Source organism: Amazonocrinis nigriterrae CENA67 (assembly GCF_016056305.1).
In the GTDB taxonomy this organism is placed as follows: domain Bacteria; phylum Cyanobacteriota; class Cyanobacteriia; order Cyanobacteriales; family Nostocaceae; genus Amazonocrinis; species Amazonocrinis nigriterrae.
In genome coordinates this window covers 1-115,343 of sequence record NZ_JAECZC010000005.1, presented here as the reverse complement: position 1 = coordinate 115,343, position 115,343 = coordinate 1, and the positions used below count along the sequence as shown (strand labels likewise).

Below are 115,343 nucleotides of genomic sequence, written 5' to 3'. Positions count from 1 at the left end.
TTATCAGCTACAACTAAAGTTTCAGCAGTGGTTCCAGAAGTTAACCAGCCAGTTGCTTCAAAGGTTAATGCTTTGGGAAGATTGGAACCAGCAGGTGAAGTGATTAAGGTTTCTGCTCCTACTAATCCTAGTATTGGTAGTGGTAGTCGTGTGGCTAAATTGTTGGTTGATGAAGGCGATGTGGTACGATCGCAACAAATCATCGCTATTTTAGATAATCGCGATCGCCTGCAAGCGAATTTGACAGAAGCACAAAAGCAAGTTAAAGTTGCCCAATCTCGTTTAGATCAGGTTAAAGCAGGGGCAAAACCAGGCGAATTAGCAGCTTTACAAGCCAATGTGAAGAATCTACAAGCAGAGTTAGATGGGGAAATTCAAACCCAGAAAGCTACCATCGCTCGCTTAGAAGCAGAGTTGCAGAATGCAGACATCGAATTTCGCCGTAATCAAAGTTTATATCAACAGGGAGCGATCGCAGCTTCAGCCTTAGATAGTCGCAGACTGGCTCTCCAAACAGCCCAAGAGCAGTTAAATAGCGCTAAAGCAGACTTAGAGCGAACTCAACGCACACTTACGGCCAAAATTCAAGAAGCCAAAGCCACTTGGGACAAAACAGCCGAAGTGCGTCCCACAGATATAGCCACAGCACAAGCAGAGGTAGACAGTGCTATTGCTACAGTTGGCAAAATTCAAGCTGAACTCGATTTGGCATATATCCGCGCACCCAAAGCAGGTACTATTTTGAGGATTCAAGCTCATCCTGGGGAAACAATAGGTAATGAAGGAATTGTAGAACTTGGTCAAACTGACCAGATGTATGTCATTGCAGAAATTTACGAAAGTGATATTGCTAAGATTCGTCCTGGTCAAACTGCCAAAATTACCAGTCCCAGCAATGCTTTTGTTGGGAAATTAAACGGAACAGTTGAGCAAATTGGCTTAAAAGTGGCGAAGAAAGATGTCTTGGACACAGACCCAACAGCAGCAACAGATGCAAGAGTAATCGAAGCCAAAATTCGTTTAGACAAAACTGCCAGTCAGCAAGTAGCTAACTTAACAAACCTTCAGGTTAATGTTGAAATTGATTTATGAAGAAGTTAGTTGTTAGTTGTTAGTTGTCAGTTGTCAGTTGTCAGTTGTTATTCTCCTCATCTCCCTCATCTCCCCACTCTCCACTCTTATGTTTCAACGCAAGATTCCCTTAGCTTGGTTGCAATTACTGAAGCAAAGAGGACGTTTTATTGTTGCTCTTTGTGGAATTACCTTTGCTGTTTTTTTAATGTTGATGCAATTAGGTTTTCAGTCAGCTTTATATGATAGTAATACCCGCTTTCATAAACTCCTGCAAACAGATTTGGTAGTGATTAGCCGCCAAGCACAAAATTTAGGGCTTTTGAGTTCTTTTCCTCGGCGTCGTTTATTCCAAGCTTCTAATTTAAATGAGGTTGAGTCAGTTAATCCTTTATATATCCGTTTAGGAGTTTGGAAAAGTCTAGAAACCAAGCTGGATGAATCAATTCTAGTTATCGGGTTCAACCCAGAAAAACCTGCGTTCAATTTGCCAGCAGTTAATCACAATTTGGATATCATTAAATATCCAGATAATTTTTTGTTTGACCGCAACGCTAATGGCAAATATCAACAAGCGATCGCTCAAATAACTCAAGGCAAACCTATAACTACAGAACTTCAAGGACGTAAAGTTACAATTGCAGGTTTGTATGAGGTTGGTGCATCGTTTGTAGCTAATGCTAGCGTGATTACCAGTGACCAAAATTTCCTCCGAATTTTTTCGACACAGCAACCAGGTAAAGTCAACCTTGGTCTAATTCAGCTAAAGCCTGGTAGTGATGCCAATGCAGTAGTTAAAGCGTTACAATCTTACCTTCCCGATGATGTGAAACTTCTCACTCGTCAAGAGTTTATTGATTTTGAAAAAAAATATTGGCAAGAGAGTGGGGCAATTGGTTTTATCTTCTCTTTGGGTGTGACTATCGGATTTTTAGTTGGTGTAATTATTGTTTACCAAATTATTTACAGTGATGTGATAGATCATATGGCTGAATATGCCACGCTCAAGGCAATGGGTTTTCGCAATATCTACTTATTATCTGTTGTATTTCAAGAAGCATTGATATTAGCTGTACTTGGTTACATACCTGGATGTTTAATTTCTTTTGGTATGTATAACTTGACTAGAAATGCAACCAAATTACCGTTATTTTTGAATTCTGAGCGGGTAATTCAAGTTCTGATATTAACGATTGTCATGTGTGTAATTTCTGGAGCGATCGCTATGAGAAAATTAAATGCAGCAGACCCAGCAGATATTTTTTAGGGCATGGGGCATGGGGCATTGGGCATGGGTAAAACTTAATTTTTTTAAGTAATGTTGATTAGTTAGTTATATAAAAATACGAATTATGCAACTATTGAATGGCTATAAAATAAATGAATTTATAAATAAAAAACCTGTAATTTCTATATATGAATTAAATCACTTTTTTGGGAAAGGAAACTTAACTAAACAAGTTTTATTTAATATCAATTTAGATATATACCCAGGTGAAATAGTAATTTTAACTGGGCCATCTGGGTCAGGAAAAACTACCTTGTTATCGCTGATTGGGGGATTGCGTTCTTGCCAACATGGTAGCTTAAAGGTGATTGATCAAGAACTCTGTGGTGCTAAGCAAAACCAACTAATTCAAACACGGCGGCAGATTGGTTATATTTTTCAATCATATAATCTCTTGGATAGCTTAACAGCACGGCAAAATGTGGAGATGTCTTTAGAACTGCACAATCATCTATCTTGGAAAGCAAGACAAGCTAGAGCAGTGCGAATGCTAGAAGCAGTAGGATTAGGAAATCGCCTTAATTATTATCCAGAAAATTTGTCTGGAGGTCAAAAGCAAAGAGTAGCGATCGCCCGCGCCTTGGTGGCGAATCCTAAAATTATTCTTGCTGATGAACCAACAGCATCACTTGACAAACAATCAGGGCGGGATGTGGTAGAACTAATGCAAAGCCTCGCTACTGAACAAGGCTGTACCATCTTACTCGTTACACATGACAACCGGATTCTAGATATTGCCCATCGTATTATTCATATGGAAGATGGTTATTTACAAGGGCATAGGGCATAGGGCATGGCTTATTTTATTACTATTCTCGAATTTTCAGTCCCCAATCGCCAGTAGGGTGCGTTGTCGCCAAGCGCAACGCACCACCAACAATTAAAGGTGCGCGATTCCTATGACATAACACACCCTACTTGGCAAAGTGTTTATAAAATATTAGAAAGTAAAGTTATTTTATATAGAATTATTGAACTCATGAGTATTAATCTCAAACCCGAACACGAGCAATTTATCCAAGCACAAATTGCTAGTGGAAGATTTACAAATGCATTAGAAGTAATTGATGCAGCATTGCAATTGCTGGAGAAATTAAATGATGAGTATATGCAATGGCAAGAAGAAACTCGCCAAAAAGTAGATGTCGCCATTGCAGAACTTGACCGAGGCGAAGGATTAGATGGTGAAACAGTTGTCATGCAAATACTTGAAAGATTCCAAAAGGCGCGTGAGGCGTCAAAATGAGTCAGTATATTATTTCACCGTCTGCAAGCCGAGATTTAAACGAAATTGCAGATTATTTTTTGGCGATTAACTTGGAAACAGGAGAAAAACTATTTAGAGAATTTAACAAAAAATGCCAAAACTTAGCAAACTTCCCCAATATGGGACGTAGTTATGCTCATATTAGACCGGATTTACGTGGTACTCCACTTGATGGCTATGTCATCTTATATCGAGTGTTGTATGATGGGGTAGAAATTTTGCGCGTGGTGAGTGCGCGTCGAGATTTAGAATCATTGTTTTCTGGTTCAGATGATTCTTGAAGAGGTATTAATACGAATTATTAGCTAGACAATGTTACCATAGTCGTTCACCAGCTGAATCAGACCATGAAACTAGTTTGCGCCCAAAGCGACCTCAGTACCAATCTCTCACTTGTTAGCCGTGCTGTGCCGTCACGACCAACTCATCCGGTACTTGCCAACATCCTACTGCAAGCGGATGCTCAAACTAACCAGGTAAGCTTAACAGCCTTTGATCTCAGCTTGGGTATCCGTACCAGCTTTAACGCTGATGTATGGCAAGGAGGAGCGATCGCACTTCCTGCTAAACTACTTGTAGATATTACCTCTCGTCTTCCTGAAGGAGAAATTACCCTAGATGATGAATCAGCTCTACAAGCTGAAACCTCTGGAGGAGAAGGTTTAATTGTTACACTCACACCGAAGAGTGGACATTACCAAATACGAGCAATGGGAGCGGAAGAGTTTCCCGAATTACCCTTAATTGAAAATACCGAACCCCTACATCTGACTACCACTGCATTAATTGAAGGATTACGGGGTTCATTGTTTGCTACCAGTGGAGATGAAACGAAGCAAGTACTGACTGGAGTACATCTGACTGTTAAAGAAGACACCTTGGAATTTGCAGCTACCGATGGACATCGTTTAGCAGTAGTAGAAACCACCAATGAACGTCCTTTGACTGGTAGCAGTCAACTAGAAGTCACAGTACCCAGCAAAGCTCTACGCGAACTAGAGCGCATGTTGGCTCATAATGATGCTGATGAAGCAATAGCCTTATATTTAGATCAAGGTCAAGTTGTGTTTGCCTGGGCTAATCAACGCTTGACCAGCCGCACCCTAGAAGGACAGTATCCTGCTTATCGGCAACTCATTCCTCGACAATTTGAGCGACAAGTAACAATTGAACGACGACAATTTTTAAGTACTTTAGAGCGAATTGCTGTTTTAGCAGATCAGAAAAATAATGTTGTTAAACTCAGCATTGATAGCAATAGCCAAGAACTGACCTTATCTTGTGAAGCTCAAGAAATGGGTAGCGGTAGAGAATCAGTCCCAGCGCAAATATCTGGAGAAGATATAGAAATTGCTTTTAATGTCAAGTATTTAATGGAAGGTTTAAAAGCCTTGCCTTCTTCAGACATTCAAATGCATCTGAATCAAAACCTAACGCCTGTAATTTTTACACCACTAGGCGGTTTGAAGATGACGTATTTAGCTATGCCAGTACAAATTAGAAATTAGTAATGAAAAGGGTGTAGGGTAACCCCATGTAGCGGCAATTCATGAATTGACGCTACAACGCTTTTTTTTGCGTGATATTATTGATATATGAAGTTGAGCGAAATATTTATTTTATACTAATCAAATTTATAAAATTTTCAAATCACTCTGGAATAATTCATAAAAGCGATCGCTCATCTCAAGCTGTAACGATTTGAGAGAAAACTGTATGTTGAATGATTCATTGATAGTGAAATCAGGGTTACCACTATTCATCCTGACAATAGCCTCGTTAATCCATTCTCACGCCTGGGCAGGAATGGCAGAGACGATTTCGCAAAATCAGCCGCAGCAATGGAGACAACGGCAGGATGCATTGCAACAACAATCTCAACAACTATGGCAACAATTCAGACAGCAGCAAGATCGATTCAGACTACAACAACAACACCAGCAGGAACTATTTAGACTACAAAATCAACTCAGATTTCCACCACAGCAGCAGGGAGAACTATTTAGACTACAAGATCAACTTAGACTCCGACAACAACAGCAGCAGGAGCAATTGAGACAACAACAACAGCAACAGTATAGGTAAGGTACTTCCAGAAAATAAATTATTCCGGTTGAAGTTGCTGACTGATGACTGAATGACTGATGAACGCCAGTCGCCTCAAGTCGGGAAACCATGCGCGGCAGTCGCTCATGGGGGACTCGGAACCCCCAAGACTGCGCTGCCTCACCACGGCGCTGGCTCCTGATGACTGTGAACAATGGAATATTTTTTTTACTTGGAAGTCCCTAATTGAATTAAGGGGCCATTTGGTCAACCACGGCTTCCACGTCTTTAAGACTGACTTCATATCGATCTGCATAACGTTCTAATTCCCCTCGCTGAGTTTTTTCAATCACCTCAGCGATTTTTTGGTAAGGCTTTGGATGAAAGCTGAGGGAAACAATATCAGGACGAGAATAGTGACCTGATGCATCAATGATAGCTTTCCAGACTTTAATCATTTGAGCAGGACATACGGCATAAACAATAGTGTCTCCGGAAGTTGGTTTTACCAAGGGAATACCGAGAGGGGCTGATACTGAACTGCCACCATGAGCATAATCAATATTCAGCGTCTGTTTCATGGGAAAATCTTCAGAAATATCATCCTCAGTGATGTAACCACAGGCAGAAAGCACAAACGACCCAGATTCTAAAGCATGAGCGCGAGTAGATGCATTTCCCCAGAAAAACTCACCAGTTAAATCAGCTTCTTCCAACTTTGGGCCGCAGTGCAAAGCAAAAGCACCAGGGAAAACAGCAATATGAAAGTCTTCTCCTTGCTGAATCAAATGAGCGCGTAGAAGCGTCATCAAGTTTTCGCCACAAATTAAACCACCAATACGACCAATATCGGTCTGGAATGAGATTAAATCAGAACCATCTCCCCAACCCCAAACCGCCCGCTCCACAAAGGTAGGCATCACTTTACGGTGTCTACCTAAAACTTTACCATCCCGGTTAATGTAAAGTAACGTGTTATAGATCGTATACACGCCAGGACGAGAGTCCATTTCGTTACAACCAATAACTACAATCGCATTCGCTTTTGCAGCCGCTTCGCATAAACGCTCAGTGTCTTCACTCGGTATGAGCATTGAGTTATCGAAAAAGCGAGTGCGGAGTTCCATCCAGCTATCTACAGGTGATTCCCATCCTTCACCCCAGTAAGGGTAGCCAGCAACAAAAGCTTCACCAAAAACAATCAGTTCTGCATTATTCTTAGCCGCCAAAGCAATGTTTTCACAAGCTTTGTTAATAGTTCTGTCCTTGTCTAAAAAAACTGGCGCAGTTTGGACAATTGCAACTTTTACAGATTCACGTCCGTTCAGAATCTTTTGGGTAGGTTTCACAGAAGCTCACTTGCTAGCTAAATAATATTATTTTACTACCTCATAAATCTCCATCAGTCTAGGTGAGTTCGATTGAAACAACGGCACCGTAACTAATTGAGTTTTTTGAGTTTTTGCGATCGCCTGAAAATTGCACTTATGGTAGTATCAAATTTAGCTTAAAGTTATTCATCAGATATACGCATGAGTCTGCAACAAGAGATAGAAGTTTTATTAAATCAGGCAGCTTCATTTCTCCCACCCGAAATACTAACAATCATTCAGCAATCAATTGAAGAAGTAGCAAATTTAGGAATTGCTGAAAAAGCCCTCAAACCAAAGGATCGCGCACCCGATTTTACTCTCTCCAATGCTGTTGGACAACCTGTAGAATTGCAAAAACTACGAGCCAAAGGTTCAGTTGTCATTACCTTCTATCGTGGTTTATGGTGTCCTTTTTGTAATATAGAGTTGTTAGCACTACAAAAGGCTTTACCAGAAATTCAACAACTAAACGCATCGCTGGTTGCCATTTCACCTCAAACACCAGACAACACCCTTTCTACTGTCAAAGAACACAGCCTTGGTTTTGAGGTATTGAGTGATGTGGACAATAAAGTTGCTAAGCAATTTGGACTTGTGTACACTTTGCCAGAGTCAATACAGGAAGTGATGGAAGGATTCGGTATAGATTTAGAAACTTACAATGGCAATGACTCTAATGAATTACCTGTGACTGCCACTTATATTATTGACTCTGAAGGAATAATTGTTTATAGATACCTTAACCCAGATTATACTAAGCGTCTTGAGCCAAAAGATCTCATCGCTGCATTGTCCAATTTAAAAACAAAAGCATAATTTACCTTAATCAAAAAGCATCGGTAGTTTTGTAGGGTGCGTTATCGCGCCAGCGTAACGCACCATTACTAATTTTCGGTGCGTTAGGACTAAAGTCCACAACACACCCTACCATCTAACTAATTAACCGAACTCACATTTAATTAATTTTGATTTGCCGCAATTGATTTTTCATATTATCTAACGCTTGCTGCCACTGACTTTTTTTTGCTGGTGCAGGTATAGCTGCCGGAGGTAGCGCTGGATTAAGATGACGATAATGTTCCCAAATTTCCCAGTAAGGACAACCTGGTTGAATGCGAATACCTGCCCAATGAAGATATTGCAGAGGTTGATTAACGGTAGTATCAAATAATATATAATCTTGTTGCTGAAAATGTGGACTTCCTGCCCAATTTCCTGGTGCTTTACCTTCCCTACGAACAATGTTAAAGCGACGCGGAATCCGCTTGAGCAACATATAATTAATAATCGGTTGATCGGAAGTTTTTTCCGAAAAATCAAAGTATTCTGGATGGGCAGCACACTCAGCAAAAGTTTCATACAAATCTTTTTCTGAGATCAGATTTTTCTTTGACCCCCAAAAACCACCGTTGAAAATATCTTTAACTTCAGTTTCAGTAAAGACTTTATCTTCTAATACCTTGGGACTGAAAACATTTTTAATGCCACCTAAATGTTGATAATCACAACAAATAAAGTCAGTTTCAGCAAGGTAGTTAAGATTGTCGATAATCTTTTCAAAGACAACAATATCGGTATCAATATATAAAAACTCATCAAATGGGCCAAACCAACAAGCCTGTTTACGAAATTGATTAGGACGGGCAAAAAATTGACCACCGAAGGTTTCGTGCAATTTCAGCGCTAGACGGTCAATAAAATCTAGGTCTGCGTATGTTTGTACACCATAATATTTGTTGAGTGTATCTGCTATATTCTGATACTTGTCATCATAAGGAATGAGGATAATTGGTGTATCATGATCATGCAAACGGATACTGTTGAGTAGTGCGATCGCATGATCCATTACCTTGTCATTGGCAATAATATAAATTCCACGGGTCATTGTCTTCACCTCAACCTGTTAATCCTAATTTTTTTAAAATTCTTGTGCCTAAACTCGGAGGAGCATTGTAAGCTTTGGCTTTAGTTGTGAACTTGGGACGTTGTTCTGGTTCATGCAGATAGCGATAATGCAAGAAAATATCTCGATAAGGAAAATCAATATTTTCTCCATCACATACTTGGTTAAAGAGTTTGGAAGATAAACCTATATAGTGTAGATAAGTCAGTCTGTTTCCCTTATCGTAGAGAATATAATCTTTATTTTCAAAGTGTGGAGAAGTTACACAACAACCAGTTGCTTGATTGGTAGGTAAATTGAGGGCAAAGTTGTAGAAAGAGACATTCGCCTTCATCCTCATATAATTAAGCACAGACTGATTGGGAGCAGACATATATAAAACGTCTGAATCTCCATTGTTGAGTTGAGATAATAACCAATCTCTTTGGTCTGGCGGAAATATTCCTCGCTTAGAAGCATAGAACCCTGAACAAAAAATTTCTGAGTCAATACGCTCTTGGCTAAATACTTCTAAGAGTTTTGGTGATGATAAATTGTATATATGACCAGGGTCTTTATATTGAAAGTCATAGACCACAAAATCATATTCATCTAACTTATCAAAAACAAAGTCTAGTGGCTGTAATACTAAAGTATCAGCATCCAGGTAGATAAACTTTTCAAATTGACTTTTACTATCAAAAGCACAGTAACGGCGATTTTCTCCAACTCGGTAAAACTTCTTAATTCCTTGTTCTTGCCAAGCTTGAATCGCAGAGGGATGTGATTGCCATACCTTGTAAGAAAATTCTTCCCAACGAGCAAAAATATCAGGATTATCTAGTAACGTGACATTTTTTCTCGATGCTATTTCAGCGCGAACTTTATCTACCTGATCATTATAAGCAATGACACATACTGGCACATTCCCAGCATTCACTTCTATACTATTTAGTAATGCGACAAGTTGGTTATAAACATAATCATTAGCTAGTGTATAAATTCCATTTGTCATAGCTTTTATCCATTTTTCTCAACAAAATATGATAGCCAATTAAGCAAGTTTAATTTGTGCAAAATTATCTGACGAGCTTCAGCGATCGCATCTTTAGCAGCATACCAAGCATCAGGAGTAGCAGTCACTTCTTGTATGTAGGCAATTCCCTTTTCATCTAAGCTTGGTAATCTCAAAAAACTACCAGGCGGCAATAGTTTATCAGCAGCAGGCCCACCATAATATATTGGTAAACACCATGCTAACAAAGCATCCCAAAGTTTCTCACTAACATACCAATTATTATCAGCATAATTTTCTATTGACAGATTGTAATAATATGGTGCCATGCCATACCATTTATTACTTAGTTCTCCTAATTTTTTTGCCCATACAGGTAAGTCACGTCCATACAAATCAAATTTAATTTCGCTAGATTGTAAGGACTGCAAAAAGTTTAAACGTTGGCGATGATTTACTGTGCGGCTAATTCCAGAAGTAATCCAACTACATGGAGAAACTTTTGCAGGAGGTGGCATTTCATTTAACTCTCGAAATGAGTTGCTATGGTACCAAATCGCAGGCATATAGTCAGGAATGGGAGCAAAGTCTTCAGGGCCAGAAACGTAACCACAATATTTCTGAGCTTCCTGATAGATTTTATAATGGTTATCTTTAACTTCATCTAGGGGCGGTTCTCTTAACAGATAAATTATTCTTTCTTTACTGACACCGCGTAGAAAAGATTCGACGTTTATTTCTGGTTTTTGTTGTTTTTTGCGAAAGCTATCTAACCAGGATTTCGGCTGGGGTTGTTTGGGAAAGTCATACTGATACATCAACAAAAAATCTGGTTTGGGTGCAAGTGCTTGAATCTGTATGTTTCCCCAAATACCAAATGCATGGGGGGTTTGTTGCCACAGCCAATCGCCTCTTTTTTCTAGACCTCGATAGCTGCTAATCATGCCAATAGTTTTTATATTCATTTTAGTTAATAGCTAGTTGTTAGTTGTCAGTGGTTAGTGGTGATTTAGCTTTTATGCGATAATTGGTGGACGTAGAGATTCATCTACGTAACTGAGAATTTTGGCTGCTCGATTTTCCCAAGAAAATTGCTTGACAAATTCTATTATTTCTGAATATCCGTCTATTTTTCTGGGATAATTTTCTAAAATTCGTTTTAAAGATTCGGCAAATTTAGTTGGGTTATCTGGTTCACACCAAGCTGCGATCGCCTGGGTATTTTTAAACTCTGTCAATGAAGGAATTTCTGTGGCAACAATGGGAGTTCCAGAGGCGAAATAGTCAAATAGTTTCAAGGGAGAGGTGAAAGTTGCCGCTTGTCCAGAACAATGGGGATGAGCTAAAATATCAGCAGCTTGTAGCAAAGATGCTAACTCATCATGCAAGATATAACCCAAAAATAAAATGTTGCTAACTTGTTTTTCCTTTGCTAATTGCTGATAATGTTCTACCTCTTTTTGCTTTCCACCTGCACAGGCGAATTGCACATTTGGCATTTCTTTAGCAACATCAATCAGTATATCAATACCTTTAAATTGTTGTAATGCTCCCGCATACACTATCAAATGGGAGTGTCCATGATTCAGCAGTTTATCACGCCATGCTGCTGCTTTTTCTGGCTGTCTAACCATAAATAAGCGATTAAAACCATTGTGTAGCTTAATCACTTTTTCTGGTGGCATACCATTTTTAATCATACTTTCGCGAATCGTATCTACAACTGTAACGGCAAGTTGTAAAAGCGGACTTTTGACAATTTCTGGTTCAAATTTTTTCTCTTCATGGTGGTGATGTTCGTAAATTGCTGGAATGCCATTTTTAATTGCAGCTTTGACTAAATTCCAATTGCGGCTATGAACAAGTTTAGTAGTAGGAAATATATAAAAGGGAAAATAATATTTTGCAGCGATGGTATTAGAGTTAGTAAATTTGTTCTGGAAATGGTCAATAGGCCAAGGCATAGGTAAGGGAGCAACTTTTAATTTGTTATGCAGGTTATAGTATTTCACAAGGTTTTCTGGTGCTTCCCTTGGTTGAAAAGGACGAGCTAAATTCACTGGATTCATCGCTCCTAATCCTTTATGGGGATATACTAAAACGGTCGAATAACCTAAGTTAGCTGCTCCATTTGCTGCGTTGGTTGACTGCACTAAATGAGCTTCTGGCTTAGGTAACTCTGATTGCACAAAGAAAATATAGTCTTTTTTCAAATTAGCATTTTTCATTACTTTCCAATTGAATAGTGTTTTCAAAACCCTCTAACTTATCGAGCAAATTTATTGCAGAATCATAGGCTTTTGTTAATAATTCGCTGTCTTCTGGCGGTGAGTCTGTAACATTGTCTGTTAAGGAGCGGAGAATACCCAGAATCATATTGAGGCAATTCCGGAATTCTTCAGAGATATGTGTAAAAGTTTTGTATTGAGTCGTAACATTATTATTTTTGTCTGCAAATGAGAGTAATTTACCCTTGATTTGCAGACTAAAAATATCATCAAAAACATCAATAATGGTGAGAATTCTTAAGGCTGATGTATGGGATTGTTCAATTAATTCCTGCCTTTCTTGGGCATTATCAACCATATCATCGAGTAATAAGAGTAGGAAACCAAGCATAGAATTAAGCTGTGTCCGAATTTCGTGAGAAATGCGGACTAAGCTTTGATGTTGTTTAACAGTAGCTTCTGCTTGGTCGCTAAATTGCATTGAGTAGAGGCGTGAGTAGTAACCACCTTTTCTTAAAAGTTCTTCATGGGTTCCTACCTCTACTACACGTCCTTGATCTAACACAGCAATTTGATCGGCTTTTTGTACTGTAGAAAGACGGTGAGCAATTACCAAGGTTGTACGATCGCGGCTAAGATCATCGAGTGCAGCTTGTACTAAGCGTTCGGAAACGGTATCTAAAGCACTGGTGGCTTCATCGAGAATCAAAATGTCAGGATTCTGTAACAATGCCCGCGCGATCGCTAATCTTTGTCTTTGTCCACCAGACAACATCACGCCGCGATCGCCAATGGGGGTGTCAAATTTTTGGGGTAATTTGCTGATAAACTCATAGGCATTGGCCCGCTTTGCTGCTGTGGTAATTTCTTCTTCGGTGGCTTCTGGTCGTCCATAGGCGATGTTATTCCCCACTGAGTCATTGAAGAGAAAAGTATCTTGACTGACGATTCCCATCCTCCTACGCAAAGATGCAATATCGAACTCGCGTAAATCCTTACCGTCGATGGTAATCCGACCAGACAAAGGATCATAAAATCTCGGTAAAAGGTCTGCGAGGGTTGATTTTCCTGCACCAGAACCACCCACCAAAGCTAAAGTAGTACCACGCGGTAAAAATAAATCTACATCCTTAAGTACTAGCTTTTCATGACCAGGGTAAGCGAAGGAAAGAAAATCAAAATGCACTCCTTCCTCTAATTTTGTGTAGGGAAGCTCACCCTTAACCATGAATGGCTTATCATTGCGATTTAAAAAATCAGTCACCATTTCCACACTAGTGGAAGTACTGGCGAAGCTACTACGAATAGTATTTAACTGAGAAAGCAATGGTAGCAGTCGCAGTAGTATTAATAGATATGTTAAAATTACAGTGGAAAGCGAAGCTATTTGAGATGCAAAAAAAGTTTTACTCAAAAATACAATCAGCATTAAAGCTGTAATTCCCATCACCTCACTCAAAGGTGCGATCGCTTCAGCATTCATCTGAGATTGAAAGTCTGCTTTCTCGCGTGCGCGAATTAACTTTTGAACCTTTTTATATTCTTTTTCTTCATTTCCCGTTGCCTTCACTAATCTAATACCGTTGAGGAGTTCCAGCATAGCGATTGAATATGCTTTAGACATCTCACTCAGCTGCTTCCCAAATTTTTTAGACCTGGCAATGGCATACTGATTTACCACTGTCACCAAAGATAGCAAAACCGTAGCAGCTATGGTCAACTGCCAAGAAATTGACAGCAATAAACCGACGAAAACTAAAATTGTAATCCCGATAATAATTAACTTTACTGTATTGCCAATAGCAGTAGCCGCTCGACCAATTTCTCCTCCAAGACGGTTGATTAAATCACCAACTTTCATCTTGGAATAATAATCTATATCTATTTCTAGTAATAACTGTAATCCGGCTTCTCGCATATCTGATGTTAGCTTTCGAGTTAAAGAACTTGATGCTAACGTACTAGAGTAAGTAGCTAAATTTTTTAAGCAAATTGTGAATATAATAGCCCCAGCCATTACCACTATCCGGTAATTTTCTGGAATATTCTCAAAGGGAGCCATAATTCCTTTTAGAACACCTGGGGCTTTAGTTAAATCTACCTCTTGTCCCACAATTTTTAAAATTACTGGCACAATTAGTGCTGTGCTGACACCATTAAATAAACCTCCAGAAAATCCTAACACTATCGTGAGCAGAATTAACCATGGATAAGGTTTGGCAAATCTTAATAGTAGTTTTCTGGTAGACATTGGGTATTTAGTTCAGAATTCCTTGATTATTAACACATTTGTCAGTGGTCATTGGTCAGTGTTCAGTTGTAGAGGTGTCAACTGTTTTTAGATTTATTCAGTTAGATGGTTGATATTCACATAGTAACTAATATCCTCTAATTCAAGATTTTTTCTATTTATTATGACAATCGAGCTATTACTGAACTGAGAGTAGAAGCCATTGCCTCTATGCTATATTTTTCTATGCATCTTTTCCTGGCGCTGATACCTTTCTCATTTGCCAAATCTAAATCCTGAAATATTAATTTAATTTGCTCAGCAATTTGTTCAGGACAACTCGGTTCAGCTAAATAACCAGTGTCGCCCAAAATTTCGGGAATATCTCCTACACGCGTCGCTAATACAGGTTTAGCCATTGCCATCCCATCTGTCAACTTTAGAGGAAATTGGGCACGAGTTTCAGGGGTATCTCGCTGTGGAACAACAACAATATGAGCAGCAGCAACTACATCAGGCATCACATCAGCTGGATAATTGGGTAGTTTAATAATCCAGCGTCCCCAGCGTTGTTTAAGTTGCTCATCATAATTATCATAAGGACTGCCACCGACAATCACCAGTTTTAAGTCTGGCTGATTAATTTTATCTAGTGCAATCAGGACATCTTCTAAACCTTTATAAGGTCTTGGCGCACCGGGAAACATCAAAACTCGATATTCTGACAAACCATAACGACTTCTGCTTTCGTCAGGATTATATCGAACAGGATCAAATAAACCAGTATCCTTGCCATTAGGTACGGATATACCTCCAAAACGCTGCTGTAAAAAGCTAGTATGCACTGTCACTGCATTAGCTTGATTCACCAAACGTTCCATCAGTTTTAAATAGAAAGGATGATGAGGTAACCTTAACGCACCATCTTTTTTAAGTAAATCCTTAGCTAACTGTTTGAGTGTAGGATGATAATGCCATTTATCACCACCATGCCAACTAAGTTCCCAGTCATCTATGTCTAGAATTACAGGCTTTCTACTGTATAATTTATTCAGTAATGCTACGCCAAAACTCGCCGGCTGAGGTTTAATTGCATAAATAATATCTCCATCAATAAGTTTTAAAATTTTACTAATAGATTTAATAAAATTAGGATAATTAGAGCCTTCTACAGTATATAATTTAGTTTCGGCAGGAATCGCTCCATATAGTTTCTCTCCAAACAAAAAGCCGAGGATTTCCACTTCATACCCTAACTTATTCAAGGCTTTTTGTAATAAAGACGCACGCATGAAACCATCATTGGTAGATAAATTCCAGACGAGTAGCGAGACCTTGACTTTCTCTTTCATTGTCAGCAGTTTTCCTACCTATAAATCATTTCTTACGCCAGGGATTGGTTACTTGATTTGGTAAAAATACTTGAGCAAATTTGTCAAATATTCTTGTGTACAATGAACGAGTAATATTTTTGGCGTACTGGGGTCTGTAAGGGTAAGTACAATGTAGTACTTTAATTTCTCCAGTAATATTGTATGTATCCTTCCACTTACTGAGATAATTATAAGTGGGTGGTAGTATTTTCATCTTGGGTTTTACGGAAGCGATCGCAGAAGCAAAAGCTCCTTGATCTTTCAAAAGTAATTTATCTTGATTATTTTTCACAATCTCAAAATAACGTTTAAAGTCATCAAAAAATACCTTGGTTGTTTCTGTTTTCCGAAAAGCCATAAAACCGCCGTTGTACTGCACACTATCTTCCCGTAGCGGTAAACCTACAGATTGCAGAATCGGCAGCACATTCGGCAACATATCTTGTTGCTTTCCCCTGAGTAAATTTGTGGCTTTTGTAATACTAGGTTGCACATCTTCCGTTAACAAAAAATCATATTCCTCCAAATATTCAAAGACATCATTAATATCAGACAATAAGCAAATATCTGAATCTAAATATATGGTTTTATCAAACTCCGAAGCTTCATATAAAGCTAATTTTGCTTTTCGTGACGCTAAAACAGTATTTTTATCTGCTGGCGCTGGTTTTAAAATTACATTTTTAAACACTTTCAAAAAAGGATAAAGAATCTTCGGAACTCGGTCGATTAAAATAATTATTGGTTCCTGATGAAATTTCCTAATTGCTGCTAAAAAATGAATGCAATCTTGAAAGGAATACAATCCTGTTAAAATTGTAATAAATCCTCTAGTTTTTACTGTCATAAATATATTTTTTAGCTATTTTTATAATTAAAAATAACACAACAAATTTAACTTCGTATTCCTTGACTTCCCAGAGGAATTTTACTGATAAATTAAAATACTTTGTGAAAGTTTTTAATATGATTTAGGTAGTAGTACGGTTGTATATTATCATGTTTAATGAGAATTGACAGCTATCATGGACGAAATATCAAGATCTCACATAACTTTTATCAGTAGCTTGGTTAGTTACTGTAGTAAAGTATGCACTTAAATACCAAACCTCACATGCAAGGGAGGCAGAGAAAATGCGGGTAATCCGTCTTGAGGCTCTCTCAGACAACTACATATTCTTGCTGTACAACCAAGAACAAAATATTGCCGCTGTTGTTGATCCAGCCGAAGCCAAACCAGTATTAAAAAAACTTGCAGAACTCAAAGCAGAGTTAGTCGCAATTTTTAATACACACCATCACAACGACCACGTAGGCGGCAATCAGCAGTTAATCCAACACTTTCCGAAAGTAGTAGTTTATGGTGGAGTCGAGGATCGAGGTAGAATACCTGGACAGCAGGTATTTTTGCAGCAAGGCGATCGCGTGGAGTTTGCTGACCAAATCGCGGAGGTTATTTTCGTACCCGGACATACCCGCGCTCACATAGCTTACTACTTTCCTCCCACTACAGCCGACGAACCAGGCAACTTATTCTGTGGCGATACCTTGTTTGCTGGTGGTTGCGGTCGCTTGTTTGAAGGTACACCCAGCCAAATGATAGATTCTCTTAGTAAACTGCGCTCTCTCCCAGATCATACTTATGTTTGGTGCGCCCACGAATACACCTTAAAGAATTTACAGTTTGCCCTGACTGTAGATAGTGACAACACCGACTTACAAAAGCGCTACGATGAAGTCAAAGTCCACCGCAGCCGAAAAGAAGCCACCGTTCCCTCGCTATTGGGAGTCGAAAAGCGTACCAATCCCTTCTTACGTTGGGAACAACCATCATTACAATTATCTGCCAACAGCAGCGATCCAATACAAACATTTGCCCGTATACGGGGAATGAAAGACAAATTTTAGTCAGTTGTCAGTTGTCAGTTGTCAGTGGTCAGTGGTCAGTTGTCAGTTGTTAAGAGTGCTGAGTGAAGAGTTAGGAATTAGGAGTTTGAAATTCTTCCCCTGCTCCTCTGCTCCCCTGCTCTAAAAATTTTCTGGCGGCTAACAGTTGCGATCGCCCCCTACCTTTCGCTAGGATCTGTAAGCTTTAGGGTACAAGCAAAGCTACTTGGGATACAGCTAGACATATGTAAGCTATCCTACTGAAACCTAAGTTAATGAGATTTTACAGGAAAAACGAAAAACAATGGCGAAACGCGTGCAGTTAGTTTTAAATCAGGATGTCAGCAAGCTAGGCAAATTAGGCGACCTAGTAGAAGTAGCTCCTGGCTATGCTCGTAATTATTTGATTCCTCAGAAATTGGCAACTCATGCCACTCCCGGTATTCTCAAACAAGTAGAACGCCGCCGTGAGCAAGAGCGTCAAAGACAGTTAGAACTCAAACAACAAGCTTTAGAACAAAAAGCAGCTTTAGAAAAAATTGGCAGCTTGAAAATTGCCAAGCAAGTTGGTGAAAACGAAGCCATCTTTGGTACCGTCACCAATCAAGAAGTGGCAGATGCAATTCAAGCAGCCACCAATCAAGAAATTGATCGTCGTGGTATTACCATCCCCGATATCGGCAAACTCGGTACTTATAAAGCCGACATTAAGCTGCATTCTGAAGTAACGGCCCAAATCGATATTGAAGTCGTCGCTAGCTAATTGAGGGAGCAGGGGAGCAGGGGTGCAGGGGTGATGAGGGAGAAATAATTCCCAATCCCCATTGCCCCTTATCCCCAGAGGGGGCCCCGAGTTACCCAATTCCCAATCCCCAATCTTCAATCCCCAATCTAAATCGCTTATGGCTGAAGAACTAAGTTTTCAAGGTGATGCTAGCAAGATGCTACCACCCCAAAATATCGAGGCGGAAGAAGCGATTTTGGGAGGAATTTTACTAGATCCAGAAGCGATCGGTCGAGTTAGCGATCGCCTGGTTCCAGAAGCTTTTTACATTAGCGCTCACAAAGAAATTTATCAAGCTGCGCTACGCCTGCATACTCAAGGTAAACCCACAGATTTACTCTCAGTTACAAGCTGGCTGGCTGACAACGATATCCTAGCCCGAATTGGCGGCAGAAATAAATTAGCAACATTAGTAGACCGCACAGTTTCAGCTGTGAACATCGACGCCTTAGCAGGGTTGGTAATGGATAAATACCTGCGGCGAAGGTTAATCAAAGCTGGTAATGAAATTGTGCATCTCGGTTACGAGACAGAATCTGAATTACCCAAAGTTTTAGATCAGGCAGAACAGAAAGTCTTTAGTGTTACACAAGAGCGTCCCCAATCAGGTTTAGTTCATATTTCTGATACCCTGATTAATAATTTCCAAGATATTGAGGATCGAAATCAAGGCATTGCCTTACCTGGCATTCCCTGCGGATTTTATGACTTAGATGCCATGACTAGCGGTTTCCAGCGTTCTGATTTGATTATTGTCGCTGGCAGGCCATCAATGGGAAAAACGGCCTTTTGCTTAAACCTGGCTCATAATATCGCCGCTTCTTATAAGTTACCAGTTGCTATTTTCAGTTTGGAAATGTCTAAAGAGCAACTGACGCAACGGTTATTAGCTAGCGAGGCACAAATTGAAAGTGGTTATCTGCGGAGTGGTCGTCTCAGTCAAACACAATGGGAACCTTTAAGCCGTGCTATTGGTATCCTCTCAGAAATGCCAATTTATATTGACGATACGCCAAATATTACAGTTACACAAATGCGTAGTCAGGCAAGGCGACTACAAGCAGAGCAAGGAACCGAACTAGGATTGATTGTCATAGATTACTTACAATTAATGGAAGGAGCAGGGGATAATCGCGTACAAGAATTGTCAAAAATTACGCGTCAACTTAAAGGTTTAGCTCGTGAATTATCTGTGCCAGTAATTGCTTTATCTCAGTTAAGCCGTGGTGTAGAAGCCAGAACCAACAAGCGCCCCATGTTGTCAGATTTGAGAGAATCAGGTTGTTTAGCAGGTGATAGCCTAGTAACATCAGCAGATACTGGCTCTCAAGTTCCGATTCAGAAATTAGTAGGTAAATCTGGTTTTGCAGTTTGGGCGCTGAACGAAGTTACAATGCAGTTAGAAAAAGCAATTGTCACCAATGCTTTTTCCACCGGCATAAAATCTGTGTTCTCTTTAAAAACTCGTTTAGGGCGTAAGATTCGTGCAACTAGTAATCACAAGTTTTTAACAATTCACGGCTGGCAACGACTTGATGAATTAGAAATTGGCTCCCGCATTGCCTTACCAAGATATATACCTATTCCCTATATGCAGACAATGAGCAATGCCGAAATTGCTTTGCTGGGACACTTAATAGGAGATGGCTGTACTTTACCTCGGCATGTTATTCAGTACACTACCAAAGAGGAAGATTTAGCTAATCAAGTAGCATCATTAGCAACCGAAGCTTTTGGTAATTTGATTATTCCTCGTATCAATCGGGAGCGTGACTGGTATCAAGTTTATCTGACAGCGGGATATCATTTAACACAAAATATCAGAAATCCCATAGCTGAATGGCTAGATTCTCTTGATATTTTTGGTTTGAGATCCTATGAAAAATTTATTCCCAATCAAATTTTTGAGCAACCCCAAGAATCTATAGCTCTTTTCTTACGACATCTCTGGAGTACTGACGGTTGCATTAAATCTACCAAAGGTAAATGCTTTTATCCTGCTGTCTATTACACTTCCAGTAGTGAAAAATTAGCTAGAGATGTCCAGTCACTTTTAATGAGGCTTAATATTAATGCCAAGCTATCAGTAGTTTCCCAAGGAAGTAAAGGACGGGATCAATATCAAGTTTGGGTAACTGGTAAATATGATTTAGAGAAGTTTATTGAGACTATTGGTGCAGTAGGTATTTATAAAAAGCAAGCTATTAGAGAAATTGATAAATATATTCAAGTACGTTCTGCTAACACTAACAGAGATGTAATACCTCATGATATATGGAAATTATATGCTGTTCCATCAATGCAGCAATACGAAATAACTATACGTCAAATGCAGTCTCTACTTGGTGTTGCTCACTGCGGTACAACACTTTATAAACAGAATGTAAGTCGAGAAAGAGCTTTAAGATTGGCTACTGTTGTAAAATCCGATAAAATCAATGTCCTAGCCAAGAGTGATATTTATTGGGATGAAATCGTTTCTATCGAGTTTGATGGTGAAGAGGAAGTTTACGATTTAACAGTTTCTAATTTGCACAATTTTATTGCAAATAACATCATCGTTCATAATTCAATTGAACAGGACGCCGATTTAGTAATTATGTTATATCGCGATGAATATTATAATCCCGACAGCCCCGATCGCGGCATTGCAGAAGCGATAGTAGCTAAACACCGCAACGGCCCTACAGGTGTCGTTAAACTTTTGTTCGACCCGCAGTTTACAAAATTTAAGAATCTAGCTAGACCAGGTAATTATTAAAATTGGGAATTGGGAATTGGGCATTGGGCATTGGGCATGGAAATAATTCTTCCCCATTCCCCATTCCCCATTCCCCATTCCCCATTTTCTACTTCGTCCCTAGTAATTCCACATCAAAAATCAGGGTAGCGTTGGGTGGAATGACACCACCAGCACCACGGGCACCATAACCTAACTCTGGTGGAATGATTAACTCACGACGGCCGCCTACCTTCATAGTGCCGACTCCTTCGTCCCAACCTTTGATTACTTGTCCGACACCGATTTTAAACTGGAAAGGTTGACCGCGATCGCGGGAACTATCAAACTTTTTACCATCTACCAAAGTGCCGGTGTAGTGAACAGTTACCGTTTGTCCTGTTTTAGGAGTCTCCCCTGTTCCCTCTTGTAAGTCTTTGTATTGGAGTCCAGAGGAGGTAGTTACCACATTGGCATCAGACATAGGCTTGCTCGCAATTAAGGTATTGTTTTCAGTAACAGTAGTGGATGCTGCTGGTGTAGTTTCAGTCAAATCAGCAGCAATGGCATCCTGTTTACTGCCAACTTGTGCCAATACTAAAACTAAAACACACACCAGCATGAAACCCACGCTGAGTAAAATCGTTTTCAAAATCAGTCCTCCCTACTGAGGTAATCTGACAATAAGAATACCAACAGGACACAATTAGTTTAAATCAGAAAGGACATCCTAACGCCAAAGCTTATTTTCCAAATCACGCACTTGACGCTCTAAACGGTCAATTCTACCCCGCAGTTCATCCACCTCAGACTGACGGGCCACGCCCAAATCCTGCATCATGTTTCGCATTTGCCTTTGCATTTGGACTTCCCAATTTCCTTGCTCAGATTTTAACTGCTGTACAACATCATCCATCACTGCCTTAGCTTGCTCAGGATTCAGCTTACCGTCCTTGACCAATTCATCGCTGACTTCTCGCAGTTTTTCTGCTACCAAAGACGTTGTGCCAATACCAAGTATCATTAGCTGCTGCAACCAGTTGTTGCTGTCCATACTCCCGACCTCTTCATTTTTTCAAACCAGCCGACCCTTGCTCTTGAATGCGTGCAATCAAGCTATGCTGGAAGCCTTGTTATTCTAGCCTACACCTCTATTTTGGCAAATTGCCATTCCCCACAGAATCAAAGAGTGTGGTTGAATTCCAGAATCTTATTGTTCATATCAAGTTGTGTTGACAGATGGGGAAGTAACATCTCTCTCATCTCCCTCATCCCCCTCATCTCCCTCATCCCCCTCATCTTCCCCAGTGAATACAACTCGGTATCACGAATGATTTAGGATTGCTATGGAGGCTCAAGTTAAAAACAGACTATGACACCTGAAGAAATTACGGTTACGCTCAGAGAATTATTTGGTACAGATCCTGTGCAAGCGATCGCTCCCAGTTCATGGCAAGTAGACACTGATAATTTTCGGCTGTTAGTACTGCTTGCCGATGATCATTCTTGGCTAAGAATTTTACTACCGATCATGCCAATTCAACAAGCCCAACAGTTTTTAGGCGAGTTTTTAGAAGCTAACTTTGATGAAACTCAGGAAGTACGCTACGCTTTGTATGAAAACGTAGTTTGGGGAGTATTTCAGCATAATAACGGCACTTTGGTCAAGGCAGATTTTACCAGTGCGATCGCCAGACTTGTATCTCTACATGAGGCTGGTTTAGATAATGTCTTCAATCGACTAATCGAAAATCGTATCCGGCAAATTGTCCTAGCCGCAAAACAGCAAGGACAAACCCTAGAGGCTACTATGCAAAACCTAGAACGCTATTATGCAGAAGGATTGATGGGTGAACTCAACCAAACTTCGCAAGATAGAGAAGAAGTGCTAGCAGCTTGGCGACGACAATTAGAACGACTGTGGAATCAAATAGATTTGAACCGCTAAGTAAAAAGTAGGAGTTAGTTGTTAGTGGTCAGTTGTCAGTTGTTAGTGGTCAGTTGTCAGAAGTTCTCCCCTGCTCCCCTGCTCCCCTGCTCCCCTGCTCTTCACTCAGCACTCAGCACTTTCAAAAACTATGTCCACCTACTTAATATGTCTATGCATTATGGATATTATTGAAATCCTCAAACAAGACTATCAAAGATTTCCCAGGAATCAAACGTACAGTATTTACGCTCCAGATGTTTATTTTCAAGACCCGCTAAATAAATTTCGTGGCGTTGAACGTTACAAGCAGATGATTAATTTCATTCAAACTTTCTTTATAAATCCCAAAATGGATTTGCACGATATTCAACGCTTGCAAGACAAAATTAAAACCGAGTGGACACTCAGTTGGAATACACCCTTACCTTGGAAACCACGTATCTCTATATCTGGCTGGAGTGAATTAAGTCTCAACTCTGATAATTTGATTGTCTCCCATATCGATTATTGGAACTGTTCACGCCTAGACGTAATCAAACAACATTTCTTTTCATAACAGTTATTTGAACTGGCATGAGATTACGTCTTGACAGGTAAACGGGAAATTGTCCATAAGATGAGTAAGAAGATTAAGTAAATCGCGCCAACCAGCCCAAACTCAATTAGAGGGATATAAGTTACTTCGTAAATTCTGCCCAAGCCACGTTCAGTCAGTCCATAAACGGCCAGTACACTCACTAAAAAGGCTCCATAGATAGTACGTTTCATCGTGATACCTACAGGCAGACCGTGGAGCTGGGTAAGTACAAGAATACCAAGAAAACCAAAGAGAAATGTTGGCCACTTGCTCTGTCCTAGCATCCATGACACAACTACACTATGTAAAAGCACCGTAATTTCCAAAGTGAATGTCCACCAACGGTTTACATGAGTGCGGTTAAAGATCAACGACGATTGCAGCAGCAGCAAGAACATATAGAAAAAACCAATTAAGTGCCCCAAAGTCGCTTCCATTGGATGATACCAAAAGGTGTAGATCGCGGCGAAGGAGAAAAAGTAGCCGTGGTACAGCTTGATAATTCGCAAAAACTGTTGATGGAATCGAACAGAATTACCAAAAAATAGCCCACGTCGAGGCGTTTCCAAAATCAGTACGAAGACTAATAGAAATACAACCGCACCTTGGGAAGCCCAAATTGAGGTATCTTGAGCCAGAGCATCGTACCAAATATAGGTCTGGAGAAAATGTAAAGCGATGAATACACCATTAATAGCAAGCATCAGGTAATTAATGGGGTGCAACGCTGTTTTGTATTTCAGCTGCATTTGCTGCGCCCACCAGATACACGCCCAGATACTCAACTGATGTCCAAGGTACATGCCCCAAGCCGTCGTTCGGCTCCAAAAGGTCGGGTTGGGAAGCTTCCAATAATACCAACTTAATCCTTGGTCAGGAAGTTTGGTGATGCTTGCAGGAATGCTCCCACCCAACCAAATTGCGTAGGTGAGGAGAATGCTGACAATAATGCCTAGAAACAATACTCGGCGACCTGTCATACTAATTCGTAATTCGTAATTCGTTAAGATTTATGCAATAACTCTCTGAAACTCTTATAGGACTTACGCACACTCTACGAATTATTGGCGCTCTTGGCGGTTCGATAAATTAAGCTTAGGAGCAATTTTTGCGTAAGTCCTATTCGTAATTCAAAGCAGGATTTTCAGACTATACGTTCTGGCTTTGGTTCAGATGCGTTTTTAGTCACTCGCCAACTCAGAGTTAAAGCTACCAGCATTATTAAAGAACCACTCAAAAAAGGAGCGGAACTTCCAAATTTCATAAAACTAGCCCCTGCCCACGTTGGCCCTCCAATTCGTGCCAACGCAGAGCAAGAACTAGCAATTCCTAATATTTGTCCTTGTTCTTCTGGGGCTGTGATTTGAGAAATCACGCTGTTTAATATTGGTTGGCTGACACTAATTCCCCATGCTACAAGCGTCGTAGCCACTAACAATAAAATTAAGCTTTGTGAGAATCCAATTAGCAGTAATCCTAAACCTAATGCTGATATCCCCAAGGTAAGTAACTTGATTTCACCTAAGTGTTTCTTGAGGAATCCGATGAGTCCTCCTTGAACGATTGTGCTGACAATGCCCATGAAGGCAAAAAGATAACTAGTTTGTTGAGGGCCCCAGTTTAATTGCTGCTTAGACCATAAAGCCAATGTAGAGTCCATAGCCGCAACAGCAAAGGTCACTAAAAAATAGATACCAACAAGCATACAGAACTGTGGGCGCTGTGACAGATCAAGCAAGCTCAGCCTTCGCTGATGGTATCGATGAGCTTGGATTTTGGCTTTAGTCTCAGAATTTAGTGATTCTGGAAGTAACGTTAAAGCACAAAGCAAAGCCAATAAAGATAATCCAGCTGCGAACAACGCCGGTAGATGGAAGTTAGCTTTGTCCAGATCAGGCCCTGTCAGAATACCTCCAATAGCTGGGCCGAGAATGAAGCCAAGACCAAAAGCTGCCCCAATTATGCCCATGCCACGAGCTCGATTAGTGGGCGTGGTAATATCTGCTATGTACGCTTGAGCAGTGGCAATATTCCCTGCCATCATTCCGGCAAGACTACGAACAATAAACAAAACCCATAATGAGTTGGCAATGCCTAACCCTATGTATGCAATTACAGAACCTGATAAGGTGAGTAATAAAATTGGACGGCGACCGTAGCGATCGCTAAAGCTACCCCACAATGGGGCAAATAAAAACTGCATCAAAGAATAAATAGCTATCAGTAGAGTCGCTTCATTAGGTTTTGCGCCGAATTGCTCAGCATACAAAGGTAGTATCGGCAGGATAATTCCAAAGCCAAGCAAGTCTATAAATACAGTCAAAAACAAGACTAATATAGCTCTGCTATTATTTTTACTCTCCATAGGTGCAATTCCCTTTTAGAAAAAATTATGTGTAACTTAAATGAGTTTGATCGACATCAGGGAACGCTTGATCATAAAAACCCATTGAACGCAACCAGTAGTCAGTTCAAGCAAAGTGCTTTAATTTGAGCCTGGTTGAGCAAAATAGCATGGAACAAACCCATTATAAAAATCAAGCCAATGATACTACTAATGAAAGCAACTATCATCTCATGCTTCCGTATAGCTTTTTTTATCTTAGCGTCTATGATATTTTCTAATTCTTTGTATGACATTTAGTTGAATTTCGCTAATTACAACATTTATCTAGATTTGATGTACTTACATAAGTTTGAGTATTTACGAAACTCTAACTTATTTGCTTAACTAGAATTAAACTGTTTAAGCTTATATCAATTGTTTGTGAATATCCACAGAAAATAAAATTTTAAAATTTCTGCATACAAAATTTTTGTACTAGAATTTTTCTATACATATTCACATGAAATTTGCATAAATACTGATTTTTCAAAAAAGTCATACACTTTCTAAAATCTAAATAGTAGATTGATTATTTTATTAATAATCGTTAAACAATCTACTAATGGTGTAGATATACCTTTGAAATTCAAGATATTTCGATACCGTGCAAATGTAAAGTGCGTCGGCGTAGTTTAAAAACAACACCTGAAACACCAAAAGCTAATATTGCCAAGGTATCAGTTGGCTCAGGAACTGCAAGAATGCTTACCTGATTAATCGCTAAGCCGTATTGTGGATAAGAGCTGCTAAAAACGAGCCGCGAGATGTTTGGAGTGTCACTACGAACCCCCAAAAATACTGCCGAATTATCTAATGCTAGGGATGAAGTACTTAGAACTGAGAAAGCACCCAACAAGTTATTGGCCTTATCAAAAGCGCTGATAAAAGTTTCAACTTGTAAATTACTAATGTCTACAGCTATCTGAGTACCAGCACCAAAAACAGGCTGGGCAAAACTGATAGTAAAAGGCCCTCCATTTCCCTGAGTACGAGGATCAGGAGCACCTTCAGGAAGAGGTTGAAAACCTGTTGGATTTATACCTCCAAAGAGAATAAAATCACCATTAGCGAAGTTAGTCCGAATACCAGGAGGAGGTAAAGTTTGGAAGACAAACGGTGGAGTAATCTGAGGATTATTAGTTGGAGCTATATTTACATCCAACCCTAAACCACCTTGAGATATTGCTGAAAAAGAGTTAGGTAAAAAAGCAGAATAGTCAGAAGCGACGGGATTGAATACTTTACCTAAACTTACCCAATTAACTTCATCATTACCTCCCAAAGCAGCGCGTTCACTTACAAAAAATGTAGCTGCTTTAACTGGTAATGGAATAACTGTTATGAAAGCTGTAATTACTGGCAAATATTTGGCGGAAAACTTGAAGAATCGATTACTCATCACTGCCACAAAACTTACTCCTTAATTTCGTAGAATAACATCAATATGTCAGAATTATTTACCAAAAATGAGGCAGTATATCGCTCTATTTGATAGATTTAAGCAACTGCCGTGTTCAACATTTGTGTTGCAAAACTTTTTTGATGGTTAGCTGGTCAAAGTTGAGAAATTCATACTTTTACCAGCGCCACCTATTTTTTTACAACACAACGTCTCTCTATGATTACAAATACAATTACTTGTATTTATACCACCCTAAATTCATGATTAGGAACTACTAGCCAAGTACTTATAGAAAAAACCGTAAAAAGATTTAAGTTGTTATGCAATGGTGAGTCGTATTAGTAGTTTTTAGACTAACTTTTAGACTAACTGAATACTGAGATTGGCTGAGAGATTTTCAATTAAGGCAAATTGAGTTCCTTGGAAAGACAAGTTACCGCTAGTGTTGTCGTAGGAAAAGTCGCTGAGGCTAGTAGTACCAAACCCTACTTTAGAAATTTGGATTACGTCGTTTTGACCAAAGTTGTAATCTGTGATGGTATCAAGGGCATCATCAAGGCTGTTGAAGATAAACTTATCTGCACCAAAGCCACCTGTAAGAACATCGTCGCCTAGTCCTCCGATGATGGAGTCATTGCCAAAGCCACCGGAGATGGTGTCATTACCATCTCTACCTTCTAATCGGTTATTTTGGCTATCGCCTGTAATGCTGTCACCTTCATTTGTGCCGATGAGATTATCAAAGTTGAGTACATTAAATGTGATTGTCCCTAGATTAGGAACGTCATTGGCAGAGATAGTTTGCTCTTGTAAGTTAGCGGTGACAGATACACCAGTAACAGATTGGGAAGCATCTATGGTGTTATTAGCAACACTAGCATCAGCAATAACAGTTTCTACTTTAAAAACTGTGTCTGTTCCGAAGCCGCCAGCTTTGGTTATTTTCCCTACGCCTGAGAGGGTAATGGCTTTACCTAATTTGCTGTAGTCTACAGTATCAATGCCATTACCACCATCAATATTGTCGTTGCCCCTACTGCCCTTGAAGGTGTCATCACCTGCACCACCTATCAATGTGTCATTGCCCAGTCCACCGTCAATCAGATCATTGCCATCTCTACCATTAATCAGGTCATTGCCAGCCAGACCAGATAATTGATTATTTCGAGCATCGCCCTTAAGGGTGTCATCGTTAATTGTGCCGATAACATTGTCAAAGTTGATGACATTAAATGTTAAATTTCCCAGACCAGGAACATTGAGGGCAGAGATAGTTTGGGCTTCTAGGTCAGCAACAGCAGCTACCCCAGACAAAGATTGAGAAGCATCTATAATGTTGTTACCAACACTGGCATCAGCAATCACTGTTTCTACTTTAAATACTTGGTCTTTGCCAAATCCGCCAGCTTTGGTAATTGTCCCTACACCTGATAGAGTGATGCTTTTACCCAAGTTGCTGTAATCTACAGTATCAATGCCATCTCCACCATCAATGCTGTCGTTTCCTCGACTGCCCTTAAATGTGTCATCGCCACCATTACCAGTTAATTTATTACTTTGGTTATCACCAGCAATGCTATCACCTTCATTTGTGCCAATCACATCGTCAAAGTTAACTACAGTAAATGCCAATGTACCCAAATCAGGAACGTTATTGGCAGCTAAAGTTTGGCTTTTTAGGTTAACAGTGATAGATACACCAGGCAAAGATTGAGATGCATCTATTGTGTTGTTGGCAACATTAGCATCGGCAATGATCTTTTCTACTTTAAAGAGTGTGTCTTCCCCTAATCCACCAGCTTTAGTAACTGTCCCTACTCCTGAGAGAGTAATGGTTTGGCCTAGTTTGCCGTAGTCTACAGTATCCGTGCCAACTCCACCATCAATGCTGTCGTTACCCTGACCACCCTTAAAGGTGTCATCACCTGCACCACCTATCAATGTGTCATTGCCTTCTCCACCGTCAATATTGTCGTTGCCACCTCTACCATCAATCAGGTCATCGCCAGCCAGACCAGTTAATTGATTCTTTTGCCCGTCGCCCTTAAGGGTGTCATCGTTAACTGTGCCAATAACATTGTCAAAGTTGACTACATTAAATTTTAAATCTCCCAGACCAGGAACATTGAGGGCAGAGATAGTTTGGGCTTCTAAGTCAGCAACGGCAGCTACTCCAGGCAAAGATTGGGAAGCATCTATAGTGTTGTTGACAACACTGGCATCAGCAATCACTGTTTCTACTTTAAAAACTGTGTCTGTTCCGAGTCCGCCAGCTTTGGTAACTGTCCCTACTCCTGAGAGAGTAATGGCTTTACCTAATTTGCTGTAGTCTACAGTATCCGTGCCATCACCACCATCAATATTGTCGTTGCCCTGACCACCCTTAAAGGTGTCATCGCCTGCACCACCTATCAACGTGTCATTGCCTTCTCCACCGTCAATATTGTCGCTGCCACCTCTACCATCAATCAGGTCATCGCCAGCCAGACCAGATAATTGGTTCTTTTGCCCGTCGCCCTTAAGGGTGTCATCGTTAACTGTGCCAATAACATTGTCAAAGTTGATGACATTAAATGTTAAATCTCCCAGACCAGGAACATTGAGGGCAGAGATAGTTTGGGCTTCTAGGTCAGCAACGGCAGCTACTCCAGGCAAAGATTGGGAAGCATCTATAGTGTTGTTGGCAACACTGGCATCAGCAATCACTGTTTCTACTTTAAAAACTGTGTCTGTTCCGAGTCCGCCAGCTTTGGTAACTGTCCCTACTCCTGAGAGGGTGATGCTTTTACCCAGGTTACTGTAGTCTGCTGTATCAATGCCATCTCCACCATCAATGCTGTCGTTTCCTCGACTGCCCTTAAATGTATCATCGCCACCATCACCAGCCAACGTGTCGTTACCCAGTCCACCATCGATTGCGTCATTTCCAAGACCAGCGGAAATATTGTCGTTGCCTCCACGACCAAAAATCTGATCGTCATTACTAGTACCCAACAAAAAATCATCGTTAGCAGTACCAACAATAATTGACATAATGTATTCTCTTTAGTTCTACAAATCAATGCATTTGTATGGTTACGCCTGATGTGAATTAAGTTTTAAAACCCTTATCATCTCGTCAATGATTAAAAAATCACAATTAGGAACAAGTCTTAAAACCCTCACAGCACAAGAGGTGTTTTTAATTCACATCAGATGTTAGTTGTAATACTCGCATATTACAATTATCAAAATTGTGAAGTTATGTTTAAATATATTTAAGCAGAATGTAAAGTACTGAAATATACCTACTAACACTTAGAGTTTGGCTTAATTTATGAGCTGTAACAAGACAAATCGATTCAACAGAAGTGTTCTGGTTATTGCAAAGAGGCTGACATAGCCTGTAGTATCCATGACCTGAGACACATAGACGCAACTGAATTGATCAATGAAGGAGTAAATCTAAATACTATTGTTTTTGCGTAAATTCAATGGATTTAAAGACCTGCAATTAAAAAAATATCCAACTAGTGGTAATAGGTGCGTTGTACCGTCGCGTTCAGACACCCTACTGGATAATTGATTTTTTGTCAGTTCCTTAGAACAATGATCAAGATAGATGAAGCCCTCAAAAACTACTCAGTAAATCTTTTACAATCAAAAATCTCAAATCCAAAAACGTATAAGCGATCGCAATAGTCAAAAGCCTTATTTTTGGTCAGTTGTATTGATATAAGCTAAATTGTAAATAAATATAAATAATTCTCAGACAGGACAAAATTATCCATGCGTGTAATATTAATGACAGGTAAAGGTGGGGTGGGGAAGACATCAGTTGCAGCAGCAACTGGACTTCGCTGTGCGGAACTAGGCTATCGTACACTGGTTTTAAGTACAGACCCTGCTCACTCCCTAGCAGATAGTTTTGACCTGGAAATGGGACACGCACCGCGAGAAATTCGACCAAATTTGTGGGGTGCAGAACTAGATGCGCTACAAGAACTAGAAGGAAATTGGGGTGCTGTGAAGCGCTACATTACTCAAGTTTTACAGGCTAGGGGTTTAGAAGGAGTACAGGCGGAAGAATTAGCCATTTTACCAGGTATGGACGAGATTTTTGGCTTGGTAAGGATGAAACGCCACTATGATGAAGGTGAGTTTGATGTGTTAATTATTGACTCAGCCCCCACTGGTACAGCACTGCGCCTGTTGAGTTTACCTGAAGTTGGTGGCTGGTATATGCGCCGTTTCTACAAACCGTTTCAAAGTATCTCCGTGGCGCTGAGACCTCTAGTTGAACCTATTTTTAAACCCATTGCTGGGTTTTCTTTGCCAGATAAAGAAGTAATGGATGCACCTTACGAATTTTATGAACAAATTGAAGCTCTAGAAAAGGTCTTAACAGATAATACTCAAACTTCTGTACGCCTTGTCACGAATCCCGAAAAGATGGTGATTAAAGAGTCTTTACGCGCTCATGCTTATCTGAGTTTGTATAACGTTGCCACAGATTTAGTAATAGCTAATCGCATCATTCCCAGCGAAGTACAAGACCCATTTTTCCAGCGTTGGAAGGAAAATCAACAGCAATATCGCCAGGAAATTCATGATAATTTTCTGCCTCTGCCTGTCAAGGAAGTTCCGCTGTTTTCTGAAGAAATGTGCGGTTTAGCTGCATTAGAAAGGTTGAAAGAAACTCTCTACAAAGATGAAGACCCAACTCAAGTTTACTATAAGGAAACAACTGTCAGAGTTGTACAAGAGCAAAATCAATATAGTTTAGAACTTTACTTACCTGGCATTCCCAAAACTCAAATTCAATTGAATAAATACGGTGACGAATTAAACATCACCATTGGGAACCACCGCCGCAATTTAGTATTACCCCAAGCATTAGCAGCATTGCAACCTTCAGGAGCAAAAATGGAAGATGACTACTTGAAAATCCGTTTTGCTGACAATGTAAGAGTTTAATTTTGCTGATGGGGATACGCACAAATATTTCAAAGCTAAAAGCAAATTTTATTTTAGCTTTGAAAGATGAGATAAGTAGGTAGGTGTAATACTTTTTTGCTGAAGATGCACCTATAAAACTGACATAAAACTGCACACTGTAGGAGCAATTCATGAATTGCTCCTATGCAAATAAAGTGCAACATCACTTTGAAAAAAAATTAGTTGTTAGTTGAGTTATAAACTTTTATAAATAAAAGTAAATTTTATTGTCAGTATTTTGCCGTGGTTTTACTGACGACAAATCAATTAATTAAATTTAAAAATGTTTTTAGAATTCTGCATATGTAGATATTTAATTTTTTGAAAAAAATTTAATTAAAAGCAATGACCCCGATCGCCAAAGTAAACTTGCGGGTAGATATTGATATTGAAAGTGTACTGCGCCGAATTATAAATCGTATTCGTCAAACATTAGATTTAAAGGAAATTATCACAGCAACAACGGCGGAAGTATGCTCATTACTTGGAACTGACCGCGTAATGATTTACAAATTCCATGCAGATGGAAGTGGTCAGGTCATTGCTGAGTTCATTCATGAAAATCGCTTACCATCCCTACTAGGGCTAAATTTTCCAGCTGATGATATTCCACCCTATGTGCGTGAACTGTTTATCAAGTCAAGGGTGCTTTCAATTGTCGATGTTGATACTCAACAGATAGGTCAAGTTTATCTGCAAGACTTGGAAAATGGAGAAATTATTTTAGAGGATATCCGTTACCGCCCTGTAGAATCATGTCATATTGAATACTTAACAGCGATGGGGGTGAAGTCTTCTCTAGTAGCGCCTATTCTCTATCAAAATGAACTTTGGGGGCTACTAGTATCTCACAATTCTCAGCCACATTCGATACCAGAATATCAAATACAAGTAGTGCAGATGGTAGTAGATCAGCTGTCAGTAGCGATCGCTCAAAGTACTCTTTTGACTCAAGCTCATGAAAAAGCTGAACGGGAAGCTGTCATTAACCGCATTGCTAATTTGCTACATTCATTACCCACCATTGTCCTACAGCCAGCTTTAGAAGCAGCTGTAGCTGCCTTTGATGGTGCTGGTGGTAGGCTTTGCATTAGAAATGAAGGCTTTAATTTCCAGAATGGCAGCGTTAAAACTGTAGCAGAATGTTTGATTCCTGGCAGCGATTGTATCCAGGTTTATACCTGCGGAAGGCAACCCATGATGCCAGCAAAAACTATATATCCACTGATGGAGCAGTATAACGTCTGGCAGGAATATTACAAATCTCATGACTATGATGTCTGGGCAATTTCAGACTTATATGAAACTCCAGGTTTGCGAAGTTTAGAAGCTGCTTTTCAACCTACTAAAATTCGCAGCATTTTGATGATTCCGCTTCAGTATCGTCAGCAATTATTAGGCTATTTAACTATTTTCCGCAATGAAATTGACACAGAAATTCTCTGGGCTGGTCAATTTGATTTCGATCAAAGGCAACTTTATCCCCGTCGTTCATTTGAGGCTTGGCGACAATCTAAAAAGGCTCAACCTCGCAAATGGACAGTTGAAGAAATTGAACTAGCTAGAGAACTTAGTAAACACTTCGCCTCGGCAATTCAACAGCACGAACTGTACCAGCAAGTACAAGCTTTTAATGCTAAATTAGAACATCAAGTCAACAAGCGCACACATGAACTCCAACGGACAGCTGAACAACAACAGGCTGTATTTGGTGTGATTGCCAAAATTCGCGCATCTTTGGATACTAATACTATTTTTCAAATTACCACCAAAGAAGTTTGTCAATTACTCAAAAGCGATCGCGTTTCTGTTTATCAGTTTAATTCTGATTGGGGTGGCGAATTTGTCGGTGATTTTGAAGCGGCTAGTCCATACTGGTTAAACGAGTCCAAACTAGGTATTAATCTTGTTTGGAATGACACGTATTTACAAGAAACAGAAGGCGGACGCTACCGCTACAATGAAACCTTTGCGGTGGATGACATCTATAAAATGGGATTCACTCGCTGTCATGTGGAAAATCTGGAAAATTATCATATCTATGCTTTTGTACTTGCCCCTATTTTTGTTGGGCAAAAACTTTGGGGTTTACTAGCAGCTTATCAACACTCCGGGCCTCGACAATGGAGAGCTTCTGAAATTAACTTTATCAGTCAAGTGGCTGCCCAAATGGGGGTAGCACTGCAACAATCTGAATTACTTACACAAACTCAAGAGCAAGCATTGGATTTACAACAAGCAGCAGTACAGCAACGGGTATTGTTTGAAATTGTCGCCAAAATTCGGGAATCTCTTGACCTGGATGCGATTTTTGAAGCTACCACCCAGGAAATTTGTAAATCACTGCAAGCGGATCGTGTGGCTATCTACCACTTTCAACCAGATTGGAGTGGTGAGTTTATCGCTGAGTTTGTCGGTGAGGGTTGGGTAAAGTTGGTAAATGGCGATATCAATACAGTTTGGCAAGATAGCTATTTGCAACAAACCCAAGGCGGACGATATCGCAATAATGAAACTTTTGCAGTCGATGACATCTATCAAGCTGGACATTCTGAGTGTCACATTGCATGTTTAGAGCAATGTCAAGTTAAAGCATATGCGATCGCGCCAATATTTATTGGACAACAACTTTGGGGCTTGCTTGCAGCTTATCAAAATTCTACACCCCGCCAGTGGGAAGATTCAGAAATCAAGTTTATCGCTCAAATTGCTAATCAGCTTGGGGTTGCACTGCAACAAGTCGAATTACTCAGACAAACTCAACAACAAGCAAACCAGTTAGCACAAGCTTTACAGAATTTACAACAAACTCAAACCCAACTCATCCAGACTGAGAAAATGTCTAGTTTGGGTCAATTAGTAGCAGGTGTTGCCCATGAAATTAACAATCCAGTAAATTTTATCTATGGCAACCTTTCCCATGTGAGTGACTATACTGAAGATTTACTCAGTATGTTGAATCTCTATCAACAAGAATGCTCCAACCCCAGTCTGAAAATTTTTCGACGTGCAGAAGAGATTGACTTAGAATTTATCATTGAGGATTTGCCCAAAACTCTAGCTTCCATGAAAATCGGGGTTGATCGTATCCGTCAGATAGTCATGTCTTTGCGGAATTTCTCTCGCCTCGATGAAGCGGAAATGAAAGCTGTAAATATTCACGAGGGTATTGATAGCTCTCTACTAATTTTGCAACATCGCTTGAAAGCCAAACCAGAAAGTCCCGCCATTGAGGTAATCAAAGAGTATGGTGATTTGCCATTAGTACAGTGTTATGCTGGACAACTGAATCAAGTATTTATGAATGTTTTGAGCAATGCGATCGATGCTCTAGAAGAACACCAGGAATCGAACTCAGAACCTTACCACGGTCAAATTGCAATCCGAACCACTGTTGGAGAATTCAAAAGTAATGTTAAGAGTGTAGTGATTCAAATTACTGACAATGGTGCCGGAATCCCAGAAGTAGTTAAGGCGAGAGTATTTGATCCATTTTTCACAACTAAACCAGTAGGAAAGGGTACTGGCTTAGGACTGTCAATTAGTTACCAGATTGTCGTGGATAAACATCATGGTGTTTTTAAATGTGATTCGCAACCAGGATTAGGCACAAAATTCTGGATTGAAATTCCAGTTTCCAATGTTACATTTAATTTGTAAAATGTGATTCTTATCCTGTGGTTATACAATGTCAAATTTCTCCGATGAACTCATACATATCTGGTTGGAAGATGGACAAGGTATAAGTAAACACTATTCTGAACTTGCCTTAAAGGAGGGGCTAACCTCAGCTAAAAGCATTGGTGAAAGAGATGATCAAAGAGATTTTAAAGTTTTCGATAAGCTTTTTGAAAGCGTTGTAATTCAACCAGATTGCTCAATATTAGATATAGGTTGTGGCAAAGGGGAAGTTATTGATTATTTGTCGTTGCGTTTACCAGATATTAATAATTTTAATTATTTGGGAATAGATATTGTCCCTGCTTTTGTCACAGAGGCAAAGCATAAATTCCCTTTAAAAGAGTTTCAACTAAACAACTTTATTAGTCCTGATTTTTCCCCAGAAAATAAATTTGATATTGTGTTGGCTTTAGGAGTTTTAGTAACTAGAGTACGTGAATATGACCTATTTTTTGAGTATTTTGTGAGAAAAATGCTCAAGTGTGCTAAAAAGTATGTTCTTTTTAATATCATTTCCTATATTGATTCAACTTCTCCTAATTACTCACAACCGAATGGAGTTGCACACTCCACAGTTTTGAATCCTGATATTTTGTACTTATTGATGGATAGCGTTGACTGTTACGCTTGGAAAGCGGAACCTTATAAGATTTTTCCAGATGCAACCGACCTTTTTGTACACATTCAGTTAGATCCTTAAGGAAGGAGTCAGTAGGAAGTATCAAAACGAGAAATGATATTAAATTGCTAATACCTCTTCTCCACCGGGATAGCAAAATGAGGCGCGAGGTGCATAGAAGCCCCAGAGGATTTGTAGTGGTGTCTTTGGACGTAAGGCGTAGACTGAGTGGCTTGGTTCCAGGAATTCAACAGAGAGGATTTCCCAAGGAGTAACCATCTCAGAGATAAAAGGATAAATTCCACTCACAAATGTGTTATTTAATTTGGTGATATATCGTAGTTGACCACGGGACACGCCGCCAATAGTACTGCCCACCCTAGCAGTAGTCCGAATAATAGGGATACCATCAGACTCGGTGGTAGCAACCAAGCGATCGCCATCGAGAGTAATAGTTGTCTGTCCTGGTGTTGCAGGTACACCGTGTTCTTCAGCGTAAGCACGGACGGAGGGACTAGAATTAAAATAATGTGTCCACCATCGACCCGGAATTGCACCATCGGGAGTATCTAATCCTTGGAGATCGGCACCGATGTATGTGAGTGAATATGCACCGAAACCCGATGTCTGTTCTTCAGTATCGACTACATACTGATTCATAAATACAGCACCATTATTAGCTGGCTCCAGAGCATTTGGAACAAGTGCTTTTACGGCATCAGGATCTGCCGGTATCCAGCCATAGTACAACATCCGGCTATTAATAATTAGTTGTCCAGGGACAAGCTTTTGCTGTGGACTCATAAACTTTTATCATTAAGTGGGAAGTCGCTGAAGTAGTTAAAAATTTAGCACAAATTCAGTCATCATTTGAGCTAATTAGTAGCCGATCAACTTCCCAACAATTTTTTAACATTAGCTGATTGTAACATTATTTACGTATGTACTTTAAACTTGACTGTATTTGATGAATTAGTACTCTGAATCAAAATTTTAATGCTAATTCAATTAGTGATAAACTATACTAATACCCAAAGCTACAATCAACGGAATCAAAATTGGAATTGCAACTATAAGTCCCCATTTGCCAAACTTAATTTCTTCTCCTTCAGATTTTAAGAATGCAATCCAACCTACAACTCCCATTAAAATCCAGATACATCCAAAGACAAGAAATATAACAAAAACTGAGTCTTCCATTGCCGTTAAAGACCTCTGCTGAATATAAACAGGACTGACGCAAAAGTATGATTGTCCAAGAGTGACCCCGATATTGAAATACAATTCGTCTCCAAAGCTTCAAGTTAAATAGAAACTCTTTACCTAATACGTTTGCTTCTAATTTTCCGCAAAATATTTCGCAGTTCTTCAGGGCTTACCATCTCAATGGGTGCTTTTACTAGAACAATACCCATTGAATTGGTGTATATTCCTGAGAACTCAAAGCCACATTTTTCTTATAGAGATACTTCTTGATTCATATTTATCCCAACTCTTAGGACTTATACAAGAAATAGCCAAAACCCTGATTTTAGCGTAGCGACAATACCCTGCGGGAAGCCGCTAGGAGTCTACAAAAATTGCCGCTACAGGGTTTGGTCTGCAAAACAGCGTTGACCCTTAGAAAGGAATATCATCAGGATCTGCTTCTGACTCTGCAACTGATGAATAGTTGGTCAGTTCAAAACTGCTTGGTTGAGAGATGGGTTCAGTTGTTTGGGGAACGACACCAACAGTAGTTTTAGCTGGGGTAGCTGCTGGACGAGGTGAATCATAACTGCTATCACTCGCAGATGATGCCACACCAGAGGAAACTGCACCAGATGATTGCCGCGCAGGAGTTTCTGCAACTGATGTATTTCTGGATGAAGTAGTATTAAAATCACCTGCTAAAGATTGAATTTGTTGCACTGTCAATTCAGCACGTTTTTCTTTAAAACCTTCTTTACGTTCAACAGTATGCATACCCAAGCGACCTACTAAAATCACGCGATCGCCTTGATGGTAGTTTTGCTGAATTTCTGTTGCTAAATTTCCCCAACCTACAACTTTCAATGTGGCTGGTTGATCATCTTGCTTTTGGGAATTGGGAAACTGCACAAGCATTTCCGTAAATGCCAAGTTATCCGGTGTATAGCGTAGTTGCGGTTCTTGAACTATTTGGGCCATTAAAACGCAGCTGTTCATTAAATCCTCCTGATTGGAAAAAGTGCTAATTACAAAAGGGGGTTTTTATATGTGGCGCCAATCAATACCTAAAGTATGTGCAATTTTTGCATTTTTTAATATTGCCTGAATCCATTTCCTACAAGCACTTGCGGTTTTGAGTTATTTCTAGCATAAAAGTCAAGCGATCGCTTTGAGATACATTCAATATGCCACTCATCACTTTCGCCTGACTGGTACGAGCATTGAATTCTGCATGATGAATAGTATAATTGTACCATCAAAAGGCTGCTAAGACTAAAAGAATAATTACGCAAGTGTCATATATAGCAGTCGAAGCATAGTTGAAGACAGTGCTGATTGCTCAAAGCTTTAAAATAACTTGGTTTTTACTCAGCACTCAGCACTTTGCTATAAGTCCTGTAAAACTTACACTTGTACATGTACAGGAAATACACCCAAGGCAATTAACCGTGCTGGGAGGTCGCGCAAAATGGGCAACTTCAACAGAACAGGTGGTTGAAAGGTACGATTTGAGGTAAGAATTGGGGCGAATACCTGCTTTTGAATAAAAGTCTGAAATGCCTGAATAATCCGTGTGGGTAACTCACGTTGACGTTGTACTTTCGCAAGGTCACTAAGTTCTATATATTGTTTTTTTAGCGGTTTAGTCAGTACATTTGCAGCCACGACAGCATCTTGAATCGCGTAGTTAATGCCAACTCCACCCACAGGAGACATGACATGAGCAGCATCACCAATGAGTAGTAATCCCGGACGATACCAACGCTTGACGCGGCTGGACTCCACGGAGAGAAAAGCGACCTGTGACCAATCGTGCAAGTGTGGGATACGATCGCTCAATTCTGGCACAACTTCCACCACAGATTTTTTTAATTCTTCCAATCCCGCAGATCGCAATTTTTGATACCCTCCCTTGGGGATGACGTAGGCAAGTTGCCATTCGTCCCCACGGTCAAGCATAGCCACGATATGACCAGGAGCGAAACGCCCCATCCCTCCTTCAGGGTCTTCTGGCTTTTTAGGTAGGCGGAACCAAAGAATATCCATTGGTGGTGAGGTTTCAATTGACTCAAAGCCACCGAGTTGTCTTAAACGTGAATGGCGACCGTCTGCACCAACTGTAATTATGGCTCTGACTTCGTGCCAGCTACCCCCACCTCGATAGCGGACACCTTGAATTACCCCATTTTCTGTAATTAATTCCTGTACATTTGCACCCGTCAACAGCTGAAAATTGGGATATTTTTGTGCTTCTTGGGTGATGAACTCCAAAAACCTCACCTGGGGAAGCATTGTGATATAAGGGTATCGAGTTTTCAAATGACTAAAATCTGCTAGCGTGACCGTATTTTGAGGAGTTTTAACGTTAATACGACGCATTTTGGCATGGGGCAATTGTAGCAAGCGATCGCTTAAGCCTAATTCCTCCATAATTTCCATCACCGATGGATGAATTGTATCTCCCCGAAAGTCACGATCAAAATCTTTATGTGCTTCTAACAGCTTGACGCGAATACCTTGACGCGCTAACAAAAGAGCTAACACAGCCCCAGCAGGGCCACCACCCACAATGCAACAATCTGTTGTTTGTACGTCTACAATCTCATGAGCAGGGTTAACACTGGGGTCTTGGGAAGGATTTTCATTTACATAGGTAGTCATCACAGTACCTATTGACAGTCCTACAATACAGGGTAGTTTGCTTTTTATGGTTTAAGCTGTTTTTTTGACTTTTCGTATTGACATCGAACGTGTATTATGGGCGCTAAACTGTCCCTAGTCATTTGTCAGTTGTTAGTTGTTTTTATTATTCGCTACTGACCACTGACCACTGACTACTAACCACTGACCACTGACAATCATTAACACCCGTGGCCCAAGTTATTTTAGAAAACGTTTATAAAAGTTTTCCCCCACGTAGAGGGGAAGTTGTTGCTTCACAACCCCAAACTCCACTTGAATCTGGCAACAAAAATGATACAGCGCAAGAGCGTGCAGGAAGTGTTAATGTCTTGCGACGGATTAACCTAACCATCCCAGATGGGGAGTTTATGGTGCTGGTGGGGCCTTCTGGTTGCGGTAAAAGCACCCTTTTACGGTTAATCGCTGGTTTAGAGGTGATGACTGGAGGCAATATTTGGGTGGGCGATCGCTTGATTAATGACCTCCCACCCAAAGAACGCGATATTGCAATGGTGTTTCAAAATTACGCCCTCTATCCACACATGACGGTGTATGACAATATCGCCTTTGGACTACGCCGCAGAGAGAAAGCAGGGGGAGCAGGGGAAGCAGGGGGAGCAGGGGGAGAAATTACTTCCTCATCTCCCCATCTTCCCATTTGGGCAGAAAATCTATTAATGGGAGCCACAAGGATACTACCAAAGGGACTCCGTTATATTTCTGACAAAGAACGGCAAATCAATGAGCAGGTACGTAGTGTTGCTCAACTGTTGCAAATTGAAGGTTTGCTGAATCGCTTACCCAAACAGCTTTCTGGAGGACAAAGGCAACGCGTTGCCCTCGGACGAGCGATCGCCCGCAATCCCCAAGTATTTTTAATGGATGAACCGCTTTCTAATTTAGATGCCAAGCTGCGTGCTGAAACCCGCAGCCAAATTGTCAAATTGCAACGCCAACTAGGAACAACAACAATTTACGTCACCCACGACCAAACAGAAGCAATGACAATGGGCGATCGCATCGCCATTATGTCTGAGGGTAAAATTCAGCAAGTTGCTTCTCCATTAGAAATTTACAACCGCCCAGCCAACCGCTTTGTTGCAGAATTCATTGGTTCACCACCAATGAATTTTATTCGTGTGGAATTTCACGCCCCGTTGTTAATTACCAATTCCCAGTTCCGTCTCACGCTCCCAGAAATCTGGGAAACTGCCTTGCAAAAATATGATGGGCAAACCCTAATTTTAGGTATTCGTCCAGAACATTTGAGTATAAGTGTACCTGCTACCAAAAATCTGCCAGTACAAGTAGACTTGGTAGAGAACCTCGGTCACGATTCTTTTGTTGCAGTCAGACTTGGCGATCAAGGCTCTCAAATTACCGATAAAGGAAATTACTTACAATTACGAGTGCCACCAGACCGATTAGTTCGGTCTGGTGAGCAAATATGGTTATCATTGACTCCAGATAAAATTCACTTTTTTGACCCTGAAACCGAGTTAGCTATATTTCCGAAGCAATAACTCTTTAACTAACATTTATTCTTGCGTAGCTAGCTTGAAAATAGGTACTGGGGACTGGGGAACTCGGGCCCCCCACGACCGAAAGGAGTGGGGATTAGGGGCACAGGGGGGATGAGGGAGAAAACAATTAATCACCCATTCCCAATTCCCCATTCCCAATTCCCCATTCCCAATTCCCCATTCACAATTTCCTTTTTCATCAAGTTTTTTGTTGCACCATAAGGTACTCTCAGCTTGGCATAAACGCCACTCAGTTGAACACGTTCGGGTGGTTGGTGTAAAGCTGCACAGCATCTTTGTACTGCCGCTTGGTACTCTCGCCATTGCTTACGGATTGCTATACTAACAGCATCATTACCTAAGTCTTCAAATTTTAACCCAGCCCTACTGAGCCAGGATTCCACATCAGTTGTTTCACCAATTGGTTCTGGTATAAAATTTATATTTTGCATAAAGTTTTTCCATCTTTTTTAAGTGGAAACTAACTAAAAACTGTTTCCGTTTGCTTATAAATACCATGAATGAAAGTTGTAAGTGTATTCAACAATAATTAATTTAACTTTAACCCTACATAGTAATAACAGCCAACATGATTTATTCTCAAAATCATAAATAAAAATGATGAAAAAATTATCCGACAGGCAGAAGGATTTTTCGGAGCGATCGCGCTATAATAAGGTGTTTGCAGTATTGCAATTCGCTCCAACTTCCAAGTATGATCTGGGCTTGCGCCTAAACCTCTTTTATTGACTAATGTATATTTTTGTTCTGCGATCGCTTATGTTTGTAGCGTCAAGGAAAAGATTTTTTGCTACTTACGGCTGATTGTATGGACGAAAATGAAAAACTAATCCTTAATTCATGGGACATCAATGCCAAGTTATGGACACGCACAATTCGTGACAAGCAAATAGAAAGCCGTGCGATCGTTACTGATGCGGCTATCATCAATACTGCACTCCAGTTGAAACCGCAAACATTCTTAGATATTGGATGTGGTGAAGGATGGTTATGTCGTGAACTTTTCTCTCAAGGAATTGATGGGTGGGGAGTTGATGTTTGTGCCGATCTGATTGCAGCAGCTAAGTATAGCGGTGATTCTCGTTTTCTTGTTTGTTCTTACTCTGATCTGCAGTGGCAGAAGTTCGCAAATATTCGCCATTTTTCTTGCCTGATTTGTAATTTTTCAATTCTCGGACAATCTGCTCTTTCTGAGATTGCCGAAGCTGGTTTGAACTTATTAGAAAATCGCGGTTACCTTATCGTCCAAACTCTTCACCCTCTCATCGCCTGCGGTGAATCTCCTTATGAAGATGGTTGGAGAGAAACTTCATGGCAAGGAATCGCAGATGAGGTGTTTCACCCTGCTCCTTGGTATTTCAGAACCGTCGAATCATGGATTAAAGAGTTCCATGCTTGGAATTATCGATTACTAAATTTACAAGAACCGTGTCATCCCAGAACGAAAAAGCCTATCTCAATCATTTTTGTCTTTCAGCGACAGTAATACCATTTCCTTGTGAGGCTGCGCCAAACTCTTTTCTTCATTCTTTGTGTCCTTTGCGTTCTTTGCGGTTCGTTATAAATACAAATGACTAATGACTAATGACAAAGAACCACTATATAAAGTGATTGTGCAAATGAAATGTGTTTTAGTTTAAATCAAAGAAAAATTTCCACCAGACAAACGATATTTTGGTTTTAGTTCCAAATAAATAATACAGGCAATCAACCACACTAAACCTATGGCATAGCCAGCTAAGACATCAGTAGGCCAGTGTACGCCTAGATAAAGGCGACTAAAACCTATGGCAAGAATTAAGGCAATGGTCAAAGCTGAAATCTGTTTTTCCCATTGAGGAAATTCTTTAGCCAAAATATAGCCGATGAAACCGTAAATTACCATTGACACCATTGCGTGACCACTGGGAAAGCTATGGAAACCCACATTAGTCAGACGATCCCATAATGCTGGGCGTGCCCTACCAAATAACAATTTCAGTAAATAATTTAAGCTTACTGCACTGGCTGTGGCGATCGCTAATTTAGTTGTTTCTTTCCGACGCTGATAAAGCAAAACTATTTCTACCCACAAACAAATCGACACCAAAGCCAGTGGTTCACCCAAAAAAGTTATACCCAGCATAATGCTATCCAAAAGTGGTGTGTGCAGCTTTTGAATTGCTAGCAAAATAGCTGTGTCCAGTCCATACCTGTGTAGCAGCAAGCTACCCCAAGCACAAGTAGAAACAACCCATGCTACTGGAATCAGTTGATTGTTCACTAGGTTTAATTGTTTTTGTGCAAGTGCTTGAGCTAATTTTTTGGTTTTTTCTTGCCCTATATAGAGATTAGTTTGATACCTTGTATAATCTAAGACAATGTTCTGGAGAAGCAAAGCGATCGCATTCGCACTAAAATCTGGATGGAAAATCACAAGAACATTTCCTGTCAAAGGATTAGCACGAAATTGCGTGACTATTTCCTCCTGTGACAATCTCAATTCCAAGTATCTTTTGCAAGCTTGCGAATGATACAGTCCACTTATCTTATATCTAGCTCTTCCTTTAACGGCAGTATGTACCGCTCTAATTAAAGGATTTTCATGAGAGAGATTATTAAAATAAGTGTTCATCTTGCTACTTAACCAATTTTTGTGCTAGCAGTTTGGGAGTATTTGACCAAAGGCTGTAAAAATCTCCTCGTCTAAGCTAGCAAATCCCCGCTTTCATTGAGGGTATACATATATTGCTCTGGATAAGAACCAAACCCAACATCAATTTCTGCTTGAAGTTAGGTTTGACTCTCTCAAGGCAACGCAGGTGGTTCATCATCTATTTTTGCTTCTTGATTACCTATTCTTAGTTGGTTTTTGCTGTGCTTTAACTTTTTCCATAGTGACTTAATTTGCTTATAAGCCTCTTCGGGAGTCAGTTTTCCAGATGTTTCTAGATTAGAGATATAACCTACTTTTTGAGCAAATTCTTGAAGATTTGCATTAAATATTAAATTTTCTGGTCTAACCTGACCATAGTAGCGACTGCGGGGGTAAAGAAAGTTATTTTTATCTTCCTGATTAGATTTTTCCATTAGTCAAGCAAGTTCAACACTACCGTGATATTTCTTACAAGATATTACTTTTATGCGTTGTAATACATTTAAATACAGTAAATTTCTGCCAAATTGGCATGAAATATTTGGCGCTATTGTTAAAATGACCGCTCACTCCGAACCAACCCTGTTGCAATCATTTGTAACACTATTCGTCAAAGAAGAGAGCGCTACTATTTGTGATCGCAGTCACATACCCACATAGACAACAAATTAAACTAAAAGCGATCGCCCGTGGCTTCCTGAATTCAAAAGTTAAACCCAAACATTAAATTAACTAATATAATAACCCCACAGCCATAAAAAAGGCTTTAACAGTATTAATTCAGCAAACATCCATCATTAGACAGAGTTTGCACTGTAACCACAGTGATTTCCAAAGTTGTACCCTGAAATGCTGCTGTCGGTGTACTCAATTTGTACTGCATACATCAGCTACCTTTTTGCAGATTCAGCAAGTTTGATAGTTGGTTGCCAATTTATCTTTGTCTAAGCTAATCGGCATTAAAATTACAAAATTGCTACTATGACCTTGTTTTTTATCTGACTATGCTACTTAATCAACAACTCACACTGACCCAATAGCTATTCTAGTAAAGCCTCGAATTCATCTACCTATTGGAATAGGTTTCTGAGAAAGTAATCTATTTATTAAAATTATGAATACAAAGTAATTATATGATGTTATAGTTTCAGCTATAAACAGGTAAGAATTAGTATTTTTCTATCATCAATTCCCATTCAATACTTAAAATTATACGTATTTTTTACTAAAAAATATAAAAATATATTTGTGATATTAATTATTGACTATAATGTCTTTTTATATGCATTAATCTTGCCAAGATGGCATTACTTAAGGAATAAAAAGCTGCTATAAAATTGCAAGATTATACTTCTGGATACTACAATGAAAGATTGGTGGAAAGCCACTTTTCCTAAAGGTCGGCAGAGTTTGATTATTCCTGATGCTCAAGGGTATCCTGTAGAAATAGCTTATGGTGAAAAAGGTAGAGGTAAACCATTATTTTTATTACATGGTATGGGTTGCTGGAGCTACAGTTGGCGTCATAGTATAGCATTATTATCTAAGTATTTTCGGGTGATCTGCTTTGATGCCAAATGTACTGGTTTTTCGGAGAAACCATTATCTCGTAGAGAATACCAAGGTCACCAAGTTCTGGAGTATCAAAGAGTTATTCAGGCATTATGTGATGAACCAGCAGTGATCATAGGGGAATCTTTAGGAGGATTAGTTGCACTTGCCCTTGCTCAAAACAACCCTGATTTAATCAAGCAGTTAGTAGTAATAAATGTACCTATCTTTTCTGAACGTCTACCTCATTGGGCTATGTCTTTGTTTGCTGAAATACCCTTGCAAATTATACAAACAATAGACTCTTGGCGTTTGGCATATCTGTTTGCACCTTTTATAAGAGCAATTATGACATTAGAATGGCGAACATTACTGTTTGATCCATCAATACTAACAGAGGAAGATATCTATTGGTTAACTTATCCGTTGATTGAAATACCTGGTACTATTACTAAAAGTACTGAAGAATTACAGATAGCAGTCAGAGAATTTGAGTCTTTGAAAGCGAATAAGCCAAATATGCTCACTAAAATTCAAAATAATCTCAGTGCTATTAAGTGTTCTACACTAATTTTATGGGGTGAGCAAGATAGTTGGTTTCCAGTGAGTCATGGTAAAAAATTACATCAATATATTCCAAATTCTAAATTTCAAATCTTACCTAACTGCTGTCATGATGCTTCAACAGGTTCTTTTAAAGTGTTGAATACAGCCATTCTTAATTTTTTAAAAAATTCAATTTTTTGTTAAGCTCATCCCACCCCTAAAAGGGAGTTGGATGAGAGCGGGCATTGGGCATTGGTGGCTTTTCCCATGCCCCATGCCTCAAGTCGGCGGGCGGCGGTTCATCCCACCCCTTGAAGGAGTGGGCTTTCCCGCCGACTTTTGGTAAATTTACAGTTGTATTTCTTATCGGAATATATTCAAGAATAAAGTTTCTGCCTCACCAAGATGGGACTGCTTCACCTCCTACCTCAAAACCTGTAGCTTTTGTACTTCTGTCAACGAAAATTGCTGTATGACCTCATAACGCCCAAAGTCAACACCCTACCCTAAAGCCTGTTGTAAAATAAACAATAGAAGGATTCGGGGGGCCATTTACTGGTCATAAACGCCTATAGAGACTATCTTCGGAAACTTGCAAGGTCTAAAGTCCAGCCAGCTGAAGCAACTACAGCGGCTGTACCACCAGCGCATACCAGGCGATCGCATCACCACGCCTGAGTTCTCCCAGCGTTTGGCAGCAATTAGTACAGAAATTAATCAACCTGTGTGTGCTTACCTCAACCGTCGCGGACAAGTCATCCGTGTAGGGGTAGGTACACCGCGTCAAACGCAAATCCCACCGCTGGAATTGCCCCGTTATGGTGCAGAACGTCTCAGCGGTATTCGTTGTATCGCTACCCATCTCAAATCAGAACCGCCGAATGAGGCGGCACTGACAGCTATGGCGTTGCAACGTTTAGATGCGCTGGTAGTCATAAATATTACCGGAACAGGATTTACACGTCGGGGAGGAGGCGCTGCGGGGTATGTCAAAGAAGCTTATTTAGCTCACCTGATACCCCAAGAAACTCGTGCCCTAATGACTAGTCCTGCTGGATTCAAGATTGAGGAAAGCCAAGTCCAATCTCCAAGTTGGACTATATCACCGCCTCTGAGCTTGGATATGCTGGCACAGCAGGATTTTATAGACTTGGTAGAAGGACTGGAAGAGGAATTCCGCCGGGAATTCGTCGCCCAGGAAGTAGATGCAGACCACGATCGCGTGCTAATTGTGGGAGTAATGACCGATGAAATGACTCTCCAAAGATTCCAAGACACCTTGGCAGAATTAGCACGGTTAGTAGATACAGCCGGTGGAGATGTATTACAGACAGTACAACAAAAGCGATCGCGGATTCATCCTCAAACTGTAGTCGGCGAAGGCAAGGTGCAAGAAGTTGCCCTGACAGCCCAAACCTTGGGAGCCAATCTCGTCGTCTTTGACCGCGACCTCTCACCCGCCCAAGTCCGCAACTTAGAAGCACAAATTGGTGTTCGAGTAGTTGACCGCACAGAAGTAATTTTAGATATCTTTGCCCAACGCGCTCAATCCCGTGCTGGTAAGTTGCAAGTAGAACTGGCACAGCTAGAATACATGCTGCCGCGACTAACTGGTAGAGGTCAAGCGATGTCCCGATTAGGGGGTGGTATTGGTACTCGCGGCCCTGGTGAAACCAAACTAGAAACTGAACGCCGTGCCATTGGGCGGCGTATTTCCCGACTGCAACAAGAAGTAAACCAATTACAAGCACATCGTTCGCGCTTAAGACAGCGACGACAACATCGGGAAGTTCCCTCAGTAGCTTTGGTTGGTTATACCAACGCCGGCAAGTCCACCTTGCTCAATGCCCTCACTAATGCTGAGGTTTACACAGCCGACCAGTTGTTTGCTACCCTTGACCCGACCACCCGCCGCTTGGCCATTCCCCATGCCGAGACTGGCGAAACCCAGGAAATTCTAGTTACAGATACAGTAGGGTTCATACATGAACTACCTGCATCGTTAATGGATGCCTTCCGCGCCACCTTGGAGGAAGTCACAGAAGCCGATGCCCTACTGCATTTAGTAGATTTGTCTCATCCTGCTTGGTTGAGCCATATTCGCTCAGTTAGGGAAATCCTCGCAGCAATGCCAGTCACTCCCGGCCCGGCGTTGGTTGCCTTTAACAAAATTGATCAAGTGGATAGTGAAACTCTGGCTTTAGCTCAGGAAGAGTTTCCTCTAGCAGTGTTTATTTCTGCAAGCCAGCGCTTGGGATTAGAAACCTTACGCCAGCGCCTTGCACAATTAGTGCAATATGCTGTTGACTCTCGGTAAATACTGAAAATAAATTGAATTTAAAGTAAAAAATGCCGTAGTTACATAAATTACGGCATTTTCTATTAACTTTAGTTGACCGTTGACAATCAACCAGGAGTTACGCACGGACTACGATTTTACGTCTGCAGCGAGCGTACTCCTTCGGAGAACCCGCTTTCAATGCGTTCGCCGTTGGGCGGAAGCCCTTCCCGCAGGGTAGGCGTTCCCGAAGGGTAGTAATCGCAAAAGCTTAGTTTTTCGTCACGAGTGCGTAAGTCCTATCAACTGTCAACAAGTTTATGTGGAATTTGCTGAATGACAATGTTGTAAAAGACGTGCTAGAACCATTGATGAATAGGCATTCTTATATGTAAAAGGGGCTGGGGATTAGGAATTGGGGATTGGTTAATCAAGACGAAAAATGATGAAATTTGCTCTAACCCCGACGAACATATTTTGGAATGTTTTCCCAGTACCCAGTACCACCATATGCAATTAGCTTCGCAGCAGTTTGAGTCTAAAGATGTCAAAGTCCAGCTTCTTTTAACTGGAGGACATCAATACACAGTTTATTTAAAATCGGATGCACCTGTACTGCATAGTCTGTTAACAACAATCGTAGCTCGTGCCTATAAACAAGAATCTGCCTTACACACTTTATTTCAAATTCCTATAGATGCAGGTCATTCTGCTTTGTCTTTTTCTAGTGATAACCTCGTTGGTGTTGTGACAGAGCCTCCTATTTGGGTAGAGCAAATAGAGGATGAGAAACAACCATTACCTAGTATTTTAAATTCTAACTATATACAGATAGAGAATTTTTTAACTCCAGAAGAACACGAGCGATTAATCAAATATGTTCTTGACAAGAAGGCGAATTTTGTACCCACTAGCACTTCCTCTAAAGAAAAAGATTATCGTCGCTCAATGGTTCTCTACTCTTTTCCAGAATTCACTGAACTGATTGTCAAGCGCATTCAGGAAATAATTCCTGATGTAATTAGCAAATTAGGTTTACCATCATTTGCTATATCTCAGATTGAAAGCCAACTGACAGCACATAATCATGGAAACTATTACAAAATCCATAATGATAACGGCAGTCCAGAAACGGCTACAAGAGAACTCACCTATGTTTATTACTTTTATCGAGAACCAAAATCATTTTCTGGCGGTGAATTACTAATTTATGACAGTAAGATTGAAAATAATTTTTATGTAAGTGCAGAGTCTTTTCAAACAGTCGAGCCACGCAACAACAGTATTGTATTTTTCATCAGCCGATATATGCACGAAGTTAAGCCTGTGATTTGTCCATCTAAAGCTTTTGCCGATAGCCGTTTCACTATCAACGGCTGGGTACGTCGAGCATAATTTTAAGTATAAATGCTGTAATTGATTATTTTGAATTTTCTCAAAGGTCAGGCGATCGCCTGACTTCTACAGCTAATTAGCATACCAAGAAGCAATTCATGAATTGCTTCTATAACTCAACCGTACCTTACTCGGATGAAAACCATTATAGTATTCTTTAACTATCAGGACTTACGCAGCAAGATTATTGGTTGAGGTCGGGAATAGGGCATTGGGCATTGGGCATTGGGCATTGGGGATTTTTTCTGCTCCATGACGCCACATGCTCCACTTGGGCAAAGCCCAAGACCGCAGTGGCTCCCCCATGCCCAGCCCAAAGCCTTAATTTCTCGTTTACTATGCGTAAGTCCTAACTATAAATCACTTTCATAAAAATTTTATATTTGATAAACTTTATCCACTAGTATTAAGAACTTTTAGTATTGTTTTATAAAAGTATTTAGAGATTAGATGTTGATTCTAAATCAAAATATTTTTCGGGAATACTACTTAGATAAGACAATAAAGTAAAAATACTGAATAAATACAAAAATACATAAAAAATATTTGTTTTTATTGATAAATTAAAGTTCAGATGAAAATCTAGATAAACCATAGACTTGTAAGAAGTTATTGTGGCAGATTAGATTTACTCAACACTGATAACAAATCAGTTTCAGAGCTTGCAATAATATGCATCCCATTTTTCATTCCCTATTAATTAGAAATTGCAAATATACAAACTAAGTCGGCTGGTTGATATATCAAAAAATAGATACACTGCCGCAACAATCTGGCTTTGACAAAACAATTTATTCTCGAAGTTTGTATAGCATAAAATTCTGTTTCCAAGGGATGTTTGAAATTTGGATGCTGTTTTTTGATGCTCTCCATAAATACAAAGGAGTTTCAAATAAGTGTCTACTAATTCAAAAAAATTAATAGGTTATATAACCTGTGGTTTGTCATCGTTAGCTGTAGTTATGGCTGGGCAAATGTCTCAAGCAAATGCAGAATCTATGACTTTTGCAGGAACAGGAACCAATCCCGCATCTAATGGAACTACTAATGCTTTAGGAGCATCGGTCATCTTTGATGACAGCCTAAACCCTGGAAAATTAACAATTACCCTAAAAAATACAGGGCCAGGTGCCACAGCACCCTCTGATGTCCTGACAGCAGTCTTTTGGGACTATGGCGGATCTGCTCTCACAAACTTGTCGTTGTATTCTGCCACAGCTCCAACTACCGTTGGAGGCAATGCTGGTAGTAATATCAATCTAAAAGCGCTTGATGAATGGAAATTACCAAACACTGGCAATGGTACAGCTGACCTTCCTGGCATAACCCAAAACTATGGTATAGGTACTGCTGGATTAGGTATTTTTCAAGGCGGTGGTGGACAGCAATTTAATTACGGCATCATCAGTGGTTATGATGATCCAAACCCAGCAGTAACTAAGGGGACTTTTGTTAAAGACTATGCCACCTTTGTGTTATCTGGTCTACCCAGTGCTTTTGATATAACCAAGATTAGTAATATTCGCTTCCAGTTCGGAACCAATTTAAGCGAACCTAGCTTAGTGGGCGTACAACCAGCACCAGCACCCGCACCCGCGCCAGCACCCGCTCCAGCACCCGCTCCAGCACCCGCACCCGCGCCTGCTCCAGCACCCGCACCCGCTCCAGCACCCGCGCCAGCACCCGCGCCAGCACCCGCACCCGCGCCAGCGCCAGCACCCGCACCCGCGCCAGCGCCAGCACCCGCACCCGCGCCAGCACCCGCTCCAGCGCCAGCGCCAGCACCCGCGCCAGCACCTGCACCCGCGCCAGCGCCAGCACCCGCACCCGCGCCAGCACCTGCACCTGCACCAGCGCCCTCACCTACAACTTACCATCCGCCTACTCCGACACCGAAGCCGCAGGAAGTACCTGAGCCTGGCGCGATCGCAGCTTTGGGCTTGTTTGCAACAAGTGCTTTAAGAATTAAGAGGAAAAACAAACACAATAACTCACAAACTTAAACAATACTGTTGAGTTCTCATATTAGTTAGATTGGGTTCAGAAGTGGATAAACACGTCTAACCCAATTTTTTGCATCCTCACGGTAGTTATTAATTTTTCTGTGAACTCTAGCAACTTTCTTTCTAGCTTGAGTGCGGTTGTTAGAACCTTTCTGCTTTCTAGATGATTGCTGTTGTTTGAGTTTTAAATTGTTTTCGTGCTTGCTGAGTATTCGTGGATTGTCAAACTTAGATCTATCACTGGTAACAGCGAAGTGGGTTAACCACGCTCCCTTTGGGTGGAGCATAGGGCTTGTGTCGGTTTTAGCTAAAATTAAGAAGTATTAAATTAAATTGAGGACGTTATGGCTGCCAAAGTAGAAATTTACACTTGGAGGACTTGCCCATTTTGCATCCGTGCCAAAAATTTGCTGAACAAGAAGGGTATTGAATTTACAGAATACAGCATTGATGGAGATGAAGTTGCACGGGCTAAAATGGCTCAGAGGGCAAACGGAAGACGCTCATTGCCCCAAATTTTTATCAATGATTCCCATATTGGTGGTTGTGATGACATCCACGCTTTAGACAGTGAAGGCAAGTTGGATGAGTTACTAGCTTCCAGCCAGAGTGTGTAGATTGAGTTAGTATTCAGGTTGCACTTTCAGTGGAAAGCAGTGAGATTTGGGATTTGGGATTGAAATATTCAAAATCCGTCTTGAAAAGCTTTGATCGGAGGAAACCTCCGCTCAAACTTTTCGCAAAATCTCAAAATGGACAAAGCAACTAATTTCAACTCTGGAAAAATCCCAAATCTACAATCTTAAATTCTTCATCTCAGGCCCTGCCTACCCTGCGGAAACGCTGCGTTAACAGGTATGGGGTCAATCTAAAATTCCAAATCCAAAATTGATTAACAAGATGCTCTGCCTCTAGGCAAATTGCCTAAATCATCAGAGGATAATCTAAATTGAATAACCATTCAACTTGGTGATTGAGGCAAACAGCGTGAAACTGGCTTTTATTATTGATCCCATCCATCAGCTTGACCCATGTCATGATACCAGCGTTGCTCTGATGGAAGCAGCGCAAACCTTGGGACATGAAATTTGGGTGACTCAAGCAAATTGGCTGAGTGTAGTGGAAAGTAAGGCTTGGGCTATTGTACAGCAAGTAGAACTAGTACCAGTGCAGTTGGTGGAGGGACGCTGGATAGCGGCGAATCCCTGGTATAAGTTAAGCGATCGCTCCTTGATTCCCCTGGAAACAATGGATGCTGTATTCATGCGGACAGATCCACCAGTGGACGATGCTTATCTCTACGCTACCTACATTCTAGATTACATTGACCAAGACAAAACCCTGGTGATTAACAGTCCCAGCGGCATCCGAGGGGCAAATGAAAAAATGTATGCCCTCCAGTTTACCAAAGCAATTCCAGAAACGATTGTCAGTGCTGATAAGCAGTTTATCCGGCAATTTGTCGAAGCGAAGGGAGCAACAATTCTCAAACCACTGGGTAACAAAGCTGGGGAAGGAATTTTATTTTTACAATCAGGCGATCGCAACTTCAACTCCATTGTCGAACTCAGTACCCTCCAAGGTCGCATTCCAGTTATGGTGCAAACCTATTTACCAGAGGCAAAAGAGGGAGATAAGCGGATTATCCTCCTCAATGGTGAACCCATTGGCGCTCTCAATCGTCTTTCTAGTGGGAATGATTTTCGTAATAACATGGCGACAGGTGGCACAGTCGCTCAAACAGAAATTACCCCCAGAGAGTATGAAATCTGTGCCCAAGTGTCTGAAAAATTACGTCAAGACGGCTTAATTTTTGTTGGTATTGACGTGATCGGTGGCTACCTTACCGAAGTCAACGTCACTAGTCCTACTGGCATTCGCGAAATCGACCGTTTAAATGGTACTCGCCTTGGTGATCAGGTTATTAAATGGGTTGAACAAACTCTACAAACCAAAAACAGCAAATAATTTGCATTTAGCTGCTACTCTTCGTTGCTGATACAACCATTCTCATTTAACCTTGGGAGCGTTTATTTACCGTATTATTACGGTCTTGCTTGGTTATTTATTGCTATGGAACAAAAGACCGAGAGCATAAAAGGGCGATCGCACCTGTTAACTAAGTTTTTCCTCTTTGAGGCACAGGTGCTGATAACACTAAAGGAGGCCATGACCTAGGTCAAAACTCTTCGCCCCCGCTTTTTTGTTCCAAACACAAGTAGACATTTGAGTCTGCTGACTTCTCCCTAATTTTATTTGATATCTGAGTACCATTGACAACTATACTTGTCAATTGGCTACATCGGCAATGATCACGAAGTGCTTATTCCTGTCCCTTGCGAACCCTAGACATAGCAAATTTTATACAGCGCTCAGCCAAACCTGAGACTGCAAATTTCATCTAAAATTTCAAATTTAGAATCAATTAATTCCGTGGTTTATGCCGATTTCGCAGAAAATCAGGAATATCTAATCCAGATTTTTCTCTGGGTTCATTTATTGGTGGTTGGGGAGTAGGAGGAGTAACTGTTGGTGGCTGTGGCGTTGGTCGCTTTGTGGGAGTTACTACCCTGGTATTAACCACGGTTTGTTGTGGTGCTGATTGCACTTCACCTGTAAACCCAGTGGCAATTACAGTAATTCTCACCTCACCCTGTAGCCTGTCATCAATCACCGCTCCAAAAATAATATTAGCGTTGGGATCAACCACTTCATATATTGCTTCTGCGGCAGCATTCACTTCATGCAAAGTTAAATCGCTACCACCAGTAATATTAAAGACAACTCCTCTAGCTCCTTCAATAGAACATTCTAATAATGGTGAGGAAATAGCTGCGATCGCTGCTTCTCTGGCTCTTGATTTTCCTGAGCTTACACCTATCCCCATCAATGCCGATCCCGCATCGGCCATCACAGCCCGCACATCGGCAAAGTCAACGTTTACTAAACCTGGAATCGTGATGATATCTGAAATTCCTTGTACCCCTTGACGCAGTACATCATCTGCATAACGAAAAGCTTCTTGCACTGGTGTTTGCTCTGGGATCACTTCCAGCAGCTTGTTGTTAGGGATGATAATCAGTGTATCTACCCGACTTTTTAGCCCTTCAATACCTTGTTCTGCCTGACTAGTGCGGCGGCGTCCCTCAAACACAAATGGACGGGTGACTACGCCGACAGTCAAAGCCCCCATTTCTTTTGCAACTTCTGCGACGATTGGAGCTGCACCTGTTCCAGTACCACCTCCCATACCCGCAGTGATAAATACTAGGTCAGCACCTTCTAAAGCTGTAGCAATTTCGTCCCTTGATTCTTCTGCTGCCTTTTGACCAATAGCTGGATTACCACCTGCTCCTAAACCCCGCGTTAGCTTCTGTCCAATTTGCAACCGACTAGGAGCTCCTGCTAAAGTCAAAGCTTGGGCATCAGTATTAATTGACCAAAATTCGACTCCAGAGACATCAGACTCAATCATGCGGTTAACCGCATTTCCACCACCACCACCAACACCAATCACTTTGATGTTCGCAACCCGACCGGGAACAATCTCGCCAATGCGGCTATTTTCTGTAGAAATCTTCTTACTGTCGTGGTTTTGCCCAAAGTTCAGCCCAGAGTGATTAAAGGGATTGGTCGAGTTAACTGCCAGTGAAAATCCTGGCTGTCCCAGAGATTGGGAGTTTTTATAGGTCAGCTCTTGGTTATTATCAAGTGTCATTGGATTATGAAAGGGTAGATAAACGACTTTTTCAGGTGTTTTTCACCTAAGAGTCAACTATAGTTTGACACTGCCAAAATCTATGGCATTGTTCTTGATTGCGATCGCTACTTCCAACCTTAACAGGATTGTCAGTGCGAAAGTTTGCTATGTGATCAGCCATTAACGCAGCCGCTCCCACAGCTAATTTTAGAGAAGTATACCTACATTTACTTAAAATTGAGCTGTATAACTTCCACAATATATAAATATTTTCACCACTATGCTGCCAATTGCTCGCCAATTTGGCACAGTATAGCTTTGGTATAGGCAATTTCATCCTCCTAATCCTATTAATGATTTAGATTGGTCATTACTTTGACAACTATCAGTGTTAATTTGTTTTTCCTTAGCGATCGCACGCATTTTCTTAAGGTTGTATATTTTGTTATGCTTCAGCAAAATCAAATACTACAAAAACGAGTTTTTCTTTGCCTGATGCTTAATTCTTAGGTCTGGTTTTCTTAAATCAAATATACTGTTACTAACAGTATAAAGCTCAACAGTGCCAAGATTCTAAGCAGATGAAATAACTTGTAAAGGCGCACCCCAAGGCATCTTGTATGCCTTAATCGTATAGTTAATGATAGGTTTAACCATTGGAGATGATTGCAATTTAAGACACAAAATAGTCTTCTACTTACTTATAGTTCAACGTTGAGATCAGGAATACTATGCTTATCAGTTATATAACACCCTGACTGATTTGCTGTTTGGTGTGCCTGAATCAACACTTGTTTGGAATAACAATCTACTCCGTAACAACCTTTACCAGTACAACTGATCAACCAGAAGTGCCAAAAATATTTGGCAACCAAACTTTGGTTGTAGCACAGAGAACTTCGAGATAACTGCTTAGCAGCAATGCTGACAATATTGAGGGCAGAATTTATTATTTCCTTTAGGAAGCTCAGGCAACTGTCTTGAGAAGGATATACAGAGCAAAATTGATCATGGTGATGAAAACTATCTACTCTACAGCACCCCTCTAAGAACTTGGCTTTTGCATTAGTGGGTTTGTCAAACTCTTGAGAGCGATAAACCTCGACTCTGCTTTCAACCATCTTTTGGGCATCTACGTCAGTATTAGCAACTATTAGATGGTTTTTGCTCAAACTGTCTACCCTGGTAAAAGTCACTCCCCCAGTGTCTAAACCAGCGTCCTCAAGTGAGATCAGGCATTTTTCTGTTTTACAAGCTTGGTTCAGTCGAAGATTGAGTGAGCATAATGCATTTTCTACACCAAATGCCATCATTCGATTGTCTAACATGTTGCACCCGTCCACGCTTATGTCAGGGTAACAATTGTAGGCCCTTTAATCTCAAACCATCTTAATTAATTAGAAGTGAACGCCAATTTTTTGAGGTTACTGGAAAAATGAAAATAATCAATAAATATATTTATCTATTGGCATATAACTTTTTAATTGAGTAAAAGTGTTTGATACATTAAACCTGCTGGATGTTTCTATGGGGTTTGGGAGTTGACCTGGGGATTTTTTTGGTTCAAATGTACTAATGGAGATTCGGGATTTTTCAGATCAATATAGTCTATTTGACTGGTATTAATTTTTGTTGGTAAATTTCGCATTTGGGCCAGTACTTTGATTTGTTCCGGTAACTGGGGACTAGGGGCACCAAGATAGACATTTCCTATTTCTGTTTTCAAAATTAAATTAGTTGGGTCTTGGCAATCAATTTCCATGACTTTTACAGAACTTTGGTTTAATGCTGGATAAAGCTGACTCCAGTATTGGCGGTATTGTTCTGGTAATCCAATGATTTTGAGGGTTGGTAATTTGACAGTTGGATTGACTAATTTGTATTTTTCTAAAGGTATCCAGGCCCCAGTTGCATCTATTAAGCCCGCAGACAGTTGTTTTTTGCCACTATCAGTATTGCTTTTTCTGTCACTTTGAGCGATAGCCACAGGAACTCTTTGCTGAATTTCGATGATTAATCCAGGAGGAAAAAGGCGGCGACTGACGGTTGCTTGGGCAATGGTCGGTTGTTGCTTGAGAGAGTTAGCGATCGCACTTGGTTGAATCCGCCATAAAGACTGGGGATAGGAAAAGGTCAGCAACGACTCAATCGCTCCTTGTGAAAGTACTTGATTGCCTGATTTCATCACTATTTGTTTGGGAGCATTCAGCACCCATATCGGTTGGAGTGCCACCCACAGCAAACCACCCGCCAGACCAGTAATGGCAAAGCTTCGCCAAATAGCCTGAACAATCTTCAACTGCCGTTGCCGACGCAATTTCTTACGGCGCTGAGCTAAATCTGTATGTGAAACTGATACTATACCAGCCATTCAAACCCCTTTCTGGTGTCGGTCTTATTCGTTAGTAGGCTAACAGCACTGATTAATTACAGTAAACCCTGTTGGTCTGTTTTAGCCCCTACCTCAAGACTTTTTTATTTTTAGTATTAAATCGAATGTAGCCTTTTTGTCTAGCAGTCAGGGCTTCAACTGCCAAAAAGGCTACAAAATACTATTGACAAATGTTTTGATATTTGAACTTACTTGTAGCAAAACTTTACAGGCGCTATGGTGCAAATCTCAAAGTGCCAAAATGGGGGCTGTCTGGAGTGAATCATGCCAAATTTACCGTCTTTATCAAAGACTAACTGTAAAAAATGTAGCCAATTTTGTACTGGTAGATTCTAAGTCAACAAATAATGATTTTTGACTGGATGTCGAAAAGTTACAAAGTATTAAATTAAGAATACATAGAGCCTATCTATTTTATTCGACCGAAAATCAATACGGCGCAGAGCAAGCGGATTTATCGGTGGGAAGAACATCAAAGATAACGTGGCGATCGCTTGTTGTGTGATGATATCAGCCGCAGGCACTATATTTAAGAGCTAGGAGACACAGAGTTCACAGATGGAAAGAGTTGTGAATTCACAACTCAAAACTTTTTTCTAAGTTCCCAGCTAAATTAGCATCGCTCTCCAGCACATCATCACTGTTTTCCTCGTTTGTAACCTCTGGTGGCAAATTTGCTAAAAAGGCTTGTAGCCTCATGCGCTCGATATAAGGCCAGCCACCCTCAGACTCAATATCTTTCAGTAGGGCGTAAAGTTGCTGGCGATTATCAGGTAAACTTTCTTGAAAAGCACCATCCCGGATCTCTCGGTGTAATTGCTCTAACTGCCGCAGTAAATTTAAAAGAGCTATGGCGTCACCTTGGCAAACCTTAGCTACATCATGCACGGCAGTTGCGATCGTTTGCAGTTGTTCGGACAACTTCTCTAATTCAAAACTCTTATTTTTGTTCACGCTACCCTCTGTATATAAATCAGGTCTACTCAAATTTACCGAAGATTGTTAACTTTCATCTGCTGTCACAGTTTCAGAGCATAATCGGTGGGAGTCAAGAAGATAAAGTTTTTCTTCCCCTTACCCTTGTAATTTTGAACCTGTATCACACAGGTTCAGCCCCTTTTCCCTTTCCCTTACCCTTCTGTTGGCTATGACCTCAAAAAGCGCGTAGTAACGTTTGGGGCAGCCTCTACGCGAGTTAGGTGCGATCGCGACTTATTATTTAAGGTTAGAGTGCTTTGATTTTGAGTTAAAAAAAATCGTATGATCTGGCTGATTTACCCATAAAGCAATTGGGCTGTATGTAGTGGCGACACATACATAATACAGAACGACTACAGCGATGCCGCAAATGCTATCAGCATTCGCAAAGCGCGAAGTGAAACACATTCGCGCTCCTCAAAGCACGCACTTATGTGGCTCTGTATTAGGGCATACTCATTTTCGTACCGAAACCCTACGGTGCAGTTTTACAACTTAGATATTAATTTTTGACATTGAGGTTGACCATGAGGTATCGCGCTTTAATTGTGGCATTCTTGGCTTTGTGCCTGGGGTTAATAACTGCTTGTAGTGATGCCCCTTCTACTAGTAGTAGGGATATACTCACTTACGAACAAATTCGAGGTACAGGCTTGGCTAACAAATGCCCCCAACTGGCAGAAACTAGGCGTGGTTCTATTCCCCTTGACGCTAGCCAGTCCTACGCCATCAAAGAACTCTGCTTGGAACCAACTAATTTCTTTGTGAAAGAAGAACCTACTAATAAACGGCAAACAGCAGAATTCGTGCCTGGCAAACTGTTAACTAGGTATACTTCCACTATTGACCAAGTTCAAGGTGATCTGAAAATTAATCCTGACAATAGTCTGACCTTTGTAGAAACAGATGGTCTTGACTTCCAAGCTATCACCGTGCAACTTCCTGGTGGTGAGCGAGTACCTTTCCTTTTCACCATTAAAAACTTGGTTGCTCAAAGCCAAGCTGGTTCCACCAGTATCAACACTTCCACAGACTTTGAAGGTTCTTTTAAAGTGCCTTCCTATCGTGGTGCTGCTTTCCTAGATCCTAAAGGTCGCGGTGTCGTCTCTGGTTACGATAATGCCGTAGCTCTACCTGCTCAAGCAGATGACGAAGAATTGACTCGTGCTAACGTTAAGCGTGCTGAAATTCTCCAAGGCAAAATTTCTTTGCAAGTAGCCAAAATAGATAGCGCTAGTGGCGAAATTGCTGGCACTTTCATTAGTGAACAGCCATCTGATACCGATTTAGGTGCAGGCGAACCTAAGGAAGTTAAGATTCAAGGTCTGTTTTACGCTCGGGTTGAACCAAATCGTGGCTAAATCCTCTTGAGTACGGCAATTTGCTACTACTCAGGAATAAAATTGTGAGCCATCAGGCCTCATCCCCAGAGTTAATCCCTTTGCCCCCAAAAAAGGGGGCAAGAAATTGTAACTTCAAATTAGACCAAGATGGCAATAGACTGAATGACATCAAAGGGCTTTTCGCCCTTTTTTTATTGCTAGGGTTAAACAGACCTATAGCTATTTGCAATTGATAATATCTTTTACATAAGAATTACATATCTAATTGTGATAACTGATAACTGATGACAGCTGTCAGTCATCCTGACTTTTCACGGTATGTGGAAAAGGAGCGAGGGTGTGGGGTGTGGGCTGAGTGGGTGTAGTAAGGCTTTCTTCTTTTCCCTACACCCTACACCCTATCCCCTACCCCCTGCCTTGACGGGGATTTTAGGATTTCCCGTCAAAAGTCAGGTCAGTCATCAACCAACGGCCTTCTCCAAAAGGAGTACACGAGTAATTATGCAATTTATAGCAGTCGAAGCATAATTGAGGGCAGTGCTGATTGCTCAAAGGCATAAGCAAATTGCACTCAGCACTTTGCTTATGGATGTGCTGAGTGCTTATCAAACCCATTTTTCTATTGGATTAATTTAGCCTTGCCACGCCAGTAAGCTAACGCACCATCCCAGATTTTCGGTGCGTTAGGACGTTCTATTCACAACACAGTCTACTCAGGTCAGGCAAGAATTATGAGACTTGTGTGTACATGGTAGAAAGGCAATTGATGAATTGCCTCTACAATTAGCCCGTACTTCACTCACATGAAAACTGCTATATGTTGAAAATAGGGAATATTGAGAATAAATAAGACAATATAAAGAAAAGTAAATATTTTTAATAGTTATTAGTTGTAGTTACTACTGTTTATTCCTTCAATAGCAACCTGAATAGTTATATTGATTTGCGTTTAGTTACTTAGTTATTTTAAAGATTATATAAATATTATTTTTTATCTCTAGTAACTTTACGGATCAACTAACTCTTGATACTCTATCAAATTTTTGATAAGCAAACTTTGTGATTTATTAACCAAATTAAGTACAATCGCGGTTTGAAATTTAACAAATAATTTTATACTTTATTCCTATGCAGCTTTCAAAAGCTACAAACAATACAAAATTTCAATAAAAAACAAAATAACCATGTTTTTTAGGAAAATTTTGACTAATTGTCAGCCTCTTAGTAAATTTTGATCAAAGAGATTATCTACACCTAGAAAATCATAGGTTTGTAGCATGATATTTACTTTCTTTAATATCACGCAATCTTAGCTAGGTTTAAAAGCGAAGAATTTACTTGTTATTTGCTAAATAAATGCGCTGCTATGCCTACCACAGCAACCAATGAACTAAAGCATGAAATTTGGCAGTTGTTGCGAGAATATCAGCAATCTCGCTCAGAGACTGTTCGGAATCAACTAGTAAAACTCAATTTTGGATTAGTGAGAAAAGAAGCTCACTACTGGATGAATCAATGCCGTGAAAGCTATGATGATTTGCTCCAGGTTGGTTGTTTGGGTTTAATTCGTGCTATTGAAAGATTTGAAATTTCTAAAGGACATGCTTTTAGTTCTTTTGCCATGCCCTACATCCGTGGTGAAATTCAACACTACCTGCGAGATAAAGGTGTCACAGTACGAATTCCTCGCCGCTATTTGGCACTGCAACAGCAGGCAATAGGGGTTTCACGTTCTTTGCGTGCAAAATACAATCGCCAGCCTACTGACTCGGAATTAGCAGCAGCGCTCTTGATTTCCACAGATGAATGGCAAGAAATCAAATTAGCATGGATCAATCGCGCTCCTTTAAGCTTAGATGTCCCCGTTCAGGATGGTGAAGAGGGGGCTACCAGCTTGGGAGAATTGGTTCCAGATCCCCATTACCGCAGTTTTCAATTAGCCCAAGAAGACCAAATTCGTCTACAGCAAGCATTGATTCAACTAGAAAAGCGAACCCGTGAAGTGTTGGAATGTGTGTTTTTGCAAGATTTAACACAAAAACAGGTAGCAGAACACTTAGGCATTAGTGTAGTCACGGTTTCCCGCAGAGTCAAGAAAGGACTGGACTTGTTGAAAAATCTCATGGGTGCAACGGAGGATTAAGCACGTGACTTTTCCACATACCGTGAAAAGTCAGAGGGTGTGGCGTGTAGTAAGACTTTCTTCAGTTCCCACAAGAACCACACCCTATGCCCTACTCCCAGTCTTGATCAGGGTTTCAGTACTTCCTGTGAAAAGTTAGATTAAGCACAAGCCATTTGAAACCGCATTTTTTCTGAGGCAGCAGTGCTAAAAATAACCCTTGAAATCCCAAAAGTTAGGTTATAAAGGAAACAGTCTTCGCCCAGAACACAAATAAGCAAATTTTCTTATGGCTTTTGAGAACGGCTAATGAGCAGAAAATCAAAAATTGCAGTTGCAACTATTTTAATTTTGGCGATCGCTGGATGTGCTTCAGAAGAAACACCACAAGCAATCAATCCTGTCCCGCCTCCACCAGCAGTCACAAAGTCGCCACCAAAGACTCAATCTTTAGTAGCAAAGCCACCATCCAAGACTCAATCATTTAATGACCCCTTGGTAGCTAATGCTAAGAAGGCTCCCACAGGTAACTCCGCAAGTACTAACTTAATTCAACTAACCAATCCCACAGAACGGGCAATTTTAGTCACAAAAGGTCGCATAGACCCGTTTGCCCAAATTATCGGGCAGACAGTTCCTCAAATGCCCACAAATACAGTTGTCAAACAAGTGCCGAAGTTGCCTCCCCTACCGACTGTATTCAAGACGGCACGAAAACTACCAACACCCAATACAGTTGTGGCTAAGAACACAACGGTAAAAACTCAAAAACTAAAACCAAATCCTGTTTTAGCTCAAGTCTTACCCAAGGTTTTGCCACAGGTTGTCCCCAATCCTACTTTGGTATCCGTACTACCACCACCAGCACAACCTGAAACAGCAAGAGCAGCGTTTGTCAGTGGTGTAGTTCTAATTGGTAAAGAACCCCAAGCTATTATCAAAATGCCGAATGAACAAACGAGTCGCTATGTACAGACAGGACAGCGATTGGCAAACGGTGTGTTGATTAAACGTATTGAAATGAATCAGGGTTCCAATCCGATCGTAATTCTGGAACAATACGGTATTGAAGTTGCGAAAATGGTAGGAGAAGCACCTGCTGGTTCAACACCGTCAGGTACAACTCCTGTATCGGTAACAACACCTCCCCCAAATTCTGTTATTGTTGGAGCTTCATAAAGATGGAGACTAAGGAAAAAATTGAATTTGCTGGTTTACCCTTAGCAGTCTATCGAGAGATAGTAGCCCATTTGCGTCAAGTCGAAGGGGTAAAAGCGGATTTGATTCCCCAGTCATCCCAAAAATTTGATTACAATCAAAGCCAAATTGGTGGCTTGTGGATCTCTTTACCACCAAACTCTAGTTCAGAAAAAAAGCAACGCGTTCAACAAATTTTGGCTTTTTATCAAAATCGCTATGGTGTTTAAACGCTTGATTTACAATCAAGTTTTTAACTGTATCTATTTGCGTTGACTGATAACTGTCATCAGTCATCAGTCATCGGTCAACAACTTTCTCCTGACCTTGTTTATCCAAGTTATGGTAGTATCTGAATCAAAAAATTACATTTGGTGATGCAATTACAGATTGCTGAGGTAAACTTGCAAGCAAGGTAATGCAAAATATTACTCAGCTGCTTTTTGGTCTGGGCACCACTCACAATGGAACACTGGCAATTTCTGATTCAGAAACAGGGCGATCGCTCTTGGCATGTCCTGGAGTCGCCAAACTTAGAAATTTTTGAAGGTCGGTATCGAGTTTTGGCTCGTTCTAACCTTCCCTATACAGATGTGGAAGTGCGGGTGATTCACTCTTCAACTGAGGAAGTTCCACCAAAACGGCGAATTCAAAAGCGATCGCGACGCACTAATTCAGAAGGATTAATGGCGGTAATTCCCTTCACTCATCTCAAGCCAGGAATTTGGGAGTTACGATGCTCTGGCGACTTGATGTCGGACATTTTTGGCAAGTCCTGGCAATACAGCTTTAATCTGCAAGTTTTGTCTCAACAAGCTGATGTGCCTGTAGTGAGGAAGTTAGGGTTAGAGGAGAGTGTAGAATCTAACTCACTAGATCACTCAGATTCTATTTCTAATAAGAACTTGATATCTGCTGCTGTAGCAACACAACTAGTTACCATACAAAGCAACGCTGATACTAGTAATTTACCAACTGAAGAACAGCAAGAGGCAGTTATTGATCAACCTGTTAGCCCAGTTTGGAGCAAAACAGAACTAGTTACCGTACAAAGCAGCACTGAGACCACTGTACCAACTGACGAACAGCAAGAGGCAATTATTGATCAGCCTGTTAGCCCAGTTTGGAGCAAAACAGAACTAGTTACCATACAAAGCAATGCTGATAGCAGTAATTTACCAACTGACGACGAACAACAAGAAGCTGTTATTGATCAGCCTGTTAGCCCAGTTTGGAGTAAAACAGAACTAGTTACCATACAAAGCAGCATTGAGACCACTGTACTAATTAACGAACAGCAAGAAACTGTTATTGATTATCCCATTAGCCCAGCCTGGATCAAAGGGGAAACGACAGAGCAGATTTTACAAAATTTAATAGATTTAGCTTTACCAATCTCTGAACCATTGCTGGAGGATGAAAAGGCTGAGGATTCTTTTGTCATACAATCACCACCTCCACTTGTACTGACCTTAGATCAAGAAAATTATATTGCTCGTTGGGGGCAAGCACTCACCATTAATGGGCGCGTGGAGCTACAAGAAAAAACTGATTTGGAGAGTCCATCATATGCAGAAAGTCTTCATAGACTGGAACTACGAATTGAACTCCGTTCACCCCTGAAATCAGGAATATTGACTCAAGTACGGCAACCTTTACCAGATCAGTTGCTACCCTTGACGATCAACTCCTCAATTGATATTCCTGCTGATTGTGAATCGAAGTTAATTTTGGCAGACATCAATTTGTGGGGCGCACTGGTCGATGGTGCTGAAGTAATACTGTTAGCTAGCCAATCTTTCACAATTACAGCTGATGTCACAGAATTATTGGCAATCACAGCGTTAGAAAAATCTAGTCAACCAGACTTACTAGATGACTCTAGCGGATCACCGATTGTCGATGCTGAAGAGCCAGAAACATCTATTAGTCTTGATTTAGAACTTTTCAATCTGGTCAAAACCGCAAAAACAAACCAGTCTCAGTTTAGCGATTCATTGCCAAACAAGCCCCTAACATTGCCAACCAACCCAGCAGTTCTAAAACCAGCAGGTGTTCGGGTATCTAAACTCAATAAATCAGGAGATTCGCGATCGCCACAGTTGCCGAAGTTGCCTACAAGCGAAATTACCAAAGCCAAGTCTCTGGACTCGCCGCTGAGTGCCTATATAACTAATTCTAAAGTTAAAAATACTGAAGTCACAAAATCTCATTTACAGTCAGAGTCTGTAACAAATAAACACATCACCCCCGTAGCCCCCATTAACTTAGAGCAGCTTGTTATTAAACCTCATCGATCGCATTTACTCAACACTTTTCCATATTTGAAACCTCTTAAGGCCTTGGCTGACAACCCAAAAGTAGAAAATAATACATTAAGTTCATCAGATGGGTTGGAATCTCAGACTACTGAAGACTCACCGCAGATAGACACGACAGTAGATGAGTATGTAAATACATTTGAATTAATACTCAGTGATGGACAATCACAAGATGACACTGTACCAGAAGTCACAGTAGAATCACTGACTTTGGAATTAATAGATGACACTAAACCAGAAGTCGCCCTAGCACCACCGACTTTGGAATTAATAGATGACACTAAACCAGAAGTCGCCCTAGCACCACCGACTTTGGAAGTTACCCCATCTCCCTTAATCAGGAAGTGGATGCAAAGCCAAGGATATTCCCTACCTGAATCCATCTATTTGCAACGCCAAGGCAAAGCTACTGATGTTGTAGAACATCAAACTCCGCCTGACAAACAGGCTGCTGTTGATGTGAATTTGCTATTAAACCTGAATCCAGAAACGGAAATGGAGACAGATTTGAATGCGGTAGAAGCAGAGGAGATAAGTTTACAAGGACGTGCGGACACTTCAGACTATACGGAAACAGACAGCAGTTCCGACGAGGAAAACCAAGCCAAAGAAACTGCGGTGCTGGGGGAGAGTTTAGTTGATGGCGACTCTGGATTAGGCGATCGCATCGTTGAAGAAGCAGTTATTGAAGAGTATACGAAGCAAGATACTGAGGAATTTTCACTTCCTGTGTCTTCTTCCTCCTTGTCAATGCTTCCACCACCACCACCACCTGCTCCTCATATAAAAACACCAGCTTGGTTAGCACAAGAAATTGTTGTAGATGATACAGAAAGTGAATTTCAGGTGGACGCGCCTGAGAGCTATCTGACTGAAGAAAAGGAGCAACCAGAGGAACCAATATCAGATTTATCTGGTTCGCTACCTCTGAGTGCAGCAATCATTGAGCCTTTGCCAATTCCGCAACTACATGTCCCCGACAGTGAGCTAATTGCAGGTGAATCTGTCAGAGTACGCGTAGAACTACCTGAGATTTCCTCACAAGTTGCAATCAAGTTATGGATTGAGGATTGTCAAACTCGTGGGTTATTAGACGGCCCCCATTTACTGAAAGATTTGTTACCTAACCCTTCGGGAGGTTGGGAAGCAATGACTCAATTAAAAATTCCCTTTGGCTGTTTAGAGATTCGCCTCGAAGCGATCGCTTTAGACATGGCTACCCAACAAGAAAGCCACAAAGTCACAACAGTGCGGACTGTGATTCCTCCAGATTTGCCCAATTTGCAGCTAGATGAATTACTGGATATGGATCTTTGATGAGGGGATAAGGGGGATGAGGGGGATGAGGGAGATAATTCCCAATACCCAATCCCCAATCCCCAATACCCAATCCCCAATATCATCTGTGTTAAAAATCTTTAGAATTTAAAAAATTTCGCATGATTTGCAGTAAGCTCATCTTGAATTGTAGTGTGATTTAACAGGAATCTTTTCTATGGCCACTTCATTTTTGCCTTCTATCTTGGCATATAGTTCATTCTTGCCTTCTATCTTCGTTCCCATAATTGGTTGGGTAGTGCCAATTGCGACATTTGCGTTTTTGTTGGTATACATTGAAAGCGACAATATCGCCTAATGTAGTCATTAGTTATTAGTCAGTGGTCAGTGGCAAAAAACAACTGACAACTGACCCTTCGGGTGACACTCGCAAGCTCGCTACCGCTTTGCTAACGTCAGTTGCTCATGGGGGACTCGGGGCCCCCACGACCGAAGGGAGTAGCCACTGGGTTGGGGAGCCACTGACTAATGACAAATAATTAATACCGCCTATCTCATAGAGACAGGCGGTTTTTTAATGTCGATTTTTAAACAAGTGCTAGGAAATCCAAACTAAATAATGTTTGGTTTAGCCTAATTATTACATCGAAGAACCGATTCCAGCGTAAGCACCATAGAAGAAAATGCCTACAACAGTAATTACACCTAACCCTGCGATCGTAGCGACAACCCACAGGGGAATTCTCCCACTTCCAGCAGACACAGCTTTTCTCCTCCCTTAACAACAAATCAACACAGATGAAATAGACAAAGATTGACAACAGTTCCAGTTAGTTAAAGAAGTAACTGGAAAATAGAATTCCTAGAACAAAAACCAGTAATAGTCCCAGGTACAGAGAAGTCCGGTTGAGTTCGACCGGTTGATTATTGGGATTGGGCGTTCTTTCCATGAGTTCCTCCTAGCGTTGAATAAACTGCATTGCGGCGATCGCGCCCAAGAAGAATACAGTTGGCACACCTAAAGTGTGAACTGCAAGCCATCTAACCGTAAAAATTGGATAGGTAACTGGTTGATTGATGTTATTTCCGCTAGTCATGATTTCAAACTACTTTCCAATAAATTCTTCAACTTGCTTTTTAGCTTCAAAACGGTTCTTCACAATTGGCAGTTCTTGCCGTACTTGTGTGTAGTACTCGTTGGGACGGGGTGTGCCGAAAACATCATATGCCAGTCCGGTGCTGACAAATAACCAACCAGCAATAAATAATGCTGGAATGGTGATGCTGTGAATTACCCAGTAACGAACGCTGGTAATAATGTCCGAAAACGGACGTTCTCCAGTGCTACCTGACATTTAGATCCCTACCTTCACAAAGATTGTTATTGAGTTTATTATCCTACAAAGTTAAGAAAGAGTTACAAGTTGCAACGTCCTTCTCAGAAATCAGTACTGGGTATTGGGGATTAGGTATTGGGTATTTAGAAAATCTTTCTCTAGTCCCCAGTCCCCAGTCCCCATTAAGCTGCTTCTGGTTGCGAAGCTTGTTCAGATTTTGGTAGGTATTTCAGTAATACACCGTGATCACCGATGATAAAACCGCGATCGCTTTCCAAAAACACGATTTTGTACAAATTCGCTGCTACTTCTTCAACAGCACGGTCTTTTTCCCAAGTTTTACCGCCGTCGGGACTCCGCAGCAAATTCCCACTACCGCCACCTATCCAAAGTTCGTCAGGCGTGCGATATGCCAAATCCAGTAAACCCCAGCTTGTAGACAACTCTGGACTTTGTGCCTCTTGCCACTCATCAGGTTTATTGGGGTCGCTAAACTGAATTTGACCTCCCCGTGCTAATAACCACAGCTGCCCATTTTGCGAGAAGCCCATATTTTCTAGACGGCGGGAACTATTGCGGTTGTGAGGTACCCAAGCATTTTGTCCTGGTTCCCAAGTTGAGTAGAAGCTACCTTTAGAGGATACAGCAACATATTTACCATCAGCAGAACGGTTTAAGTTACGCACCACACCAACTGCTGCTTCTACTTGGGCTTTCCAGTTTTTACCGCCATCTGTGGTTTTATAAATTGCTCCCACATCTGTGGCCATCTCAGCTGTATTTTCAGCTAGTGCTTTGATAGCGATCGGACTACCGGGTAACTTTTCGCTCAAGGGAATACGCGACCAAGAACGACCTTCATCAGTAGTATGTAGCAGCAACGAAGGTTCTCCCACAATCCAGCCTTCTTTGCCAGCAAAACTGACTGCATCAAAGCGAGTCTTTGGTTCATCCAATGTCAGTGATATCGGTTTCCAGGTATCACCACCGTCATTTGTTTCTAAAAGCGTGGCATTGCTACCAACTAAGAAGCCATGCTGAGGATTATCGGTAAAACCAATATCCAGCAACTTGGCATCTGTTGGCACAGAAATGACTTTCCAAGGATTGTAGCTAACGGAAGGAACTTTGCTACAACTTATACACATGAAGACTACTATCAACAAGGCAAGTATTCTTTGCCAACCTTTCACAATACCCATTGAATGCATCAGTATTTCTTAGTTGTTTCTAAACTTGTGTAATGGTTCCCTAGATTTTTAACTTCAAGGGTAGAGGAAATCCCCTAAAAGAGGTAAAAAAGATAACGGGTCTTATTGTAAACCGTAAAGACTGATAAAAAACAAGAAGGCAAGAGCCAAAGCACCAAAAATTAGGAGATTCTTTTGAGCTGGCGTGAGCTTGTTAACACCTAAACCATAACCGAGGTTTTCTTTAAAACCCGAAGCTGTACCCGCAGGCCCAATGTTGGTGAAAGCGGTCTTCTTGGCAGTACAAACTGGACAGCGCCAATTTACAGGGAGTTCTGCAAAAGCTGTTCCAGGGGCAATGTCATGGCTATCATCTCCCTTCTCAGGTTCATAAACATAACCGCAGGCGCGACACTCGTAGCGGTCTAACACCGGAGTCTCAACAGCTTGTTCGCTCATGGCTAAAGTCTCCCAGAGGGGAATTATTAAATATACGTTAAAAATTATGACATAACTGTTAGACTTTTCTATCACAGGTAAAAACGAATCAAATACCTAAAATGCTTCTGTTTCCCAGATTTCAGAAAAATCAAAAAGATATAATGTAAAAGAAAGTAACAGCCTTATTTACACCATAAGCGGTAGATATTCATTGTGTTTGTCCTCAGCGGTTACGAGTATTTTCTAGGCTTCCTAATCATCTGTAGCCTAGTGCCTGCCCTAGCGCTTTCAGCGTCCAAGCTCCTGCGACCCACTGGCAACAGCCTGGAACGTCGCACCACCTATGAATCTGGCATGGAACCAATTGGGGGAGCCTGGATTCAGTTCAACATCCGCTACTATATGTTTGCGCTGGTCTTTGTCGTCTTTGACGTGGAGACTGTGTTTTTGTATCCTTGGGCGGTTGCTTTCCATCGTTTGGGGCTATTGGCATTCATTGAAGCCTTAATTTTTATTGCAATTCTTGTAGTCGCCCTAGTTTATGCATGGCGTAAAGGAGCTTTGGAATGGTCTTGAATTCTAATTTAACAACCCAGGACAAAGAGCGCATCATCAACCCCATTGAGCGTCCTACAGTCACTCAAGACCTTTCAGAAAATGTGATTCTGACTACGGTTGATGACCTCTACAACTGGGCGAGGCTTTCAAGTTTGTGGCCGTTGCTGTTTGGTACGGCTTGCTGTTTTATTGAATTTGCCGCTTTAATTGGTTCTCGGTTTGACTTTGACCGTTTCGGGCTAATTCCCCGTTCTAGCCCCCGCCAAGCTGATTTAATTATCACAGCTGGCACAATTACCATGAAGATGGCACCGCAATTAGTGCGTCTTTATGAACAAATGCCCGAACCGAAGTATGTAATTGCGATGGGAGCTTGTACCATTACAGGTGGCATGTTCAGCGTGGATTCTCCTACGGCTGTACGTGGAGTTGACAAACTGATACCTGTGGATGTGTACTTACCTGGTTGTCCTCCCCGTCCAGAAGCAATCATTGACGCAATTATTAAGCTGCGGAAGAAGATAGCTAATGATTCGATGCAAGAACGCGGTCAAATTAAGCAAACTCACCGTTTTTACAGCACGACTCATAACCTCAAGCCCACAGAGCAAATTTTAACTGGTAAGTATTTGCAGTCAGACACTCGCTTTACACCGCCGAAGGAACTAGCAGAAGCAATTGGTTTACCAGTACCACCTGCGTTGCTGACAGCACAGAAACAAAAGGAGGAACAAAACCGTGGCTGAAGAAGAATCTAAACCAGTACCAGCAGCCCAAGAATCTTTGGTCAAAGCTGGTGTAGTTTCCCAGTGGTTGACGGAAAACGGTTTTGACCACGAGTTTTTGGAACCTGATAAAAACGGGGTAGAGATAATTAAAGTGGAGGCAGATTTCTTGCTTCCCATCGCTACAGCCCTGTATGCTTACGGGTTTAATTATCTCCAGTTTCAAGGTGGTATTGACCTCGGCCCAGGACAGGATTTAGTTAGCGTTTATCACTTGATTAAAGTCGGTGATAATGTTGATAAACCTGAAGAAGTGCGGGTAAAGGTGTTTTTACCTCGTGAAAATCCGAGAGTTCCTTCAGTGTACTGGATATGGAAGACCGCGGATTGGCAAGAGCGCGAGTCTTACGACATGTACGGCATTATCTACGAAGGACACCCCAATTTGAAGCGAATTTTAATGCCGGAAGATTGGGTGGGTTGGCCTTTGCGGAAGGATTACGTTTCGCCTGATTTCTACGAGTTGCAAGACGCTTATTAAAAAGTGCTGAGTGCTGAGTTTCAGCATTGATTAACCCCTTTCCATCGGCGGAGAGGGGTAATGTTTTTTAGGGTTATGATGGAAGAAGATAATATTTTCTTTTTAATAGCAATTCTCCATGAAGATGCACTTAATATTAAAAAACGAACCGTCAAGAACGCCAAGAACGCCAAGGAAGAGAGAAATAACCATTTAGTGCAAGTGTATAGAGAATTGGTATAAACAGAGACGCATAGAGATGGAGTGAAGATTTTTGAGTTGGGGCTAGACAGGCAGTAATATAAATAGGCAGTAAAAATATTATTTTGTCAGAGCCTATGTCTAACGAATGACAAGAGTCTTTTAAGCAAGCGTATTCTAACCTCGAATTATTACCACTTTTGGAAAAGAAAGAAACTGAGAATTTTAGAGTAGATTATGGTAATGATTCTATAGAGAAGTTAATTCAATATATTGAATACAGTCCTAATGGTGATGCGAAGATTGTATTTACTGGACATCGGGGCTGCGGTAAATCGTCTTTATTAGCTGAGTTAAGTAGACAAATTGAAGATAATTATTTTGTAGTTTTCTTTTCTATTGCTGACAGTATTGAAATGTCGGCTGTTAATCATATCAATATTTTGTTTGCGATCGCTCTTAATTTAATGTCTGAGGCGGAAGCACGCAGAGTAGAAATTCCTAATACTACTAAAGAGCAAATCTATGGGTGGTTTGCAACTCGCACTCGGACTACAGAGGCGGAGTTAGGAGGTGGGCTTGAAGCTGGTTTTGATTTCTCAAATCTCTGAAAGTTCAATTAAAAGCTGATGCAAAAGTGAGAGAAGAAATTGAACAGCAATTTGAACGTAAAATATCGGACTTAGTTGCCCGCATTAATGAAATTGCAGCATTGATTCAATTTACTACTAAAAAAGATACTCTAGTCATTATTGATGACTTAGATAAATTAGACTTGGCAACAGTCAATGAAATTTATGGTAACAATATTAAATCTCTCTTTTTACCTAATATTCGGATTATTTATACTGTCCCTATTGCAGTGATGTGTAACAGTTTTATTTGGGAAAATATTAAGTCAGAAACCAAAAACCAAACTGAGGTAATGTCTGTTATCAAAATTTTTAATCAGGGTGATAATCGTTTGCCCGATGCCAAGCCTCGGAGTGAAGCAACAAATATTTTATGTGAAATTTTACAAAAACGAATTTCTAGTGAATTAATAGACAAGTCTGCCGCAGAGAAGATTGTTGTCTACAGTGGTGGAGTGCTGCGGGAGTTGATTCGTCTGGCTAATATATGTTGTCTAATTTGTTTGAGACTCATCAGGCGGAAACCAGGAGAAAGAATTGTGATTGATGACCAAGTTATAGAACAAGCAATTAAGGAAATGCGTAATGACCTATCCCTGCGTTTAGGAAAAGAAGATTTTCAAATTTTGAAAATTACTTATGATAATTTTGAGCCTGATGACGTACAGCAGCCAGAGTTTTTAGAATTACTACATGGTTTGCGTATCTTGGAATATCGTAATGATGTAACTTCGTATGATGTTCACCCCATTCTTGTAGAAACTTTGAGACGCAGGGGGTTGATTAATTAATAATGAATGAACACTTACTGACAGATGATGAAAATAGAGAAGCTTATGATTATTTAACTATTTCCATTGAAGCTAAAGCAAATCGATTAAACTTACTAATAGCAGTTTGTGATGATGCTAGTTTTCGTGATGAAATTATTGCTCAGTATGAATCAGAATTACAGCCAGAAATTCGTTGCTATCGGGTGACATTGGCAAGGGATGAGCCGAGTTTAACGGCTGCTATTTCTCAATTGGTAAAAAGTGAAGAATATTTGCAGCAACGTAACCCAGCAGTAATTACTGTGACTGGTGCAGAACAGCTTTTTTTCCTCAAACTGGGGAAGGAACGTTCAGAACAAGAGGTTTTTTTCGGTTACTTGCAGTGGACTAGGGAAGCATTAAGGGCATTTCCTTTTGCCATTGTCTTGTGGGTGACTAATCAAATATTAGTTGAGTTAATTCAAAAAGCACCTGATTTTTGGAGTTGGCGCAATGGTGTTTTTCGGTTTGCGTCTAGGAAGAAAAACACTATTTCTGGTAGAGAATTAGAACCGATTCGTTTTGCTTTCAGTGGCAATGAGTTTTCAGGCTTGGATGATGATAATCCTTATTTATTGCCAATAGAAGATTTGCAAAGATTCATTGAGGATGCAGAACAGCGAGGTGTAAAAGATTCAGCTTTAGCGACTTTGTACTTTAGCTTAGGAGTTATTTATAGAAAAAGACTTGAGGGGGGTGAGTTTCAAGATTATAGAAAAGAGCAAGAATTGGCAATTGAGTATTTAAGCAAGGCTGTGGAACTGCAACAACAATTAGGTTTAGAGAAAGACTTAGCCAACAGCCTTAGTAACCTCGCGTTCCTCTACCGTTCCCAAGGCAGATACAGCGAAGCTGAGGCTTTGTACATCCAAGCTTTGGCACTTAAGCGCAAGCTGCTGGGAGAATCACACCCAGGTATCGCCACTAGCCTCAACAACTTAGCGTCACTCTACCATTCCCAAGGCAGATACAGCGAAGCTGAACCCTTGTTCATCAAAGCTTTGGCACTGTGGCGCAAGCTGCTGGGAGAGGAACATCCATCTGTCGCCTCTAGCCTCAACAACCTAGCGGCACTCTACGATTCCCAAGGCAGATACAGCGAAGCTGAGGCTTTGTACATCCAAGCTTTGGCACTCAGGCGGAAGCTACTGGGAGAGGAACACCCAAATGTCGCCTCTAGCCTCAACAACCTAGCGGCACTCTACGATTCCCAAGGCAGATACAGCGAAGCTGAGGCTTTGTACATCCAAGCTTTGGCACTCAGGCGGAAGCTGCTGGGAGAAGAACACCCACATGTCGCCATTAGCCTCAACAACTTAGCGGGACTCTACTCTTCCCAAGACAGATACAGCGAAGCTGAGGCTTTGTACATCTAAGCTTTAGATATTTTAGAGCGACGTTTGGGAGTAAATCATCCCAAAACTGTTACTTGTCGTAAAAATTTAGCAGATTTGTGCGATCGCCTGACCTCACAATAGCAAAAAGCCCAGCCAGTAACCTAACACCGCAGCAAGAAACAGCAATTTATCAGTTCGCCTTAGTACATATCATTATCAAATTGTCAAGCGCGATCGCTCAAACACCAACTTTCAAGTTTTAATCTCAAAGTTCCGAGTTCTGAAGTCAAATGATGGTGTTCTGAACTCGAAGTTTTGTGTTCTGAAGTCAAACGATGGTGTTCTGAACTCGAAGTTTTGTGTTCTGAAGTCAAACGATGGTGTTCTGAAGGCGATCGCTTGACTTTTGAACTCGGAGTTTTGCGTTCTGAGGTGGAATGGTGGAGTTGTGAAGGCGATCACTTCACCTTTGAAGCTCAAACTTGATACTCTCAGCTTGAACAATGCTAAAAAGTATTTGCTGAGTTTGTCAATCAAATTCTGAAACTTCAAACTAGAGACTTTGCTTAAACTGAACTTGGTTTTAGGAGAGCGATCGCTATTTTTGATAAACTTTCAATATTCAATAAACTCAAACCCCTCTTCACGTCGGTGAAGAGGGGTAATGTTTTTGAGTGTAGAGTAAGAACTTTTAACTTTACCGCTTATAACTACTAACTCTACTCAAATAACCTGAAATAAGGGTAGCGCACAGGAACACCTGGCTCTTTCTCCAAATCAAAATTAATCACTTCCCAGGAAGGATCTTCTGAAGAGTCGGGGCTAAATTCTACTGGTAAGCCATAAAGACGCGCAGATGCAGCCTCTGGTTGTCCAGAACGCCAAGGTGTGCTGCGTTCTAAATAGCCACTCATCAATTCCTGATAGCGTCTAGCAATAATTACTCTTGTTGCTCGGTAGCCCTGAGTATATAACTTGTCTAGCGCTTCGTGAATTTCAAAGCGAATGCCATCAGGATGAGTATGTTGTCTATACCATTCATTATTCCACCTCCGCCAATGGCGTCCAGACTGGAGATGGATTAATTCTCCATTTTTGGGATTAGCTTCAAAAGCGCCATGACGCGGACACAGATAAGTATCAGTTAATGTCAGTGCCGGAATAGTCTGGCGACAGTGGGGGCACTGAATTTCGGGGCCAAATATGGGGTACTGCAAGCCTGGATTCATCATGAAGTGCGTACAAACATAGTTTCGTATTCACCAGCACCAGTGGGTTGGATTTTACACTTCGGCTCTACTACTTTGGGCAACTTGTTTACCGCAGCAAAGACAAAAATTTGCCGGATAAACAAATTTCGTTAGTATCTTCCTCAGTGTAGAGGGTTGACACCATGATATTCTGGTTGTGCAACCAGCCTCAAAGGTTGGAGTTTCTCCAGTGTTCCTGGGTACCATATTCATATTCTATCGTGTCTACTGCTTCTTACTGGCCGTCTCCTGATTTTTCTCAAGCAGCCTTTGTTGCAGCCAATGCTGTTGTTATCGGTTCGGTAAACATAGCCGCAGGGGCAAGCATTTGGTATGCAGCCGTGGTGAGGGCTGATGTGGAACGCATTGACATTGGCGAATGTACAAATATTCAAGATGGAGCAATTCTACATGGTGACCCAGGTTTACCAACAATCTTAGAAGATCATGTCACTGTAGGGCATCGCGCTGTGGTACATTCCGCCCATATTGAACGTGGCAGTTTGATTGGTATTGGCGCGGTAATTTTAGATGGGGTACGAGTCGGTGCTGGTAGCATTATTGGCGCCGGCGCAGTGGTGACTAAGGATGTACCGCCCTTATCTCTTGTAGTTGGAATTCCCGGAAAAGTGTTACGTAAATTAACAGACACCGAAGCCGCAGAACTGATTGAACACGCTGAACGTTACAAAAAGTTAGCTTTGGTTCATGCTGGTAAGGGGAGTGATATTGGCTTTGGTTAGTGGGGAGATGAGGGAGATGAGGGAGATGAGGAAGATGGGGAGAATCACAACTGACAACTGACAACTGACAACTGACAATTGACCCTTACTTTAAAGATTCTTTACATAGAGATCTGGAAAAAATGCCCAGTTCAGCTAAAAATAAAAAATGAGAACTGTTGACAAAACTTTAATTTCTACTTAAAAGAGGGGTTCTAGATCATGGATGGTATTGATTTTCGTGTAGTAATCGTTTTAGCACCAGTAATTATTGCTGCTAGCTGGGCTGCGTTTAATATTGGCGCTGCTGCTTTAAGACAAATTCAAGGCTTTTTGAATAGAGAAGCTTAAATCTCAGTTAAAATCACCGATATTTAGCCGGCTGTTTCTCTGTTTATCAGGCAGTCGGTTTTATTTTTAATAGTCAGTTGTCAGTGGTCAGTTGTTAGTGGTTTTATACCCCTCTACTCCCTCATCTTCCCATCTCCCCTGCACGCCTGCACCCCTGTTCCCCTGCCGTCCCGCCCCCCTGCACCCCTTGTGGATATCGATTCCTTGCTACAATCATTTCAACGCTTTGGTGTCCATCTAGGACTCGATCGCATTGTCAAACTTTTGGCAAATCTCGGCAACCCCCATCACCAAGTTCCAATAATTCACGTTGCCGGTACCAATGGTAAAGGTTCGGTCTGTGCCTATCTTTCCTCAGTACTCACTGAGGCTGGTTATCGTACAGGACGCTACATTTCTCCCCATTTAGTTGATTGGACGGAACGCATTTGTCTGAATGAACAGCCGATTTCTTCAGAGACATTGAAGCAATTATTACAACAAGTCCAAGCAGCAATTTGTCCTGATGAAGAATCACCAACTCAGTTTGAAGTAATTACCGCAGCAGCTTGGTTATATTTTGCCCAGCAGCAAGTTGATGTAGCAGTGATAGAAGTAGGGCTAGGGGGGCGCTTAGATGCTACAAATGTCTGTTTTAAGCCTTTGGTTAGCGTCATCACTTCCATCAGTCGCGAACACTGGCAGCAACTAGGCCCTACTGTGGCTGACATTGCCAGAGAAAAAGCAGGTATTCTCAAAGCTGGATGCCCTGCTGTAATTGGGCCATTGCCACCGGATGCCCTCCAAGTTGTGCGATCGCGTGTTCAAGAATTACAATGCCCAATTATTACACCTCAACCTGCACGCCAAATCGCTTCCGGTTGGGCAGAATATCAAACAAGTAAAAGGGACTGGGGATTGGTTGAAGATACTAAAACAATAAAATATCCTTTACCCTTACATGGACAAATTCAATTAACTAATTCAGCTTTGGCTTTGGCTGCTTTAGAAATTCTGCAAAAACAAGGTTGGAAAATTTCTGAAGAAGCCATAATCAACGGTATGGCAAAAACCAAATGGCCCGGGCGAATGCAATGGATTACTTGGAGAAATCAAAACTTATTAATTGATGGCGCTCATAATCCTGCCGCTGCCCAAGTTTTGCGTGATTATGTAGATACCCTAGATACCCAAACAGTAACTTGGGTGATAGGAATGCTTTCTAATAAAGAACATGCTGATATTTTCAAAGCTTTACTACGACCAAATGACCGATTATATTTAGTGCCAGTACCAGACCATAGTTCAGCCGAGCCAATTGAATTAGCAAAGCTAGCTAGTGAAATTTGCCCTGGATTAAGCCTTTGTCAAACTAATTCAAATTTATCATTAGCACTAGAATCAGCCTTTGCTTCAACAGATAGTTTAGTAGTTTTGTGTGGTTCCCTCTATTTAATAGGACATTTTTTAAGAATGGGGGAATAGGGAATAGGGAATGGGGAATGGCGAATTGGTGATTAATTATTTTCTTTTTACTCCCTCATATCCCTCATATCCCTCATCTCCCCTGCACTCCTGCACCCCTGCACCTCATTCCCCATGCCCAAAATTTACCTATTATTCCACTCTTGTGCTGCATCTTCTACAGCTTTATCTACACTTTTTTCTCCTAACATTGCTGCTTGTAAGTTCTCGTAAATTGCCTTTTGAAGTTTGTTAAAATCCTTCAATGTCGGGGTTAAAATTTCTGCTTGTTGGAGTTGTTTGGTACTAATAACTCTTGCCTTTTCCACTGTTGAAGCTGTCGCTGGCACATCTTTGAAATAGCTATCAGACAGCGCTTTAACTGTAGATGGCAACACGTTAGCAGCTTTAGCAAAGGCTAGCTGATTTTCGTCATTAGTGACAAATAAAGCAAATTTAACGGCCTCATCTGGATATTTGGTTGCACGCGGTATAACTATATTCATCACAGCGACATTTTTCTTACCTGTGTCACCTGTAAGTTGAGGTGCTATGGCTGACGCTTGAGCAACTTTTGGGGCATTATTAGCGATGGTTTTGAGAAACTCTGGCCCAGAAGCCAAGAACGCTGTCTCTCCGGCTTGGTACAAATCAATTGCGTGGCGATGTCCCTGTGTTAACGCCTCTTTTGGTAGTAACCCTTTTTTGTACATATCTACCCAATACTGAAATGCAGCTTTTCCTTGTGGTGAGTTAAAAGCTGCTTTACCCTCGGTATTTACTAGAGTCACTCCCATTTGCACTAATGATTCCATAACTTCACCGGAATCCTGCGGTACGAAGGTCACAAAGAAGGCATATTTGCCAGTCTTATCTTTAATTTGTTGCGCCGCCTGTGCTAGTTCTGCGTAAGTACTGGGTACTTTAGTGATACCTGCCTGTTTTAGTAAATCAGTGTTATAAATGGTTAACCTTGTGGTGAGATACCAGGGAACCCCAAAACTCTTGCCATTAAGTGTACTTGCTTTCCAGATATTTGGTAGATAGGAGGAGCGTACTTCATTTGGGACTTTTGTATCCAGATCCAACCAAGCATTTCGTCCAGCAAGTTGGGAAGCAAAATCTGGATTTAAATTAACAACATCAGGTGGCGTATTTGCTGAGACAGCTGTTAAAATTTTGTTCTCCATAGCAGACCAAGGTATATCCTGCCAGTTCACCTTTATACCTGGATTTTGCGATTCAAAATTCGCAATTAGGCTTTGGAAGTAATCGATAAATTGAGGTTTGAGTTGCATCGTCCAAAACTCAATAGTTGGTGTGGGCGGAAGAGGAGGCTTAGAGACGCAACTTACCATCCAACTGGTTAGTAAGCCAATGAGTGCCAAAGCAGCCAGTTGTTTAAATTTTCGCAATTGAATCATTTTCCCAGTGTTTTTACGCTTGATCAGAGTGAAAAGCTTATGCAGAATTGTCGAGATTATAGGCTAAAAAAATTACCTATTGCCAAGAGCATTCTTTAGTATCGTTTAAATTTTCAATTTAGCAGTCCAGCGGGCACAACTGTGGTAAAAAGCTTCAATAGTCTGTTTGGGAAATCTAATAAAGGGGTGGGCATTGAACTTGCACCAGAACGGGTGAATATAGTTCAACTACGTAAGCAGCGCCAAGGCTTGAAAATAGAATCCTTGACATCCGTACCAGTTCCAGAAGGTATTGTTACTGATGGTCAAATTGCTGACCCCGCAGCAATGGCGCAATTAATTCAGCAAGGACTGGCTGAAAGCAAAATCAAAGCTTCTCGTGTTGCCACGGGTGTACCGGGACGAGATTCGATTGTACGTATAATACCTGTACCAGCTGAGTTAGATGATAAAGAACTGCGGGAAATGGTGTTAAACCATGAAGCAGGTTTGTATTTACCTTATCCTCGTGAAGAAGCTGATGTAGATTATCAGAAACTTGGGTATTTTGTAGATGAAGACGGTATTGAAAAGGTTCAGGTATTACTAGTTGCCACTCGTAAGGAGGTGACAGATACATATATTAGTACGTTTGAGCAGGCAGGATTGCAAATCGACGTTTTAGAGATTAGTAGTTTTGCTCTGATTCGGACAATTCGTGAACAACTGCGGCAATTCGGGCCACAAGAAGCAGCAGTACTAGTTGATATAGAATTCGACAGCACAGAAATAGCCATCATCATTAATGGAGTACCGCAATTTTCGCGCACCGTACCTATTGGTGCATATCAATTGGAAACAGCTTTAGCAAGGTCAATGAGTTTACCGACCTCTCGCGATATGGAACTGTTACAGGGAGTAGTTATTACCCCAACTCCCATAGATGGTGGAAAAACTGGTATTACTGAAATTGATCCTAGTATGGCAGCCTTGTTGAGAGTCTTAGGAGAATTAACAGATGAATTGCGCCGTTCCATCGATTTTTACCTCAATCAAAGTGAAAATTTGGAGGTAGCGCAGATTTTCCTAGCTGGGCCAGGAGGCGGACTACAACAGCTAGATGAGTTTTTTACTCAAAGATTAAGCTTGCCAGCCACTCAGGTAGATCCAATTGGATCTTTGTCCTTGGAAGTCGATGCAGAAAAGTACCCGATGGTACGACGTTCTGGCCTGGGGATAGTACTTGGTCTAGGCATGAGGGAGGTGTAACAGAATGTACAGTCTAGATATTAACTTTCTTAAAGACCGCCCAATTTACCAGGAGAAGCCTGGTAAAAAGCCAGGAAATAAACTTCCTTCAGGAAGCTTAACACCCATATATATAGGAGTTACCTTGGGTTTGTGTCTTCCAGTTTTTGTAGCAACTGGCTGGTGGATTTTACAAGCGAAAAATAGCGAATTGGAGCAGAATATAGCACAACTCGATCAGGAGAACAAGAAATTAGATGCAGAAATAGGAAATATTAATAAAATCCGGGAAGAAACTAAAAAAATTAAAGCAGAAACACAAAGTTTAGTCACTGTATTTGACCAAATTCGTCCTTGGTCAGCCATGTTGCAAGATTTACGCGATCGCATACCAGCAACAGTACAAATTAGTAACATCAAGCAAATTCCACCCACACCAGCAGCAGACGGTAAACCATCAAATAATCCTGCCGGAGGAATTGTAATTAACGGATTGGCTCGCTCTTTTAATGATGTCAACGATTTCTTGCTGGTTCTGCAACAGTCTCGCTTCTTGAAGTCGTCAGAAAGCAAAATTATCTCAGCAAACTTAGTAGATGCACCATTACCACCAACTACCAAGACATCTACTAATAATATACCAATCAAACCACCTCAAGTAGTGAATTACAGTATTCAATCGAGTCTCAGTGATGTTCCTGCTTCTGAGTTAATCCGAGAGTTAGAGCAAAAAGGTACAGTGGGTTTAGTGACTCGTATTCGCAGTATGCAACAGATAGGAGTCATTCCAAAATGACGGTAAGTGATGATTTAAATTTTGCAGAACAAGCCGGGGAATTAGATTCAGAAACACCAGGCAACTTTGTTCTCTTTGGCATTACCTTCACTCCCAAAATCATTGGTATACTGGCAGGTTTATTGGGAGTTGCTGGAGCAGCTTATATACTGCTAAATATGGTCATGCCAGCTTGGGATAACTATCAACAACAGCAAGTAAAAAGTAGCGAACTGCAAGGGCAACTTGACCAAAAGAGAGCTTCTATTAAACAAGCTGACAAGGTAAAAAAAGAACAAGAAGAAGCAAAGCAACAAAAAACTCAAGTTTTAGGTTTATTTGCTAATCAAAAAACTTTATACACTTTGCTGCTGGATCTGAATCGTTTAGTTGAGTCTGGCAATGCTCAAATTCCTGTTAATGGAGTTAGAGCCAAACTACAGAAGTTTATGCCAACTGCACAAGAAGCAGAAATAATTACTGATGGCTCTCTAGGGCCACTGGTCAATGGTCAACTCAAACGCAGCAGTGTAAATCTCGAAATTGTGGGAACTTATGAGCAAACACAATCGATTATTCGTAATATCGAGCGTTTACAGCCTTTGTTAGTAGTTAAAGACTATCAATCAGCATTGGCTCCAACAGATCCGCTAAAAACAGGAGCAGGGCCTGCACAGATTACTACATCGTTTCAGCTACAGGCATTGATGCCGCTTACTCCAGAGGACATAGCTGCCGCCAAAGCAGCAGCACCCAAGAAGTAGTGACGAAAAGTTAGGAGTTAGGAGTTGGGAGTTAGGAGTTGAAAGAAAAATACTCAGCAACGCCACATGCTCCACTTGGGGAGCCACCCCCGTGGGCGGGTTTCCCGACAGCCGCGGGAGTGGCGTGAGACCCCAAGACCGCAGTGGCTCCTCAGCACTAAAAATTGTTGATTAATAAGGTCGTATCAGGTGAGGAATGAACTGTGAAACAACTTCACGGTAATAGTTTAATATTGGGTGCTGCCGCTTTTGTATTTTTGGCAGCTCAACCAGCATGGACACAGACTACTCAAATTAATCAAGTACAGCTAAACCCAGTTGATGGCGGACTGAGCATTGTTTTGAAAACTACCACAGGCGATCGCCCGCAAGTTTTCACAACAAAAAGAGGCAAAGCCTTAGTTACAGATATTATTAATACTCAACTGCGTTTACCACAAGGTAATAATTTCCGTCAAGATAACCCTGCTCCAGGAATTGCCTCAGTTGAAGTTGCTCAACTTGATGCTAATAGCATTCGGGTGACGGTGACTGGCAGTAACAACACACCCAGCAATCAGCCTGTGGTGCGACAGCAAAACACAATTACTCTCGGTTTTGCGCCCTCAGGAGGTACTACAGCATCAGCACCAACACCCACAACACCCGTAACACCCACAACACCAACAACCCCGCCTGCTTCTACCCCAGTTCAGTCTGGTACGAAGCCAGATGTCCTCGTCCCTAACCCAGAGGTGACAATTGACGGCAAACCTGCTGAGGCAGCTGGCCCAGGTCAACCTCTGAGCCAAGCTCCTCCTTTCTTGCCCAGAGCCGTTGCTCCACCAGTAGGAGATATTGCCATTTCTACTGCTGATGCTTCTCCTAGCACCATTGACTTGGGCACTCAAGAGCGTGTTCCCCGTTTAGTATTGCGAGATGCACCAGTGCGTGAAGTTTTATCATTACTTGCCCGTGCTGCTGGTTTAAATCTGGCTTACATAGGAAACGCAGCAACTCCAGGACAGTCTGGTGGAGGTCAACAAGCTGCTGCTAGTGATGGTCAAACAATCTCCCTAGATATAGAAAATGAGCCAGTGCAAGATGTTTTTAACTATGTCTTGCGAATGAGTGGTTTAGAAGCTAACCGTAGTGGGCGGACTATTTTTGTGGGAACTAAGCTACCCAATGCCACCCGTGATATCGTTATGCGTAGTCTCCGACTTAATCAGGTGACAGTGGGGGTTGCCCTCAACTATTTGGTTGGACTTGGGGCAGAAAGTGCCATTAGCCGCGAACGACTTGTTACTAGCGTCAATGCTGTACCTGTGGGTAATGGAGCCGCCCCCGTCACCCAAACTCAAACGACCACGGAAACTAAATTAGAAACTCAACGAGCTGAGTTTAAAGACTCTAATCCATTACTTAGAGGTTTACAGGCATTAGGAGACGAGCGCACTAATTCTCTAACTTTAATTGGGCCTCCTAGGTTAGTTGAGATGGCAATGACTCAACTCACTCAACTTGATATCCGTCGTCGTCAAGTAGCAGTTAACGTCAGAATTATCGATGTTAATTTGTTGAACACCCATGACTACAACGCTAGCTTTTCTTTTGGTATTGGTAAGAACTTCTTCACTAATGATGGCGGTGCAGCATCTCTGAATTTTGGCGGTTCGAGACCAGCTACTAGAGCTGAAGCATCAAGTAGTGTGACTAGCACACCAGTCATCACAAATCCTGTTACAGGAGAGCCTTTCCTTGACCCAAATAGCAGTGTATCGATTCCAGGAACCACCCCAGGTACAGTAGTAGTAGACGCAAACGGCAATATCACTAGAGTCGCAAACCCAGGCTCTGGAAGCTTCTACAGACCTACTGCGCCCACTGGAGACCCACTACAACCAGGTTTTTCTGATATCACTCCGGCAACTGATAACATTATTACGAGGAACGCTGATGGCACATCGACTGTCACACAAGGGACTCTAGGTACAGCCACTACATCTCTTCCCTCTTTATTCCAGTTTCCTAAGCGTCTACTAGCTAGCTTGCAGGCTCAGGTACAAAGTGGCAACGCCAAAATTTTGACCGACCCAACCTTAATTGTGCAAGAAGGTCAAACAGCTAATGTTAACCTTACTCAGGAAGTAGTAGGCAATATTAAAAGGGAAATAGTTCGCGACTCGAATCTTGCCACAGAAACAATTTCAGCAGAGAAAGACCAAGTAGGTTTAACCCTAGCTGTCAAAGTTGAGCGGATTGACGATAACGGTTTTGTTTCTCTATCGGTAGCTCCTGTTGTCAAAGCACCCCAAGCTCCAGCTACTATCAATGTTGGAGGGGGTGGTAGCCAACAAATATTTTTGGTGTCTGAGCGCTCACTTAATTCTGGCTTAATTCGCTTGCGAGATGGGCAGACCCTAATTCTTTCAGGCATCATTCAAGATTCAGATCGGACAAGTGTGTCCAAAATCCCTATCTTAGGTGATCTTCCACTCATTGGTTCGCTGTTTAGAAGTACAAATAGACAAAACCAGCGCAATGAGGTGATTGTGTTACTCACACCCCAGATTATGGATGATACAGAGAACTCCGCCTATGGCTATAATTACACCCCCAGCCCACAGGTGCGGGACATTCTTGAACGTCGTGGTTTGAACACACCTAAGCGTTAAACTGTTAGCTTGGCGAAGACATCGAGTTCCTCACCTCACCACTCAGTATTACAGTTATATTTAGGACTTACGCGAAAAACGTCTCAAACTCTCATTCCTCCGTGTCGCGCCAGTTGCTTCAACGGGGGGAACCCCCCTTCGGGTTCGGGAGTGACGCTCCTGCGTCGCTAACGCTGCGAAGATCGCAATCGCCGGAAACCGCCAAGACTGCGACTCCCGACGCTCCTACGTCGCTAACGCTACGCTAACACCGCAACGCACTGGCTTCTCTGTGCCTCTGTGGTTCGTTTTTCCATGACTTTTACGTAAGTCCTGATATTTATCAAAGCACCCAGTAGCTCAAGAGCTTTGTGGTGCTTTTTTTGATTGCTATAAGTAGTATTGAACAATAGGATGCTGAAAAAAGTTCAAGGTCGTAAGCACATCTTGGTTGTGATCCAAGGCAGAACTGAACTATGGTAGCGACAACACTCGCAGAAACTAGGGTTTTACTCCATAACATCACCTGGCAGACATTTAAAACCATGCTAGCTGAGATGGGTTGTGAGCGTAACTCCCGACTGGCTTATGACAATGGAACTATTGAAATTATGACCCCACTGATGCCCCATGAAAGCTCAAACCGCTTAATAGAGGTTTTTGTTGGGGTGCTGTGCGAAGAGTTGGGTTTGGAAATTAGACGCGCTGGTTCACTGACTTTAACACGGGATGACTTAGAGAAGGGAGCCGAGCCGGATAGTAGCTACTACATCCAAAATGAATTGCTAGTCCGAAATAAAGAAAATATTGACCTAGCCATCGACCCCCCGCCAGACCTTGTGTTAGAGGTGGAATATTCTCGGTCTGCAATAGACAAGTTTCGGCTTTATGCAGCGATGGGAATCCCCGAATTCTGGCGCTATAACGGCGGTGTGTTACGAATTTCTACCCTTGAAGCTGGGCAATACTCAGAAGTCCAAACCAGCCCTACCTTTGCACCTGTGTTAGTCAAGGAAATTCCCCGTTTTATCCAAGAAGCCAAAAAAAATGGGGAAATTGCTACTACCCTTGCTTTTCGTGCTTGGGTGCAACAGAATATTTCTGGTACAGAAAAATAGAGCAATAACTAAAGCGAAGTTTTTGACTGATGACTGATGACTGTTGACTGATGACTGTGAACAGTAGGATATTTTTTATTTTTACTTGGAAGTCTCTAGAGTATTTTAGCTAGCTTGTAGCAATGTCACGAATTGTAACCTTCAACAGATTTTGACTAGTTCGTTCTACCCTGTCACCCTCACAACAGGGGTATTTACTAGGTATTTTTTCCTACTTTCAGTATGGTTTTGAGTGCAACAATCACCTAAAAATCACAAAAAATCCTGAAATCTATATAAATTAATGGTTTCATATATCCACTTCAGGCTACTACACCTTAGAATGATTCATTGAAAAGTCGAGCCGATGGGATTTACAGCGATTTTGAGTAAAAATACTCCCAAGGAACGATTTTTGTATTTCTCCCAACAGAGATTTAAGTAAAGATGTACTCTGATGCATCTGTAAAAAATCTCAAGTAAACCTTAAGGAGTTTGACATGAACAAAGGTGAATTGGTTGATGCCGTAGCTGAAAAGGCTAGTGTTACTAAAAAACAAGCGGATGCAGTCTTAACTGCTGCTTTGGAAACGATCATTGAAGCGGTTTCTTCTGGCGATAAAGTCACGCTGGTAGGATTCGGCTCATTTGAATCACGGGAACGTAAAGCTCGTGAAGGTCGTAACCCCAAAACCAATGAAAAGATGGAAATTCCAGCGACCAAGGTTCCTGCCTTTTCCGCTGGTAAGCTTTTTAGAGAAAGGGTAGCACCCCCAAAATCATAGGTTCTGTCTTTAGGAACCTTGGTTTGATGCGTCAACAGGCTCATGGGGGAAATTTAGCCTGGGCAGCAGCACTGGCTGGCTGTCCCCCTGAGGCTATTCTGGATTTTTCTGCCAGTATCAGCCCTTTGGGGCCACCAAACAGCGCGATCGCTGCAATTGCGTCCCAAATGGGTAATCTTAGGCACTATCCTGACCCCAATTACAGTGAACTGAGACTTGCTCTCAGTCACTTCCATCAAATGCCGCCTGAGTGGATTCTGCCTGGTAACGGCTCAGCAGAATTACTAACTTTGGCAGGTAGGGATTTAGCAGAATTAGCCGCAACAATGTTAATTACTCCAGCCTTTGGCGACTATTACCGTACGCTGGCAGCGTACAACGCTAAAGTACTGGAGTTTCCCTTGAATTTGCGAGATGCAGATAATTCGTCATTAGTCAATAGTCCTTTGTCATGTTTAGTTGACTTTGGACAAAGGACTTTGGACAAAGGACTGCTGCTAAATAATCCCCACAACCCAACGGGAAAGCTATTTTCGCGAGAGGCAATTTTGCCCTACTTAGAGCAATTTGCTTTGGTAGTGGTGGATGAAGCGTTTATGGATTTTTTGCATCCTGATGAAGAACAAAGCCTGATTCCGGTGGTGCAGGAATACGCGAATTTAGTAGTATTGCGATCGCTAACGAAATTTTACAGTCTCCCAGGACTCAGGCTAGGATATGCGATCGCTCATCCCGACCGCCTTCGGCACTGGCAGTTGTGGCGCGACCCATGGCCCGTAAACACCTTGGCAGCAGCGGCAGCGGTCGCTGCACTCAAGGATCGGGAGTTTCAAGAGCAAACTTGGAAATGGCTACCACCGACACGAAACCAACTCTTTCAAGGTTTAATCGCAATCCCAGGATTGCAACCTTTTGAAAGTGCTGCTAACTTTTTACTTGTTGAATCACAACAGTCGAGTTCGCAGTTGCAGCAACAATTACTCCAAAATCACCAGATTTTAATTCGAGATTGTCTCAGCTTTAAAGAACTAGGCGATCGTTTTTTGAGAGTTGCTGTACTTTCCGAGTCTGATAACCAGCGCTTATTAACAGCGCTAAAAGAAAGTTAGGAGTTAGGAGTTATGAATTATGAGTTGAAGAAAAGTTCTAACTCTTAACTTCTAACTCTTAACTCCTAACTCTTAACTCCTCACTCTTAACTCCTAACTTCAAATTTACGTGACTATTGACTACGATGTCGTAATTATTGGTGGCAGTCTTGCCGGGCATTACGCTGCTTTGGCTGCAACCCAACTACACGCTAAGGTTGCTTTGGTAGAATCTCAACTAAACTATGGGTTTATTCATCACCAAGCTATGAGCGAAATCGCCAAACTCGCTCAAAATTTAGGTGATGCACCTAGTTTTGGTATTCATGCCACCCAATGCCATACTTCAGAAAAATGCAGCATGTCTGTGGCATGGCAAGAGGCGATGCTGTATGCTGACGGTGTTGCCTCGAATATTCAAGAACAAAATTCTCCCGCCATCCTAGCCGCGCTAGGAGTCGATGTAATTCTTGGCAAGGGTCAATTTCAATCCTCACCTCATTTGGGATTTAGTGTTAATAACCGCCTGCTAACTGGACGGACTTATTTGCTGGCTACTGGTTCCCGCCCTCTCATTCCAGAAATTGATGGTTTACAAACCACTGGTTATCTTACCCTATCTAATATTTGGCAGTCTCTGAAAGCATCGGCACTACCGAAAAATTGGGTAATTATCGGTGGTGTTCCACAAAGCATTGAAATAGCTCAAACTTTAGCAAGGTTGGGTTGCAGCGTCACACTGGTAGTTAGGTATGCCTCTATTTTGCCCTGCATTGACCTAGAGATAGCCCAACTGCTTCAGGCGCAGTTAGAAGTCGATGGCGTACGCGTCCTCACCCAAACCCAAGTCACTCAGGTGATGCGTATTGAGGATAAAAAGTGGATTCAGGCAGCAGATAAGGCAATTGAAACTGATGAAATTTTAGTAGCGACAGGACAGCAGCCTAATGTTGAATCTCTAAATTTGGCAGCAGTAGGAGTGAAATGGCATCGGCGTCAGCTAGCAGTGAATCATAAACTACAAACTACTAACCACCGTATTTACGCTTGTGGTGATGTAATTGGTGGTTACGACTTTGCCAATGTTGCTAATTACGAAGCCGGAATTGCCCTAAAAAATGCTCTGTTTTTTCCCAGGTTTCAAGTTAATTATCAGTATGTTCCTTGGGCAATATTTTCTCAGCCAATGTTGGCACAAGTAGGTTTAACAGAAGCACAGGCTAAACGTGAATTTAGTCGAGATGAAGTTTTAGTGTTACGGCAGTATTATAAATCAGCAACACTAGCCCAACTACGTGGCGAAACTACAGGTATTTGTAAATTAATTGTGCTACGTAATGGAAAAATTTTAGGAGCCGCCGTGTTAGGGACAGAAGCCAGAGAGTTAATAAATCTTATTGCTGTTGCTATGTCACAAAAAATTTCAGTCAAGCATTTAGCAAATTTATCTGCTGTATATCCTAGTTATTCAGAAATTCTTGAACAAACAGCAAGAGAGTGGAATAAACAAAGGTTAAATAGCAACATTGCTTTGCAAGACTTTCTGGAAAGTTTCTTCCATTTTCGCCGTAATTGGAATTTGTGAGTAGGGTAACTTTTTTGTCAGTTGTCAGTTGTCAGTTGTTAGTTGTCAGCTGTATTTACAAAGGACAAGGGACTAATGAAAAAGAACGACCACATGAAGTAATTGTGCAAATTAAGTAAGTCGGTGGAAATAAACCCAACTATGTGACGAAACGTAAATTGGCTTGAAAGCCTTGCAAATGTCCGAGGACAAATGACAGTCCTCGCCAGTTATCTCTCATTGCATCACCCTACTTAAATGTGTTTTATGATCCATGCTACCCCTGCGGCTACCAAGGGAACACTCAGGTTATCTGTACCGTGAGGCGAGACAGCCTCAGCTAGGGTAGCAAAAGTGGCACTGACTATGGCTGCTAAACAGACCCTTCCTACAGTAAAAGGCTGTGCTAGAGGGCTGAGTAATGAACCAGGCAATAACAGCAGCACCAAGAATATCATTACTGTACTTACCAGTAACATCGCTGCTGAACCTTCCCAGGAACGTACAGAATTTCCTACTTGGTATTTATGCTGGCCAAAACGTCTGCCAATTAACGCCGCTAGGGCATCTCCCCAAGTCATGGCCATGACTCCAGCTACAGCAATAGGAACGTTATCTACTGGCCCGTCTGGTCGCCAGAATAACCCAAATAGCAGTGTCACCGAAATAGCAAAATAGACTGTACCTGGTGAACTGTCTTCAGTGTCCATTGCGCTTATAAAACGATAGCGGTAGAACAGGTAATTGAGTCCAATAAATGTGGCAAAGGGTAGAATACCAATTTGCCAATGTTTAAATAGCAGTAGTACACCGAAAACCCACATTCCTGCACCGATATGAATAACTTTACGCGTTAGTTCTGGTTTGACACCAAACAGCCTACGTAGTCCCTCACCTAGGATGAGTAGAGCGATCGCATAACCATAAGAAGCTGCAAGTCCGATAAAATCGTTATTAGTCATTTGTCAGTTGTCAGTGGTCAGTTGTCAGTGGTCAGTTGTTATTAGTTATTCGCTCCCTCATCTCCCTCATCCCTCATTTTTGTCGCTCATCATTTCGTTTGAAGTTTTTTTCTTGTAACGATACACTGCCAATACCTTGCAGAATACCACGACCAATTAAACCCAAACCCCTACCGATTATTTGGGTGAGAACGAAGACAATACCACTACCTACAAAAGATAATAGCGATCGCAACCGTGGAGCGATCGCATCTCGAAATTCTAAAATCAGCGTCACTCCTAAAGGTATTCCAGAAAGCTGTGCTAATTCCTGACCACGGGGAGCATAAATTGAAGTTTTGGCAATCCCACGAGGCGTTAATACAAATAATTCATAACGGCTTTCAAAAATTCTTTGAGCTTCCTTAATATAATTATCCCAACGATATTTCCATGATAAATTGTTTCTAAAGCGTTCCATCTCTCGTGTAGAAATCAATCTTCTATCATAAAAATTTTGTTTGATAGCTTCTACATCTGCTAGATAGTTCAGCAACGGTTGCATCACACCATTTGCCATTTGAATTAACAGATTCTCTAGGAGATTTTCTGCTTGTAATTTGGCTGCATTACTAGCAGATGGATAAAAGTTATTATCAATATACAAATCTGTTTGGAATAGTAAATAAGCCAATAATTCAACAAATAAAGGAATTTTATCAAAAATCTCTGTTTGCACAACTTGAGGATTTTGCAGCAAGACATTAACAATTTCTATATTTTGCTTGCCTAATCTGACTCGTGAAAATTTACCAAAAAAATCTGTAATTGTTGCTTGCCATAAATCTAATAATATGGTGAGTTTCAAATCTTCTAATTGATTGACGATGATTTGAGCATTACGCAGTTCATCTAATTGTTGAGCTAATTTTTGCAGAATCAAGTAAAGTAATTCTCGTTCTTTATCTTCACGAAGAATATCAATTTCTAAAGTAACATCTGTCAAATTTTGTAAAGAAAATTGCAATTTGGTTACACAAGATGAAAACAAAGCAGCTTGCAACGCTCTTGGGCTAAATACAGGTAGTGCAGTTTCCTGGTCAATAGTACTACTCAGCGAGGAAATTGCAGACAGTTGCTGACCAGAATCGATGAATTCTCGCTGTTGTTCCTGTTGTCTTTCCCGTGGTGAAACCAACAATCGATTCAAAAGCCAACGAGCCGCTAGCAGTTCTCGTCGGTGTCCAGCCAGAACTGCTCGATCTAGTAGTGGTAATCCAGGAGTTTGTAATTGTGCGGTAACTTGCCTTAAAGTGGCATTAATGTAGTCAATACCTGACAAACGCCAATTTTGCCGCAACCGAGAAAAGGGGAGGGAGGAGTTAGGAGTGAGGAGTGAGGAGTGAGGAGTTAGGAGTTGTTCCCCCGCCCCCCTGCTCCCCTGCTCCCTCTCGTCCAGCCAATAAGAACCGCCAGCCGCTACTTCTTCCATAGCAGCAACTAGTTCTGAGACAGGAGTGCCTTTAGGACAGTATCCTTCTACACCAATAGCTTTAGCTGCCAAAAGTAGTTGTGGTTCAGTGACAGAACTTAGCAGCAAAATTGGCAACTTGGGGTACAAAGCTTTCAGTTGCCGAGAGAGTTCTAAACCTTGCTGTTGACTGTAACTAAAGCGACCATTACCTAATTCCAAAACCACCAAATTTACTTGGCCAGGCTCTTGTGTAGCGAGTTCTGCCAGTATCTGCAAGGCAGCAGTATCAGTTTGTACTGCCGACACCACTTGCAGATGAGGAATTTCTGACAAAGTAACCCGTAGTCCTAGCTGGAAGATGGGGTCTTGGTCGATTAATAATAATTTTAAGGGGCGATCGCTCATAGTCCGCTCAAAAACCAGCTTTCATACTTAGCTGATTTCTTCCCATTGTCACCTGTTTTCGCCAAGTAATAAATGGATGATAATTGCCATAGGCAGCTATTAAGTATGTAATTAAATGAACTTGAACATACGGCATTGGTTGGCAGAACGCCATATCCAAATCAAAGAAATTAGAGGGTTTTCATCTGGTCAATTAGCAGGTATTGCCTACCGTATTGTTCAGGATATGGAAGTCAAAAGCCTCATGCCGTTTGACATCTGTACTCTTGCAGAGGTCTTAGAACTGCCTTTAGAGGCTGTTTGGGAAGAAATTACCGTCATTGCTTTGTTGAGTGAACATTTGTTACGTAGTCTCAGCCAAAAAAAAGCTTTAAAACGCAACGAAGGTACATGGCTGGCGTTTCAAATTGCCTATTTGCAAGCTCTACAACAAGTTTTAGACCAAGAAGCAAGCTTACAAAAACCTTGGGTAAATCGGGCGATGATACCCGCCCAACCACAAATCGTTAAAGAAGGAGTCAGCAAACTTATTCTCCAGGATGCGAAACTACAAGGCTTACTGAAAACTCTCAGTCCTGGTAAATTGACTGACACTCAAGCCGAACAAGCACTCAGTTTGATGGCAGACTCATTACTGGTGCAACAGATGAACAATGCCAGTGTAGCTTGGTTTATCGTCAACGGTGCAGAAGAACTAGAAGCTAAACTGTTAACTCAGCGCTTGTCACACGCCCTTGGTGGACATCTTCTAACAGTTATTGCTCAGAATGCCCCACCTTTAGCTCAACTACAAAAATTTGTCCGCTTAGGGGGCGCTAGCCATATGCAAAATTTAGTTTCTGGAGTGTTAGCAACATCCTCCAGTGGTTTGGAAGGTGACAAAATTGATTTGCATCGAGAAAATTACCGAGCAAGTCTGGTACAAATACTCAGTACACCCTTGCTGATGGAATCCTTTGCTCTTAAGGATATTTATGTAACCCCCAGAGGTTTGCCAGTAGAGGAAACTACCTCAACGCCAGACAAAAAGACAGCTTCAGCAATTAATTTAACAGCATGGGCGCAGGAACAACTAGCTGATTTAAAAACTATTGCCGTCATTGAGTCGAAACCTGGTTATGGTAAAACCAGTTTCTGCCAAATTTGGGCAGCACAAGTGGCACAGGAACTTTATCCTACCTGGATGCCCATAATCATTAGACTACGTGATGTCAAGTATGGCAATTCTTTAGCAGAAACTCTCAATTCTGGTTTTCTGGCTAGTTCTCATACCAAGCTCAGCAGTTGGCTAGAACAAGATCATCCCCGCTGTCTGTTACTGCTTGATGGTTTAGATGAATTGCCTGCTTCTCGACAGGGTAAAAGGGCAAGAGTAATTTTTATTCAGCAGTTATTGAAATTTCAATCTCAGGGACGACATAAGATTATTTTGACAAGTCGCTGTTCGACTTTGCCAGAAATCGCCCCGGATATGCTGTTACAATTCAGACGGGTTTCTATCCAGCCGTTGGATGTGGAAGAACTGAAACAATGGTTTCAACAATGGGCAAAAGTGCAATCTTTACCCATTGCTCAAAACTATTTTACCTTCTTAAAGCAGACAGGGTTATTTGCTAGCAAATCCCAGTTTCCCGAACTCTCTGCCCTTGTCCACCAACCCTTGATGCTGTACTTGTTAGGCGTTTTGCACCGTGATGGACTCATCGATGATTTGGTGTTGCAATTAGCCACTAACAGTCCCAAAAATACCAGTGCAGCCTTATTGTGGGAAATTAACCATCGTCTCAAGCGGTGGTTATTGGGCTATCCGCTAACTGGGGAAATTACAACAATGCTATTGCGGTCAGGATCAGCTCATATCCACCGTACACCAGAAGCGATCGCTAATCTACTTGATGGTCGCCATCCCCAAGACATACTTGATGTGATGCAACAAATCGCCTTGAAAATTTTACATAGCGATCGCTATCAAGTTATCCTACCTAAAGATCTCAATACAAATACCCTACTAGCTTTTTATTTCCGCTCTTTTGTCAGTGGTCAGTTGTCAGTAGTGAGTCTTCATCAGCAACTAACAACTGACAATAGACAACTGACAAATAAAACAGAATTCTCTCATCCCAAATTCGGAGAATACTTGTGTGCGGAAGCTATTGCTGCTCAACTGCAAAGCTTGACTCAATGCCAAGAAGATGCTTATGGAACGCTCAGTTTTATCCTTGACTCTCCTGCTAGCGTCGCCCAGCACCTCTACAATTTACTCGGTTATGGTATTCTCACTCCAGAAATTGAAGAATTAGCAATTGAAACTTTACGGCGTCAGCAGAACAGTGACTTTTGTTTTGAAGTTTTATTACAACGTCTTGAGTCTTTCTGGCGTGCTTACTGTCAAGGTCGTTGGTTGGATGAAGGCATAGCACACAAAGCCTTAACTCATTTTCACACATTGCACAACCCGGTGAATGTAGAGCAAATCAATGCCAATGCGGGAGTAAATACGTTTTTATTACTGAGTGCTTGTCACCGAGAAACAAAAGTCACCTTTTGCCCTTGTGGTCATCCAGCCAATATGGCAGAGTTTTATCCAGAAGCACTGCTGGTACTGCTTGGTAAAGCAGCAGTTTTGTCTAATAACAGTTTCAACAAGCGAATATGCGCCCAATCCCTAGCTGGAATCAATCTCTCAGGAGCGTATTTATCACAAGTAATGTTAGCTGGGGCAAATCTTGAACAGACCAATTTATCAGATGCTGTGTTGACTGGGGCAAATTTAGCAGGCGCGAACCTCACTGGTGCTAACCTCATCGGTGCTAACCTCGCTGGCGCTAACCTCACAGGAGTGAATCTTCAAACCGTTAATCTCACCAATGCCTGCTTAGTTGATGCTATTCTCTCTGAGGCTGACAAAGAAACTGCCGCACTCAATGGTGCTTTATTCTCTCTAGAACAGTTTCAAACCTTGAAAAGCTTAGTTTCACAGCAATCTATTCTTAACGTCAATAATGCTGCCAACACAGATACTTGGGTTAACAATACTTCCAAGATGCAGCTAATTGAAAGTTTAGAAGGGGAAGCAATTTCGCCAATAGATTTATACGATGATGCCTCCGAGGATGAGACAGTTTTTGGTGTTAATCCTGGTGATTATGATCGTGAGTAGTTGTCAGTTGTTAGCTGTTAGCTGTTATAGTTGTAGTCGCATAGGTTAGGACAATGTTTATTGCTCAAAGCCTTATTGATCTAAAATCCGTCTTGAAAAGTTTGCTCAACGGGGAGAACCCCCCTTCGGGTTCGCCAGTCACCTGCGGAGGGAAACCCTCCCGCAGTGCTGGACTCACCGCACGCAACTTTTCGCAAAATCCAAAATGGTTTAATTTACGATTTCTCACTGAACACTAACAACTGACCACTGACCAATGACTACTGACCATTAATATCTGGTGATGACTGTTCTTGTGAATTGCGATAGCCATAAAAGTTAATGGTATATTCAGTAATCCGTACTCCTGTTTGTTGTTCAACTTGACGGATGAATTCTTCTGGCAGCGTTACATGCACATCCAGAATTTGGTTGGTATCAATACAGTTGACATGACTGTGAGAATCACTGATATTGCCGTATAAACGCCCGTCGCAGTGTTCAATACACTCGATTATGCCTTGACTTGATAAGGCTTCTAGGTTTTGATAAACAGAAGTATGACCAATGTCTTTACCTTGCTGGTTGAGGCGATCGTAAATCTCTCTAGCAGAAAGGTGTTCATTTGCTTGCCACAGCAGTTCTAAGATAAATCGACGCTGGCGACTGACACGCATACCCAGTATCTGACACTGCTCAAGCGCATCTTCTAAGGAACGAATTGGTTTTGTAGATATTGCTTGCTTTTGCATAGTTAATTCTGTTAACTACTGGGGGGATTTTCCCATTTCAATGTTTATTAGTTTTTTTATATACAAGGATATTTTGCACCACATTTTCACCTCTAGCTGTGTTGTTGCTTCTGCTTGCTGCGAAATTCACACTTTGAGGTGATGATTGTAGTTGCTTGCTGACAGTTACTTAGCCACACCCTAATCTAAAACAAACTCATTACAACTTTAACTTAAAATTGTTAAAAATGTCCACCACATGGCAGGTGTTGCTGCTGCCAAAGGGAGGTGACGAAGATTGAATGTTAAGTTGGCTGGTGATAATCGTACGTTTCGTGCTTATTGGCAATCATGCTTGATAATGCCTAGACAGAAGATTTTTCTTCAAATGTTGACCAAAACTAGGGTGTGGGGTGTGGGGAAGAGATAGCCCCAAACAAAAGGATACAGAGCAACTAAATCTATTGATGGAAAAGAAAAAGATGTATTTCTTATACTACGTATCTTGAAATACAGCGCCCTTGCAGAGAAATCCCTGCTTTGAAGTATGAGGTTCCCCACACCCTACACCCTACCCCCCACACCCTTCTCATCAATCGTGTTTTGATTTTGCTATGCGGCAAATCTAGCGTGAATCCCTGAAAGCTGGTACTGTGGATTCTCGATCCTACTGTTGAGCATAAAAAAGTGGCTGGTGAGTCAATGACAATCACGATCGCAATCAATACTGACTCCATTAACAATCTGGATCTGTCGCCTGCATTAACGGTAATTGAGCAATTGCTGCAAGAGGGAGTCGCTTCCCATGAACAGCAGCTAAGCTTTGATATTGACTTTACGCTAGAACCTGGCGATCCGCGAGAACTTTCAGAAATTCCAGAGTTACGGCTGTGGTTCGTCCGTTTGGATGCTAAATATCCTTGGTTACCATTTTTACTAGATTGGAAAGCTGGGGAATTAGCCCGTTACACTGCCATGCTTGTACCACACCAATTCAGTTCTAAAGAAGGTATTCAGTACAATCCTGAAGCTTTAGAAATCTTTTTGATGCACAAAATTTTTGTTTTGAGTGATTGGTTAAAACAGCAAAATATCCCGTGGCAATCGCGGCTCAAGTCTATGGCAAAAATGCTCGGATATGAATTAGATGATGCCTTGTTTGAGATATTTTGAACAGGGGATTGGGAATTGGGAATTGGAATTAGGACTTACGCAAAAACCTCTCAAACCCTCATTCCTCTGTGTCCTCTGCGTCGCGCCAGTTGCAACAAGAGCGGCTCGCCGCCCAACGCACTGGCTTCTCTGTGGTATCCTGCGGGAAGCCCTTCGGGTTCGGGAGTGACGCTCCTGCGTCGCTAACGCTGCGCTAACGCAATCGACGGGAACCGCCAAGATTGCGACTCCCTCACCGCTTGCGCGTCTACGATTTTCCGTTACCTGTGCGTAAGTCCTGGGAATTAGAAAGTTGAATAAAGCTTTGCTAGATGATTTTTTTGATTAAAAAGCCAAAATCCGCCAAATTTACCAGGTTAAATTTAGCGGATTTCAGGTGGTAATAGCACCAAAATTGGGTAGAGGTTATAAGCTCAAGACTAGATCTGTTCGATGGAAGTATTTGCCAGCTAAGACGCACTCACCAAACTACGAGTGTGGCGAAATTTTACAATGGCAGCATTTTTAAGAAAACCGCTGGTTTAACCACCCCAGATTTTCTCCAAAACAGTTTTTGGCGGAATATCTGCCACCTTACCAGTAGAGGATTTAATGGCTAGGAATCTATCGTTTTTGGGTAATAACTTTGCTGGTTCCGTGGAGCCAAATAATCCAATAGTATAGGTTTGTACTGCCACACTTAGGTGCAGTGGTGCGCTGTCTGTGGACAACATCAAATTCGCTCCAGCGATTATGGCAGCTAATTTACCGATATCATCTGGGGTAGTCACCTTGATTTCTGGAGAATACTCCAACAGCGATCGCACAAACTGCTCATTGTCAGCTCCTTTAACGACCACCACAGGCAAATCTGGTTGCTTGTATTGAAAGTCTTGAATAATTTGCTGCCAATTACCCACAGGATAGATTGTATCCGCATCTGTAGCCAGGGATACCTGGTCAGAACCGTTATAAATTAGGACATAGCCTGTTTCATTCACCCCTAAACGTTTTTGTTCCCTTTGTGCCCACTCAATATCTGGTTTGGGCACATTCAGTGCTAACTCTGGGGTAGGGGACTTAATACCTAATGGTTGCAGCAAGTCGTGGTAAACTGCTGCCGCATACTGAGACGGTTTAAACGGAACAACATCGGTGAGAAAAACGGCTCCTTTGCCTTGATAGCCAATGCGTTTGGGAATTCCTGTCAACCACAGGAAAAGACCCACTAACCAGCTTTGCCCAGCAGCGATGGCGACATCGTACTCGCGATCGCGAATCGAGCCTACCAGGTTGCCCCAATCTGCCAGACTGTTACGGTCTTTGAAATCAAAGGCCAGTACTTCATTTACTGACTTGCTCACCCGGTAGGCAGCCTTTGACCGGGGTTCAACAACGACATCTATCTGAGCGTTGGGGTAATAGCGCTTCAGGTCATCTAAAGTTGGAAAAAAGAGGATTTGATCGCCAATCCCACCAGGTACAAGGGCTACTACTCGCATAATATTTATTGACGCGTACTCGCTCCCTATTTTAGGGGAATATAGGTATTAGGGATTGGGTATTGGGGATTGGGTATTGGGAATAGGTAATTGGGAATTGGGAATTGGTAATTGGATTTTACTATTAGTCATCACATCTTACCCATTACCCATTACCCATTACCCATTACCCATTACCTATTCCCTATTGCCAGTTTCAAGATTGAGGATTTCTGTGTATTTATTAATTCCAGCTGCGGGAATCGGTAAAAGAATGGGGAGTAACCGAAATAAACTCCTGCTCGAAGTGCGATCGCAACCAATTATTGCTTGGACTCTGAAAGCGGCAGCAGCGGCCGGTACAATCGAGTGGATAGGAATTATTTCCCAACCCACCGATTGGCCAGATTTTAAAGCAATTCTCGCCGACCTCAAGCTCAGTAAACCTGTAGAACTAATTATTGGCGGCTCTACCAGGCAAGAATCGGTTTACAACGGCTTGCAAGCGCTGCCAGCTGCCGCAGAGCAAGTGTTAATTCACGATGGCGCTAGATGTTTAGTGACACCAGATTTACTTAATTCTTGTGCCCAAGCTATTCGCCAATGTCCTGGTTTAATTGCTGCCGTGCCTGTGAAAGACACAATCAAAGTTGTGGATGAAAATGGCATAATTCAAAGTACACCCGACCGACAGCAACTATGGGCAGCACAAACTCCCCAAGGTTTTAATGTCAAGTTGTTAAAACAGTGCCACGCTGAAGGTGTTCGTCAGGGGTGGGAAGTAACTGACGATGCGGCTTTGTTTGAGATGTGCGGTATCGAAGTGCAAATTGTCCCAGGTGAGGAGACAAATTTAAAAGTGACCACTCCACAAGATCTAGCGATCGCAGAATTTATCCTCAGCAGTCGAGGCTTGTAAAAATTCAATTAGAAGGGTGTGGCTCTTGTGGGTGCCGGGTGTAGAGTAATTGCTGTCAAGCTCTGTACCTCTATTAGTGCAGGGGAGGATGTACAAAAATACAATTAATTTTTTCTTCCCCACACTTCACACCCTAGTTTTGGTCAATTATGTGACAAAAATTTTGGACAAGCCACTAACCAAATCTGGTTATGTTAAGACATACTTGACTTTTGTCGAAAATTATTGTATAATCCCACACACCAGTTCATCATCCTGGTTAATTGTCAGTTGTTAGTTGTAGTTGCTAATGACAAATGACAAATGACAAATGACCAATGACAAATGACTAATGCCTAATGACTACAGCCACAGCGACTAAGATAGAAGCGATTCTCTACTTAAAGGGTAAGCCCTTGTCGCTCGGCGAAATTGCCGAGTATGCCGCGTGCGATCGCGCCACAGTTGAAGAAGGCATAATTGAACTGATTGACAATTATGCCCGTCGAGATAGCGCCTTAGAAGTTGTAGAAACTCCAAATGGTTACAGTCTGCAACTGCGGCCTGACTTTCATGACCTTGTACAAACACTAATTCCTGTAGAATTAGGTTTAGGCGCATTGCGAACTTTAGCAGCGATCGCCCTGAATAGCCCCATACTACAAAGCGAATTAATTGAATTACGCGGTTCTGGAGTATATCAACATGTTCCAGAACTAGTTGAACTTGGTTTTGTACGCAAACGCCGAGATAATGATTCTCGCTCCTACTCGTTACAAGTAACGTCAAAATTTCATCAATATTTCCAAATCGAGCAGCTTCCTCAGATATTGTCCAATAATCAAAAAGAAGAACAACTAGAACTAGACCTTACAGTCAAAGAAGAATCAGTAGCAGAAGGTAGGAGTGAGGAGCCAGAAGTGAGGAGTTAGGAGTCAGTTGTCAGTCTTTATTCTCACATCTCCCTCATCCCCCTAATCCCCCTCATCTCCCTCATCTTTCGATCTCCCCATCCCCCTAGTAGTTCACCACGGAAATGTTGACAGGTGAAGACCGGGGAAAGGGGAAAGGGGAAAGGGAAAGAAATTAAAAACATGCGCCCCTTTACCCCTTACCCTTTTCCCGCCTGTCAAAATCTTTTTGGCAAGCTACTAGCTTTCTTAAGGTAGAAGTAAAGCCTATACCCGTGGAGAATGCATAACCCTTGTACTATGGTTTAAAGTAGAATTAGCAACTCAGCTAAAAAAAACTGCCAATGGTGTTTGATCCTAACTTTTTGAATGACAACTCTGAGGAACACCCTAATCAGCTTCTTAATGACCACTTTGAGGAACAATCTAACCAGTTACTCAAATATTTGCAACATCAGTCTCCTGAAGTTCTAGCTCGCGTCGCTCAGTCCGTCAGCCCCGAAATTAAACAAATCATCTCGCAGAACGTCCAAGGGCTGGTGGGAATGCTCCCCGCGGAAAATTTCAATGTGCAAATTACTACAGATAGGGATAACTTAGCGGGGCTATTAGCGTCAGCGATGATGACAGGGTATTTCTTACGTCAGATGGAACAAAGAATGCATTTAGATCAAAAGTTATGACGTGGGGGTTAGAAGTTAGGAGTTAGAAGTTAGGAGTTCTGAGTTAAGGAAAGCTTTTAACAGCAAATTCCTTTTTCCAAACTTCAAACCACGATTTCTTATTCTTAACTCCTCACTCTTAACTCCTAGCTACTCTCAACTATTTGCTGGGATAAACTCCTGACTGCACTTTGAAAGTCTGAATTTTCCCGCTACGATTAACTTCGATTACCAAGATATCGCCAACTGAACTGGACTCTACCAGCTTTTGTACTTGGGCTGCTGTTTTAACTGGTTTACCGTTAATTTTTTGAATTACGTCTCCAGGAAGCAGTCCTGCCTTTGTTGCTGGTGAGTTTTCCATGACACCTTTAATAACAACGCCCGTGTCCTGCTGAATGTTCAGCTTGTTTTCTTGATTGATTTGCTGTTTTTTAGTGGGAGACAAATCTGCCATTTCAATCCCCAAGAAAGGATGTTCTGCACGCCCTTTGGTAAATAGTTCATTAGCAACGCGGGCAGCAGTTTCAATGGGAATGGCAAAACCAAGTCCTTGAGCATCGGCACGGATGGCAGTGTTAACACCAATAACTTCACCTTGGGCATTTAACAAAGGCCCACCAGAGTTACCTGGGTTAATTGCGGCATCGGTTTGGATAAAACTGACTCGCTTATCTGGAACACCAACTTGAGCGCTGGTGCGGTCTGTAGCGCTGATGATGCCAATGGTGACAGTATTATCTAAACCCAAAGGATTGCCAATAGCGATCGCCCACTGTCCAGGAATCAAATTTTGTGAATTGCCTAGCTTCACAGTGGGCAATTTATTTTCGGGAATTTTCACTACTGCCACATCTGTGATGGCATCAACTCCCACTACTTTACCCTCAAAAGTCCGACCATCTTTAAGAGTCACTTGTACTGTATCTGTATCCGCGACTACATGGGCATTAGTCAGCAATTCCCCATTTTCACTCAAAATAAATCCTGAACCTGTACCGCGCTCAATCCTCTCTTGGGGAATTGGTTGCTCATCCTCGCCAAAAAATCGGCGGAAGAAGGGATTTTTCAAAGCATCAGAGATGGGATTGGGAACTTTGCGGGTAGCATTAATTCGTACTACCGCTGGGCCGACCTTTTGCACAGCCGTGGCAATAAAATTGACATTATCGCCTCCAGTAGGGCTATTGATTCCACTCACAGAATTAGGAACTACTGATTCTGGAGGCGAAGCCACTGTGACATTTTTTAACTGTTGAAACGAGTGATTTTGTGGCAATAGATAGCGACTGCTTAACAAACCTGCACCGCCACCGATCGCCAGTATAGATAGATAGATAGCCAGTTGCTTTAAGGATAATTTCATAATCATCAAGTTTAAGGACAGCAGTGCAGTTGCTAATTTCTAAGTGTAGTCAAGCAAACGGCAACTGGACAGATGCATTTAGATAGAAAAAGAAAAGATTTTGGGAATGGGGCATTGGGCATGGGGTATTACTTATTTCGCTTGTCCCCTCATCTCCCTCATCTCCCTCATCCCCCTCATCCATCCCCCAATCCCCAAACTCGCCATCTAAAATTTAAAATTAGCGCTCTCTTGAAGTATATATATGGCTTTTCCCTATCGTCTGTTTTTGCTCTGTAGCTTGGTTAGCACTGTTGGACTAGTATCGACACTTGGAAATTTCAACAGTGCTGATGCTGCTGTACCGGGTTGTCCAATTCCAGCCCTATCTCGCTTCCAACGTCATAAAGTTGCTCGTGGTGAGACTTTGGACAGCATAGCCCAGCGCTACAATCTCAATCCTGCAACAATTATTGATATGAATCCAGGTTTGAGAAATGGCGGTCTGACTGTTGGTAGCGAACTTCAAATTGCTCCTTACAATGGGATTGTTGTGGAAGTGCCCAGCGGTCAAACTTGGCGACAAGTCGCAGCAAAGTATAAAGTCCGTGCGGATACACTGTTTGAGGTGAATGGTTGTCAACAAAACCCTAGAATGGTGTTTATTCCATCGGGAAATACATCACCGAATCGCCCCGTTAGCGCGTCTGTTGCGCCTGCTGGTAGAGAAGCAAGCAGCAGTGTATCTATATCAGGGTATCCTTTAGCACAAGCTAAAACTGTAGGATTACCTTATGGCTGGCAGACTAATCCTAATACTGGAGAAGTGTTCTTTCATAGCGGTGTAGATTTATTAGCACCAGTAGGTACCCCTGTAGAAGCGATCGCCCCTGGAACAGTGGTATTTGCTAAAGATCAAGGTACTTATGGCAAATTGGTAATTATTAACCACAGTGGCGGACTTCAAAGCCGCTATGCCCAACTTGACAGTATCAAAGTTAGCGTTGGTCAGCAAGTCAACAAAGGAGACTTGGTAGGAACAGTTGGTACTACTGGACAACCGACTTCCAAGCAACCTCACCTCCATTTTGAAATGCGTGCTAGCTCAGATTTAGGTTGGGTAGCAAAAGATCCCAAAGATTATCTGAAGTCATCAAGATGAGGGAGATGAAAAAGCAGGGGGAGAAATAACTAATGCCCTATGCCCCATGCCCCATGACCCATTCCCAATTTCCAATTCCCAAATTCCGTAGATTTGACGATGTGCATTCCTGCTTGTGCAAACCTTGTAAATGCTGCATCTGCCTGTTCTGTGTAGTCAACAACACCCGGAACCACAACGGGGGAAGTGCAATCTTCTAGCAAATAGATTTTTTGAGCCAAGGAAGCATCTACCTGATTAATTTCTGTTAATAAATCCTCAATTGTCCAGGCTACACAGTGACTTTTAGCTTGACCGCCAATAATGACAGCATCAAATTCTAAAAGTTGCTTAATCAAACCTGTATTCTTTTGGGCAAGTGGACGTTGCTCAAAATCTTCCAATACTTCTGGACGTAAAATTGAATAATTTTCTGTTAAGGGATTCTCACCTTTAATTTCAAATTGCGTTTGACTCTGACGAGCAATACAGTGAAAAAAGATTGCTTCCTCTATCGATGAAACTAAAGCATGACCAATGCCGCCCAACATTGAATGATAAGGCCAAACAATGAGAGGATATTTACCATTTTGAGTTAGTTGTTGGACGTAATAATAAGCGTGTTTTTCTAATAATTCGTAATCGCCGTTAGTAATACTATAAGAAACTGGTGGATTAACTTTCCAAATTCCTTGTTCTATATCTGCTGGAGTGATATTAGTCGCTGCTGGTGTAGGATGTTCACCTGCGGCATTCACCCAAAAAATCGGGTGAAAAATTTGCATTGCTTTGTGAGTGTCTAATGTCGGTATAATTGTTGTAATCGCTTGTAAATTACGATAGATAAACTCACACAATCGCCGATTATCAACTACTGCACCAGTTCCTGATTTTCCTCCGACAAATAATTCATATTCTGGGATGCAGAAGGTGTTTTGAACATCAATTAAGAGTAGGCAAATCCGGGTTTTATCTAAAGATGCTGGTTTGATATCATGTTGTTTCGCCCATACTTCAGCTTCAGCAGCGCGTTGTTGGTAGGGTACACGCCAGACTTCGCCGACTTGATTGGGGTTAAAGTGTTGCGGTATTGGGAGTTGAGTTTGTATTTGAGTATTCATATAAAATCTGCACTGATGGTTGAATTTAGGACTTACGCAAGAACTCTCTGAAACTCCTATTCCTACCCTACCCTGCGGGAACCCTCTTCGAGGGAACGGGTTCTGCTTCGCAGTACGTGTCCTTTGCGTCCTTTGTGAAGCAGTCGCAATCTTGGACGGCACTTCCTTCAAGCCGGGAAACCCGTCCAACGGAGTGCCTCTGCCTTGCGTCGATTGCGTTAGCGCAGCGTTAGCGACGCAGGAGCGTCACTGCTGAACCCGTTCGGCGAAGCCGTTCCCGAAGGGTAGGGTGGTTCGTTTTTTCATAATTTTGCGTAAGTCCTGGAATTATTAGGGTTGGTTTAGTTAAAAACAATACTTAATTTAGTAAACATCATCATGAGAGCCTAATGTTAGCAATAAAATTTATTCTTCTCCTGATTCAGGATTTGTAAAAAATCTAAATAAAAGACGATTACTATAATCAATCGAACATTAGTATCTACTCGATAAATCACCTTTGGGCTTGTGGCTACGTAAACTAGGATGAAATGGATCTTCAGCTATTTGTTGTAATACTTGCTCAATTTGAGAACGTAATTCCAGATTTTTATTAAGTACACATTTAAAAGCTCGAATAAAAGTTAGACTCCAAACCAAATTTTTCATTTGTCCAACTTAGCCATTAAGTCTGCAACTGAACCACGCCGGACATTACCCTGAGCATAATCACTCTCTGCTTGTGCGATTTGTTTTAATAATTCATCCCGTCGCTTTGGTTTGAGACGCTTTGACTGTCAATGATTGCCTCGGATGGGCTTGGGTGGCGTTCTATCTCAATTCGAGTCCAATCTTTGAGTTGATCATGAATCATCAGCCAAGTCCCATCAATGCGCCAATTGCGAAAATATGTATACACAGTCTGCCAGGGAGGAAAATCTCCCGGTAGCGTTCCCGCTTCGGGTTGCCGCAGGCATCGCCATCTGACTCCCTCTGTCAAAATGTAGAAAATTGCGTTCAGCACTTCCCACATATCAACTTCACGCTTGCGACCACCCGGTTTCGCTTCCGGAATTAAGTCACTCATTAATTGATATAGTTCCAAACTTAGGTTACTAGGGTAAGCTTTACTCATACCACTCTCTCGGTGCTGTTTATTATCTATACGAGCGCGTATACTGAGAGAGCTTTTTTACAACATCCCCTACTTTTCAAACAACCTCTAAGACATGGCGATCGCTAATCCGTCGAACATTAACTCAAAAGCTTTATACATGCGATCAATCATATTAGAAATGTTATTCATCTCTTCATGGTTTAGCTGTATATTATTGAGGTATAATTGAATTTTATCCTCAAAAAGTTCGTGTTTTTTCTCAATGCCAAGATGATGATTGGAAAAATATTTGAACTTATGATTATAGTTGTGTTTATCGACAAAATTAGCAACAGATTCAAAAAAAACATGGCCCGCTGATTCTAACGTTAGTATGATAATAATTCTTTCATAGTCATAAGTAGCCCGAAATACTTCTGACATCAGAGAAAAAGTGGCATCTCTTACATCTGCATGAGGTTTACTATATAAAACCTGCAAGTTTGGTTGTTCCAAATTCATTAGTTCCAGGTCATCTAAAAACCACTTTTCATGACCTACATCTTCCATAAGATGCTGTCGAACAAGTTGATAGTATTCTTTATCAGTAACTTGGGATAAATTTATTCTCAATAAGTCTTGGAACGACATTACCCAAAAACTAATATTGTGAGCTATTACGGCAAATTCATTCAATTTGTATTTACCGCTATTTAATTTTTGAGATAGCTGATTATTTATCAGCGTCTTTTGTTTGGCTATGAGATATTCTTGTGCAATCATCATATTTTTCTTGGTTTTTTTTAAGATACCTTTATTGCCCGCGATTGTAAAGGTGCAACTGGGTCAAAATTGCTTTATGCTGCAAAGCTTGCTGGTCACTTTGTCAAAGAAAATCCCAATGACCAGGATTTGCAAAACCTTGTAACCACTTTGGGGTATTGCGACTATTACACCACTCAACCAGTGCCACTACTAGAAATAGAGCAATACAAGCTTGTCACCATCAAAGCTTACGCTTGTGACTTAGAGAAAATCCAACAATTACAAAAGCTTTGGGGATTAGGGTCAATCAACTGTTGGAATAGTGGAGTTGCTCGTTTATTCATTTATACTTTTAAATAACTCATCTGTTCGATAAAGTTATTCAGTTATGTGCGCTTTCTTTTAACGGGACTTAAACAAAAATTATGCCCAAATGAAGCCCAAACTAGCTTTATAAGCAGCAAACAAGTCACGATGAACGGTCAGCCAGTCAAAAAACCGAAAAGACATAGCTGTTCGGAAGGCTTCTAAAGCTTCAATAAAAGTGTTCAAATCTTTGTTTGCCCATGTTCGTCTTAACCCCCCAGTCAGCTGATGCCAAAGAATAAAAGTATAGGCACAGAACACCAAGATAAAATGCCTCATTAGACTTCTTTTATCTCGCACTTGATATTCTTTCAATCCTAACCAGCCCTTGGCCTCTCGATAAAAAAACTCCACCCAATTTCTTTGAGAATAGGTATTGACTATCCATTCTGAGGTGACAATTGATGAAGAAATATTAGTGATAAAATAGTCGATATCAGTAGCTTCTGAGAAGGTTGCAGCGTTTTTTGTAGTTTATCCAATTAGAGAATGTTGCAGTTGAAAATGCTATTGAGGTTGTAATTGCAAACCTGATAATACTACCAACCTGATTCTGCACCACTTCCCTCAAGTTAAATACCCTACGCATAAGTCTTATTAAATGTATTATTTATACATATGTTGTCTGTAGTGGTATTTTTGATACAAGGGAAAATTTACTGATAATGATTAAGATATTTCAGGCTTTTTAAATAAATTTACGGTACTGCTAGCGATACTGGCTAATAAATATACCTATTTTTGGGAATTAGATACTGAGTTAAAAACAAATTCGATAATTTTTCCGCTCTTTACCCAGTCCTCAGTACCCAATCCCTAACTCCCAGTCCCTTTTACTTGGTGATCCTTCTCCACTTGACTCTTTATTTTCTTTTTTGCTATCTCGTTGTCCACAAAAGCTCTTACTGTGGCAATCTGAAAGACAGAGACTTTTCCATCTGATATTGAGCTACAGCAAATTCACCGAACTAAGGTTATGCAAACTCTGCCAACCCCCACAACATCCGACACCACATCAAGCCAACCCACATTTGATACAACTATCAAACGGCGTAAAACCAGACCTGTAAAGGTGGGAAATGTCACAATTGGCGGTGGCTATCCCGTGGTGGTGCAGTCGATGATTAACGAAGACACTCTTGATATCGATGGTTCCGTTGCAGCTATTCGTCGTTTGCACGAAATTGGTTGTGAAATTGTCCGCGTTACAGTGCCAAGCATAGCTCACGCTGTAGCATTGGCAGAAATCAAACAAAAATTAATTAAAACTTACCAAGACGTACCAATAGTCGCCGATGTGCATCACAATGGCATGAAAATTGCCTTGGAAGTCGCCAAGCACATAGAGAAAGTACGGATTAATCCAGGGTTGTATGTATTTGAAAAACCCAACCCCAATAGAACAGAATATACCAAAGCTGAATTCGATGAAATTGGTGAAAAAATCCGCGCAACCCTAGAACCTCTTGTGGTTTCTTTGCGTGACCAGGGTAAAGCGATGCGAATCGGGGTAAATCACGGTTCCCTTGCTGAAAGGATGCTGTTTACATACGGTGACACTCCAGAAGGAATGGTGGAATCTGCTTTAGAATTCATTCGCATTTGTGAATCTTTAGATTTTCGTAACATAGTCATTTCCATGAAAGCCTCGCGGGTACCTGTAATGGTAGCCGCCTATCGCCTTTTGGCAAAACGCTTTGATGAACTGGGTATGGATTATCCTCTGCATTTGGGCGTGACAGAAGCCGGTGATGGTGAATACGGACGCATTAAATCCACGGCTGGTATTGCTACATTGCTCGCTGATGGAATTGGAGATACAATTCGGGTGTCACTGACAGAACCACCAGAAAACGAAATTCCTGTTTGCTACAGCATTCTGCAAGCTTTAGGATTGCGGAAAACAATGGTGGAATATGTCGCTTGTCCTTCCTGTGGACGCACTTTGTTTAATTTAGAAGAAGTCCTGCACAAAGTCCGCGAAGCCACCAAGCATTTAACTGGGTTAGACATAGCAGTTATGGGTTGTATTGTGAATGGCCCAGGAGAAATGGCTGATGCAGATTATGGCTACGTTGGCAAGACCCCTGGTTACATTTCTTTGTACCGTGGTAGAGAAGAAATTAAAAAAGTCCCAGAAACACAAGGAGTTGAAGAATTGATCAACCTAATTAAAGCAGATGGACGCTGGGTAGAACCTTGAATAAATTGGGGAATTGGGAATTAGGAATTGGGAATTGGGAATTGGGTATTAGTTATTTCTCCCCCTACTCTCTACTCCCTACTCCCTACTCCCTAATCCCTACTCCCCATGCCCAGTTCGCCGGATTGTCAAGTATTTTAATGAAATTAGAAATACATGCTCGACCGTTACAGTAGTACCCTGTGTTAGATTGGGCATACTGACTATAATTTTTTCCCTCTGACAAAGCTGTCATTATGGTGATTACAAAAAATAGGCTTGTTTTGGGTGCTACGGCAGTAACACTCTCCACGATCGCAGTTACTAGCCTTGGCATTCACTCACGAGGTCAGGCTTTATTTAAAGCTAGTCCCAAGGAAACGGTAGACGAAGTTTGGCAAATTGTTAACCGCCAATACGTAGATGGTACTTTTAACCAAGTAGATTGGCAGGCTGTTCGTAAGGAGTACTTGAACAAGTCCTACAGTAGTCAGCAAGAAGCTTACAAGTCCATCCGGGAAATGCTCAAAAAGCTCAATGACCCATACACCCGGTTTATGGATCCAGAGGAATTCAAGAATATGCAAGTGGATACCTCTGGAGAACTCACAGGTATTGGTATCACAATCAGTCAGGATGAAAAAACCAAGCAACTAGTTGTGATTGCGCCAATTGAAGATACACCTGCATTTAAAGCCGGAATTCTAGCAAAAGATGAGATTTTGGAAATTAACGGCAAAAGTACCAAGGGGATGGATACTAACGAGGCAGTATCTCTAATCCGAGGTGAAGCTGGAACAAAAGTCAAACTGGCAATCAGGCGTAACAATCAAATCAAACAATTTGATATCACACGGGCGCGGATTGAAATCCATCCGGTGAAGTATTCCCAAAAACAAACACCAGTGGGCAACCTTGGTTACATTCGCTTGAATCAGTTCAGCGCCAATGCTGGCAAGGAAATGCAAACCGCCATTAAAGATTTAGAATCGAAAAAGGTAGCTGGATATGTTCTAGATCTACGTGGTAATCCAGGTGGCTTACTATTCTCTAGTGTGGAAATTGCCCGTATGTGGCTGAATAAAGGTACAATTGTTTCCACAATTGACCGCGCAGGTGAGCGAGAGCGGGAAACAGCCAATGGACGGGCTTTAACAAATAAACCTCTGGTAGTGTTGGTGGATAAAGGTTCAGCCAGTGCCAGTGAAATTCTCTCAGGAGCGTTGCAGGATAACAAGCGTGCAACTCTAGTCGGTACTCAAACCTTTGGCAAGGGACTAGTACAATCGGTACGTCCTTTGGAAGATGGTTCGGGACTAGCAGTAACTATTGCTAAATACCACACACCTAGTGATAAAGATATTAATAAGCATGGGATTGATCCAGATGTCAAAGTGGAGTTGACTGATGCTCAACGACAGGATTTATGGCTCAATGAACGCGATAAACTCGCTACATTAGCAGATCCCCAATTCGCCAAAGCAGTAGAAGTCCTAGGCAAACAAATTGCTGCTAAAGGAACTACGAATGCAGAAAAATAGGGGAATGGGGAGTAGGGAGTGGTGAGTAGGTGAGTCCACTTGCCGTCTTGGCGCTTTGCGTCGTTAGCGCAGCGTTAGTGAGTCTTCTCCCAAGGGGAGACGCCAAGGGCGAACGAGCGTCTGGCAAAGTGGCGTTAGCGCAGCGTTAGCGAGCTTGCGAGCGTCACCCGAAGGGGAGTAGGGGGAGAAATAACTAATTCCCAATGCCCCATGCCCCATGCCCAATTCCTTTGAACTAAACTGGTTGGCATTTGCCAGCTCTAATTAATCCAATGCGACGGGCGATCGCTTCTTCTTCGGAAGTAAAAGGCCCCCATTGTTCTATAATCTCTGGATTATCGTCCCCAACTTGGTTGCTGGGGACGATTTCACAATTTCCAGTAGGACGCTTGACAATATACAAAGCTTGTGTATTGCTCATATGCTAGAAATAAAAATTTTGTTTTTTACAGAAAAATTTTACGGCATACTTCAAATATCTACGCGGACACAAACCAGATTTCTAAATTAGGCTTCCCTTGCTTTAGTTTGCACATTCCGAATACTCTTGAGCAGGTCAAGAGTGAAATATGATTACGTAATATCCTGGGTTGGTGATTTTGTAGATTATACCAATTCTCTTAAATCTGGCAACACATTCAAACCCCGAAACCCACGCTATATCTGAGTACAGACGATTCGGCGAATCGTCTCTACAATTACGAATTACGAATTACGAATTACGAATTAGTATTAATCGGCTAAGATGCAAATCGATCTTATCCTTACTCAACCTCATGAAAAGAACCTTTGTTATTGGTGGGATGATTTTTCTGATTGCTGAATTGGGATTACAGCCTTCAGTCACACCCGTCAAAGCAAAAACTCCATTGGAAGCTAAACAAGTAGTCAATAATGCTACGAAAATTTCCCTCGCTATCAAACAACCCCAAATAGAATTGCTCAATGCAGGAACTGGAACTAAACAAAAACTGCGTTTCCAACCTCCAGTTAACTTTAAGCAAACAGCAGTTATGACTGTAAATATGAACATGGCAATATCGATTGCAGGTAAACCCTTACCTACTTTCAAACAGCCAGCGACTGTGATGACCCTACAAACAAATGTCACCAAAATTGATCCCAATGGAGATATTCACTACGACTTTTCTTACTCTGATCTAAATTTTATAGGTGATACAAATATGCCGTCACAATTATTAAATACAGTACGTTCGCAACTAAAAAAGATAGTTGGTACTAAGGGTTCTGTGATTGTAGATAATCGCGGCTACACGAAACAAGTTAAGTTGGTTTTGCCCACGGATTTAGATCCAAACCTCAAACAAATTATGCAGCAAATGACGAATTCTTTAGAACAACTTTCTTCGCCAGTTCCTCAAGAAGCTGTGGGTATAGGATCTCAGTGGCGAGTTACTTCGACGCTGAATGTTGGTGGAATGAATCTCAAACAGATAGCTACTTATCAGTTAGTAAATCTGAAAAATAATGTTGCTACCCTCAACATCAACGTCAAACAGTTAGCATCATCATTCCAAAAGTTGACTACACCAGGACTGCCTCCAGGAGTAACATTAACTGTAAAATCCTATGATGGGACGGGTCAAGGACAATCAACTCTGGCACTGAACCAACTGATGCCAACTCGTTCAGCCATATCTTTTGATAGTAATACAGAGATGATTCAAAAATCTCAAGGTAGTGCAGAACAAACAACAATCAATCAAAAATTATCTATGGCAATGACCATTGAGTCTAAGTAATTATCTGTTTTGCATGTGTTGCCTTGTTTTGGAGAATTGATATAACTTGAAAATTTCTGCTTCTTGATAGGGCAACTTCTATTACACTGTTACGCGATTTCAGAAAATATTGTCTAAATTCATTTGGTTAATTTGGCTAATCAAACCCACTACAACATAATTTTTTTAGAGATTAATTTGGGAAAATACAGATGCCAAATTGTAGCAATCTGTATATAGTTTTAATTTTCCAGAAAATCATCTTCTTACTATGTCGCACCAAAAGAAAAAGCCAAATGGATGTGGATGCTCAAATATTCCGTTATCTCTAATCATACTGATCTTTGGAGGTGGTTATTGGTGGTTCAGCCAGAAAGGGAATCTAGACATCAGTAAATTTTTAGTTAATATTCAACAAATAACTATTCCGATTTTGAATTCTAGTCCAATTGCTTATTCAACTCCTAATCCAATTACTTCTTCAACTCCCACACCATTTTTATCAAGCGCTAAAAATCTTCAATCAAATCAAAAACAAGCTGTAATTCCAACAATCACACGTCCAAAAACGCCATTACTCCAAACTCCTTGGGAGAAAAAAGTAATTAGAGGAATTTATTTAAGTCGCTACCAAATCACCAATAATACTGACGAGCAAACTATTCGCGAAAGAGTGCGTTACTATCGCTCTCAAGGAATTAATACGATTATTCACGGTGTTTGGGGTAATGGTTGCACAATGTACAATAGCGAAGTTTTGCAGCAAACGCTAGGGTATAAAAGTTGCCCAAATCAGTTTCAAGACCGATGGTTAGATTGGTTGATTGATGAGGCACACAAACAGGGTATGCAAGTTCACGCTTATTTCGAGAAAGGGATTAAAATAGACAAAAACAGTCCAATTTATGATTTAGCGATTTCTCGCCAATGGGTTGTTCCTGGTGTAGATAAAACCTACGTTGGTATCGATCATTATGTTCTTGATGTGCAGATTCCTAATGTTGGTAATTTATTTAAGAATATCTTAGTAGAGTTCGTCCAAAAGTATCCCAAGATTGATGCAGTTCAATGGGATGATTATCTAGGTTATTATGCTGAATTACCTGGCAAAATTGATCGCACTGCTAAATTAACTAAATTTTTGCAGCAAATGATAACTGCAATGAAACAAGCTAATTCTTCAGTTAGTTTTGATATTTGTCATCATAACCCTTATTGGGCTAAACGATATTTTGCAGCTGATTGGCAAAAGTGGCATGTGGATAGAGTGTTTATTCAAGCTTATAATGAGGCAAATTTCAAAGAAGAATTAAATTATGCTAAAAATTATGCTGGAATTGCTATTACCGACCAACAATTACATCGCTTAAAAGAATTAGTAGATAACCAGGAAATCAAGAGTATTTTAGTTTTTCCTCTCTCTGGTAAACCAGAAGAAACAGCTTCTAGATTAAAAATATTGACGCAATATGAAGAGCGGGGGAGCAGGGGAGCGGGGGAG

At 41.3% G+C, this 115,343-nt stretch carries 104 protein-coding genes and 3 pseudogenes (1 of these 107 running past the window's edge); 61 read left to right on the top strand and 46 right to left on the bottom strand.

Annotation, left to right across the window (positions count from 1 at the left end; genetic code table 11):
• The 7 genes from I8748_RS04985 to I8748_RS04955 form a co-directional block, all read left to right on the top strand.
• Positions 1–1,092, top strand: partial view of an ABC exporter membrane fusion protein gene (locus I8748_RS04985; protein WP_198123553.1) — the 3' portion only. Its footprint begins 123 nt before the window's first position; only the last 1,092 of its 1,215 coding nucleotides appear in the window; the start codon falls outside the window, past its left edge; its stop codon occupies positions 1,090–1,092.
• An 88-nt stretch (positions 1,093–1,180) separates the two neighbouring features.
• The gene (devC, locus tag I8748_RS04980; RefSeq protein WP_198123552.1) at positions 1,181–2,338 is read left to right on the top strand and encodes an ABC transporter permease DevC; all 1,158 of its coding nucleotides are present in this window, start codon (positions 1,181–1,183) and stop codon (positions 2,336–2,338) included.
• A gap of 85 nt (positions 2,339–2,423) precedes the next feature.
• Positions 2,424–3,149, top strand: coding sequence for a DevA family ABC transporter ATP-binding protein (locus I8748_RS04975; protein ID WP_198123551.1), 726 nt, complete (start codon positions 2,424–2,426; stop codon positions 3,147–3,149).
• A gap of 189 nt (positions 3,150–3,338) precedes the next feature.
• Positions 3,339–3,605, top strand: a complete 267-nt coding sequence (locus tag I8748_RS04970; protein WP_198123550.1) for a ribbon-helix-helix domain-containing protein — start codon at positions 3,339–3,341, stop codon at positions 3,603–3,605.
• Positions 3,602–3,907 carry a type II toxin-antitoxin system RelE/ParE family toxin gene (locus I8748_RS04965; RefSeq protein ID WP_198123549.1) on the top strand — a complete coding sequence of 102 codons (306 nt, stop codon included), beginning with the start codon at positions 3,602–3,604 and terminating at the stop codon, positions 3,905–3,907. Before I8748_RS04970 ends, I8748_RS04965 begins: the two co-directional genes overlap by 4 nt.
• A gap of 66 nt (positions 3,908–3,973) precedes the next feature.
• Positions 3,974–5,134: a DNA polymerase III subunit beta gene (dnaN, locus tag I8748_RS04960; protein ID WP_198123548.1), complete on the top strand. Its 1,161-nt coding sequence runs from the start codon at positions 3,974–3,976 to the stop codon at positions 5,132–5,134.
• A gap of 208 nt (positions 5,135–5,342) precedes the next feature.
• Entirely contained in the window at positions 5,343–5,711 is a 369-nt protein-coding gene (locus tag I8748_RS04955; RefSeq protein ID WP_198123547.1) for a hypothetical protein, read from the top strand.
• Positions 5,712–5,923: 212 nt separating this feature from the next.
• Here the strand turns inward: I8748_RS04955 and I8748_RS04950 are convergent, their stop codons facing one another.
• Positions 5,924–7,021, bottom strand: coding sequence for a carbon-nitrogen hydrolase family protein (locus I8748_RS04950; RefSeq protein ID WP_198123546.1), 1,098 nt, complete (start codon positions 7,019–7,021; stop codon positions 5,924–5,926).
• Positions 7,022–7,204: 183 nt separating this feature from the next.
• Here I8748_RS04950 and I8748_RS04945 point away from each other — a divergent pair, with 183 nt between their 5' ends.
• A complete protein-coding gene (locus I8748_RS04945) occupies positions 7,205–7,861 on the top strand; it encodes a peroxiredoxin-like family protein (RefSeq protein WP_198123545.1) in 657 nt (218 codons plus the stop codon).
• Positions 7,862–8,000: 139 nt separating this feature from the next.
• Here the strand turns inward: I8748_RS04945 and I8748_RS04940 are convergent, their stop codons facing one another.
• The 7 genes from I8748_RS04940 to I8748_RS04910 form a co-directional block, all read right to left on the bottom strand.
• Complete coding sequence (locus I8748_RS04940; RefSeq protein WP_198123544.1) at positions 8,001–8,930, bottom strand: Npun_R2821/Npun_R2822 family protein; 930 nt, start codon at positions 8,928–8,930, stop codon at positions 8,001–8,003.
• A 10-nt stretch (positions 8,931–8,940) separates the two neighbouring features.
• Complete coding sequence (locus I8748_RS04935; RefSeq protein WP_198123543.1) at positions 8,941–9,942, bottom strand: Npun_R2821/Npun_R2822 family protein; 1,002 nt, start codon at positions 9,940–9,942, stop codon at positions 8,941–8,943.
• A 5-nt stretch (positions 9,943–9,947) separates the two neighbouring features.
• Positions 9,948–10,907 (bottom strand): glycosyltransferase family 10 domain-containing protein, encoded by a 960-nt coding sequence (locus tag I8748_RS04930; RefSeq protein WP_198123542.1) that lies wholly within the window; start codon positions 10,905–10,907, stop codon positions 9,948–9,950.
• Between the two features lie 51 nt (positions 10,908–10,958).
• Positions 10,959–12,170, bottom strand: a complete 1,212-nt coding sequence (locus tag I8748_RS04925; protein WP_198123541.1) for a glycosyltransferase family 4 protein — start codon at positions 12,168–12,170, stop codon at positions 10,959–10,961.
• Positions 12,157–14,421 carry an ATP-binding cassette domain-containing protein gene (locus I8748_RS04920; RefSeq protein WP_198123540.1) on the bottom strand — a complete coding sequence of 755 codons (2,265 nt, stop codon included), beginning with the start codon at positions 14,419–14,421 and terminating at the stop codon, positions 12,157–12,159. Before I8748_RS04920 ends, I8748_RS04925 begins: the two co-directional genes overlap by 14 nt.
• A 161-nt stretch (positions 14,422–14,582) precedes the next feature.
• The gene (locus I8748_RS04915; RefSeq protein ID WP_198123539.1) at positions 14,583–15,752 is read right to left on the bottom strand and encodes a glycosyltransferase family 4 protein; all 1,170 of its coding nucleotides are present in this window, start codon (positions 15,750–15,752) and stop codon (positions 14,583–14,585) included.
• 25 nt (positions 15,753–15,777) lie between these two features.
• On the bottom strand, positions 15,778–16,620 hold the full coding sequence (locus tag I8748_RS04910) for a putative nucleotide-diphospho-sugar transferase (RefSeq protein ID WP_198123538.1): 843 nt from the start codon (positions 16,618–16,620) through the stop codon (positions 15,778–15,780).
• Between the two features lie 287 nt (positions 16,621–16,907).
• Between I8748_RS04910 and gloB the strand changes: the two genes are divergently transcribed.
• The 3 genes from gloB to I8748_RS04895 all read left to right on the top strand — a co-directional run bounded on the left by gloB (position 16,908) and on the right by I8748_RS04895 (position 21,205).
• Positions 16,908–17,681 carry a hydroxyacylglutathione hydrolase gene (gene gloB, locus I8748_RS04905; protein ID WP_198123537.1) on the top strand — a complete coding sequence of 258 codons (774 nt, stop codon included), beginning with the start codon at positions 16,908–16,910 and terminating at the stop codon, positions 17,679–17,681.
• Positions 17,682–17,964: 283 nt separating this feature from the next.
• The gene (gene rplI, locus I8748_RS04900; protein WP_198123536.1) at positions 17,965–18,423 is read left to right on the top strand and encodes a 50S ribosomal protein L9; all 459 of its coding nucleotides are present in this window, start codon (positions 17,965–17,967) and stop codon (positions 18,421–18,423) included.
• A gap of 139 nt (positions 18,424–18,562) precedes the next feature.
• Positions 18,563–21,205 (top strand): replicative DNA helicase, encoded by a 2,643-nt coding sequence (locus I8748_RS04895; protein ID WP_198123535.1) that lies wholly within the window; start codon positions 18,563–18,565, stop codon positions 21,203–21,205.
• A gap of 88 nt (positions 21,206–21,293) precedes the next feature.
• Here the strand turns inward: I8748_RS04895 and I8748_RS04890 are convergent, their stop codons facing one another.
• Together I8748_RS04890 and I8748_RS04885 are read right to left on the bottom strand one after the other, a co-directional pair.
• Complete coding sequence (locus tag I8748_RS04890; protein ID WP_198123534.1) at positions 21,294–21,815, bottom strand: FKBP-type peptidyl-prolyl cis-trans isomerase; 522 nt, start codon at positions 21,813–21,815, stop codon at positions 21,294–21,296.
• Positions 21,816–21,893: 78 nt separating this feature from the next.
• Positions 21,894–22,217, bottom strand: coding sequence for a phasin family protein (locus tag I8748_RS04885; protein WP_096559171.1), 324 nt, complete (start codon positions 22,215–22,217; stop codon positions 21,894–21,896).
• Between the two features lie 318 nt (positions 22,218–22,535).
• Between I8748_RS04885 and I8748_RS04880 the strand changes: the two genes are divergently transcribed.
• Together I8748_RS04880 and I8748_RS04875 are read left to right on the top strand one after the other, a co-directional pair.
• The gene (locus tag I8748_RS04880; protein ID WP_198123533.1) at positions 22,536–23,111 is read left to right on the top strand and encodes a hypothetical protein; all 576 of its coding nucleotides are present in this window, start codon (positions 22,536–22,538) and stop codon (positions 23,109–23,111) included.
• 160 nt (positions 23,112–23,271) lie between these two features.
• The gene (locus tag I8748_RS04875; RefSeq protein ID WP_198123532.1) at positions 23,272–23,649 is read left to right on the top strand and encodes a DUF2358 domain-containing protein; all 378 of its coding nucleotides are present in this window, start codon (positions 23,272–23,274) and stop codon (positions 23,647–23,649) included.
• 23 nt (positions 23,650–23,672) lie between these two features.
• Here I8748_RS04875 and I8748_RS04870 read toward each other — a convergent pair whose 3' ends face one another.
• From I8748_RS04870 to I8748_RS04855, 4 genes are all read right to left on the bottom strand, one after another.
• Positions 23,673–24,650, bottom strand: coding sequence for a hypothetical protein (locus I8748_RS04870; RefSeq protein WP_198123531.1), 978 nt, complete (start codon positions 24,648–24,650; stop codon positions 23,673–23,675).
• Between the two features lie 164 nt (positions 24,651–24,814).
• Positions 24,815–26,035, bottom strand: coding sequence for an MFS transporter (locus tag I8748_RS04865; RefSeq protein ID WP_198123530.1), 1,221 nt, complete (start codon positions 26,033–26,035; stop codon positions 24,815–24,817).
• Between the two features lie 607 nt (positions 26,036–26,642).
• A complete protein-coding gene (locus I8748_RS04860; RefSeq protein WP_198123562.1) occupies positions 26,643–27,455 on the bottom strand; it encodes a hypothetical protein in 813 nt (270 codons plus the stop codon).
• A gap of 363 nt (positions 27,456–27,818) precedes the next feature.
• Positions 27,819–30,491, bottom strand: a complete 2,673-nt coding sequence (locus tag I8748_RS04855) for a beta strand repeat-containing protein (protein WP_198123529.1) — start codon at positions 30,489–30,491, stop codon at positions 27,819–27,821.
• 735 nt (positions 30,492–31,226) lie between these two features.
• Here I8748_RS04855 and I8748_RS04850 point away from each other — a divergent pair.
• The 3 genes from I8748_RS04850 (at position 31,227) to I8748_RS04840 (ending at position 36,816) form a co-directional block, all read left to right on the top strand.
• Positions 31,227–32,414, top strand: coding sequence for a TRC40/GET3/ArsA family transport-energizing ATPase (locus tag I8748_RS04850; protein WP_096559175.1), 1,188 nt, complete (start codon positions 31,227–31,229; stop codon positions 32,412–32,414).
• Between the two features lie 366 nt (positions 32,415–32,780).
• Positions 32,781–36,095: a GAF domain-containing protein gene (locus I8748_RS04845; RefSeq protein WP_198123528.1), complete on the top strand. Its 3,315-nt coding sequence runs from the start codon at positions 32,781–32,783 to the stop codon at positions 36,093–36,095.
• A gap of 28 nt (positions 36,096–36,123) precedes the next feature.
• Complete coding sequence (locus I8748_RS04840; protein WP_198123527.1) at positions 36,124–36,816, top strand: class I SAM-dependent methyltransferase; 693 nt, start codon at positions 36,124–36,126, stop codon at positions 36,814–36,816.
• 39 nt (positions 36,817–36,855) lie between these two features.
• Here I8748_RS04840 and I8748_RS04835 read toward each other — a convergent pair whose 3' ends face one another.
• The 4 genes from I8748_RS04835 to I8748_RS04820 all read right to left on the bottom strand — a co-directional run bounded on the left by I8748_RS04835 (position 36,856) and on the right by I8748_RS04820 (position 40,587).
• Positions 36,856–37,539, bottom strand: a complete 684-nt coding sequence (locus I8748_RS04835; RefSeq protein ID WP_198123526.1) for an acetoacetate decarboxylase family protein — start codon at positions 37,537–37,539, stop codon at positions 36,856–36,858.
• A 204-nt stretch (positions 37,540–37,743) separates the two neighbouring features.
• Positions 37,744–37,935, bottom strand: coding sequence for a hypothetical protein (locus I8748_RS04830; protein WP_198123525.1), 192 nt, complete (start codon positions 37,933–37,935; stop codon positions 37,744–37,746).
• 420 nt (positions 37,936–38,355) lie between these two features.
• Positions 38,356–38,922, bottom strand: coding sequence for a single-stranded DNA-binding protein (locus tag I8748_RS04825; RefSeq protein WP_198123524.1), 567 nt, complete (start codon positions 38,920–38,922; stop codon positions 38,356–38,358).
• A 408-nt stretch (positions 38,923–39,330) separates the two neighbouring features.
• Positions 39,331–40,587, bottom strand: coding sequence for an FAD-dependent oxidoreductase (locus I8748_RS04820; RefSeq protein WP_198123523.1), 1,257 nt, complete (start codon positions 40,585–40,587; stop codon positions 39,331–39,333).
• Between the two features lie 209 nt (positions 40,588–40,796).
• Here I8748_RS04820 and I8748_RS04815 point away from each other — a divergent pair, with 209 nt between their 5' ends.
• Positions 40,797–42,131, top strand: coding sequence for an ABC transporter ATP-binding protein (locus I8748_RS04815; protein WP_198123522.1), 1,335 nt, complete (start codon positions 40,797–40,799; stop codon positions 42,129–42,131).
• Between the two features lie 131 nt (positions 42,132–42,262).
• On the opposite strand, the gene I8748_RS04810 is transcribed toward I8748_RS04815, so the two are convergent.
• Positions 42,263–42,583: a type III secretion system chaperone family protein gene (locus I8748_RS04810; protein WP_198123521.1), complete on the bottom strand. Its 321-nt coding sequence runs from the start codon at positions 42,581–42,583 to the stop codon at positions 42,263–42,265.
• A 377-nt stretch (positions 42,584–42,960) separates the two neighbouring features.
• On the opposite strand from I8748_RS04810, the gene I8748_RS04805 reads away from it, so the two are divergent.
• A complete protein-coding gene (locus I8748_RS04805) occupies positions 42,961–43,638 on the top strand; it encodes a class I SAM-dependent methyltransferase (protein ID WP_198123520.1) in 678 nt (225 codons plus the stop codon).
• Between the two features lie 150 nt (positions 43,639–43,788).
• On the opposite strand, the gene I8748_RS04800 is transcribed toward I8748_RS04805, so the two are convergent.
• Entirely contained in the window at positions 43,789–44,766 is a 978-nt protein-coding gene (locus I8748_RS04800; RefSeq protein ID WP_198123519.1) for a phosphatase PAP2 family protein, read from the bottom strand.
• Between the two features lie 173 nt (positions 44,767–44,939).
• A complete protein-coding gene (locus I8748_RS04795; protein WP_198123518.1) occupies positions 44,940–45,221 on the bottom strand; it encodes a DUF7219 family protein in 282 nt (93 codons plus the stop codon).
• Positions 45,222–46,152: 931 nt separating this feature from the next.
• Between I8748_RS04795 and I8748_RS04790 the strand changes: the two genes are divergently transcribed.
• From I8748_RS04790 to I8748_RS04775, 4 genes are all read left to right on the top strand, one after another.
• Positions 46,153–47,088, top strand: coding sequence for an alpha/beta fold hydrolase (locus I8748_RS04790; protein ID WP_198123517.1), 936 nt, complete (start codon positions 46,153–46,155; stop codon positions 47,086–47,088).
• A gap of 367 nt (positions 47,089–47,455) precedes the next feature.
• On the top strand, positions 47,456–49,201 hold the full coding sequence (gene hflX / locus I8748_RS04785) for a GTPase HflX (protein ID WP_198123561.1): 1,746 nt from the start codon (positions 47,456–47,458) through the stop codon (positions 49,199–49,201).
• A gap of 471 nt (positions 49,202–49,672) precedes the next feature.
• Complete coding sequence (locus I8748_RS04780) at positions 49,673–50,557, top strand: 2OG-Fe(II) oxygenase (RefSeq protein WP_198123516.1); 885 nt, start codon at positions 49,673–49,675, stop codon at positions 50,555–50,557.
• A gap of 896 nt (positions 50,558–51,453) precedes the next feature.
• On the top strand, positions 51,454–52,560 hold the full coding sequence (locus I8748_RS04775) for an XDD4 family exosortase-dependent surface protein (protein ID WP_198123515.1): 1,107 nt from the start codon (positions 51,454–51,456) through the stop codon (positions 52,558–52,560).
• Between the two features lie 26 nt (positions 52,561–52,586).
• Here the strand turns inward: I8748_RS04775 and I8748_RS04770 are convergent, their stop codons facing one another.
• Positions 52,587–52,847 carry a transposase gene (locus tag I8748_RS04770; protein WP_225896312.1) on the bottom strand — a complete coding sequence of 87 codons (261 nt, stop codon included), beginning with the start codon at positions 52,845–52,847 and terminating at the stop codon, positions 52,587–52,589.
• Positions 52,848–52,904: 57 nt separating this feature from the next.
• Between I8748_RS04770 and grxC the strand changes: the two genes are divergently transcribed.
• On the top strand, positions 52,905–53,177 hold the full coding sequence (gene grxC / locus I8748_RS04765; protein ID WP_198123514.1) for a glutaredoxin 3: 273 nt from the start codon (positions 52,905–52,907) through the stop codon (positions 53,175–53,177).
• 370 nt (positions 53,178–53,547) lie between these two features.
• Positions 53,548–54,528: a glutathione synthase gene (gene gshB / locus I8748_RS04760; protein WP_198123513.1), complete on the top strand. Its 981-nt coding sequence runs from the start codon at positions 53,548–53,550 to the stop codon at positions 54,526–54,528.
• 457 nt (positions 54,529–54,985) lie between these two features.
• On the opposite strand, the gene ftsZ is transcribed toward gshB, so the two are convergent.
• From ftsZ to I8748_RS04735, 5 genes are all read right to left on the bottom strand, one after another.
• Positions 54,986–56,278: a cell division protein FtsZ gene (gene ftsZ / locus I8748_RS04755; RefSeq protein WP_198123512.1), complete on the bottom strand. Its 1,293-nt coding sequence runs from the start codon at positions 56,276–56,278 to the stop codon at positions 54,986–54,988.
• Positions 56,279–56,961: 683 nt separating this feature from the next.
• Positions 56,962–57,588, bottom strand: a complete 627-nt coding sequence (locus I8748_RS04745) for a hypothetical protein (protein WP_198123511.1) — start codon at positions 57,586–57,588, stop codon at positions 56,962–56,964.
• A 197-nt stretch (positions 57,589–57,785) separates the two neighbouring features.
• Positions 57,786–58,631 carry a cell division protein FtsQ/DivIB gene (locus I8748_RS04740; RefSeq protein WP_198123510.1) on the bottom strand — a complete coding sequence of 282 codons (846 nt, stop codon included), beginning with the start codon at positions 58,629–58,631 and terminating at the stop codon, positions 57,786–57,788.
• Between the two features lie 404 nt (positions 58,632–59,035).
• The gene (locus tag I8748_RS34500) at positions 59,036–59,176 is read right to left on the bottom strand and encodes a hypothetical protein (RefSeq protein WP_214662422.1); all 141 of its coding nucleotides are present in this window, start codon (positions 59,174–59,176) and stop codon (positions 59,036–59,038) included.
• 52 nt (positions 59,177–59,228) lie between these two features.
• The gene (locus I8748_RS04735; RefSeq protein WP_198123509.1) at positions 59,229–59,606 is read right to left on the bottom strand and encodes a hypothetical protein; all 378 of its coding nucleotides are present in this window, start codon (positions 59,604–59,606) and stop codon (positions 59,229–59,231) included.
• 551 nt (positions 59,607–60,157) lie between these two features.
• Between I8748_RS04735 and psbO the strand changes: the two genes are divergently transcribed.
• The 6 genes from psbO to I8748_RS04705 all read left to right on the top strand — a co-directional run bounded on the left by psbO (position 60,158) and on the right by I8748_RS04705 (position 68,249).
• A complete protein-coding gene (gene psbO / locus I8748_RS04730; protein ID WP_198123508.1) occupies positions 60,158–60,991 on the top strand; it encodes a photosystem II manganese-stabilizing polypeptide in 834 nt (277 codons plus the stop codon).
• A 1,348-nt stretch (positions 60,992–62,339) separates the two neighbouring features.
• Positions 62,340–63,116 (top strand): RNA polymerase sigma factor SigF, encoded by a 777-nt coding sequence (locus I8748_RS04725; protein WP_198123507.1) that lies wholly within the window; start codon positions 62,340–62,342, stop codon positions 63,114–63,116.
• A 288-nt stretch (positions 63,117–63,404) separates the two neighbouring features.
• Positions 63,405–64,274: a hypothetical protein gene (locus I8748_RS04720; protein ID WP_198123506.1), complete on the top strand. Its 870-nt coding sequence runs from the start codon at positions 63,405–63,407 to the stop codon at positions 64,272–64,274.
• Positions 64,275–64,276: 2 nt separating this feature from the next.
• On the top strand, positions 64,277–64,522 hold the full coding sequence (locus I8748_RS04715; RefSeq protein WP_198123505.1) for a hypothetical protein: 246 nt from the start codon (positions 64,277–64,279) through the stop codon (positions 64,520–64,522).
• A 234-nt stretch (positions 64,523–64,756) separates the two neighbouring features.
• A complete protein-coding gene (locus I8748_RS04710; protein ID WP_198123504.1) occupies positions 64,757–67,930 on the top strand; it encodes a hypothetical protein in 3,174 nt (1,057 codons plus the stop codon).
• 178 nt (positions 67,931–68,108) lie between these two features.
• Entirely contained in the window at positions 68,109–68,249 is a 141-nt protein-coding gene (locus tag I8748_RS04705) for a photosystem I reaction center subunit VIII (protein WP_198123503.1), read from the top strand.
• Positions 68,250–68,531: 282 nt separating this feature from the next.
• On the opposite strand, the gene I8748_RS04700 is transcribed toward I8748_RS04705, so the two are convergent.
• The 6 genes from I8748_RS04700 to I8748_RS04675 form a co-directional block, all read right to left on the bottom strand.
• Positions 68,532–68,654, bottom strand: a complete 123-nt coding sequence (locus I8748_RS04700; RefSeq protein ID WP_190409178.1) for a photosystem II reaction center protein J — start codon at positions 68,652–68,654, stop codon at positions 68,532–68,534.
• A 67-nt stretch (positions 68,655–68,721) separates the two neighbouring features.
• Positions 68,722–68,841, bottom strand: coding sequence for a photosystem II reaction center protein L (locus I8748_RS04695; RefSeq protein ID WP_010997988.1), 120 nt, complete (start codon positions 68,839–68,841; stop codon positions 68,722–68,724).
• Between the two features lie 9 nt (positions 68,842–68,850).
• On the bottom strand, positions 68,851–68,988 hold the full coding sequence (psbF, locus tag I8748_RS04690; protein ID WP_015115279.1) for a cytochrome b559 subunit beta: 138 nt from the start codon (positions 68,986–68,988) through the stop codon (positions 68,851–68,853).
• 9 nt (positions 68,989–68,997) lie between these two features.
• Entirely contained in the window at positions 68,998–69,246 is a 249-nt protein-coding gene (gene psbE, locus I8748_RS04685; protein WP_096559201.1) for a cytochrome b559 subunit alpha, read from the bottom strand.
• A gap of 164 nt (positions 69,247–69,410) precedes the next feature.
• Positions 69,411–70,430: a photosynthesis system II assembly factor Ycf48 gene (locus I8748_RS04680; protein ID WP_198123502.1), complete on the bottom strand. Its 1,020-nt coding sequence runs from the start codon at positions 70,428–70,430 to the stop codon at positions 69,411–69,413.
• A gap of 111 nt (positions 70,431–70,541) precedes the next feature.
• Positions 70,542–70,877: a rubredoxin gene (locus I8748_RS04675; protein ID WP_198123501.1), complete on the bottom strand. Its 336-nt coding sequence runs from the start codon at positions 70,875–70,877 to the stop codon at positions 70,542–70,544.
• Positions 70,878–71,072: 195 nt separating this feature from the next.
• Here I8748_RS04675 and ndhC point away from each other — a divergent pair, with 195 nt between their 5' ends.
• The 9 genes and pseudogenes from ndhC to I8748_RS04635 all read left to right on the top strand — a co-directional run bounded on the left by ndhC (position 71,073) and on the right by I8748_RS04635 (position 76,130).
• Positions 71,073–71,435 carry a photosynthetic/respiratory NAD(P)H-quinone oxidoreductase subunit C gene (gene ndhC, locus I8748_RS04670; RefSeq protein ID WP_066383733.1) on the top strand — a complete coding sequence of 121 codons (363 nt, stop codon included), beginning with the start codon at positions 71,073–71,075 and terminating at the stop codon, positions 71,433–71,435.
• Complete coding sequence (gene ndhK, locus I8748_RS04665; RefSeq protein ID WP_096559205.1) at positions 71,426–72,163, top strand: photosynthetic/respiratory NAD(P)H-quinone oxidoreductase subunit K; 738 nt, start codon at positions 71,426–71,428, stop codon at positions 72,161–72,163. Before ndhC ends, ndhK begins: the two co-directional genes overlap by 10 nt.
• Positions 72,156–72,683: an NAD(P)H-quinone oxidoreductase subunit J gene (locus I8748_RS04660; protein WP_198123500.1), complete on the top strand. Its 528-nt coding sequence runs from the start codon at positions 72,156–72,158 to the stop codon at positions 72,681–72,683. The genes ndhK and I8748_RS04660 overlap by 8 nt, the downstream gene beginning before the upstream one ends.
• A 60-nt stretch (positions 72,684–72,743) precedes the next feature.
• On the top strand, positions 72,744–72,905 hold the full coding sequence (locus I8748_RS04655) for a hypothetical protein (protein WP_198123499.1): 162 nt from the start codon (positions 72,744–72,746) through the stop codon (positions 72,903–72,905).
• 158 nt (positions 72,906–73,063) lie between these two features.
• Positions 73,064–73,474 carry an ATP-binding protein gene (locus I8748_RS35995; protein ID WP_318781193.1) on the top strand — a complete coding sequence of 137 codons (411 nt, stop codon included), beginning with the start codon at positions 73,064–73,066 and terminating at the stop codon, positions 73,472–73,474.
• Positions 73,475–73,500: 26 nt separating this feature from the next.
• On the top strand, positions 73,501–74,286 hold the full coding sequence (locus I8748_RS35990; protein WP_318781192.1) for a hypothetical protein: 786 nt from the start codon (positions 73,501–73,503) through the stop codon (positions 74,284–74,286).
• A gap of 2 nt (positions 74,287–74,288) precedes the next feature.
• Positions 74,289–75,785: pseudogene (locus I8748_RS04645) on the top strand (tetratricopeptide repeat protein).
• A complete protein-coding gene (locus tag I8748_RS04640; protein ID WP_198123498.1) occupies positions 75,761–75,907 on the top strand; it encodes a hypothetical protein in 147 nt (48 codons plus the stop codon). Before I8748_RS04645 ends, I8748_RS04640 begins: the two are co-directional and overlap by 25 nt.
• 52 nt (positions 75,908–75,959) lie before the next feature.
• Positions 75,960–76,130, top strand: coding sequence for a hypothetical protein (locus I8748_RS04635; protein WP_198123497.1), 171 nt, complete (start codon positions 75,960–75,962; stop codon positions 76,128–76,130).
• Between the two features lie 233 nt (positions 76,131–76,363).
• Here the strand turns inward: I8748_RS04635 and I8748_RS04630 are convergent, their stop codons facing one another.
• Positions 76,364–76,873, bottom strand: a complete 510-nt coding sequence (locus I8748_RS04630; protein ID WP_449658018.1) for a TIGR02652 family protein — start codon at positions 76,871–76,873, stop codon at positions 76,364–76,366.
• Between the two features lie 242 nt (positions 76,874–77,115).
• On the opposite strand from I8748_RS04630, the gene I8748_RS04625 reads away from it, so the two are divergent.
• The 3 genes from I8748_RS04625 to I8748_RS04615 all read left to right on the top strand — a co-directional run bounded on the left by I8748_RS04625 (position 77,116) and on the right by I8748_RS04615 (position 79,431).
• On the top strand, positions 77,116–77,637 hold the full coding sequence (locus I8748_RS04625; protein WP_198123496.1) for a gamma carbonic anhydrase family protein: 522 nt from the start codon (positions 77,116–77,118) through the stop codon (positions 77,635–77,637).
• A 201-nt stretch (positions 77,638–77,838) separates the two neighbouring features.
• Positions 77,839–77,967, top strand: coding sequence for a photosystem II protein Y (locus tag I8748_RS04620; protein ID WP_198123495.1), 129 nt, complete (start codon positions 77,839–77,841; stop codon positions 77,965–77,967).
• Between the two features lie 189 nt (positions 77,968–78,156).
• Positions 78,157–79,431, top strand: coding sequence for a bifunctional folylpolyglutamate synthase/dihydrofolate synthase (locus I8748_RS04615; RefSeq protein ID WP_198123494.1), 1,275 nt, complete (start codon positions 78,157–78,159; stop codon positions 79,429–79,431).
• A 125-nt stretch (positions 79,432–79,556) separates the two neighbouring features.
• Here I8748_RS04615 and I8748_RS04610 read toward each other — a convergent pair whose 3' ends face one another.
• Positions 79,557–80,834: an ABC transporter substrate-binding protein gene (locus tag I8748_RS04610; RefSeq protein WP_198123493.1), complete on the bottom strand. Its 1,278-nt coding sequence runs from the start codon at positions 80,832–80,834 to the stop codon at positions 79,557–79,559.
• A 141-nt stretch (positions 80,835–80,975) separates the two neighbouring features.
• Between I8748_RS04610 and pilM the strand changes: the two genes are divergently transcribed.
• The 8 genes from pilM to I8748_RS04570 all read left to right on the top strand — a co-directional run bounded on the left by pilM (position 80,976) and on the right by I8748_RS04570 (position 90,791).
• Positions 80,976–82,082: a type IV pilus assembly protein PilM gene (gene pilM / locus I8748_RS04605; RefSeq protein ID WP_198123492.1), complete on the top strand. Its 1,107-nt coding sequence runs from the start codon at positions 80,976–80,978 to the stop codon at positions 82,080–82,082.
• A 4-nt stretch (positions 82,083–82,086) separates the two neighbouring features.
• Positions 82,087–82,857 (top strand): PilN domain-containing protein, encoded by a 771-nt coding sequence (locus I8748_RS04600; protein WP_198123491.1) that lies wholly within the window; start codon positions 82,087–82,089, stop codon positions 82,855–82,857.
• Positions 82,854–83,600 (top strand): pilus assembly protein PilO, encoded by a 747-nt coding sequence (locus I8748_RS04595; RefSeq protein ID WP_198123490.1) that lies wholly within the window; start codon positions 82,854–82,856, stop codon positions 83,598–83,600. Before I8748_RS04600 ends, I8748_RS04595 begins: the two co-directional genes overlap by 4 nt.
• A 203-nt stretch (positions 83,601–83,803) precedes the next feature.
• On the top strand, positions 83,804–86,257 hold the full coding sequence (locus I8748_RS04590) for an AMIN domain-containing protein (RefSeq protein ID WP_198123489.1): 2,454 nt from the start codon (positions 83,804–83,806) through the stop codon (positions 86,255–86,257).
• 455 nt (positions 86,258–86,712) lie between these two features.
• A complete protein-coding gene (locus I8748_RS04585) occupies positions 86,713–87,354 on the top strand; it encodes a Uma2 family endonuclease (RefSeq protein ID WP_198123488.1) in 642 nt (213 codons plus the stop codon).
• Positions 87,355–87,833: 479 nt separating this feature from the next.
• A complete protein-coding gene (locus tag I8748_RS04580; RefSeq protein ID WP_015111786.1) occupies positions 87,834–88,118 on the top strand; it encodes an HU family DNA-binding protein in 285 nt (94 codons plus the stop codon).
• Positions 88,119–88,144: 26 nt separating this feature from the next.
• Positions 88,145–89,227 (top strand): threonine-phosphate decarboxylase CobD, encoded by a 1,083-nt coding sequence (gene cobD / locus I8748_RS04575; protein ID WP_198123487.1) that lies wholly within the window; start codon positions 88,145–88,147, stop codon positions 89,225–89,227.
• Between the two features lie 109 nt (positions 89,228–89,336).
• Entirely contained in the window at positions 89,337–90,791 is a 1,455-nt protein-coding gene (locus tag I8748_RS04570; protein WP_198123486.1) for a dihydrolipoyl dehydrogenase family protein, read from the top strand.
• 233 nt (positions 90,792–91,024) lie between these two features.
• Here the strand turns inward: I8748_RS04570 and I8748_RS04565 are convergent, their stop codons facing one another.
• Together I8748_RS04565 and I8748_RS04560 are read right to left on the bottom strand one after the other, a co-directional pair.
• A complete protein-coding gene (locus I8748_RS04565; protein WP_198123485.1) occupies positions 91,025–91,732 on the bottom strand; it encodes a diacylglycerol/polyprenol kinase family protein in 708 nt (235 codons plus the stop codon).
• A 73-nt stretch (positions 91,733–91,805) separates the two neighbouring features.
• Positions 91,806–93,590, bottom strand: a complete 1,785-nt coding sequence (locus I8748_RS04560; RefSeq protein WP_198123484.1) for a DUF3685 domain-containing protein — start codon at positions 93,588–93,590, stop codon at positions 91,806–91,808.
• Positions 93,591–93,705: 115 nt separating this feature from the next.
• On the opposite strand from I8748_RS04560, the gene I8748_RS04555 reads away from it, so the two are divergent.
• Entirely contained in the window at positions 93,706–96,750 is a 3,045-nt protein-coding gene (locus tag I8748_RS04555; RefSeq protein WP_198123483.1) for a pentapeptide repeat-containing protein, read from the top strand.
• A gap of 260 nt (positions 96,751–97,010) precedes the next feature.
• On the opposite strand, the gene I8748_RS04550 is transcribed toward I8748_RS04555, so the two are convergent.
• On the bottom strand, positions 97,011–97,481 hold the full coding sequence (locus tag I8748_RS04550; RefSeq protein WP_198123482.1) for a Fur family transcriptional regulator: 471 nt from the start codon (positions 97,479–97,481) through the stop codon (positions 97,011–97,013).
• A 681-nt stretch (positions 97,482–98,162) separates the two neighbouring features.
• Here I8748_RS04550 and I8748_RS04545 point away from each other — a divergent pair.
• A complete protein-coding gene (locus tag I8748_RS04545; RefSeq protein WP_198123481.1) occupies positions 98,163–98,633 on the top strand; it encodes a CRR6 family NdhI maturation factor in 471 nt (156 codons plus the stop codon).
• Between the two features lie 521 nt (positions 98,634–99,154).
• Here I8748_RS04545 and I8748_RS04540 read toward each other — a convergent pair.
• Positions 99,155–100,114 (bottom strand): glycosyltransferase family 9 protein, encoded by a 960-nt coding sequence (locus tag I8748_RS04540; RefSeq protein ID WP_198123480.1) that lies wholly within the window; start codon positions 100,112–100,114, stop codon positions 99,155–99,157.
• Between the two features lie 214 nt (positions 100,115–100,328).
• Here I8748_RS04540 and ispD point away from each other — a divergent pair, with 214 nt between their 5' ends.
• The 3 genes from ispD to I8748_RS04525 all read left to right on the top strand — a co-directional run bounded on the left by ispD (position 100,329) and on the right by I8748_RS04525 (position 102,585).
• A complete protein-coding gene (gene ispD / locus I8748_RS04535) occupies positions 100,329–101,012 on the top strand; it encodes a 2-C-methyl-D-erythritol 4-phosphate cytidylyltransferase (RefSeq protein ID WP_198123560.1) in 684 nt (227 codons plus the stop codon).
• Positions 101,013–101,350: 338 nt separating this feature from the next.
• The gene (scpB, locus tag I8748_RS04530; protein WP_198123479.1) at positions 101,351–101,923 is read left to right on the top strand and encodes an SMC-Scp complex subunit ScpB; all 573 of its coding nucleotides are present in this window, start codon (positions 101,351–101,353) and stop codon (positions 101,921–101,923) included.
• 323 nt (positions 101,924–102,246) lie between these two features.
• On the top strand, positions 102,247–102,585 hold the full coding sequence (locus tag I8748_RS04525) for a DUF760 domain-containing protein (protein ID WP_096552624.1): 339 nt from the start codon (positions 102,247–102,249) through the stop codon (positions 102,583–102,585).
• A gap of 139 nt (positions 102,586–102,724) precedes the next feature.
• Here I8748_RS04525 and I8748_RS04520 read toward each other — a convergent pair whose 3' ends face one another.
• Entirely contained in the window at positions 102,725–103,930 is a 1,206-nt protein-coding gene (locus tag I8748_RS04520) for an HhoA/HhoB/HtrA family serine endopeptidase (protein ID WP_198123478.1), read from the bottom strand.
• A 244-nt stretch (positions 103,931–104,174) separates the two neighbouring features.
• Between I8748_RS04520 and I8748_RS04515 the strand changes: the two genes are divergently transcribed.
• The gene (locus tag I8748_RS04515; RefSeq protein WP_198123477.1) at positions 104,175–105,071 is read left to right on the top strand and encodes a LysM peptidoglycan-binding domain-containing M23 family metallopeptidase; all 897 of its coding nucleotides are present in this window, start codon (positions 104,175–104,177) and stop codon (positions 105,069–105,071) included.
• A 29-nt stretch (positions 105,072–105,100) separates the two neighbouring features.
• Here I8748_RS04515 and I8748_RS04510 read toward each other — a convergent pair whose 3' ends face one another.
• From I8748_RS04510 to I8748_RS04495, 4 genes and pseudogenes are all read right to left on the bottom strand, one after another.
• Positions 105,101–106,171 carry a cysteine hydrolase family protein gene (locus tag I8748_RS04510; RefSeq protein ID WP_198123476.1) on the bottom strand — a complete coding sequence of 357 codons (1,071 nt, stop codon included), beginning with the start codon at positions 106,169–106,171 and terminating at the stop codon, positions 105,101–105,103.
• A 474-nt stretch (positions 106,172–106,645) separates the two neighbouring features.
• Positions 106,646–106,819: a plasmid stabilization system protein gene (locus I8748_RS04505; RefSeq protein WP_198123475.1), complete on the bottom strand. Its 174-nt coding sequence runs from the start codon at positions 106,817–106,819 to the stop codon at positions 106,646–106,648.
• Between the two features lie 115 nt (positions 106,820–106,934).
• Positions 106,935–107,285 (bottom strand): annotated as a pseudogene (locus I8748_RS04500) (transposase); the annotation flags it as partial.
• A gap of 87 nt (positions 107,286–107,372) precedes the next feature.
• The gene (locus I8748_RS04495; RefSeq protein WP_198123474.1) at positions 107,373–108,032 is read right to left on the bottom strand and encodes a hypothetical protein; all 660 of its coding nucleotides are present in this window, start codon (positions 108,030–108,032) and stop codon (positions 107,373–107,375) included.
• Positions 108,033–108,098: 66 nt separating this feature from the next.
• On the opposite strand from I8748_RS04495, the gene I8748_RS04490 reads away from it, so the two are divergent.
• On the top strand, positions 108,099–108,371 hold the full coding sequence (locus I8748_RS04490; protein ID WP_198123473.1) for a hypothetical protein: 273 nt from the start codon (positions 108,099–108,101) through the stop codon (positions 108,369–108,371).
• A 63-nt stretch (positions 108,372–108,434) separates the two neighbouring features.
• Here the strand turns inward: I8748_RS04490 and I8748_RS04485 are convergent.
• Positions 108,435–108,842: pseudogene (locus I8748_RS04485) on the bottom strand (transposase); the annotation flags it as partial.
• A gap of 511 nt (positions 108,843–109,353) precedes the next feature.
• On the opposite strand from I8748_RS04485, the gene ispG reads away from it, so the two are divergent.
• Together ispG and ctpC are read left to right on the top strand one after the other, a co-directional pair.
• Positions 109,354–110,580 (top strand): (E)-4-hydroxy-3-methylbut-2-enyl-diphosphate synthase, encoded by a 1,227-nt coding sequence (gene ispG / locus I8748_RS04480; RefSeq protein ID WP_198123472.1) that lies wholly within the window; start codon positions 109,354–109,356, stop codon positions 110,578–110,580.
• 236 nt (positions 110,581–110,816) lie between these two features.
• A complete protein-coding gene (gene ctpC / locus I8748_RS04475) occupies positions 110,817–112,100 on the top strand; it encodes a carboxyl-terminal processing protease CtpC (protein WP_198123471.1) in 1,284 nt (427 codons plus the stop codon).
• A 235-nt stretch (positions 112,101–112,335) separates the two neighbouring features.
• On the opposite strand, the gene I8748_RS04470 is transcribed toward ctpC, so the two are convergent.
• On the bottom strand, positions 112,336–112,521 hold the full coding sequence (locus tag I8748_RS04470) for a DDE transposase family protein (RefSeq protein WP_096552614.1): 186 nt from the start codon (positions 112,519–112,521) through the stop codon (positions 112,336–112,338).
• Positions 112,522–112,876: 355 nt separating this feature from the next.
• Here I8748_RS04470 and I8748_RS04465 point away from each other — a divergent pair, with 355 nt between their 5' ends.
• Positions 112,877–113,863 (top strand): DUF6263 family protein, encoded by a 987-nt coding sequence (locus tag I8748_RS04465; protein ID WP_198123470.1) that lies wholly within the window; start codon positions 112,877–112,879, stop codon positions 113,861–113,863.
• A 250-nt stretch (positions 113,864–114,113) separates the two neighbouring features.
• A partial coding sequence (locus I8748_RS04460) for a family 10 glycosylhydrolase (protein ID WP_198123469.1) occupies positions 114,114–115,343 on the top strand: 1,230 nt, incomplete at its 3' end.

Excerpts from the sequence above, each read along its gene's own strand:
- I8748_RS04840 (WP_198123527.1), top strand. The coding sequence starts at position 36,124 with ATGTCAAATTTCTCCGATGAACTCATACATATCTGGTTGGAAGATGGA.
- psbO (WP_198123508.1), top strand. The coding sequence starts at position 60,158 with ATGAGGTATCGCGCTTTAATTGTGGCATTCTTGGCTTTGTGCCTGGGG.
- dnaN (WP_198123548.1), top strand. The coding sequence starts at position 3,974 with ATGAAACTAGTTTGCGCCCAAAGCGACCTCAGTACCAATCTCTCACTT.
- I8748_RS04545 (WP_198123481.1), top strand. The coding sequence starts at position 98,163 with ATGACAATCACGATCGCAATCAATACTGACTCCATTAACAATCTGGAT.
- psbF (WP_015115279.1), bottom strand. The coding sequence starts at position 68,988 with ATGACTAGCGGAAATAACATCAATCAACCAGTTACCTATCCAATTTTT.
- ndhK (WP_096559205.1), top strand. The coding sequence starts at position 71,426 with ATGGTCTTGAATTCTAATTTAACAACCCAGGACAAAGAGCGCATCATC.
- I8748_RS04920 (WP_198123540.1), bottom strand. The coding sequence starts at position 14,421 with ATGTCTACCAGAAAACTACTATTAAGATTTGCCAAACCTTATCCATGG.
- I8748_RS04965 (WP_198123549.1), top strand. The coding sequence starts at position 3,602 with ATGAGTCAGTATATTATTTCACCGTCTGCAAGCCGAGATTTAAACGAA.
- I8748_RS04520 (WP_198123478.1), bottom strand. The coding sequence starts at position 103,930 with ATGAAATTATCCTTAAAGCAACTGGCTATCTATCTATCTATACTGGCG.
- I8748_RS04705 (WP_198123503.1), top strand. The coding sequence starts at position 68,109 with ATGGCCACTTCATTTTTGCCTTCTATCTTGGCATATAGTTCATTCTTG.
- I8748_RS04560 (WP_198123484.1), bottom strand. The coding sequence starts at position 93,590 with ATGAGCGATCGCCCCTTAAAATTATTATTAATCGACCAAGACCCCATC.
- I8748_RS04790 (WP_198123517.1), top strand. The coding sequence starts at position 46,153 with ATGAAAGATTGGTGGAAAGCCACTTTTCCTAAAGGTCGGCAGAGTTTG.
- I8748_RS04595 (WP_198123490.1), top strand. The coding sequence starts at position 82,854 with ATGACGGTAAGTGATGATTTAAATTTTGCAGAACAAGCCGGGGAATTA.
- cobD (WP_198123487.1), top strand. The coding sequence starts at position 88,145 with ATGCGTCAACAGGCTCATGGGGGAAATTTAGCCTGGGCAGCAGCACTG.
- I8748_RS04875 (WP_198123532.1), top strand. The coding sequence starts at position 23,272 with ATGGATATTATTGAAATCCTCAAACAAGACTATCAAAGATTTCCCAGG.
- I8748_RS04830 (WP_198123525.1), bottom strand. The coding sequence starts at position 37,935 with ATGGAAGACTCAGTTTTTGTTATATTTCTTGTCTTTGGATGTATCTGG.
- devC (WP_198123552.1), top strand. The coding sequence starts at position 1,181 with ATGTTTCAACGCAAGATTCCCTTAGCTTGGTTGCAATTACTGAAGCAA.
- I8748_RS04930 (WP_198123542.1), bottom strand. The coding sequence starts at position 10,907 with ATGAATATAAAAACTATTGGCATGATTAGCAGCTATCGAGGTCTAGAA.
- scpB (WP_198123479.1), top strand. The coding sequence starts at position 101,351 with ATGACTACAGCCACAGCGACTAAGATAGAAGCGATTCTCTACTTAAAG.
- I8748_RS04495 (WP_198123474.1), bottom strand. The coding sequence starts at position 108,032 with ATGATGATTGCACAAGAATATCTCATAGCCAAACAAAAGACGCTGATA.
- I8748_RS04770 (WP_225896312.1), bottom strand. The coding sequence starts at position 52,847 with ATGCTCCACCCAAAGGGAGCGTGGTTAACCCACTTCGCTGTTACCAGT.
- I8748_RS04805 (WP_198123520.1), top strand. The coding sequence starts at position 42,961 with ATGGACGAAAATGAAAAACTAATCCTTAATTCATGGGACATCAATGCC.
- I8748_RS04580 (WP_015111786.1), top strand. The coding sequence starts at position 87,834 with ATGAACAAAGGTGAATTGGTTGATGCCGTAGCTGAAAAGGCTAGTGTT.
- I8748_RS04850 (WP_096559175.1), top strand. The coding sequence starts at position 31,227 with ATGCGTGTAATATTAATGACAGGTAAAGGTGGGGTGGGGAAGACATCA.
- I8748_RS04945 (WP_198123545.1), top strand. The coding sequence starts at position 7,205 with ATGAGTCTGCAACAAGAGATAGAAGTTTTATTAAATCAGGCAGCTTCA.
- I8748_RS04565 (WP_198123485.1), bottom strand. The coding sequence starts at position 91,732 with ATGACTAATAACGATTTTATCGGACTTGCAGCTTCTTATGGTTATGCG.
- I8748_RS04935 (WP_198123543.1), bottom strand. The coding sequence starts at position 9,942 with ATGACAAATGGAATTTATACACTAGCTAATGATTATGTTTATAACCAA.
- I8748_RS04835 (WP_198123526.1), bottom strand. The coding sequence starts at position 37,539 with ATGAGTCCACAGCAAAAGCTTGTCCCTGGACAACTAATTATTAATAGC.
- I8748_RS04925 (WP_198123541.1), bottom strand. The coding sequence starts at position 12,170 with ATGAAAAATGCTAATTTGAAAAAAGACTATATTTTCTTTGTGCAATCA.
- I8748_RS04860 (WP_198123562.1), bottom strand. The coding sequence starts at position 27,455 with ATGAGTAATCGATTCTTCAAGTTTTCCGCCAAATATTTGCCAGTAATT.
- I8748_RS04630 (WP_449658018.1), bottom strand. The coding sequence starts at position 76,873 with ATGAATCCAGGCTTGCAGTACCCCATATTTGGCCCCGAAATTCAGTGC.
- ftsZ (WP_198123512.1), bottom strand. The coding sequence starts at position 56,278 with ATGACACTTGATAATAACCAAGAGCTGACCTATAAAAACTCCCAATCT.
- I8748_RS04525 (WP_096552624.1), top strand. The coding sequence starts at position 102,247 with ATGGTGTTTGATCCTAACTTTTTGAATGACAACTCTGAGGAACACCCT.
- gloB (WP_198123537.1), top strand. The coding sequence starts at position 16,908 with ATGCGGGTAATCCGTCTTGAGGCTCTCTCAGACAACTACATATTCTTG.
- I8748_RS04715 (WP_198123505.1), top strand. The coding sequence starts at position 64,277 with ATGGAGACTAAGGAAAAAATTGAATTTGCTGGTTTACCCTTAGCAGTC.
- I8748_RS04940 (WP_198123544.1), bottom strand. The coding sequence starts at position 8,930 with ATGACCCGTGGAATTTATATTATTGCCAATGACAAGGTAATGGATCAT.
- I8748_RS04745 (WP_198123511.1), bottom strand. The coding sequence starts at position 57,588 with ATGTTAGACAATCGAATGATGGCATTTGGTGTAGAAAATGCATTATGC.
- I8748_RS04915 (WP_198123539.1), bottom strand. The coding sequence starts at position 15,752 with ATGAAAGAGAAAGTCAAGGTCTCGCTACTCGTCTGGAATTTATCTACC.
- I8748_RS04550 (WP_198123482.1), bottom strand. The coding sequence starts at position 97,481 with ATGCAAAAGCAAGCAATATCTACAAAACCAATTCGTTCCTTAGAAGAT.
- rplI (WP_198123536.1), top strand. The coding sequence starts at position 17,965 with ATGGCGAAACGCGTGCAGTTAGTTTTAAATCAGGATGTCAGCAAGCTA.
- I8748_RS04655 (WP_198123499.1), top strand. The coding sequence starts at position 72,744 with ATGTTTTTTAGGGTTATGATGGAAGAAGATAATATTTTCTTTTTAATA.
- I8748_RS04955 (WP_198123547.1), top strand. The coding sequence starts at position 5,343 with ATGTTGAATGATTCATTGATAGTGAAATCAGGGTTACCACTATTCATC.
- I8748_RS04465 (WP_198123470.1), top strand. The coding sequence starts at position 112,877 with ATGAAAAGAACCTTTGTTATTGGTGGGATGATTTTTCTGATTGCTGAA.
- I8748_RS04620 (WP_198123495.1), top strand. The coding sequence starts at position 77,839 with ATGGATGGTATTGATTTTCGTGTAGTAATCGTTTTAGCACCAGTAATT.
- grxC (WP_198123514.1), top strand. The coding sequence starts at position 52,905 with ATGGCTGCCAAAGTAGAAATTTACACTTGGAGGACTTGCCCATTTTGC.
- I8748_RS04825 (WP_198123524.1), bottom strand. The coding sequence starts at position 38,922 with ATGAACAGCTGCGTTTTAATGGCCCAAATAGTTCAAGAACCGCAACTA.
- psbE (WP_096559201.1), bottom strand. The coding sequence starts at position 69,246 with ATGTCAGGTAGCACTGGAGAACGTCCGTTTTCGGACATTATTACCAGC.
- I8748_RS04975 (WP_198123551.1), top strand. The coding sequence starts at position 2,424 with ATGCAACTATTGAATGGCTATAAAATAAATGAATTTATAAATAAAAAA.
- I8748_RS04515 (WP_198123477.1), top strand. The coding sequence starts at position 104,175 with ATGGCTTTTCCCTATCGTCTGTTTTTGCTCTGTAGCTTGGTTAGCACT.
- I8748_RS04885 (WP_096559171.1), bottom strand. The coding sequence starts at position 22,217 with ATGGACAGCAACAACTGGTTGCAGCAGCTAATGATACTTGGTATTGGC.
- I8748_RS04470 (WP_096552614.1), bottom strand. The coding sequence starts at position 112,521 with ATGAGCAATACACAAGCTTTGTATATTGTCAAGCGTCCTACTGGAAAT.
- I8748_RS04970 (WP_198123550.1), top strand. The coding sequence starts at position 3,339 with ATGAGTATTAATCTCAAACCCGAACACGAGCAATTTATCCAAGCACAA.
- I8748_RS04695 (WP_010997988.1), bottom strand. The coding sequence starts at position 68,841 with ATGGAAAGAACGCCCAATCCCAATAATCAACCGGTCGAACTCAACCGG.
- ispG (WP_198123472.1), top strand. The coding sequence starts at position 109,354 with ATGCAAACTCTGCCAACCCCCACAACATCCGACACCACATCAAGCCAA.
- I8748_RS04600 (WP_198123491.1), top strand. The coding sequence starts at position 82,087 with ATGTACAGTCTAGATATTAACTTTCTTAAAGACCGCCCAATTTACCAG.
- I8748_RS04510 (WP_198123476.1), bottom strand. The coding sequence starts at position 106,171 with ATGAATACTCAAATACAAACTCAACTCCCAATACCGCAACACTTTAAC.
- I8748_RS04555 (WP_198123483.1), top strand. The coding sequence starts at position 93,706 with ATGAACTTGAACATACGGCATTGGTTGGCAGAACGCCATATCCAAATC.
- I8748_RS04740 (WP_198123510.1), bottom strand. The coding sequence starts at position 58,631 with ATGGCTGGTATAGTATCAGTTTCACATACAGATTTAGCTCAGCGCCGT.
- I8748_RS04800 (WP_198123519.1), bottom strand. The coding sequence starts at position 44,766 with ATGAACACTTATTTTAATAATCTCTCTCATGAAAATCCTTTAATTAGA.
- I8748_RS04845 (WP_198123528.1), top strand. The coding sequence starts at position 32,781 with ATGACCCCGATCGCCAAAGTAAACTTGCGGGTAGATATTGATATTGAA.
- I8748_RS04675 (WP_198123501.1), bottom strand. The coding sequence starts at position 70,877 with ATGAGCGAACAAGCTGTTGAGACTCCGGTGTTAGACCGCTACGAGTGT.
- I8748_RS04540 (WP_198123480.1), bottom strand. The coding sequence starts at position 100,114 with ATGCGAGTAGTAGCCCTTGTACCTGGTGGGATTGGCGATCAAATCCTC.
- I8748_RS04870 (WP_198123531.1), bottom strand. The coding sequence starts at position 24,650 with ATGACAGGTCGCCGAGTATTGTTTCTAGGCATTATTGTCAGCATTCTC.
- I8748_RS04910 (WP_198123538.1), bottom strand. The coding sequence starts at position 16,620 with ATGACAGTAAAAACTAGAGGATTTATTACAATTTTAACAGGATTGTAT.
- I8748_RS04855 (WP_198123529.1), bottom strand. The coding sequence starts at position 30,491 with ATGTCAATTATTGTTGGTACTGCTAACGATGATTTTTTGTTGGGTACT.
- I8748_RS04725 (WP_198123507.1), top strand. The coding sequence starts at position 62,340 with ATGCCTACCACAGCAACCAATGAACTAAAGCATGAAATTTGGCAGTTG.
- I8748_RS04810 (WP_198123521.1), bottom strand. The coding sequence starts at position 42,583 with ATGCAAAATATAAATTTTATACCAGAACCAATTGGTGAAACAACTGAT.
- I8748_RS04585 (WP_198123488.1), top strand. The coding sequence starts at position 86,713 with ATGGTAGCGACAACACTCGCAGAAACTAGGGTTTTACTCCATAACATC.
- I8748_RS04505 (WP_198123475.1), bottom strand. The coding sequence starts at position 106,819 with ATGAAAAATTTGGTTTGGAGTCTAACTTTTATTCGAGCTTTTAAATGT.
- I8748_RS04895 (WP_198123535.1), top strand. The coding sequence starts at position 18,563 with ATGGCTGAAGAACTAAGTTTTCAAGGTGATGCTAGCAAGATGCTACCA.
- I8748_RS04820 (WP_198123523.1), bottom strand. The coding sequence starts at position 40,587 with ATGACTACCTATGTAAATGAAAATCCTTCCCAAGACCCCAGTGTTAAC.
- I8748_RS04880 (WP_198123533.1), top strand. The coding sequence starts at position 22,536 with ATGACACCTGAAGAAATTACGGTTACGCTCAGAGAATTATTTGGTACA.
- I8748_RS04795 (WP_198123518.1), bottom strand. The coding sequence starts at position 45,221 with ATGGAAAAATCTAATCAGGAAGATAAAAATAACTTTCTTTACCCCCGC.
- I8748_RS04865 (WP_198123530.1), bottom strand. The coding sequence starts at position 26,035 with ATGGAGAGTAAAAATAATAGCAGAGCTATATTAGTCTTGTTTTTGACT.
- I8748_RS04780 (WP_198123516.1), top strand. The coding sequence starts at position 49,673 with ATGCAATTAGCTTCGCAGCAGTTTGAGTCTAAAGATGTCAAAGTCCAG.
- I8748_RS04680 (WP_198123502.1), bottom strand. The coding sequence starts at position 70,430 with ATGGGTATTGTGAAAGGTTGGCAAAGAATACTTGCCTTGTTGATAGTA.
- ctpC (WP_198123471.1), top strand. The coding sequence starts at position 110,817 with ATGGTGATTACAAAAAATAGGCTTGTTTTGGGTGCTACGGCAGTAACA.
- I8748_RS04610 (WP_198123493.1), bottom strand. The coding sequence starts at position 80,834 with ATGATTCAATTGCGAAAATTTAAACAACTGGCTGCTTTGGCACTCATT.
- I8748_RS04710 (WP_198123504.1), top strand. The coding sequence starts at position 64,757 with ATGGAACACTGGCAATTTCTGATTCAGAAACAGGGCGATCGCTCTTGG.
- I8748_RS04720 (WP_198123506.1), top strand. The coding sequence starts at position 63,405 with ATGAGCAGAAAATCAAAAATTGCAGTTGCAACTATTTTAATTTTGGCG.